110 protein-coding genes and 1 tRNA gene (2 of these 111 only partly in view) are annotated in these 111,462 nt (G+C 72.9%); 68 read left to right on the top strand and 43 right to left on the bottom strand.

Annotation, left to right across the window (positions count from 1 at the left end; genetic code table 11):
• The 5 genes from glmU to AC6EI4_RS07500 form a co-directional block, all read left to right on the top strand.
• Positions 1-1,282, top strand: partial view of a bifunctional UDP-N-acetylglucosamine diphosphorylase/glucosamine-1-phosphate N-acetyltransferase GlmU gene (gene glmU / locus AC6EI4_RS07520; RefSeq protein ID WP_498451078.1) — the 3' portion only. Its footprint begins 158 nt before the window's first position; only the last 1,282 of its 1,440 coding nucleotides appear in the window; the start codon falls outside the window, past its left edge; it ends in the stop codon at positions 1,280-1,282.
• A 104-nt stretch (positions 1,283-1,386) separates the two neighbouring features.
• Positions 1,387-2,367 carry a ribose-phosphate diphosphokinase gene (locus tag AC6EI4_RS07515; RefSeq protein ID WP_498421186.1) on the top strand — a complete coding sequence of 327 codons (981 nt, stop codon included), beginning with the start codon at positions 1,387-1,389 and terminating at the stop codon, positions 2,365-2,367.
• A 228-nt stretch (positions 2,368-2,595) separates the two neighbouring features.
• On the top strand, positions 2,596-3,249 hold the full coding sequence (locus AC6EI4_RS07510; protein WP_498421188.1) for a 50S ribosomal protein L25/general stress protein Ctc: 654 nt from the start codon (positions 2,596-2,598) through the stop codon (positions 3,247-3,249).
• 31 nt (positions 3,250-3,280) lie between these two features.
• Positions 3,281-3,880 carry an aminoacyl-tRNA hydrolase gene (gene pth / locus AC6EI4_RS07505; protein WP_498421189.1) on the top strand — a complete coding sequence of 200 codons (600 nt, stop codon included), beginning with the start codon at positions 3,281-3,283 and terminating at the stop codon, positions 3,878-3,880.
• A 103-nt stretch (positions 3,881-3,983) separates the two neighbouring features.
• A complete protein-coding gene (locus tag AC6EI4_RS07500; protein ID WP_498451077.1) occupies positions 3,984-4,640 on the top strand; it encodes a hypothetical protein in 657 nt (218 codons plus the stop codon).
• Between the two features lie 18 nt (positions 4,641-4,658).
• Here the strand turns inward: AC6EI4_RS07500 and AC6EI4_RS07495 are convergent, their stop codons facing one another.
• Positions 4,659-5,444 carry a TetR/AcrR family transcriptional regulator gene (locus AC6EI4_RS07495; protein ID WP_498421192.1) on the bottom strand — a complete coding sequence of 262 codons (786 nt, stop codon included), beginning with the start codon at positions 5,442-5,444 and terminating at the stop codon, positions 4,659-4,661.
• A 253-nt stretch (positions 5,445-5,697) separates the two neighbouring features.
• Between AC6EI4_RS07495 and AC6EI4_RS07490 the strand changes: the two genes are divergently transcribed.
• From AC6EI4_RS07490 to AC6EI4_RS07445, 10 genes are all read left to right on the top strand, one after another.
• A complete protein-coding gene (locus AC6EI4_RS07490) occupies positions 5,698-7,059 on the top strand; it encodes an exopolysaccharide biosynthesis polyprenyl glycosylphosphotransferase (protein ID WP_498451076.1) in 1,362 nt (453 codons plus the stop codon).
• Entirely contained in the window at positions 7,059-7,598 is a 540-nt protein-coding gene (locus AC6EI4_RS07485) for a UDP-N-acetylglucosamine--LPS N-acetylglucosamine transferase (RefSeq protein WP_498421196.1), read from the top strand. Before AC6EI4_RS07490 ends, AC6EI4_RS07485 begins: the two co-directional genes overlap by 1 nt.
• Positions 7,595-8,161 (top strand): glycosyltransferase, encoded by a 567-nt coding sequence (locus AC6EI4_RS07480; protein WP_498451075.1) that lies wholly within the window; start codon positions 7,595-7,597, stop codon positions 8,159-8,161. Before AC6EI4_RS07485 ends, AC6EI4_RS07480 begins: the two co-directional genes overlap by 4 nt.
• A complete protein-coding gene (locus tag AC6EI4_RS07475; RefSeq protein ID WP_498421199.1) occupies positions 8,158-8,697 on the top strand; it encodes an acyltransferase in 540 nt (179 codons plus the stop codon). The genes AC6EI4_RS07480 and AC6EI4_RS07475 overlap by 4 nt, the downstream gene beginning before the upstream one ends.
• Positions 8,694-9,998 carry an O-antigen ligase family protein gene (locus AC6EI4_RS07470; protein WP_498421201.1) on the top strand — a complete coding sequence of 435 codons (1,305 nt, stop codon included), beginning with the start codon at positions 8,694-8,696 and terminating at the stop codon, positions 9,996-9,998. Before AC6EI4_RS07475 ends, AC6EI4_RS07470 begins: the two co-directional genes overlap by 4 nt.
• Before the next feature lie 49 nt (positions 9,999-10,047).
• Positions 10,048-11,127, top strand: coding sequence for a P-loop NTPase family protein (locus tag AC6EI4_RS07465; protein ID WP_498421203.1), 1,080 nt, complete (start codon positions 10,048-10,050; stop codon positions 11,125-11,127).
• A complete protein-coding gene (locus tag AC6EI4_RS07460) occupies positions 11,124-12,059 on the top strand; it encodes a glycosyltransferase family 2 protein (RefSeq protein WP_498421205.1) in 936 nt (311 codons plus the stop codon). Before AC6EI4_RS07465 ends, AC6EI4_RS07460 begins: the two co-directional genes overlap by 4 nt.
• Entirely contained in the window at positions 12,037-13,608 is a 1,572-nt protein-coding gene (locus tag AC6EI4_RS07455; protein WP_498421207.1) for an MATE family efflux transporter, read from the top strand. The genes AC6EI4_RS07460 and AC6EI4_RS07455 overlap by 23 nt, the downstream gene beginning before the upstream one ends.
• Positions 13,605-14,522 (top strand): sulfotransferase domain-containing protein, encoded by a 918-nt coding sequence (locus tag AC6EI4_RS07450; RefSeq protein ID WP_498451074.1) that lies wholly within the window; start codon positions 13,605-13,607, stop codon positions 14,520-14,522. Before AC6EI4_RS07455 ends, AC6EI4_RS07450 begins: the two co-directional genes overlap by 4 nt.
• A 62-nt stretch (positions 14,523-14,584) precedes the next feature.
• Positions 14,585-16,204: a YncE family protein gene (locus AC6EI4_RS07445; protein ID WP_498421210.1), complete on the top strand. Its 1,620-nt coding sequence runs from the start codon at positions 14,585-14,587 to the stop codon at positions 16,202-16,204.
• A gap of 10 nt (positions 16,205-16,214) precedes the next feature.
• Here the strand turns inward: AC6EI4_RS07445 and AC6EI4_RS07440 are convergent, their stop codons facing one another.
• On the bottom strand, positions 16,215-17,381 hold the full coding sequence (locus AC6EI4_RS07440) for a hypothetical protein (protein WP_498451073.1): 1,167 nt from the start codon (positions 17,379-17,381) through the stop codon (positions 16,215-16,217).
• Positions 17,382-17,434: 53 nt separating this feature from the next.
• On the opposite strand from AC6EI4_RS07440, the gene AC6EI4_RS07435 reads away from it, so the two are divergent.
• The 3 genes from AC6EI4_RS07435 to AC6EI4_RS07425 all read left to right on the top strand — a co-directional run bounded on the left by AC6EI4_RS07435 (position 17,435) and on the right by AC6EI4_RS07425 (position 19,947).
• Positions 17,435-18,235 carry a 3'(2'),5'-bisphosphate nucleotidase CysQ gene (locus tag AC6EI4_RS07435; protein ID WP_498421212.1) on the top strand — a complete coding sequence of 267 codons (801 nt, stop codon included), beginning with the start codon at positions 17,435-17,437 and terminating at the stop codon, positions 18,233-18,235.
• A gap of 69 nt (positions 18,236-18,304) precedes the next feature.
• Entirely contained in the window at positions 18,305-18,760 is a 456-nt protein-coding gene (locus tag AC6EI4_RS07430) for a Zn-ribbon domain-containing OB-fold protein (RefSeq protein WP_498421214.1), read from the top strand.
• A complete protein-coding gene (locus AC6EI4_RS07425; protein WP_498451072.1) occupies positions 18,757-19,947 on the top strand; it encodes a lipid-transfer protein in 1,191 nt (396 codons plus the stop codon). Before AC6EI4_RS07430 ends, AC6EI4_RS07425 begins: the two co-directional genes overlap by 4 nt.
• 7 nt (positions 19,948-19,954) lie before the next feature.
• Here AC6EI4_RS07425 and AC6EI4_RS07420 read toward each other — a convergent pair whose 3' ends face one another.
• Positions 19,955-21,463 (bottom strand): SulP family inorganic anion transporter, encoded by a 1,509-nt coding sequence (locus tag AC6EI4_RS07420; protein WP_498451071.1) that lies wholly within the window; start codon positions 21,461-21,463, stop codon positions 19,955-19,957.
• Between the two features lie 211 nt (positions 21,464-21,674).
• Here AC6EI4_RS07420 and AC6EI4_RS07415 point away from each other — a divergent pair, with 211 nt between their 5' ends.
• The gene (locus AC6EI4_RS07415) at positions 21,675-22,358 is read left to right on the top strand and encodes a helix-turn-helix transcriptional regulator (protein ID WP_498451070.1); all 684 of its coding nucleotides are present in this window, start codon (positions 21,675-21,677) and stop codon (positions 22,356-22,358) included.
• Positions 22,359-22,367: 9 nt separating this feature from the next.
• Here the strand turns inward: AC6EI4_RS07415 and AC6EI4_RS07410 are convergent, their stop codons facing one another.
• Positions 22,368-23,225: an LCP family protein gene (locus AC6EI4_RS07410; protein ID WP_498451069.1), complete on the bottom strand. Its 858-nt coding sequence runs from the start codon at positions 23,223-23,225 to the stop codon at positions 22,368-22,370.
• Positions 23,226-23,516: 291 nt separating this feature from the next.
• Between AC6EI4_RS07410 and AC6EI4_RS07405 the strand changes: the two genes are divergently transcribed.
• Together AC6EI4_RS07405 and AC6EI4_RS07400 are read left to right on the top strand one after the other, a co-directional pair.
• Complete coding sequence (locus AC6EI4_RS07405) at positions 23,517-24,122, top strand: hypothetical protein (protein ID WP_498451068.1); 606 nt, start codon at positions 23,517-23,519, stop codon at positions 24,120-24,122.
• A gap of 124 nt (positions 24,123-24,246) precedes the next feature.
• Positions 24,247-27,567 (top strand): LamG-like jellyroll fold domain-containing protein, encoded by a 3,321-nt coding sequence (locus tag AC6EI4_RS07400; RefSeq protein WP_498451067.1) that lies wholly within the window; start codon positions 24,247-24,249, stop codon positions 27,565-27,567.
• A gap of 45 nt (positions 27,568-27,612) precedes the next feature.
• On the opposite strand, the gene AC6EI4_RS07395 is transcribed toward AC6EI4_RS07400, so the two are convergent.
• The 3 genes from AC6EI4_RS07395 to AC6EI4_RS07385 are packed head-to-tail and all read right to left on the bottom strand — an operon-like array spanning position 27,613 to position 32,155.
• Entirely contained in the window at positions 27,613-29,463 is a 1,851-nt protein-coding gene (locus AC6EI4_RS07395; protein WP_498451066.1) for a right-handed parallel beta-helix repeat-containing protein, read from the bottom strand.
• Complete coding sequence (locus AC6EI4_RS07390; protein ID WP_498451065.1) at positions 29,456-30,610, bottom strand: GNAT family N-acetyltransferase; 1,155 nt, start codon at positions 30,608-30,610, stop codon at positions 29,456-29,458. Before AC6EI4_RS07390 ends, AC6EI4_RS07395 begins: the two co-directional genes overlap by 8 nt.
• 21 nt (positions 30,611-30,631) lie before the next feature.
• Entirely contained in the window at positions 30,632-32,155 is a 1,524-nt protein-coding gene (locus AC6EI4_RS07385; RefSeq protein WP_498451064.1) for a glucosamine inositolphosphorylceramide transferase family protein, read from the bottom strand.
• Positions 32,156-32,340: 185 nt separating this feature from the next.
• Here AC6EI4_RS07385 and AC6EI4_RS07380 point away from each other — a divergent pair, with 185 nt between their 5' ends.
• Together AC6EI4_RS07380 and AC6EI4_RS07375 are read left to right on the top strand one after the other, a co-directional pair.
• The gene (locus tag AC6EI4_RS07380) at positions 32,341-33,840 is read left to right on the top strand and encodes a tyrosine-protein kinase domain-containing protein (RefSeq protein ID WP_498421234.1); all 1,500 of its coding nucleotides are present in this window, start codon (positions 32,341-32,343) and stop codon (positions 33,838-33,840) included.
• A 99-nt stretch (positions 33,841-33,939) separates the two neighbouring features.
• Positions 33,940-36,081 (top strand): acyltransferase family protein, encoded by a 2,142-nt coding sequence (locus AC6EI4_RS07375; RefSeq protein ID WP_498451063.1) that lies wholly within the window; start codon positions 33,940-33,942, stop codon positions 36,079-36,081.
• Between the two features lie 18 nt (positions 36,082-36,099).
• On the opposite strand, the gene AC6EI4_RS07370 is transcribed toward AC6EI4_RS07375, so the two are convergent.
• Genes AC6EI4_RS07370 through AC6EI4_RS07350 form a run of 5 tightly spaced genes read right to left on the bottom strand, consistent with a single transcriptional unit; the run spans position 36,100 to position 41,254 of the window.
• Positions 36,100-36,798: an arsenate reductase/protein-tyrosine-phosphatase family protein gene (locus AC6EI4_RS07370; RefSeq protein WP_498451062.1), complete on the bottom strand. Its 699-nt coding sequence runs from the start codon at positions 36,796-36,798 to the stop codon at positions 36,100-36,102.
• Entirely contained in the window at positions 36,795-38,039 is a 1,245-nt protein-coding gene (locus AC6EI4_RS07365; protein WP_498451061.1) for a hypothetical protein, read from the bottom strand. Before AC6EI4_RS07365 ends, AC6EI4_RS07370 begins: the two co-directional genes overlap by 4 nt.
• Positions 38,036-39,322, bottom strand: a complete 1,287-nt coding sequence (locus AC6EI4_RS07360; protein ID WP_498451060.1) for a polysaccharide biosynthesis protein — start codon at positions 39,320-39,322, stop codon at positions 38,036-38,038. Before AC6EI4_RS07360 ends, AC6EI4_RS07365 begins: the two co-directional genes overlap by 4 nt.
• On the bottom strand, positions 39,319-40,485 hold the full coding sequence (locus tag AC6EI4_RS07355) for a DUF1972 domain-containing protein (protein WP_498451059.1): 1,167 nt from the start codon (positions 40,483-40,485) through the stop codon (positions 39,319-39,321). The genes AC6EI4_RS07360 and AC6EI4_RS07355 overlap by 4 nt, the downstream gene beginning before the upstream one ends.
• Before the next feature lie 10 nt (positions 40,486-40,495).
• Complete coding sequence (locus AC6EI4_RS07350; protein ID WP_498451058.1) at positions 40,496-41,254, bottom strand: CDP-alcohol phosphatidyltransferase family protein; 759 nt, start codon at positions 41,252-41,254, stop codon at positions 40,496-40,498.
• Between the two features lie 148 nt (positions 41,255-41,402).
• Between AC6EI4_RS07350 and AC6EI4_RS07345 the strand changes: the two genes are divergently transcribed.
• Positions 41,403-42,587, top strand: a complete 1,185-nt coding sequence (locus AC6EI4_RS07345) for a glycosyltransferase family 4 protein (protein WP_498421248.1) — start codon at positions 41,403-41,405, stop codon at positions 42,585-42,587.
• 38 nt (positions 42,588-42,625) lie between these two features.
• On the opposite strand, the gene AC6EI4_RS07340 is transcribed toward AC6EI4_RS07345, so the two are convergent.
• Complete coding sequence (locus AC6EI4_RS07340; protein ID WP_498421249.1) at positions 42,626-43,075, bottom strand: FAD synthase family protein; 450 nt, start codon at positions 43,073-43,075, stop codon at positions 42,626-42,628.
• 167 nt (positions 43,076-43,242) lie between these two features.
• Between AC6EI4_RS07340 and AC6EI4_RS07335 the strand changes: the two genes are divergently transcribed.
• Positions 43,243-43,668 carry a VOC family protein gene (locus tag AC6EI4_RS07335; RefSeq protein WP_498421250.1) on the top strand — a complete coding sequence of 142 codons (426 nt, stop codon included), beginning with the start codon at positions 43,243-43,245 and terminating at the stop codon, positions 43,666-43,668.
• Positions 43,669-43,677: 9 nt separating this feature from the next.
• On the opposite strand, the gene AC6EI4_RS07330 is transcribed toward AC6EI4_RS07335, so the two are convergent.
• Complete coding sequence (locus tag AC6EI4_RS07330) at positions 43,678-44,535, bottom strand: hypothetical protein (protein ID WP_498451057.1); 858 nt, start codon at positions 44,533-44,535, stop codon at positions 43,678-43,680.
• Between the two features lie 167 nt (positions 44,536-44,702).
• Between AC6EI4_RS07330 and mfd the strand changes: the two genes are divergently transcribed.
• Genes mfd through AC6EI4_RS07310 form a run of 4 tightly spaced genes read left to right on the top strand, consistent with a single transcriptional unit; the run spans position 44,703 to position 50,056 of the window.
• Entirely contained in the window at positions 44,703-48,257 is a 3,555-nt protein-coding gene (gene mfd / locus AC6EI4_RS07325; RefSeq protein WP_498451056.1) for a transcription-repair coupling factor, read from the top strand.
• A 12-nt stretch (positions 48,258-48,269) separates the two neighbouring features.
• Entirely contained in the window at positions 48,270-48,947 is a 678-nt protein-coding gene (locus tag AC6EI4_RS07320; protein ID WP_498421254.1) for a hypothetical protein, read from the top strand.
• A gap of 5 nt (positions 48,948-48,952) precedes the next feature.
• Positions 48,953-49,573, top strand: a complete 621-nt coding sequence (locus AC6EI4_RS07315) for a nucleoside triphosphate pyrophosphohydrolase (RefSeq protein ID WP_498421256.1) — start codon at positions 48,953-48,955, stop codon at positions 49,571-49,573.
• Between the two features lie 9 nt (positions 49,574-49,582).
• Positions 49,583-50,056, top strand: a complete 474-nt coding sequence (locus AC6EI4_RS07310) for an ASCH domain-containing protein (RefSeq protein ID WP_498421257.1) — start codon at positions 49,583-49,585, stop codon at positions 50,054-50,056.
• Between the two features lie 12 nt (positions 50,057-50,068).
• Here the strand turns inward: AC6EI4_RS07310 and AC6EI4_RS07305 are convergent, their stop codons facing one another.
• From AC6EI4_RS07305 to AC6EI4_RS07295, 3 genes are read right to left on the bottom strand one after another with little or no spacing between them, the layout of a single operon-like run.
• The gene (locus tag AC6EI4_RS07305) at positions 50,069-50,728 is read right to left on the bottom strand and encodes a methionine ABC transporter permease (protein ID WP_498451055.1); all 660 of its coding nucleotides are present in this window, start codon (positions 50,726-50,728) and stop codon (positions 50,069-50,071) included.
• Positions 50,728-51,789 (bottom strand): methionine ABC transporter ATP-binding protein, encoded by a 1,062-nt coding sequence (locus tag AC6EI4_RS07300; protein WP_498451054.1) that lies wholly within the window; start codon positions 51,787-51,789, stop codon positions 50,728-50,730. Before AC6EI4_RS07300 ends, AC6EI4_RS07305 begins: the two co-directional genes overlap by 1 nt.
• A 5-nt stretch (positions 51,790-51,794) precedes the next feature.
• Positions 51,795-52,739, bottom strand: coding sequence for a MetQ/NlpA family ABC transporter substrate-binding protein (locus AC6EI4_RS07295; RefSeq protein WP_498451053.1), 945 nt, complete (start codon positions 52,737-52,739; stop codon positions 51,795-51,797).
• 275 nt (positions 52,740-53,014) lie between these two features.
• On the opposite strand from AC6EI4_RS07295, the gene eno reads away from it, so the two are divergent.
• The 13 genes from eno (at position 53,015) to AC6EI4_RS07230 (ending at position 62,199) form a co-directional block, all read left to right on the top strand.
• Positions 53,015-54,292: a phosphopyruvate hydratase gene (gene eno, locus AC6EI4_RS07290; RefSeq protein ID WP_498451052.1), complete on the top strand. Its 1,278-nt coding sequence runs from the start codon at positions 53,015-53,017 to the stop codon at positions 54,290-54,292.
• A 13-nt stretch (positions 54,293-54,305) separates the two neighbouring features.
• Entirely contained in the window at positions 54,306-54,902 is a 597-nt protein-coding gene (locus AC6EI4_RS07285) for an FtsB family cell division protein (protein WP_498421265.1), read from the top strand.
• The gene (locus tag AC6EI4_RS07280; RefSeq protein WP_498451051.1) at positions 54,899-55,462 is read left to right on the top strand and encodes a DUF501 domain-containing protein; all 564 of its coding nucleotides are present in this window, start codon (positions 54,899-54,901) and stop codon (positions 55,460-55,462) included. Before AC6EI4_RS07285 ends, AC6EI4_RS07280 begins: the two co-directional genes overlap by 4 nt.
• The gene (locus AC6EI4_RS07275) at positions 55,459-56,358 is read left to right on the top strand and encodes a Ppx/GppA phosphatase family protein (protein WP_498451050.1); all 900 of its coding nucleotides are present in this window, start codon (positions 55,459-55,461) and stop codon (positions 56,356-56,358) included. The genes AC6EI4_RS07280 and AC6EI4_RS07275 overlap by 4 nt, the downstream gene beginning before the upstream one ends.
• A 74-nt stretch (positions 56,359-56,432) precedes the next feature.
• Positions 56,433-56,828 (top strand): phage holin family protein, encoded by a 396-nt coding sequence (locus AC6EI4_RS07270; protein WP_498421269.1) that lies wholly within the window; start codon positions 56,433-56,435, stop codon positions 56,826-56,828.
• Positions 56,825-57,124, top strand: a complete 300-nt coding sequence (locus AC6EI4_RS07265) for a DUF3618 domain-containing protein (RefSeq protein WP_498421270.1) — start codon at positions 56,825-56,827, stop codon at positions 57,122-57,124. Before AC6EI4_RS07270 ends, AC6EI4_RS07265 begins: the two co-directional genes overlap by 4 nt.
• Before the next feature lie 53 nt (positions 57,125-57,177).
• Complete coding sequence (locus AC6EI4_RS07260) at positions 57,178-57,498, top strand: hypothetical protein (protein ID WP_498451049.1); 321 nt, start codon at positions 57,178-57,180, stop codon at positions 57,496-57,498.
• A 71-nt stretch (positions 57,499-57,569) separates the two neighbouring features.
• Complete coding sequence (locus AC6EI4_RS07255) at positions 57,570-58,448, top strand: uracil-DNA glycosylase (RefSeq protein ID WP_498421275.1); 879 nt, start codon at positions 57,570-57,572, stop codon at positions 58,446-58,448.
• Positions 58,445-58,963 carry a glycine cleavage system transcriptional repressor gene (locus tag AC6EI4_RS07250; protein ID WP_498451048.1) on the top strand — a complete coding sequence of 173 codons (519 nt, stop codon included), beginning with the start codon at positions 58,445-58,447 and terminating at the stop codon, positions 58,961-58,963. The genes AC6EI4_RS07255 and AC6EI4_RS07250 overlap by 4 nt, the downstream gene beginning before the upstream one ends.
• Entirely contained in the window at positions 58,960-59,514 is a 555-nt protein-coding gene (locus AC6EI4_RS07245; protein WP_498421281.1) for a peptide deformylase, read from the top strand. Before AC6EI4_RS07250 ends, AC6EI4_RS07245 begins: the two co-directional genes overlap by 4 nt.
• A gap of 32 nt (positions 59,515-59,546) precedes the next feature.
• Positions 59,547-59,619, top strand: a tRNA-Leu gene (locus AC6EI4_RS07240).
• Between the two features lie 48 nt (positions 59,620-59,667).
• A complete protein-coding gene (locus tag AC6EI4_RS07235) occupies positions 59,668-61,203 on the top strand; it encodes a hypothetical protein (RefSeq protein WP_498421284.1) in 1,536 nt (511 codons plus the stop codon).
• Positions 61,204-61,344: 141 nt separating this feature from the next.
• Positions 61,345-62,199, top strand: coding sequence for a Bax inhibitor-1/YccA family protein (locus AC6EI4_RS07230; RefSeq protein ID WP_498451047.1), 855 nt, complete (start codon positions 61,345-61,347; stop codon positions 62,197-62,199).
• A gap of 93 nt (positions 62,200-62,292) precedes the next feature.
• On the opposite strand, the gene AC6EI4_RS07225 is transcribed toward AC6EI4_RS07230, so the two are convergent.
• From AC6EI4_RS07225 to AC6EI4_RS07215, 3 genes are read right to left on the bottom strand one after another with little or no spacing between them, the layout of a single operon-like run.
• Positions 62,293-62,661 carry an HNH endonuclease gene (locus AC6EI4_RS07225; protein WP_498421288.1) on the bottom strand — a complete coding sequence of 123 codons (369 nt, stop codon included), beginning with the start codon at positions 62,659-62,661 and terminating at the stop codon, positions 62,293-62,295.
• 21 nt (positions 62,662-62,682) lie between these two features.
• Positions 62,683-64,476: a carboxyl transferase domain-containing protein gene (locus AC6EI4_RS07220; RefSeq protein ID WP_498451046.1), complete on the bottom strand. Its 1,794-nt coding sequence runs from the start codon at positions 64,474-64,476 to the stop codon at positions 62,683-62,685.
• Positions 64,477-64,533: 57 nt separating this feature from the next.
• Entirely contained in the window at positions 64,534-65,592 is a 1,059-nt protein-coding gene (locus AC6EI4_RS07215; RefSeq protein WP_498421292.1) for an SGNH/GDSL hydrolase family protein, read from the bottom strand.
• 65 nt (positions 65,593-65,657) lie between these two features.
• Here AC6EI4_RS07215 and AC6EI4_RS07210 point away from each other — a divergent pair, with 65 nt between their 5' ends.
• Complete coding sequence (locus AC6EI4_RS07210) at positions 65,658-67,073, top strand: cystathionine beta-synthase (RefSeq protein WP_498421294.1); 1,416 nt, start codon at positions 65,658-65,660, stop codon at positions 67,071-67,073.
• A gap of 19 nt (positions 67,074-67,092) precedes the next feature.
• Here AC6EI4_RS07210 and AC6EI4_RS07205 read toward each other — a convergent pair whose 3' ends face one another.
• Positions 67,093-67,938, bottom strand: coding sequence for a cobalamin-binding protein (locus tag AC6EI4_RS07205; RefSeq protein ID WP_498451045.1), 846 nt, complete (start codon positions 67,936-67,938; stop codon positions 67,093-67,095).
• Between the two features lie 71 nt (positions 67,939-68,009).
• Here AC6EI4_RS07205 and AC6EI4_RS07200 point away from each other — a divergent pair, with 71 nt between their 5' ends.
• Entirely contained in the window at positions 68,010-68,792 is a 783-nt protein-coding gene (locus AC6EI4_RS07200; RefSeq protein ID WP_498451044.1) for a sulfite exporter TauE/SafE family protein, read from the top strand.
• Positions 68,789-69,418: a YigZ family protein gene (locus AC6EI4_RS07195; protein ID WP_498451043.1), complete on the top strand. Its 630-nt coding sequence runs from the start codon at positions 68,789-68,791 to the stop codon at positions 69,416-69,418. Before AC6EI4_RS07200 ends, AC6EI4_RS07195 begins: the two co-directional genes overlap by 4 nt.
• A 9-nt stretch (positions 69,419-69,427) precedes the next feature.
• Here the strand turns inward: AC6EI4_RS07195 and AC6EI4_RS07190 are convergent, their stop codons facing one another.
• The gene (locus AC6EI4_RS07190; RefSeq protein ID WP_498421303.1) at positions 69,428-69,847 is read right to left on the bottom strand and encodes a YchJ family protein; all 420 of its coding nucleotides are present in this window, start codon (positions 69,845-69,847) and stop codon (positions 69,428-69,430) included.
• Between the two features lie 23 nt (positions 69,848-69,870).
• Between AC6EI4_RS07190 and AC6EI4_RS07185 the strand changes: the two genes are divergently transcribed.
• The 5 genes from AC6EI4_RS07185 (at position 69,871) to AC6EI4_RS07165 (ending at position 75,916) form a co-directional block, all read left to right on the top strand.
• Positions 69,871-70,200 (top strand): pyridoxamine 5'-phosphate oxidase, encoded by a 330-nt coding sequence (locus tag AC6EI4_RS07185; RefSeq protein WP_498421304.1) that lies wholly within the window; start codon positions 69,871-69,873, stop codon positions 70,198-70,200.
• 129 nt (positions 70,201-70,329) lie between these two features.
• Positions 70,330-71,850 carry an MFS transporter gene (locus AC6EI4_RS07180; protein WP_498451042.1) on the top strand — a complete coding sequence of 507 codons (1,521 nt, stop codon included), beginning with the start codon at positions 70,330-70,332 and terminating at the stop codon, positions 71,848-71,850.
• Positions 71,847-72,383, top strand: a complete 537-nt coding sequence (locus tag AC6EI4_RS07175; RefSeq protein ID WP_498421310.1) for a DinB family protein — start codon at positions 71,847-71,849, stop codon at positions 72,381-72,383. The genes AC6EI4_RS07180 and AC6EI4_RS07175 overlap by 4 nt, the downstream gene beginning before the upstream one ends.
• 63 nt (positions 72,384-72,446) lie before the next feature.
• Positions 72,447-73,853, top strand: coding sequence for a MoxR family ATPase (locus AC6EI4_RS07170; protein ID WP_498451041.1), 1,407 nt, complete (start codon positions 72,447-72,449; stop codon positions 73,851-73,853).
• Positions 73,853-75,916, top strand: a complete 2,064-nt coding sequence (locus AC6EI4_RS07165) for a vWA domain-containing protein (protein ID WP_498451040.1) — start codon at positions 73,853-73,855, stop codon at positions 75,914-75,916. The genes AC6EI4_RS07170 and AC6EI4_RS07165 overlap by 1 nt, the downstream gene beginning before the upstream one ends.
• A gap of 19 nt (positions 75,917-75,935) precedes the next feature.
• Here AC6EI4_RS07165 and AC6EI4_RS07160 read toward each other — a convergent pair whose 3' ends face one another.
• The 6 genes from AC6EI4_RS07160 to msrA all read right to left on the bottom strand — a co-directional run bounded on the left by AC6EI4_RS07160 (position 75,936) and on the right by msrA (position 81,012).
• On the bottom strand, positions 75,936-76,364 hold the full coding sequence (locus AC6EI4_RS07160) for a nuclear transport factor 2 family protein (RefSeq protein WP_498451039.1): 429 nt from the start codon (positions 76,362-76,364) through the stop codon (positions 75,936-75,938).
• Between the two features lie 17 nt (positions 76,365-76,381).
• Positions 76,382-77,314 (bottom strand): DinB family protein, encoded by a 933-nt coding sequence (locus tag AC6EI4_RS07155; protein ID WP_498451038.1) that lies wholly within the window; start codon positions 77,312-77,314, stop codon positions 76,382-76,384.
• A 36-nt stretch (positions 77,315-77,350) separates the two neighbouring features.
• Positions 77,351-77,989: a CPCC family cysteine-rich protein gene (locus AC6EI4_RS07150; RefSeq protein WP_498421317.1), complete on the bottom strand. Its 639-nt coding sequence runs from the start codon at positions 77,987-77,989 to the stop codon at positions 77,351-77,353.
• A 142-nt stretch (positions 77,990-78,131) separates the two neighbouring features.
• Positions 78,132-79,598 (bottom strand): HNH endonuclease signature motif containing protein, encoded by a 1,467-nt coding sequence (locus AC6EI4_RS07145; protein WP_498451037.1) that lies wholly within the window; start codon positions 79,596-79,598, stop codon positions 78,132-78,134.
• A gap of 150 nt (positions 79,599-79,748) precedes the next feature.
• Complete coding sequence (locus tag AC6EI4_RS07140) at positions 79,749-80,273, bottom strand: dihydrofolate reductase family protein (protein ID WP_498451036.1); 525 nt, start codon at positions 80,271-80,273, stop codon at positions 79,749-79,751.
• Positions 80,274-80,367: 94 nt separating this feature from the next.
• A complete protein-coding gene (gene msrA, locus AC6EI4_RS07135; RefSeq protein ID WP_498421323.1) occupies positions 80,368-81,012 on the bottom strand; it encodes a peptide-methionine (S)-S-oxide reductase MsrA in 645 nt (214 codons plus the stop codon).
• 130 nt (positions 81,013-81,142) lie between these two features.
• Here msrA and AC6EI4_RS07130 point away from each other — a divergent pair, with 130 nt between their 5' ends.
• Genes AC6EI4_RS07130 through ilvA form a run of 4 tightly spaced genes read left to right on the top strand, consistent with a single transcriptional unit; the run spans position 81,143 to position 86,427 of the window.
• A complete protein-coding gene (locus tag AC6EI4_RS07130) occupies positions 81,143-82,306 on the top strand; it encodes a cystathionine gamma-synthase (protein ID WP_498451035.1) in 1,164 nt (387 codons plus the stop codon).
• Positions 82,293-83,705 carry a glutamate mutase L gene (locus AC6EI4_RS07125; protein WP_498421326.1) on the top strand — a complete coding sequence of 471 codons (1,413 nt, stop codon included), beginning with the start codon at positions 82,293-82,295 and terminating at the stop codon, positions 83,703-83,705. Before AC6EI4_RS07130 ends, AC6EI4_RS07125 begins: the two co-directional genes overlap by 14 nt.
• Positions 83,706-83,714: 9 nt before the next feature.
• Positions 83,715-85,169 (top strand): AI-2E family transporter, encoded by a 1,455-nt coding sequence (locus tag AC6EI4_RS07120; protein ID WP_498421328.1) that lies wholly within the window; start codon positions 83,715-83,717, stop codon positions 85,167-85,169.
• A complete protein-coding gene (ilvA, locus tag AC6EI4_RS07115) occupies positions 85,162-86,427 on the top strand; it encodes a threonine ammonia-lyase (RefSeq protein WP_498451034.1) in 1,266 nt (421 codons plus the stop codon). The genes AC6EI4_RS07120 and ilvA overlap by 8 nt, the downstream gene beginning before the upstream one ends.
• Before the next feature lie 7 nt (positions 86,428-86,434).
• Here the strand turns inward: ilvA and greA are convergent, their stop codons facing one another.
• Entirely contained in the window at positions 86,435-86,932 is a 498-nt protein-coding gene (gene greA, locus AC6EI4_RS07110; protein ID WP_498421331.1) for a transcription elongation factor GreA, read from the bottom strand.
• Between the two features lie 262 nt (positions 86,933-87,194).
• On the bottom strand, positions 87,195-87,626 hold the full coding sequence (locus AC6EI4_RS07105) for a DUF4307 domain-containing protein (protein WP_498421333.1): 432 nt from the start codon (positions 87,624-87,626) through the stop codon (positions 87,195-87,197).
• A gap of 29 nt (positions 87,627-87,655) precedes the next feature.
• Here AC6EI4_RS07105 and mca point away from each other — a divergent pair, with 29 nt between their 5' ends.
• Both mca and AC6EI4_RS07095 read left to right on the top strand, forming a co-directional pair.
• Entirely contained in the window at positions 87,656-88,540 is an 885-nt protein-coding gene (gene mca, locus AC6EI4_RS07100; protein ID WP_498421335.1) for a mycothiol conjugate amidase Mca, read from the top strand.
• A gap of 66 nt (positions 88,541-88,606) precedes the next feature.
• Positions 88,607-88,897 carry a hypothetical protein gene (locus AC6EI4_RS07095; protein WP_498421337.1) on the top strand — a complete coding sequence of 97 codons (291 nt, stop codon included), beginning with the start codon at positions 88,607-88,609 and terminating at the stop codon, positions 88,895-88,897.
• Between the two features lie 52 nt (positions 88,898-88,949).
• Here the strand turns inward: AC6EI4_RS07095 and AC6EI4_RS07090 are convergent, their stop codons facing one another.
• The gene (locus tag AC6EI4_RS07090; RefSeq protein ID WP_498421339.1) at positions 88,950-89,351 is read right to left on the bottom strand and encodes a thioredoxin family protein; all 402 of its coding nucleotides are present in this window, start codon (positions 89,349-89,351) and stop codon (positions 88,950-88,952) included.
• Between the two features lie 124 nt (positions 89,352-89,475).
• On the opposite strand from AC6EI4_RS07090, the gene AC6EI4_RS07085 reads away from it, so the two are divergent.
• Positions 89,476-91,056, top strand: coding sequence for a sodium-dependent transporter (locus AC6EI4_RS07085; RefSeq protein WP_498451033.1), 1,581 nt, complete (start codon positions 89,476-89,478; stop codon positions 91,054-91,056).
• Positions 91,053-91,181, top strand: coding sequence for a methionine/alanine import family NSS transporter small subunit (locus tag AC6EI4_RS07080; protein ID WP_498421343.1), 129 nt, complete (start codon positions 91,053-91,055; stop codon positions 91,179-91,181). Before AC6EI4_RS07085 ends, AC6EI4_RS07080 begins: the two co-directional genes overlap by 4 nt.
• Positions 91,182-91,187: 6 nt before the next feature.
• Here AC6EI4_RS07080 and AC6EI4_RS07075 read toward each other — a convergent pair whose 3' ends face one another.
• The gene (locus tag AC6EI4_RS07075) at positions 91,188-91,772 is read right to left on the bottom strand and encodes a TIGR03086 family metal-binding protein (protein ID WP_498451032.1); all 585 of its coding nucleotides are present in this window, start codon (positions 91,770-91,772) and stop codon (positions 91,188-91,190) included.
• A 37-nt stretch (positions 91,773-91,809) separates the two neighbouring features.
• Here AC6EI4_RS07075 and AC6EI4_RS07070 point away from each other — a divergent pair, with 37 nt between their 5' ends.
• Positions 91,810-92,634, top strand: a complete 825-nt coding sequence (locus AC6EI4_RS07070) for a helix-turn-helix domain-containing protein (protein WP_498451031.1) — start codon at positions 91,810-91,812, stop codon at positions 92,632-92,634.
• Positions 92,635-92,659: 25 nt separating this feature from the next.
• Here the strand turns inward: AC6EI4_RS07070 and trhA are convergent, their stop codons facing one another.
• On the bottom strand, positions 92,660-93,379 hold the full coding sequence (gene trhA / locus AC6EI4_RS07065) for a PAQR family membrane homeostasis protein TrhA (RefSeq protein ID WP_498421346.1): 720 nt from the start codon (positions 93,377-93,379) through the stop codon (positions 92,660-92,662).
• A 135-nt stretch (positions 93,380-93,514) separates the two neighbouring features.
• Between trhA and AC6EI4_RS07060 the strand changes: the two genes are divergently transcribed.
• The 3 genes from AC6EI4_RS07060 to AC6EI4_RS07050 all read left to right on the top strand — a co-directional run bounded on the left by AC6EI4_RS07060 (position 93,515) and on the right by AC6EI4_RS07050 (position 96,807).
• Entirely contained in the window at positions 93,515-94,291 is a 777-nt protein-coding gene (locus AC6EI4_RS07060) for an isoprenyl transferase (protein WP_498421347.1), read from the top strand.
• 298 nt (positions 94,292-94,589) lie between these two features.
• Positions 94,590-95,921, top strand: coding sequence for an RNA 5'-3' helicase PhoH2 (gene phoH2 / locus AC6EI4_RS07055; RefSeq protein ID WP_498451030.1), 1,332 nt, complete (start codon positions 94,590-94,592; stop codon positions 95,919-95,921).
• Positions 95,922-96,129: 208 nt separating this feature from the next.
• Positions 96,130-96,807, top strand: coding sequence for an aggregation-promoting factor C-terminal-like domain-containing protein (locus AC6EI4_RS07050; RefSeq protein ID WP_498421349.1), 678 nt, complete (start codon positions 96,130-96,132; stop codon positions 96,805-96,807).
• A 29-nt stretch (positions 96,808-96,836) separates the two neighbouring features.
• Here the strand turns inward: AC6EI4_RS07050 and AC6EI4_RS07045 are convergent, their stop codons facing one another.
• Positions 96,837-98,291 carry a class II fumarate hydratase gene (locus AC6EI4_RS07045; protein WP_498451029.1) on the bottom strand — a complete coding sequence of 485 codons (1,455 nt, stop codon included), beginning with the start codon at positions 98,289-98,291 and terminating at the stop codon, positions 96,837-96,839.
• Positions 98,292-98,344: 53 nt separating this feature from the next.
• Positions 98,345-99,016, bottom strand: a complete 672-nt coding sequence (locus AC6EI4_RS07040) for a spermidine synthase (protein ID WP_498421351.1) — start codon at positions 99,014-99,016, stop codon at positions 98,345-98,347.
• Positions 99,017-99,129: 113 nt separating this feature from the next.
• On the opposite strand from AC6EI4_RS07040, the gene AC6EI4_RS07035 reads away from it, so the two are divergent.
• The 4 genes from AC6EI4_RS07035 (at position 99,130) to AC6EI4_RS07020 (ending at position 101,140) form a co-directional block, all read left to right on the top strand.
• A complete protein-coding gene (locus AC6EI4_RS07035; protein WP_498421352.1) occupies positions 99,130-99,342 on the top strand; it encodes a hypothetical protein in 213 nt (70 codons plus the stop codon).
• A gap of 87 nt (positions 99,343-99,429) precedes the next feature.
• Positions 99,430-100,116 (top strand): hypothetical protein, encoded by a 687-nt coding sequence (locus AC6EI4_RS07030; protein WP_498451028.1) that lies wholly within the window; start codon positions 99,430-99,432, stop codon positions 100,114-100,116.
• Positions 100,113-100,577 (top strand): phage holin family protein, encoded by a 465-nt coding sequence (locus AC6EI4_RS07025; RefSeq protein WP_498451027.1) that lies wholly within the window; start codon positions 100,113-100,115, stop codon positions 100,575-100,577. Before AC6EI4_RS07030 ends, AC6EI4_RS07025 begins: the two co-directional genes overlap by 4 nt.
• The gene (locus AC6EI4_RS07020; RefSeq protein WP_498421356.1) at positions 100,553-101,140 is read left to right on the top strand and encodes a DUF3618 domain-containing protein; all 588 of its coding nucleotides are present in this window, start codon (positions 100,553-100,555) and stop codon (positions 101,138-101,140) included. The genes AC6EI4_RS07025 and AC6EI4_RS07020 overlap by 25 nt, the downstream gene beginning before the upstream one ends.
• A 39-nt stretch (positions 101,141-101,179) precedes the next feature.
• Here the strand turns inward: AC6EI4_RS07020 and AC6EI4_RS07015 are convergent, their stop codons facing one another.
• Together AC6EI4_RS07015 and AC6EI4_RS07010 are read right to left on the bottom strand one after the other, a co-directional pair.
• The gene (locus tag AC6EI4_RS07015) at positions 101,180-101,611 is read right to left on the bottom strand and encodes a hypothetical protein (protein ID WP_498451026.1); all 432 of its coding nucleotides are present in this window, start codon (positions 101,609-101,611) and stop codon (positions 101,180-101,182) included.
• A gap of 81 nt (positions 101,612-101,692) precedes the next feature.
• The gene (locus tag AC6EI4_RS07010) at positions 101,693-103,396 is read right to left on the bottom strand and encodes a fumarate hydratase (RefSeq protein ID WP_498421358.1); all 1,704 of its coding nucleotides are present in this window, start codon (positions 103,394-103,396) and stop codon (positions 101,693-101,695) included.
• A 100-nt stretch (positions 103,397-103,496) separates the two neighbouring features.
• On the opposite strand from AC6EI4_RS07010, the gene AC6EI4_RS07005 reads away from it, so the two are divergent.
• Positions 103,497-104,177 (top strand): DUF1707 SHOCT-like domain-containing protein, encoded by a 681-nt coding sequence (locus AC6EI4_RS07005; protein WP_498421360.1) that lies wholly within the window; start codon positions 103,497-103,499, stop codon positions 104,175-104,177.
• 54 nt (positions 104,178-104,231) lie between these two features.
• On the opposite strand, the gene AC6EI4_RS07000 is transcribed toward AC6EI4_RS07005, so the two are convergent.
• From AC6EI4_RS07000 to AC6EI4_RS06980, 5 genes are all read right to left on the bottom strand, one after another.
• Complete coding sequence (locus AC6EI4_RS07000) at positions 104,232-105,503, bottom strand: ABC transporter ATP-binding protein (protein WP_498421361.1); 1,272 nt, start codon at positions 105,501-105,503, stop codon at positions 104,232-104,234.
• A 4-nt stretch (positions 105,504-105,507) separates the two neighbouring features.
• Positions 105,508-106,338 carry a carbohydrate ABC transporter permease gene (locus AC6EI4_RS06995; RefSeq protein WP_498421362.1) on the bottom strand — a complete coding sequence of 277 codons (831 nt, stop codon included), beginning with the start codon at positions 106,336-106,338 and terminating at the stop codon, positions 105,508-105,510.
• 2 nt (positions 106,339-106,340) lie between these two features.
• Positions 106,341-107,291 carry a carbohydrate ABC transporter permease gene (locus tag AC6EI4_RS06990; RefSeq protein ID WP_498451025.1) on the bottom strand — a complete coding sequence of 317 codons (951 nt, stop codon included), beginning with the start codon at positions 107,289-107,291 and terminating at the stop codon, positions 106,341-106,343.
• Positions 107,288-108,640, bottom strand: a complete 1,353-nt coding sequence (locus tag AC6EI4_RS06985; RefSeq protein WP_498451024.1) for an extracellular solute-binding protein — start codon at positions 108,638-108,640, stop codon at positions 107,288-107,290. The genes AC6EI4_RS06990 and AC6EI4_RS06985 overlap by 4 nt, the downstream gene beginning before the upstream one ends.
• Positions 108,641-108,798: 158 nt before the next feature.
• Positions 108,799-109,713, bottom strand: a complete 915-nt coding sequence (locus AC6EI4_RS06980) for an alpha/beta fold hydrolase (RefSeq protein WP_498421365.1) — start codon at positions 109,711-109,713, stop codon at positions 108,799-108,801.
• A gap of 92 nt (positions 109,714-109,805) precedes the next feature.
• Between AC6EI4_RS06980 and AC6EI4_RS06975 the strand changes: the two genes are divergently transcribed.
• Positions 109,806-110,699 carry an esterase/lipase family protein gene (locus AC6EI4_RS06975; protein ID WP_498421366.1) on the top strand — a complete coding sequence of 298 codons (894 nt, stop codon included), beginning with the start codon at positions 109,806-109,808 and terminating at the stop codon, positions 110,697-110,699.
• Here AC6EI4_RS06975 and glpX read toward each other — a convergent pair.
• Positions 110,664-111,462: the 3' portion of a class II fructose-bisphosphatase gene (gene glpX, locus AC6EI4_RS06970; RefSeq protein WP_498421368.1), read on the bottom strand. 230 nt of this gene lie beyond the right edge of the window; the window shows 799 of its 1,029 coding nt (coding positions 231-1,029); its start codon lies off the right edge, out of view; the stop codon is at positions 110,664-110,666. The genes AC6EI4_RS06975 and glpX overlap by 36 nt on opposite strands.

Raw genomic sequence — 111,462 nt, 5'->3', positions numbered from 1 at the left:
GGGCCATCAGCGCGAGCAGGTGGGCCGCCACATCCGCGAGCTCCTGCCCGAGGCGGTGCTCGCGGTCCAGGAGACCCAGGAGGGCACCGGGCACGCCGTCCGGGCGGCGATGGCCGCGCTCGAGGGCCCGGTCACCGGGACGGTCATCGTGACCGCCGGCGACACCCCGATGCTCACCGGCGAGAGCCTGCGCGCGTTCGCCGCGGACCACGAGGCGGCCCAGCGCGCGGTCAGCATCCTGTCCGGCGTGGTCCCCGACCCGTTCGGCTACGGACGGGTGGTCCGCAACGCCGAGGGCGACGTGGAGGCCATCGTCGAGGAGAAGGACGCCACCCCCGAGCAGCGCGACATCCGCGAGATCAACTCCGGCATCCTCGCCTTCGACGCGGAGTTCCTCGTCGAGGCGCTCGCCGCGATCGGCAACGACAACGTCAAGGGGGAGTACTACCTCACCGACGCGGTGCGGATCGCCCGCGACGCCGGGCTCAACGTCGGGGCCTGGCAGATCGACGACGTCCGCCAGACCGAGGGCGCCAACGACCGGGCCCAGCTGGCGGCCCTGGGACGGGAGATGAACCGTCGCATCGTCACCCGCTGGATGCTCGACGGCGTCACCGTGATGGACCCCGACACCACCTGGATCGACGCCGACGTGGTGCTCGCCGAGGACGTCACGCTCCTGCCCGGCACCCAGCTGCTCGGGGCCACCGTGGTCGGCGAGGACGCCGTCGTCGGCCCCGACACCACCCTCAAGGACTGCGAGGTGGGTGCCGGTGCCCGCGTCGTACGCACCCACGGTGAGCTGGCCGTGGTGGGCGCCGGTGCCACCGTCGGCCCCTTCTCCTACCTACGGCCCGGGACGACGCTGGGCAGCGAGGGCAAGATCGGGGCCTTCGTGGAGACCAAGAACGTCGCCATCGGCGAGGGGGCGAAGGTCCCGCACCTGTCCTACGTCGGCGACGCCGAGATCGGCGAGGGCACCAACATCGGGGCCGGCACGATCTTCGCGAACTACGACGGGGTGGCCAAGCACCGCACGGTGGTCGGACGCCACGCCAAGACCGGCTCCAACAACACGTTCGTCGCGCCGGTGCGGATCGGGGACGGCGCCGGGACCGGCGCCGGGACCGTGGTCCGCGGCGACGTCCCGGCCGGGGCGCTGGGGGTCTCGGCGGGCCCGCTGCGCGTGGTCACCGGCTGGACCCTGCGCCGTCGCCCGGGCACCGCCCAGGCCGAGGCCGCCGCCGCAGCCTCGCAGGAGAGCACACCCGACGAGATGTGACGAGCATCGTCCCAGATGGCGGCGTCACAGTTTGGGAGCCCTACCCGCTGTGAGGGAGGATGGGGGCGGGGACAAGAGCGCGATGACACAGGGAGCGGCGTGACGTGAGCGGTATGAAGCTGAGCACCGAGAAGAACTTGATGGTCTTCAGCGGCCGGGCACACCCCGCCCTCGCCGAGGAGGTGGCCGAGCTGATCGGGACCGGCCTCGTCCCGTCCTCGATGTACGGCTTCGCCAACTCCGAGCTCTACGTGCGCTACGAGGAGTCCGTGCGCGGCTCCGACGCGTTCGTGATCCAGAGCCACACCGCTCCGGTCAACGAGTGGATCATGGAGCACCTGATCATGGTGGACGCGCTCAAGCGCGCCTCCGCCAAGGAGATCACGGTCGTCCTGCCCTTCTACGGCTACGCCCGCCAGGACAAGAAGCACCGCGGCCGCGAGCCGATCTCGGCCCGCCTGATCGCGGACCTCTTCAAGACCGCCGGCGCCGACCGGCTGATCACCGTCGACCTGCACGCCGACCAGATCCAGGGCTTCTTCGACGGCCCGGTCGACCACCTGATGGCGCTGCCGATCCTGGCCGACTACGTGCGCGAGAAGTACGGGCGCGGCCAGCTCGCGGTCGTCTCGCCCGACGCCGGGCGGATCAAGGTCGCCGAGCGCTGGTCGGCTCGCCTCGGCGGTGCGCCGCTGGCCTTCATCCACAAGACCCGCCGCACCGACCGCCCCAACGAGACGGTCGCGAACCGGGTGGTGGGCGAGGTCAAGGGCCGGATGTGCGTGCTGGTCGACGACATGATCGACACCGGCGGCACGATCGTGAAGGCCGCGGACGCGCTGATGGCCGAGGGGGCGGCGGGCGTGATCATCGCCGCCACGCACGCGATCCTCTCCGACCCCGCCGTCGACCGGCTCAAGAACAGCGCGGCGGTCGAGGTGATCGTGACCAACACCCTCCCGATCGCGGAGGACCGGCACTTCGACAAGCTCACCGTCCTCTCCATCGCACCGCTGCTGGCGCGCGCGATCCGCGAGGTCTTCGAGGACGGCTCGGTCACCTCGATGTTCGACGGCCACGCCTGAGCGCGACGATTCGACCACTCGCGACGGCCGGGGCTAGACTTCTGCGGTTGCCTCGGCGAGGGAGGGCGTCCACCTGGACGCCGGCTCCGTGATCGACAGGGCTGGCAGGACCTCTCCGGTGCGCCGCGCTGACTCGATCGCGCGGCGTTTTTCGCGCTCCACCCCTCGCAGCCGACGACCGACCTGACAATCCTTCGCACCACCCCCCACGCACGAGGAGTCCTGAGCATGTCTGCCGAGAAGATCACCGCTGAAGCCCGTACCGAGTTCGGCAAGGGCGCCGCTCGACGCATCCGTCGCAGCGCCAAGGTGCCCGCGGTCATCTACGGCCACGGCAACGAGCCGGTGCACGTGATCCTGCCGGGCCACAGCACGATGCTGGCCCTGAAGAACGGTGGCGCCAACGCCCTCGTCGAGCTCGACCTCGACGGCGAGATCCACCTGGCCCTGGCCAAGGAGGTCCAGCGCGACCCGATCAAGGGCTTCCTCGAGCACGTCGACTTCGTCGCCGTGGTCCGTGGCGAGAAGGTCACCGTCGACGTCCCCGTGCACGTCGTCGGCGACGCGGCCCGCGAGACGCTGGTCGTGACCGAGAACGCGACCGTGCAGCTCGAGGCGGAGGCCACCCACCTCCCCGACTTCATCGAGGTCTCGATCGAGGGTGCCACGGCCGGCACGCAGTTCACCGCGGCCGAGCTGGTGCTGCCCAAGGGCGCGAGCCTGGTCACCGACCCCGAGACGCTGATCGTCAACGTCACCCAGGCCCAGACCACCGAGCAGGTCGAGGCCGAGCTCGAGGAGGCCGAGGCCGAGGCCGGCATCGAGAAGGACGAGAAGGACGACGCTGCCGAGGCGCCCGCCGAGGACACCGACTCCGAGTGACCCGCGGACCAGGGCCGGGAGACCTCAGCCGATGAGCGAGGCCGCCTCCGAGGTGTGGCTCGTCGTCGGCCTGGGCAATCCCGGCCCTGGCTATGCCGGCAACCGGCACAACATCGGCTACCTCGTCACCGACGAGCTCGCCTCCCGGATGCGCTCGCCGTTCCGGGCCCACAAGTCGGGCCGGGCCGACGTCGTCGAGGGACGACTCGGCGCGCCCGGCAGCCAGGGGCCGCGGGTGGTGCTCGCCCGCCCGCGCTCCTACATGAACGAGGTCGGCGGCCCGGTCTCCACGCTCGCCAAGTTCTACAAGGTGGCACCCGACCACATCGTGGCCATCCACGACGAGCTGGACATCGCCTTCGGCACCCTGCGCATCAAGCTCGGTGGCGGCGACAACGGCCACAACGGGCTGAAGTCCATGCGCGCCTCGCTGGGCACCGGCGACTTCTACCGGATCCGCGCGGGAATCGGTCGTCCCCCCGGCCGCCAGGACGTGGCCGACTTCGTGCTCTCGGACTACTCCAAGGTCGAGCGCAAGGAGCTCCCCTTCCAGATCGGGGACGCGGCGGACGCCGTGGAGTGTCTGGTCGCCGAGGGGCTGGAGCGGACCCAGCAGCGGTTCAACTCCTGATCAAGATTTAACCCGCCGCCCGGGGGTGTGCGGGCCTACACTCGACGTCCGGACGCGGGTCGAGCAGTGGCGCGCGACACTGGCAGGCAGGGGGTGTCTGCAGGTGAGCGAACAAGCGAGCCCGGAGACCGTCCTGCAGCTCTCACTGCCCAGTCCCGACGGACTCCTCGCCACGGTGCAGCTGCGCGGGTCCGGGTCGACGTTCGAGCAGGCCGTGCGGGGGATGGCGAGGTCGCTGCCCGCCGGCCCCGAGTCCGTGGCCGAGATCGCGGCCGCCTTCGTGGAGGAGGCCCTGCGCGCTCTGGACGACATGACCCAGGTGGGGGTCCGCGAGCGGCTGCGGTACGTCGCCGAGACCGCCGCGGCGAGGTTCGGGTGCACCGCCTGGTGGCTGGCCACGGTGGCGGGCGACCTGGTGCTCCCGTGCGACCACGGGGCCGGCGACCCGGCCGCCGCGCGTCGCCTGCAGGCGACGGCGCAGCGAGTACGCCCGTTGCGCACCCCGTCGGTGCTGGCCGCGCTCGAGGGAGGCTCGCTGCACGCCACCACGGACCACCCCGCGCTGGGCCGACACCTGCGCGAGGCCGGGGTCAGCGAGGTCGTCGCCGTCGGCGGCTACGACACCGACGCGGTCCAGTGGCTGGTCTGCCTGGGAGACGACCGGAGCGGCCAGGTGCTGCGCGACACCCGCTCGGCCCTGTTCGCGAGCGTGCAGGCCGCGCTCGGCTTCCCGCGCGGTCCGCGCCCGCGCTGGGGCTGAGTCGGGAGGGAGCGGGGCTCAGGAGGCGGGGGGCCGCGGGAGCCCGGCCGTCTCCAGGACGGTGTCGAGGTGCGCGTGGTAGCACTCGTCGACGTTGGTGAAGAACCAGCCGAGCTGGCCGGTGATCTCGAGGGAGACGTACCCGTGCAGGGCCGTCCAGACCATCAGCAGCAGGCTCACCGGGCCGCTGGCCAGGGGCTCGGCCGCGTCGTCGACCAGCCGCCGGCGGACCTGCTGCAGGGCGTCGCTGAGGTGCAGCTCGTGGCCGAAGCGGGCCCGCGTGGGGTCCAGCTCACCGGACCGGGTCGCGGCGACCAGTGTCTGCAGCGGGACGGCGTAGAAGTCCTGCAGCGCGGCGGCGGTGTCGACCTCGCTGCCGGAGAGCAGGAACGCGTGGTCGGTGGTGAAGATCAGGTTGAACTCGGCCCGGTTCTCCAGGGCCCACTCCCGGTAGGCGATGCCCATCGCCCGGCAGCGCTCCCAGGCGGAGTCGGACGCGACGCCGTCGCGAGCCTCGCGCAGCGCCTCGGCCGCAGAGGTGTAGGCGTCGGCCGCCACCGCGGCGACCAGCGCCTGCTGGGAGCTGAAGTAGCGGTAGATGGCGGAGGGGGCGAGGCCCACCTCGCGGGCGACCGCGCGCAGGGAGAGCTGTCCGGCGCTCTGCAGGGTCAGCTGCTCGCGAGCGGCGCCCTTGATCTCCTCGGTGGTCAGCCTGCGCACCTGCTCGCGCCGTGACACACGGGGCTCGGCTGGGTCGTCGGACGGCACCGGCGAGGTCGACGCAGTGACACTTCCGGCCGTCACGTCTCTCCTTCTCGCACCTGCTGTACCTGGGTCCGGCGCCTGCGCGCGCCGCTGCCACCCTACTGCCAGCCGCGCCGCGGCTGCCTCCTCGCCCGCTCACAGTGTGGGATCTGGATCACGTCCGGGTCCCCGTGACCTCCTGCGCGCACCGTCGTTTGACAACAGTGTTCACAGAAGTGGACAGTGTTCTCAGGTGTCGCCGCGGCCTCAGCGCCGGCCACACCGACCGGCTTGCATGGGGGAGGCAAGGCAGATGTCGCACGGCACGCTCAATCTCGTTCCGCCGCTCGAAGCGTTGCCGCCCGCCCCGGTCGCCGAGCGCTTCACCCCGGCGCGTCGCGGGGACCACGCCGCCCTCGCCGGCGAGGCCGTGGCGCTGGTCGCCGCGACCGCGGCGCTGCTCGTCGCGGGACTCTCCTCCGCAGTGGTCCTCGGCACCGCGGCGGCCTGGCTGCTGGCGCGCGCCCTGCGGGCCGGGAGGCCGGCGATCGGCGGCGCGTACGCCCCTCGTCAGCTGCTCGAGGCGGCCGTGCTGCTGGCGGCCGGCGCCGGCCTGGTCGCGGCCTGGGTGGGGCTGAGCCCCCTGGTCCTGCGTCAGGCGCTGCTCGCCGGCGCCGTGCTCGCCGGCGCGGGCGCCGCGGCGCGCTGGGCGGCCGAGCGGCGCGGCGGGCCGATCCGGGCGCTGGTCGTCGGGGACGCCGACGCCCTCGGCAGGGTGCGGGGCCGCTGGTCGCCCCAGGAGGTGTCGGTGACCGCCGTCGCCGAGGTCACGCACGCCCAGGGCGTCGTCGACCTGCTCGACGCCGCCGCCCCCACCGCGATCGACGTGGTGATGCTCGCTCCCGGCTCGGGCCTCGAGGGCTCCGAGCTGCGCCGCCTCGGGTGGGCGCTGGAGGAGCTGGGGGTCGCGCTGGTCGTCCTCGACGGCCTCGAGCCCACCGCACGCCGCCGGCTGCGGCTGGTGGAGGTCGCGGGACGGCCGCTGCTCGAGATCCGCCCGCCCCGTCCCCGGCTCGGGGCCCGGCTCGCCAAGTGCCTGCTCGATCGCGTGGGCGGGCTGGTGCTGCTGGCGCTGGTGGCCCCCCTGCTGGTCGTCCTGGCCCTCGCTGTCCGGCTCGACAGCCCCGGCCCCGCGCTGTTCCGCCAGACCCGGATCGGGCGCTACGGGCGACCCTTCACGATCTTCAAGCTGCGGACCATGCACGTCGGAGCCGAGCAGTTCCGCGACGGGCTGCTGGAGGCGAACGAGGTCGACGCGGTGCTGTTCAAGATCCGCCGCGACCCTCGGATCACCCGGATCGGGCGGCTGCTGCGGCGCTCCTCGCTCGACGAGCTGCCTCAGCTGCTCAACGTCGTGCGCGGCGAGATGTCGCTGGTGGGTCCGCGTCCGGCGCTGCCGCACGAGGTCGCCCAGTACGACGAGCTGGCCCGCCGCCGTCTGGTGGTCCGCCCCGGCATCACCGGGCTGTGGCAGATCAGCGGCCGCTCGGACCTCGACTGGGAGGAGTCCGTCGCCCTCGACGTGCACTACGCCGACAACCTGACGCTCACCGGCGACCTGGTCATCTGCCTGCGCACCGTGCGAGCGGTCCTGCTGGCGAAGGGAGCCTACTGATGACCCTCACCGAGACCCTGCTGCGTCCGGTCGCCGCGCCGGCGAGCCCGGCGCGCACCCCGGCCGCGGAGGCGACCACCCCGCTGACCGGGCCGGTGCTCCTGGTCAGCACCCAGGGCGGGCACCTGGCCCAGCTGCTGTCCCTGCGTTCCTGGTGGGCCCCGCGCGAGCGGCTGTGGGTGTGCCCCGACACCCCGGATGTGCGCGACCGACTGGCCGACGAGCGGCTCGTGGTGTCGCACTCGCCGACGACGCGGAACCTGCCCAACCTGCTGCGCAACCTCGTGCTCGCCGCGCGGGTGCTGCTGCGTGAGCGCCCCGCCATTGTGATCAGCGCCGGCGCGGGCGTCGCGGTGCCGTTCTTCGTGCTCGCCTGGCTGCTGCGGATCCCGACCGTGTTCATCGAGGTCTACGACCGGGTGGACTCCGCCACGATGACCGGCCGGCTGTGCGGGCCGTTCACGACGCGACGCATCGTGCAGTGGGACAGCCAGCTCGACCTGTACCCCGACGCCCGCCTGGTAGGACCGCTGCTGTGAGCGGACTCCTCGTGGTCCTGCTCGGCACCGACCACCATCGCTTCGACCGGCTGGTGCAGTGGGCCGACGCCGCAGCCGAACGGCTCACCCCGCACACCCACGTGGTCGTCCAGCACGGGACGAGTCACGCCCCACACGTCGCCGAGGGCCACGACTTCCTTCCCCACCACGAGCTCCAGCGCCTGCTGCTGGTCGCCCGAGCCGTCGTGTGCCACGCGGGCCCGGGCACGATCCTCGATGCCCGCGCCTACGGCCACCTGCCCCTGTGCGTCCCGCGCGACCCCGCGCTGGGCGAGCACGTGGACGCACACCAGCTCCGGTTCGCCGCCGCCGCCGCGCGCGCCGGTCAGGTCCGGGTCACCGATGACGAGGCCGGCTTCCACCGTGTCCTCGACGACCTCCTCAGCGCCGGCCCCGTCCGCGGCCGCCAGGAGGTCTCCGAGGCGTCGGACCTCGACCTCGCGCGGGCCCGGCTGGGCCGTGAGCTCGACCTGCTCGCCGGCGAGCGGCCGCTGCGGCGCTCCTCGCTGCGGCGCAGCCTGCGCTCGCGGGTGCAGCGATGAGCATCGTGCGCGCCGTCCGCCTCGACCTCGCCATCGCCTGGCGCCACCTGGTGCTCGACCTGCTGGCGGGCTCCGGGCTGGTGCCCCGGCCGCTGCGCTGGGCCCTCTACCGGGCGCTGGGCCTGGACGTGCGGACCGCCAACGTGTTCAGCGGCACCCGGATCACCGGTCGCGACCTGCACATCGGACGCGGCACCTTCGTCAACCACGACTGCTACCTCGACGTCGCCCGGGGACGCATCGAGATCGGCGAGCGCTGCCAGCTCGGGCCTCAGGTGATGGTGCTGACCGCCACGCACGAGATCGGCCCGGACGGCGCCGCCTCGGCACAGGCCGTCTACCGCACCACCGTCGTCGGCGACCGGGTGTGGCTCGGGGCCCGGGTCACCGTGCTGCCGGGAGCCAGCATCGGCGAGGGCTGCGTGGTGGCCGCCGGCGCGGTCGTCTCCGGGGACTGCCCGCCCGGCGGCGTGTACGCCGGGGTGCCCGCCCGTCGGCTGCGCGCGGTCGAGCCCACCCGCAGCGGTGCCCGATGACTGCGGTCTTCCCTCGTGTGCGAGCCATCGACCGCGCCGCGCTGCCGCTGGCCGCACTGCTGGTGGCCTACCCGCTGTGGTGGGCGCTGGGGGTGCAGCTCCCCGCCTGGCCGGTGCTGGCGGTGCCGGTGGCGGCCTGGCTGGTGGCCAACCGCCGCACGCTCGCGCTGCCGCCGGGCTACGGGGCGCTGGGCCTCTTCATGGGCTGGGTCCTGGTGTCCGCGCTGATGCTCACCACCTGGCGCTACGCCGCGGCGTACACGCTGCGCCTGCTGCTCTACGCGGCCGTCGCCGTCTTCGCCCTCTTCGTCTGGAACGCACTGCGCCGCGGCCTCGAGCCCTGGCGGGTGACCGGCTGGCTGACGGTGCTGTGGGCGAGTGCGGTGCTGCTGGCGCTGCCCGGCGTGGCCGTCGCGAACCTGGAGTTCACCAGCCCCCTGCAGGCGATCCTCGCCGCCCTCGGCAGCGACGACCCCTTCGTGGTCGCCCTGACCCACCCCGAGTTCTCCGAGTACGACCTGCTCTACGGGGTGCCTCGCCCCAGCCCGCTGTTCGCCTACACCAACGACTGGGGCGCGGCGGTCGGCATCCTGACCCCGGTCGCGGTGCACGCCTGGCTGACCGCGCCGAGCCGCTGGGCGCGGTTCGTGCTGGGATCGCTGCTGACCGTGTCGCTGGTGCCGATCCTGGTCTCGCTCAACCGCGGCTGCTGGATCAGCATCGGCGTGGCCGTCGGCTACGTGCTGCTGCGCCGGGCCGCGGTCGGGCGCATGCACGTGCTCGCCGGGGTGTCGGGCTGCGCGCTGCTGGCGAGCGCGCTGTACCTGCTGGTCCCCGAGGTCAACCGGATCGTGACGGCGCGCTTCGACTACGCCAACACGAGCACCCGCGAGACGCTGTACGAGGCGTCCTTCCGGCTGGCCGCCCGCTCGCCGCTGTTCGGCTACGGCGCGCCGCAGTCCTCCCAGGGGCTCGCCGACAGCAACGACGTCTCGATCGGGACCCACGGCCAGCTCTGGACGATCCTGGTCTCCCAGGGCTTCGTGGGGGCGGCTCTCTTCGTCTTCGCGATGGCCGCGGTGTGGTGGCACGCCCGGCCCCTGTCCGGCAGGTCGCCCGACGTCTGGCTGCACGCCACCGGGCTGGTCCTGCTGGTCCAGATCGCGTTCTACGAGGTCCTGCCGGTGCCTCTCGCGATCGCCCTCTTCGCTCTCGCCGTCACCGGCTATCACCGCACGCGCGACTCGCGCGCGGTGCACCCCACCAGGAAGGAGGACGCGTATGAGCGTCCTGCGGCTTGAACCCGGGCCTGACTGGTCCCCGCAACCCCGAGGCGAGCGGCTGGTGCCGATGACCAGCATCATGGCCTCGCTCACCTCCCGCTGGTACCTGCTGGTCGTCGGGGTCCTGTGGGGAGCCGCCGCCGGCCTCGCCCTGGGCGCCATGCTGCCCACGACGTACGACGCGTCGTCCGCGGTCAGGCTCGGCAGCGGTCTGGTGCCGGTCGGCGACATGTCGACCCCCACGACCTGGGCCGACGACCAGGTCGAGCTGGCCACCACCCGCAGCACCCTGGCCGCCATCGCCGAGGAGCTCGGCGAGGACGGCGCGGAGGTGGTCGAGGAGCGGCTGACGGTCACCGCCCGGGAGAACACCTCGTTCCTCGACTTCACCTACGTCGCGGACTCCGCCGCGCTGGCCGAGGCCGGCGCCGACACCGCCGCGACCGTGTACCTCGACGTGGCCGAGCGCGACGCGCGTCAGCGCTGGCAGGACCAGGCCGACGTGATCACGGGTCTGCTGGCCACGGCCCCCCAGCAGGAGGTCGCCGAGCTGCGCCGGCAGCGCCAGGCCCTCAACCGCACCGTGGTGGACCCCGGCGACGTCGTCGAGAGCGCCGCCGGCCTCGCCGAGCGCGGCGGCGTGCCCCGCGCCATGCTCCCGGTGGCCGGGGGAGTGGGCGGGCTGCTGCTGGCCGGAGCCCTGGCCTACCTGTTGGAGGCCCGCTCCCCGCGGGTGCGCAAGGGGACGGCGCTGCCCGACGACCTGCGCGACCTGGGCCGGCTCGACGCCCCGGGGATCGGGCTGATGGCCGCCGCCGAGCGGCTGTCGACGCTCCCGCTGCCCGACGGCCGGAGCCGCCCCCGGCTGGGTGCGGCCCTGCTGAGCGGGCACAGCGACGAGCTGCTCGAGCAGCTGCGCGGCGCCCTGGCCGGGGTCGGGGCCACCGACGTGCAGGTCGTTGCGTTCGACCCACGCGGGGGCGACGGCGTGCAGACGGCGCGCAGCTGCGACGCGGCGGTGCTGGTGGCGGCCTCGGGGCGCACCACGTTCGCCGCGCTCGACGAGGGCGCCACCCGCCTCGCGCTGCTGCGGGTGCCCTGCCTGGGCGTCGTGACCGTGCCGCGCCGAGCAGGCTCGCGCCGGTGAGCGCCCCCGCCGGCGCCCAGCCGGCGGTCTCGGTGGTCCTGGCCACTCGGGACCGGCTGCCGCTGCTGCGTCGGGCGCTGGAGGCGATCTGGACCCAGGACTACGCCGGCAGGCTGCAGGTGATCGTCGCGTTCGACGGCGCCGTCCCCGGCGACGCCGCGCTTCCCCAGCCGCGGGTCCCCGACCGGCAGACACTGGAGGTGGTGGCCAACGACCGCACTCCCGGAGTGGCCGGTGCCCGCAACAGCGCCCTCGCCGTGGCGGTGGCCGACCTGGTCGCGACCTGTGACGACGACGACGTGTGGCAGCCGGGCCGGCTGCGGGTGCAGGTCGCCGAGCTGGCCGCGCACGGTGAGGCGGTCGCCGTCGGAGGCAGCGTGCGCATCGTCCGCGGCGAGGAGCACGTGGTGCGTCGCGCCCCGCGCCGGGAGGTGCTGCTGAGCGACCTGCTCGACGACCGGGTGATGGAGCTGCACCCCTCCGCGATGCTCTACCGCCGCGAGACTCTCGACCGGGTCGGCGGGTGGGACGAGACGATCCCCGGCGGCTACGCCGAGGACTACGACCTCCTGCTGCGACTCGCGCGGCACGGCACGCTGCGTCTGGTCGAGGAGGTGGTCGCCGACATCCACTGGAACGGCGGCTCGTTCTTCTTCAGCCGCTGGGAGACGATCGCCGACGCCCTCGAGGTCGTCCTCGAGCGCTATCCCGAGTTCGCCTCGTCCCCGCGCGGACGCGCCCGCATCCACGGACAGATCGCGTTCGCCCACGCCGCCCTGGGCAGACGCCGCGAGGCGACCCGGTGGCTGCGTCGCGGCTGGGCCGACCACCGGCGCGAGCCGCGGTTGGCGCTCACCGCGCTGGTGCTGAGCGGAGCCGTCAGCGCCGGCCGGGTGCAGGAGATGCTGCATGCCCGCGGTCGTGGGATCTAGCACCCCGGGGCTCGCCGACGGGTCCCCGGCCAGCAGCTGGCAGGGCGCGCCGGGGGAGCGCCGCGAGCTGGCGCGCGGCGGCGTGGTGACGCTCGCCGGCGCGATGTACGCCGCGCTCGCGGGGTTCGCCCTGACGCTCGCCGTGGGCCGGCTCTTCGGGGCGCACCTGTCCGGGCTCTACTTCGAGGCCGTCGCGGTGTTCATGATCCTCAACGGCGCGGCCCTGGTCGGCAGCGACACCGGGATGCTGCGCAGCCTGGCGGCGCGCCGGGCGCTGCACGCGCACCGCGACGCCTGGGAGTCGGTGCGGGCGGGGCTGTGGCCGGTGCTCGCCTGGAGCCTGCTGCTCGCCGCGGCGCTGGGCCTGGTCAGCCGGGACCTGGCCCGGGCCCTGGCTCCCGACGACGTCGAGGTGGCCACCGGCTTCCTGCGGGTGCTGGCCGCCACCCTCGTGCTGTCCGCGGTCGGCCAGGCCTGCCTGAACGGGACCCGGTCCTTCGGCAGCCTGCGGCCGTTCGTGCTGCTCTACCAGGTGTGGCTGCCCACCAGCCGGCTGCTGCTGGTGATCGCCCTGTGGTGGGCCGGGGACGACGGTGCCCTGCTGCTGTGGAGCTGGGCCGCCCCGCTGCTGGTGATGGACGTCGCCGCGCTGGCCTACGTCCTGCGCGCCGCACGCCGCGACCTGCGGCTGCCGGGACCCCCGGCGCGCCCCCGGCGCGAGGTGTGGACCGAGGTGTGGCGCTTCAACCTCCCGCGTGGGCTGGCCTCGATGTTCGAGATCGGCATCGTGTGGGTCGACGTGATCATCGTCGGGCTGATGCTGGGTCCGGCCGCGGCCGGTGCCTACGCGGCCGCGAGCCGGTTCATCACCTCCGGGACGATGGCGATGGAGGCGCTGCGCGTGGGCACCGCGCCGACGCTCGCCGCGGCGTACTCGCGCGGCGAGCTGGACCGGGTGCAGGGCGTCTATGCCCTCTCCTCGGTCTGGCTGGTGCTGCTGTCGTGGCCGATGTTCCTCGCCCTGGCGGCGTTCGCGCCGCTGGCGATGGGGCTGGTCGGCGACGACTTCATGGTGGCGGCCACCCCGATGAGCGTGATGGCGCTGGCGATCCTGGGCTACCTCGCGCTCGGCAACATCAACTCGGTGCTGCTGATGGCCGGGCTGAGCCGCGTCACCGCCGGCAACACGGCCGTGTCGCTGAGCCTCAACATCGTCCTCAACCTGGTGCTGATCCCGGTGCTCGGCCTGACCGGAGCGGCCATCGCGTGGGCGAGCGCGCTGAGCGTCGACTCCGTGCTGTGCCTGCTGCGCGGACGGCGGGCGCTCGGGGTCGCGCTGCCCTGGCGCGGCGTCCTGCTCGCCGCCGCCGTCGCGCTCACCGCCTTCGGCGTCCCCGGGCTGCTGGTCCGGGTGCTGGCCGAGCCCAGCTGGGAGTGGTTCCTGGTCTACGCCGCGGTCTCGGTCACCGCCTACCTGCTGCTGCTGCGCCACTGGCGTGTGGCGCTCCAGCTCGACGACCTGCACGACCTGCTGAGGAGAAGACGATGAGCACGTCGCTGCGGGGCACCACCGACGGTCCGGCGCTCCGGATGGCCAAGTCGATCGTCCCCACCCGGGCGAAGGGCGCGGTCGAGGACGGCGTGCGCCGGTTCACCACCGCCACCGCAGGCCTGCGCGAGGGCCCCGAGCTGCTCGTGGTCGGCACCAAGCGGGGCGGCACCACCTTCGTCTGGTCGACGCTGCTGGGCCACCCCCAGGTGATGGCGATGGTGCCGGCGGCCAAGCACCTCAAGAGCAACCACTACTTCTACCGCCACCTGGACCGGGGTCCGGCGTGGTACCTCGGACACTTCCCGACCCGGGCCGCGCGGGCCCACCACGCCGCCCGTCACGGCGGCGCGCTGTGCCTGGAGGCCAGCCCCTTCTACCTCTTCGACCCGCGGGTGGCCGAGCGGGCCGCGGACCTGCTCCCGAGCGCCAAGGTCGTCGTGCTGCTGCGCGACCCCGTGGAGCGGGCGCACTCGCACTACCGCGAGCGTCGGCGCGCCGGCGTGGAGACGCTGAGCTTCCGCGAGGCGCTGCGCGCGGAGGAGGCGCGGCTGGCGGGGGAGGAGCAGCGGATGGCCGACGACCCGTACTACTACAGCCGGCCCTGGGACTGGTACTCCTACCGCACCCGCGGCGAGTACGCACCGCAGGTGCGCCGCTGGTTCGACGCCTACGGCCGCGACCGGGTACTGGTGCTGCGCAGCGAGGACCTCTACACCGACCCGTCCTCGACCCTGGACCGGATCCAGGAGTTCGCCGGGTTGGCGCCGCTGCCGCTGACCGGCCGCAAGCGCAACGCGGTCCGCTCCCACGAGCACATCGACGCCGTCAGCGCCTACGCGCTGCGTGCCCACTACGCCGCTCACAACCAGGAGCTCGCCGAGCTGCTGAACACGCCGGTGTGGTGGCCGTGACCCGCACCCGCCGCGCCCCCGCCGTCTCCCGACCGACCGACGCCCCGCAAGGAGGGATCCCCATGTCCCCGACCCCCTCGTCACCTCGACGACACCGCCTGCCCCTGGCCGCGCTCCTGGGCCTGGTCACGCTGCTGGGCGCGACCCTGCTGCCGGCCGCCCCAGCCACCGCCTACGACCCGGAGCACACCCTGATGCGGGGCAGCGCCTCCCCGATGGGCCAGACCAACGGCCCCGTCTGGGCCCTCGAGGTCGCGGGCGGGCGGATCTACGCCGGCGGCGCGTTCACCTCGACCCGTCCGGCCGGCGCCGCCGCCGGCAGCAGCGAGACCGGCCAGGCCCACCTGGCCGCCTTCGACGTCACCACCGGGGCGCCGCTCACCTCGTTCGCGCCGCGGCTCACCAACGACTACACGAACGGGCCCGCGACGGTGTTCGCGACCGCGCTCTCCCCGGACCGCCGCACCCTCTACGTGGGCGGTGACTTCAACCGCGTCGACGGGCAGAAGGCCGAGCACCTGGCGAAGTTCGACACCGCCACCGGGGCCTTCCTCGGCCAGGTCGGGTGGAACGGCGTGGACGGCACCGTGCGGGCGCTGGCGGTCTCCCCGGACGGCAACACCCTCTACGTGGGCGGCAACTTCAGCCGCGCCAACTGGACCACCCGGCGCGACGCCGCGGCCTTCGACCTGCGCGACAACAGCGTCACCGCCTGGGCGCCGGCGGTCACCGACAACGTCGTCAACGAGGCCCTGCGCGTCACCGCGCTCGCGGTCGCCGGCGGCGGCAACCGCGTCTTCCTCACCGGCACCTTCCGCAAGGTCAACGGCGTCGCCGCGCAGGGGTTCATGGCGGTCGACTCCACCACCGGTGCCAACGTCGCCGGCTGGCGCGCCGACTACCTGCTGGCCTCGACCAACTGGGGGACCTCGCTCGAGGTCGTCGGCAACACCGTCTACCTGGGCGCCCGCGACGACGTGGCCACCACCCTCGACCGCAAGGAGGGGGTGTACTCGCTGGAGACGAGCACCGGCGCGGTCAACTGGTACGCCCGGTGCTACGGCGACACCTTCGGGCTGCAGGTGATCGGCAACGACCTCTACGTCGCCTCCCACGCCCACGACTGCGCGGGCGCCGGCGGGATGCCGGAGACGGCACCGCGCACCTACCTGGCGATGCACGCCATCAACCGCACCACCGGCGTGGTCAAGCCGTACTTCGTGCAGACGGCCGGCAGCGCGAGCACCCCGGACACCCTGCTGCTCTCCCGGGCGCTGGCCAGCGACGGCACCCGCCTGGTGATGGGCGGCGGCTTCGCGCGGCTCAACGGCACCGCCCAGGCCAACCTGGCCCGCTTCGAGGCCGGCAGCGCGGCGCCTGAGCGCGCCGCGTGGCCCTCGGCGAAGAGCTGCTCGGGCTGTGCCTACGTGGACGTGTCGGTGCTCGAGGGGGCCGACCGCGACGACGTGAACCTTCGCTACGAGGTGTTCCGCGGCTGGGGCCTGAGCGCCCCGATCGCCGTGGTGAACCGCGAGTCCGCGCCGTACGCCACCCGGACGTTCACGATCCGCGACACCGGCGTGAAGGCCGGTCAGGAGGTCTTCTACCGGGTGCGGGTGAGCGACCCGGCGGGCAACCAGGTGCTCTCGGTGAGCTCGGCCTCGGTGGTGGTCGGACGCTGAGCCGGGGCCCTCATCGCGCGGCCCCGGGGGCGCCGTCCAGCAGGGCGTGGGCGTGGGCGGCGGAGGCGTCGTTGCCGGCGGCTGCCTGGCCGGCCCGGCGCACCATCATGTCCAACAGGAACAGCTCGGCCAGCAGCGAGGCGTGCGGCTCGTCGCGCGCAGCCCGGGCCGCGCCCGCGCGCAGGCGACGGGCCGCGCGTGCGGCAGGCACGCCGCGCACGCTGGTGTCGAAGGTGTAGCGCCAGTTCCACCGGTCCAGGCCGAGCGGCGCCATCCGGTGTGCGAACTCCCAGTCCCACAGCGCGAGCGACGCCGCGCCGGTCCAGGCCATGTTCCACGGCGACCAGTCGCCGTGGCGGACCCCGTGCGGCAGCTCGGTGTTGCCCCAGCGCTGCCGGGCTTCCTCGACCGCGGTGCGCACCGGCGCCCAGGCCGGGGGCAGGAGCGCGGCGTCGCCGACCAGGTCGGCCAGCCAGGGGGACTGCGCCAGCGTCAGCAGCCGTCTCGGCCGGGCGCTGACCATCGACTCCAGCCAGGGCCGGGTGCGAGCCTCGTGTCGCGGGCTCACCCGGCGTACGTCGTCGGGCAGCGGGTCGACGCCCAGCACCAGCGCCTCCCCCCACTCGGTGAGGAAGAGCGGGCGGGGCACCAGCAGCCCCGGCACCGGCCGGGTGGCGAAGTCGGCCAGGAAGTCGTGCTCGCGCAACAGCGCGGCGCGGTCGTCGCTGGCGACGACCTTGACGAAGGCGCGGGCGCGTCCGGCCCGGTCGCTGACGTTGAGGGTGACCCGCGAGCCGGGGCGGATGCCGGTGGAGAGGATCAGCGTCTCGGTGGTTCCCAGCGCGTCGGCGACGCTCTCCAGCAGCGTGCGTCCGCCCGGGGGCGGCGGCGCGTGCAGCAGGTTGCGTCCGGGGCGCTCGCGGGGAAGCCCGACCTGGACGGCGGTGGCGAGGCCGAGGCGCAGGACCCGCCGGGTGTCGGTGCGCAGGTGGTTGTAGCGGCGCAGGAGCCTGGCCCGGGCCGCGGGGGGCGCGTCCAGGGGCAGCAGGAAGCGTGGGTCGCCCAGGTGCGGCACCGCGATGTAGCGCTCGGCTCCGGCCGGGATCGCGCCGTCGCTGGGGCGCAGCCGGGTGCCCCCGGAACCGTCGGGCCAGACCAGCGCGGACAGCCGCTCCATCCGACCCCCTTGACCTCGGCGTGACTCGGCAGGGCCCAGGTTAGGGTGACCCGGTGACTTTCGCCCCCGGAACGCCTCCTGTCGAGGCCGCCACCAACGACCACGTCCTCGCCACCTGGCTCGCAACCGTCGCCGGAGAGCTGCTGCTCGAGGTGCGCGCGGAGGGCCTGGAGGGCAAGGAGCTCAAGGACGCCGGCGACCGCGCCGCCCACGAGCTGCTGATGCAGCTGCTGGCCGAGCACCGCCCCGCCGACAGCGTGCTGTCGGAGGAGGGCAAGGACGACAAGGCCCGGCTGAGCGCGCAGCGGGTCTGGATCATCGACCCGCTCGACGGGACCCGCGAGTTCTCCGAGGTCCCGCGCGAGGACTGGGCCGTCCACGTGGCGCTGTGGCAGCGCGACGAGCAGGGCTCGGACGCCGGCGAGCTGGTCGCCGGAGCCGTCGCCCAGCCGGCGCTCGGCGAGACCTTCACCACCGGCCGGCCCCCGGTCGTCCCCCCGCGTACCTCCGAGCGGCCGCGGATCGCGGTCTCGCGGACCCGCCCCCCGGCGTTCGTGCAGGCGCTGGCCCAGGAGCTGGACGCCGAGCTGGTCCCGATGGGTTCGGCCGGGGTGAAGATGATGGCCGTGGTGCGCGACCTCGCCGACGCCTACGTCCACGCCGGCGGGCAGTACGAGTGGGACTCCGCGGCGCCCGTCGCGGTGGCCCGGGCTGCGGGACTGTTCACCTCGCGCGTCGACGGCTCCCCGCTGGTCTACAACTGCGACGACGTGTCGCTGCCGGACCTGATCGTGTGCCGCCCCGAGCTGGCCGAGACCATCCTGGCCTTCGTCGCCGCGCACGGCACCGACTGAGCGGACCCGGCGTTCACCGAGCGGGATCGCGACCTGCCCGGCGGTCGCGATCGCGGCATACTCCGGGCCATGACTGCGACCCCTGCGATCGAGGGCTGGTTCACCACGGGTGACCGGCCCGCGCTGCTCGGCACCCGGTGCCGCGACTGCGGAACCGTCTACTTCCCCCGCGAGCAGGTCTTCTGCCGCAACCCCGGGTGCGCGGGGGAGGAGTTCGACGACTACGAGTTCGCGCGCACCGGCACCGTGTGGTCCTACACCGACGCGCAGTACCAGCCGCCGCCGCCCTACATCCCCGCCCACGACCCCTACGTGCCGTTCGCGATCGCCGCGGTCGAGCTCCCCGAGGGCATCGTGGTGCTGGGCCAGCTCGCCGACGGGTTCGGCGTCGACGACGTGCGGGTCGGCTCGCCGGTCGAGCTGGTCGTGGAGACCCTCTACACCGACGAGTCCGGGGAGCGCACCATCTGGCGCTGGAAGCCCGCCCCCGCAGCCGCACCGCAGACGACCGGAGGTCAGGCATGAGCAACGACGTCGCAGTGCTGGGTGTGGGCATGCACCCGTGGGGCAAGTGGGGCCGCTCCTTCGTGACCTACGGCGTGCACGCGGCGCGCGCCGCGCTCGCCGACGCCGGGGTGGACTGGCGAGACGTCGAGCTGGTCGTCGGGGGCGAGACCGTGCGCAACGGCTACGGCGGCTACGTCGCCGGCGCCACGTTCGCCCAGGCGCTGGGCTGGAACGGCGCCCGCGTCGCCACGTCGTACGCCGCGTGCGCGACGGGTGCGCAGGCGCTCGACACCGCCCGCTCGCGGATCCTGGCCGGTCAGTGCGAGGTCGCGCTGGTGGTCGGCGCCGACACCACCCCGAAGGGCTTCCTGGCCCCCAACGCCGGTGAGCGCTGGGACGACCCCGACTGGCTGCGCTTCCGGCTGGTCGGGATGACCAACCCGGCCTACTTCGCGCTCAACGCCCGCCGCCGGATGGACCTCTACGGCGCCACCCAGGCCGACTTCGCCGCGGTGAAGGTCAAGAACGCGCGGCACGGGCTGGCCAACCCCAACGCCCGCTACCGCAAGGAGGTCTCGGTCCAGGACGTGCTGGGCTCCGCCGTGGTCTCCGACCCGCTGCACCTGCTCGACATCTGCGCGACCTCCGACGGCGGCGCCGCGGTGGTGCTGACCTCGATGGACTACGCGCGCCGCCACGGGCTGGCCGACCCGGTCCGGATCCGGGCGATCTCCACGGTCACCCCGACCTTCCCGCAGACGATCATGGACATGCCGAACTTCTCCACCGACTCCGCCGCCACGGTCGCGGCGCCGGCGCGGACGTTCAAGGAGTCGATCGCCGACGCCGCCTACGAGGAGGCCGGGATCGGTCCCGAGGACGTCTCGGTGGCGGAGGTCTACGACCTGTCCACCGCGCTCGAGCTCGACTGGATCGAGGACATCGGCCTGTGCCCGCGCGGCGAGGCGGAGAAGCTGCTGCGGGCCGGCGAGACCACCATCGGCGGACGGATCCCGGTCAACCCCTCCGGCGGGCTGGCCTGCTTCGGCGAGGCGGTCCCGGCGCAGGCGCTGGCCCAGGTCTGTGAGCTCACCTGGCAGCTGCGCGGCCAGGCCGAGGGGCGTCAGGTCGAGGGCGCCCGGGTCGGCATCACCGCCAACCAGGGGCTCTTCGGGCACGGCTCCTCGGTGATCGTCTCCACCTGAGCCAGGGTCAGGGCAGTGCCCCGGTCAGCCGGCCGTGGCGCTCGGCGCTGGCCTCGTCGAGGCCGGTGATGGTGACGCGCTTGGCCTTGCGCTGGTACTTGGTGGTGATCGCGTCGAGCGCCGCCACGGTGGAGGCGTCCCAGATGTGCGCGTCGGCGAGGTCGATCACGACGCGGTCGGGGTCCTCGGCGTACCGGAACTGGGTGTAGAGGTCGTTGCTGGAGGCGAAGAACAGCTCGCCGGTGACCCGGTAGACGGCCGTGGGCAAGCCCTGCTCGTCCTCGACCAGCTCGCGCCGGGTCTCGGTGAGGTGCGCGACGCGCCGGGCGAAGAGCGTCATCGCGACCAGCACCCCGGCGATCACCCCGACCGCGAGGTTGTGGCTGAGGACGGTGACCAGCACGGTGGACACCATCACCGTGGTCTCCGACTTGGGCATCCGGCGCAGCGTCGCGGGCCGGACGGAGTGCCAGTCGAAGGTGGCGACCGAGACCATGATCATCACCGCGACCAGGGCTGCCATCGGGATCAGCGCGACCACGTCGCCCAGACCCACCACCAGGAACAGCAGGAAGACGCCGGCCAGGAACGTCGACAGCCGGGTACGCGCCCCGGAGGCCTTCACGTTGATCATCGTCTGCCCGATCATCGCGCAGCCGCCCATCCCGCCGAACAGGCCGGTGACCAGGTTGGCGGCCCCCTGCCCCCAGGCCTCACGGGTCTTGTCGGAGTGGGTGTCGGTGATGTCGTCGACGAGCTTGGCGGTGAGCAGCGACTCCAGCAGCCCGACGAGCGCCATCGCCAGCGCGTAGGGGGCGATGATCTCGAGGGTCTCCAGGGTGAGGGGGACGTCGGGCACGAAGAGCGTAGGCAGGCTGTCGGGCAGCTCGCCCTCGTCGCCCACGTCCGGCACCGAGATTCCGCCGACCAGGGTGAAGGCGGTGAGCGCCACGATGGCCACCAGCGGCGCCGGGACGACCGTGCTGACCCGCGGCAGGCCGACCAGCAGGGCGATGCCGACGCCGACCATCGGGTAGACCGGCCAGGGGACGTCGACCAGGTGGTCGATCTGGGACCCGAAGACGAGGATGGCCAGGGCGTTCACGAAGCCGACCATCACCGAGCGCGGAATGAAGCGCATCAGCCTGGCCACCCCGGCCAGCGCGAGCACGACCTGGATCACGCCGCCGAGCAGCACCGTGGCGATCAGGTAGTCGTAGCCGTGCTCGCGCATCACCGGTGCGATCACCAGGGCCACCGCGCCGGTGGCTGCCGAGATCATCGCGGGACGTCCGCCCAGGAACGAGATCGCCACGGCCATGGTGCACGACGCGAACAGGCCCACCCGCGGGTCCACCCCGGCGATGATCGAGAACGAGATCGCCTCGGGGATCAGGGCGAGCGCCACCACCAGCCCGGCGAGCACCTCGGTGCGCAGCAGCCGGGGTGAGCCCAGGGCCTGCCTGACCGTGGGCTGCTCGGGCTGGGCGCGGTGGTCGAGGGGCGCGGCGGACATGGGCAAGCGGGACTCCGATGCAGAGGTGGGCGGCGAAAATCCTACGCATGGCCGGCGAGTTCCTCAGCATGGCCGACCAGGGCCGACCATCCCCAATTCTGGGTTTTCCTCCTCCTTCGCCGTGCGGCGCCGACGGTGCGCGTCAGGCTGTCCATGGCTGGCGTCGTGCGAGGCCGCGCACATCCGGGAAGCGGGCTGACGATGGGTGAGGATGATGATCGATCCTGGCGAGGTCGGCCTGCGGGTGCTGATCGTGTCGCGTCTCTCGCTGGTCGCCGAGACCGTGGGCGCCGCCCTGGCGAGTCGCGGCGTCTCAGTGAGCCCGGTGCTGGCGGGGTTCGTCACCCCACCGGTGCTCACGCGGACCTGGCAGCGGACCCGCCCGGACGTGGTGGTGATCCTGGGTGAGCTGGACTCGGTCGAGGACGTGCAGCGGGTCTGCGCCTGGCTCGACGCGGCCCCCGGACCCAGCATCGTGCTCACCTCGACCCCTCCGGGAAGCGGTTGGGGGGCCGCGCTGCGGGCGTCCGCGCGCGAGGTGCTTCCCGAGTCGACGGGGCTGGCCGATCTCGACGCCGTCCTCGCCGAGGTGGTCGCCGGCCGCCCGGTGATGGCGGAGGCGACCCGCGAGGAGCTGACAGGGGAGTGGGAGGCGGTCCGGGACGAGCGCGGTCGGCTCCTGGCGCAGATGGCGCTGCTCACCGCCCGCGAGCGCACGGTCCTGCGCCTGCTCTACGCCGGGGACAGCGTCAGCTCGATCGCCGAGCTCTTCGGGGTCTCGCAGATGACGGTGCGCAGCCAGGTGGGCTCGATCCTCAGCAAGCTCGGGGTGCACTCGCAGCTGGGCGCGATCGCGCTGTACGCCGCGATGAAGCAGGGCCAGCAGCCGGGCTGAGCGCGGCGCTCAGCCCGGGGTGTTCGGAGCGGGGGGGCTCGGCACGGTCTCGGCTACGGCGTCGTCGTCGCGGACCGCCGCCCACAGCCGGTGGCCGGCCTCCTGGTCGAGGCGCTTGGTACCGGTGGCTCGCCCGGGCACGACGGGAGCGGTGAAGTACTCCACGTCGGCGCCGTCGAGACCCCGCATCGACATGGCCAGCTCCAGCATCTGCTTGCTCGACCAGTCCTCGTCGACGCTGAGGTGGCCGGCGATGGCCTCCAGCTGCTGGCGCAGGTCGAGCAGGTCGAGGTCGGAGGAGGAGGCCAGGACCCGGGTCACCAGCTCCTCGATCAGTGCCTGCTGGCGCGTGGGGTCACGCAGCTCCTGGGGGTCGCCGAGGTCCACGCCGACCCCGTCCACGACCCCCTCCAGCCCCGTCCAATCCAGGACCGCCAGGTGGTGCATCCGCACGTCGGTGATCGCCTCGACCGTCTCGATGGCCTCCGAGGGGGCCTCGCCGGAGACGGCGTCGTCGACCGTGGTCACGCCCTCGCCGTCGGGCGAGGGGGTCAGGGCGTCGTGCGGGATCGAGATCACCGAGACACCCGAGCGGTCCCCCTCGATGTGCAGGACCATGATGCTGTCGGCGCTCTGGCCCGGCAGCCAGGCCAGGTTCTCCTGCTCGTCGTCCGCGCCGGCGCTGCCGATCATCAGGATGTTGATCGCCTCCGCAGCAGGTCCCTCGCTCGGCTGGGTGGGGCGGTCGTCGAGGCCGTCGAAGACCCCTCCGATCCGCTCCACCCGGTTGCTCAGCTGGTGGTCGAGGTACAGCGCACCGGTGGTCGCGACGAGGGCGGCCAGCACCGCCAGGACGAACAGGGCCATGAGCGTCCTGCGTACCAGAGGGTGCTCGCCGGGCCCTGCCGACGGGGTGGACCAGTGCATGGACGTACCTCTCAACCGTTGGAAGCGCAGGCCCGTGGCGCTGCCACTCACTGACGCACTCGCCCACGATCCGCAGTACGCCGAGCGGTTCGGGCCCCCGCCGCCGGACTTCCCCAATACGGGGGACCGCCGCCGCTCCCGGACCACCCGGACCCGGCGGGTCACCAGAATGCGAACCGGTAGGGGACCGTGCACCCGCGTGCGTCTCGCCCCAGCGCCCAGGAGGCAAAGATGAGCGTCCCCGTGTCACCGCGTCGGCTGTCGTGGGTGGGCGCGATCGTCGTGGTCGCCGTGCTCGCCGTCCTGGCGGCGTTGCTCGTCACCCGCTCGTCGCCGTCCCCATCCCCGGCCGGGGCGCAGACCCCCGGCGCCGCCGGGACCTCGACGTCGCCGCAGCCCCGGCGCGCCTCGCTGAAGCCGGTGCCGGTGCGTCCGGTGCGGACCCTGGCCGCGGTCCCGATGGACGAGCCCGCGGACTTCGGGACAGGGGTGCGTCTGGTGGTGACCGGGGTCCAGGCGGTCCAGGGCCAGGCCCGCGGGCCCGGTGAGATCGCCGGCCCGGCCGTCCGCGTCGACCTCGAGCTGGTCAACGCATCGGGGGAGCCGATCAGCCTCGACCACGTCGTGGTCGCCCTGGAGCACGGACGCGACCGGGTGCCGGCCTCTCCGCTCATCGGGCCGCCCACCCGCGCGCTGCGGGGCGAGCTGGAGGCTGGAGCCACCCAGCGTGCGACGTACGTCTACGCCGTGCCCCCGGCCGGCCGCGACGACCTGCGGATCGTGGCCAGCTACACCGGCGAGGCGCCGTCGGTGGCGCTCGTCGGCGCCGTGGGCTGATTCGCGGCACCCAATATGGGCGACGTCCTCACTCCGTGGCCCCGGCAGGGCCGCCCCGCTGTCTAGGTTCCGCACCACCGGCGGCTCCCGGACGCGAGCTCGACACCGACAAGGGGTGGGGACATTGACCCAGCACAGGCACGACGAGGCGCCACGGCGCCGCACGACAGGAGTGCAGCGCTGGGCGGTGCGCTGTCTGGCCCTGCTGATCGCGCTGAGCTCCGGGTGGATCGCCGCGTCCCCCGCGCGGGCGGACACGGCACCGCAGGACCCGAGCGATCCGCTCACCCCGGCGACGGTGTCGGCCGACGCCCTGCCGACGGCACAGATCGACGGTGTGGTCTGGTCCCAGGCGATGGTCGGCAACCGCGTCTACGCCGGCGGCAGCTTCAGCACCGCCCGGCCCGCCGGCTCCTCGTCCGGGGGCGTCACCCGCAACAACATGCTCGCCTTCGACGTCACCACCGGTGCCCTGTCGACCTCGTTCGCCCCCTCCTTCAACGCGCAGGTGCGCGCCGTGGCCGTCTCCCCGGACAACACCCGCGTCTACGTCGGCGGTGACTTCACCACGGTGGACGGCGTCACCCGACGGCGCGTCGCGGCGTTCAACGCGAGCACCGGCGCCCTGATCTCGTCCTTCGCCCCGCCGGTGAACTACGACGTCAGCGCCATCGTGGCCACCAACGAGACCGTCTACGTGGGCGGCAGCTTCAGCGGTGTGGGCACCCAGAACCGCAGCAACCTGGCGGCCTTCCGGGTCTCCGACGGCGCGCTGCTGGACTGGGCGCCCACCACGACCGGAGGCTACGTGTGGGCGATGACCCTCAACCAGGCCGGCACGAAGCTGGTCGTGGGAGGCTCGTTCACGGCCCTCAACGGCTCCTCGACCCCCGGCTACGGCCTCGGCATGGTCGACGCCATCACCGGGGCGAGCCTGCCGTTCGAGACCAACGACCACGTCCGCAACGGCACCGCCGACGGCGCGATCACCACCCTCACCAGCGACGGCGACAACGTCTACGGGGGCGGCTACACCTACGGTCGCAGCGGCGGGACCTGGGAGGGCACCTTCGCCGCCTCGTGGGACGACGGCAAGGTGTCCTGGCTGGCCGACTGCCACGGCGACACCTACTCCCTGCACGCCCAGGGCGATGTCGTCTACGCGGCCAGCCACACCCACTACTGCGAGAACATCGACGCGATCCGCCAGGGCGCCGGCAACGTCGGCAGCTACCCCTACTTCCGGGGCATCGCGTTCGCGAAGCAGCCCTCCGGGCAGAAGGTCACCTGGGAGCCGGACCAGGGCCGCTACTACAGCTTCGAGGGACTGCCGGCGGCGTCGATGCTGACCTGGTACCCCGCCCTCAACACCGGCAGCTACACCGGCCAGTTCCAGGGCCCCTGGAGCGTCACCGGCAACCGCGACTACATCGTGATGGGCGGTGAGTTCACCCGGGTGAACGGCCAGGCCCAGCAGGGGCTGGTCCGCTTCGCCACCCCCGCGATCGCTCCCAACGACCGCGGCCCGAGCCTGTTCAGCACCACCTACCCGCTCAACGTCACCTCGACCGAGGCGGGCAAGGCACGCATCAACTGGACCTCCAACGAGGACATCGACAACGAGTACCTCACCTACCGGGTCTACCGCGACACCCAGAACGCGGCGGGCCTGATCCACACCCGATCGGTGCGGGCCAGGTGGTGGAACCACTTCGGGATGGGCCTGAGCGACAGCGGGCTGGCGCCGGGGTCGACGCACCAGTACCGGGTCAGCGTCACCGACCCCTTCGGCAACGTCGCCAACTCGCCGTGGACGCCGGTCACGGTCGCCGCCTCCGGGACCGACAGCGCCTACGTCAAGGCGGTCCAGGCCAGCGAGCCGACCCACTACTGGCGCTTCGGCGAGGGCAGCGGCACCACTGCCGCGGACTCGGCCGGGTTCCGGCCCCTGACCACGACCGCCGACGTCACCCGCGGGGTGCCGGGGCCCCTGGCCGGCGACACCTCCGACAGCGCCGCCCGGTTCCCCGGGACCACCGCGACCCGGGCCAACTCCTCGGTCCAGGACAGCCCGCCGGACGTGTTCACGATCGAGGGCTGGTTCCGCACGACGTCGGTGACCGGTGGGAAGATCGTCGGGCGCGGCAACCGCGTCGACCGCAACTCCAGCAAGGTGGACCGCCACCTGTACCTGACCGACTCCGGGCAGGTGGTCTTCGGCGTGAAGCCGAACGCCACGCGACAGGTGGTCAGCAGCGCTGCCGGGCTCAACGACGGGCAGTGGCATCACGCGGCCGCGACGCTCTCCCCGGCCGGGATGAGGCTCTACGTGGACGGCGCTCTCGCCGGCGAGCGGGCCGACGTCACCGTCGGGGAGCACCTGGCGCTGGGCTACTGGCGGGTCGGGGGCGACACCCTGACCAACTGGCCCTCGGCACCCACCAGCGCGTTCCTCGCCGGTGACATCGACGAGGTCGCGGTGTACAAGCGGGCGCTGCCCGCGGCCGAGATCCGAGGCCACTGGACCGCTGCGGCCGGTACGCCGAACCAGCCCCCGACCGCCTCCTTCACCTCCTCGGCGCAGGACCTGGAGCTGTCGGTGAGCTCGACCTCGAGCGACGCCGACGGGACGATCGCCGGGCACGCGTGGAGCTTCGGGGACGGGACCACGGCCAGCACGGCGAACGCGACCCATGAGTACGCCGCGGCGGGTACCTATCAGGTCTCGCTGACCGTCACCGACGACAAGGGCGCCACCGCGACCACGTCGCGGTCGGTCACGGTCACCGAAGCCCCCGCCCCGTCGGCCCTGGCCGCCGACTCCTTCGCGCGCTCGGTGAGCGGAGGTTGGGGCAGCGCCGAGATCGGCGGCGCCTGGGTCAGGTCGGGCACCGCCACCAACTTCTCGGTGAGCGAGGGGCAGGGCCGGATCCGGATGGGCACCGCCGGCAGCGGGCCGGGCATGACGCTGCCCGGGGTGTCGACCACGGCCGCGGACGTGACGGCGCGCCTGGGGGCCGACAAGGCGGCCACCGGAGGTGGCACGTACCTCACCGTGCAGCCACGCACGGTGGCCGGCGACTCCTACCACGCCATGGTGAGGCTGCTGGCGAACGGCAGCGTCTCCCTGACGCTGGGCCGCACGGTCGCCGGCACGGAGACCACCCTGCAGACGCGGGCCGTAACCGGCCTCACGACGGCGGCCGGCCAGCTGCTGCAGGTCCGGGTCCAGGCGGTGGGCACCTCGCCGACCACCCTGCGCGCGAAGGTCTGGGCGGTCGGCTCGCCCGAGCCCTCGGCGTGGACCGGCTCGGTCACCGACACCTCGGCCACCCTGCAGTCGGCGGGCGGAGTCGGCCTGCGCACCTACCTCTCCGGGTCGGCGACCAATGCTCCGGTGGTGGGCCTGTTCGATGACCTGAGGGTGGAGACCGCGACTCCCTGACCGAGGGCGTCAGCAGGGCCCGGCCGGTGCTCCGGCCGGGCCCTGTCACCTGCGCGGCGGGGGCGTGAGCCAGGCACCCAGGTGGCGTCCGCGCCGGCGGCCGAGGAGGTCGCCCACGTCCCGGGGCAGGCGCCGCGCCAGCAGCGGCATCGCGCGGACGACCCACACGCTGGCCGCCATCGTCGCGGTCACCGCGCTGCGCCCGACCAGCTCGAGGTGTCGGCGCTCGTTGCCGGTCGCGTTGCGGAAGTCGGCGATCGTGCGGAAGGCGGCGGGGTCGCCGGCGCCCTGCGACCAGACGACGGCCCAGGGCGGCCGGTTCGCGGTCGGTCGCTGGTAGACGTTGCCGTCGGCGACCACGCCCAGCTGGCCCGCGGAGAAGCGCTCGGAGTAGTCCTCCACGCACAGCAGGCACAGCGCCGAGCGCCGGGCACTCGCCAGGATGTTGTTGTGCACCGCCACCGGCCCCAGCCGCCAGGTCATCGTGGGGTCGGGGAAGGGCTGGCGCGGGTCCCGCCCGATGGACTCCGGTGAGTCCGGCTGGCGCGGGTCCTGGACCAGGTTCAGGGTCCGCCCGTTCCCGACGAGCGTGTTGTTCCACAGCGCCACGTCCTGGGTGTTGTTGACCTTGATCCCGTCGCCACCGTTGCCGATGATCAGGCTGTCCGCGACGAGAGCGCGCGCGGAGATCTCCAGCGACAGCCCGTGGCGCGCGTTGTCCCGCATCGTGGTGTCGACCACCCGGATGTCGCTGGAGGACTCGTCGAACCACAGCCCGGTGCCCGCGTTGGACACCAGCGCGCTGCCCCGCACGAGCACACGGCGGCTGCGGCCGACCTTGACGCCGCCGGCCACCGGGGAGGTGTTGAAGCCCTCGGTGTTGTTGCGTCGCGACCGGAGCCGCACCACGCGCAATCCGTCGGCGTACGTCGCGCTCATCCCGAGCATGCCGTTCCTCGCGGTGGTGACGTCGCGCACCCGCACCCCTGCGGCCATCACGTGGAGCCCCGTCGTCGCGTTCTCGCGGATCACCATGTCGCGCAGGGTCACCCTGCCGGCCTCGACGGTGACGGCGCCCATCTGTGGCACCGAGGGGGCGAAGCGGCGTACGCCGAGGCCGACGACGCGGGTGCCGGCCGCCTGGATGCTGAGGGCGCGGTTGAGGACCGAGGCGCGCACCCGGTGGCCGCGCGGTGGGCTACCCAGATGGAGCACGTCCGCGGCGTCGTCGACGAAGAAGCTCCCGGGGCGCAGCTCCTGCACCGACCCGACCTGGCGCTGGGGGACCCCGTCGATCCACACCTGGTCCGGGTGGGCCGCCATCGGCCTGGCCGGGTCGATGAACGACCAGCCCTCCTCGGTGTTGTCCGGGGCACCCTCGATGTAGGTGGGACTGGAGTCGAACTCCGGCTCCCAGCCCTCGTGCGCGAACCCGTACGGCGTGCGCTGCCAGCCGCGCACGATCCGGCTGCCGTCGAGCCAGACCCGCTCTCCAGATGCTGCCCGGATCCGCAGCGGCTTCCCCCTCGGGATGTCCACCCGCTCGGGGTAGACACCGCGGCGCACGAGAATTGCCTCGCCCGGCTGCGCCCGGTCGACGGCTGCGGCGATGGTGCGCAGCGGGTCGGCCCGGGTGCCGCGGGCGTGCACGCGGCCCTGCGGGGAGACGTGCAGGGTGCGCCCCGGGCCGCCGAGCCTGGCCGTCGTGTCGGCGGCGACGACGGGTGAGCGTGGCGTGGGTGTCCAGGCTGATTCGGGTGCGCCGGCCGGCGCCTCGGGTCCGGGAGCCGAGGACAGCAGGAGGGCGGTGAGCAGCAGCGGCGAGGCCCGGATCGCGGCGCGCGGCAGCCCGGAGCGCGGCGGCTCGACCGGTGCCGCGTCACCCGGGTCAGGCATGGCCTGCGGCGGGGATGGCCCGGCGGCGCCCCGGCAGGCGCAGGCTCGGGAGGCGCCGCGCCCGGGCGACGGCGCGCTTCGCGTGCCGCCGGGCCGTCGTGTCCAGGTCCAGGGCGGCGGCCGCGGCCAGACCCACCGGCGTGGCGGCGCGGCGCACCGCGTACATCGGCGTCGCGTGCGCACCCAGCTCGCTCTTGTAGCTCTCGTCGCCGACGGTCAGGTCGAAGGTGTGCCGCCCGGCCTCGATCGCGCGCGAGACCAGCTCCTCGACGATGATCAGGCCCAGGCAGTAGTTGCGCAGCCGGGCGAAGTCGTAGCCCACCACGAGGAAGAGGTGGCGCTGCTCGTCGACCAGGTCCAGGGAGACGGCCGCCACGCTGTCGCCGACGGTGAGTGCGCTCAGCGCGACCGGCCCGCCGTGGGTGAGGCTGTCCACGGCGACCTGACGGTAGAAGGCGAAGCCGCCCGGGTCCTGCACGAGGTCGATCCCGTGGCGCTCGGCGAAGCGGTCGCGTCGGAACCGCTGCAGGTCGGCCATCAGCTCCGGGACCCGGGCCGGGTCGCTGACCTGGGTCAGCTGCACGCCTCCCTTGGGTCGCAGCCGCTTGCGCTTGCGGTCGAGGTGGCGGACGAGCTTGGGGTCGAGTGCCTGGCTGCGCCACTGCTGGTGGGTCGCGGGCAGCGAGATGGCGTGGGAGTCGTAGCGGTGCCGGCGGGTGGTGTGCGCCGAGAGCAGGCAGGCGGCCTCGTCCGGGGAGCCGGGCAGCCGCTCCAGGAGCAGGAGGTCGAAGCGGCCCAGGCACGAGCGGATCGAGTCCCGCACCTGCGGGTCGGCCAGCAGGGCGTGACGGTGCGCGCGGTGCAGGACCGGCGTGATGTAGTCGCAGACGCCGAGGTCGGCGAACTCCACGCGCCGTACGCCGCGGCGCCGGCGCGACAGCAGGGGCAGGACGCCCACCAGGACACCCTCGCAGCGCAGGGTCACCACCAGGGGGGTGGCAGCCCGGTGTGGTGCCAGGGTCCGGTAGACGGCGCCGATCCAGGTGGGGTGCTGGAAGAGGGTGGCGCCCGACTGGTCGAACAGCTCGGCGTACTCGACGGATCCGAAGTCCAGGTCGTCCTCGCGGGCGACGACGTAGCTGGGCATTGCTGCCTCCTCCTGGGGCTGTCACCAAAGGCGTGCGGAGAGCGCCGAGCCGTCGATGCACTCCAGGCGGCCGGCGCGGTTGACGGTGTGCAGCCGGCGTCCGGGCCACGGGGGCCCGGGCTCGAACCGGGTGAGCACCCGCTGCGCGAACGTGTCCTCGTCGAGCGCGGTGATCTCGGCGATGGCGAGCGCCGCGCCGTAGCCTCGCGAGCAGTCCTGCACCGGGCGGAGCAGGCGTCCCTCGCGCTGCACCACCCGCCCCGCGGGGCGGGCCGAGGCGATGTCGAGGAGCACGGGGCTGCGCCGGTGCGGCGTCCAGGGGCCGACCAGGTGCGGGGCGTGCCACAGGTGCAGGGTGTCGGACCACGAGCCGGCGTGGCGCACGGTCGCCGCCAGCCACCACCGGCCCCCGTGCTGGAACGGCGTGGCGTCGCTGGCCTCGACGCCCTCGATCAGCACCCTCTCGCGCACCCAGCGGTCCGGGAAACCCACCGCCCGGTAGAGCTCCACGGTGCCGGCTGCGGAGGTCTCCGGGATCATCCACAGCTCACCCTGGTCGGCCAGCACGTGCGGGTAGGACAGGTGCACGTCGTGGCTCAGCACCGGACGCGGCGTCGCCGGCGTGCCGCCCTCGTCGAGCTGGGTCACCGAGATGACCCCGCGCCCGATGCGGTGGTCGTAGTCCTCCACGAAGAGGTGGGTGACGCCGTCGACCAGGATCGGGAACGGGTCGGCGTAGAAGTGGTGCCCGTCGTCGGGCAGCGTCCGCCAGCCGCCCGGGAGCGCGGGGGGGAGGTCGAGCAGGTCGGGCCCGTCCACCACCCGCCAGCCGACCCTCCAGTGCGGGGTCCGGTAGAGCGCGCGATAGGCGCTGCGGACCGCCGTGCCGCCCACCACGCGCAGCGCACGCGGGACCAGCTGCTGCGCGCGCTCGCTCGGCGGCGCCGCCACCGCGGGGTCGTCCGCCGTCGCGGATCCCTCAAGCTGTGCGCTGTCCGCCTCCACGCGCAGGCGGTTGCCCAGCACGGCCTGGGTCACCAGCGTCACCACGCCGGCGAGTACGTCGTCGAGGGCCGCGGAGACGACCCCGGGACGCTCGCTGCCGGGGCGGGCCTCGGCCACCGTGGTGCCGTCGTCGGCGCGCAGCGCCACCACGGGGAACCGCCCGGCGCCGAGCGCGGGCAGCAGCGCCGCGGTGCCCGGGACGCCGTCGACCAGCAGCCGCCAGCAGGACTGGTCCGGGCGGCGCGCGGTGCCCACCAGGTCGACCGTGAGCCGGTCCCAGGGCGAGGGGTCCTGCTCGAGCACGGCCACCGGCGCCGCCGACTCGGGCGGCAGGGAGTGGGTTGCGGTCTCGGCCCCGCGGGCCGCGGTCAGGCCGTGCAGGCGCCGCTCCAACCGCACCGTGGCCGAGGACAGCGGGGCAGCCCGCCCGCTGTCGATCCAGACCACGCGGACGGTGACGCCGCCCCTGCGGACCGAGGTGACCAGGTCGCGGTGCCAGCCGGACAGATGCGCCGGATCCAGCAACAGCTCCACATGCATCGGCGCACCCTTCTCGCGTAGAGGGCCACTGTGCGGGCCGCGCCGCCCGGCGGGGGACCGCGGCGTCGGGGACACCTCAAATTGGTGATATCGCCCCGTGGGGGCCGGGTCGGGGGCTCGGGGTGGGCGAGCCTCGTCCAGGCGGCTCTCTGCGGGCCGCCCGACACCGAACCTTGGGGGGCTCAGTGACTTTCACCGATTACGTGGTCGTGCTGCAGCGGCGCTGGCGCGTCTGGGGCACCTGCCTCGCGCTCGGCCTGCTGGTGGCCGCCGCGCTCAGCATGACCGCGCAGGTGCAGTACACCGCGCAGTCGCGCTCGTTCGTCACGGTCGCCGAGCGCAGCGGGAGCCAGGGCGAGATCTTCCAGGGGTCGCAGTTCGCCGTCCAGCGGGTGCGCTCCTACGCGCCTCTGGCGGAGAGCCCGCGGGTGCTGGAGCCCGTGCTCGAGGAGTTCGACCTGGACCTCAGCACCCGACAGCTGGCCGAGAAGGTGTCGGTCTCCAGCGAGCCCGAGACGGTGCTCATCCACGTGTCGGTGACCGACCCCGACCCGGTGGTGGCCATGGAGCTGTCGAACGCGATCTCCGTGCAGATGGGGGTCGTGATCGAGGCGCTCGAGGTCGCCCAGGCCACGAACGTCTCCAACGTCCGGGTGTCCCTGGCACAGCCGGCCGAGGTGCCCGCCCAGCCCTCCTCGCCCAAGGTGCCGCTCAACCTGCTGCTCGGCCTGGTGGGCGGGCTCTCCGTCGGGTTCGTCCTGGCGGTGATCCGTCAGCACCTCGATCGCCGGGTCAAGAGCGGCGAGGACGTGCGTGAGCTGACCGGGATGTCGGCTCTGGGCACCACCGTGCGCGAGCGCCGGGCGGCGCGTCGCCCCCTGGTCACCCTGGACTGGCGCTCGGTCAGCGCCGAGCGCTACCGGACCATCCGCACCGCCCTCAAGTTCGCGACCGTCGATCGCGAGCTGGGTCACTTCGCCATCACCTCGGCCCTCGCGGGGGAGGGCAAGACCACGGTGGCCTGCAACCTGGCGGTCAGCTGGGCGCAGGGCGGAGCCTCGGTCTGCCTGGTCGAGGCGGACATGCGCCGCCCCGGAGCCGCCGCGGTCTTCGGCATCGAGGGCGTCCTGGGGCTCTCCGACGTCCTCGTCGGCGAGACCACCCTGGACAAGGTCCTGCTCCCGTGGAACCACGGCACCCTGAGCGTGCTGCCCGCCGGGTCGCTGCCGCCCGACCCGACGGCGCTGCTGGGATCCTCGGCGATGCAGTCGCTCATCTCCCACCTGCGTCAGCGCTTCGACGTGGTGATCTACGACTGCCCGCCGGTGCTCTCGGTCACCGACGTCCTCGTGCTGGGCAGGCACACCGACGGCGCGGTCCTGGTGATCGGGGCCGGCACGACCACGGGCAACCAGGTCACCCAGGCGATGGAGGCTCTGCGCAGCGCGCGGGTCCCGGTGCTCGGCACCGTCCTCAACGCCGAGCGGCTCGGTCGCGGGACGCCCGAGCACGACTACCGGTCCCGGATCTCGCTCGACAGGGTCGAGCTCTCCCCGCTCTCGACCGCCCGGCAACCCAGCCCCGCCGTCCAGAACGAGCCCGAGGTGACCGAGCCGGTTGCGGAGGCGCCGCGAGCAGCCGAGGAGCCGACAGGCGACAAGCGGGGGCCGGAGGCGGCCGCCTAGGCGGTGCCCGCCACGGCGACAGCACCGGCCGCACCGGGCGCCGGAAGTGGGGAAGCGGGGGGAAGAGACGTGAGTGGAGTTCACAGCGGACCGGGTGCCATGCCACGCCGAGACGTCCAGGGCCTGCGCGCGGTCGCGGTGCTCGCCGTGGTGGCCAACCACCTCTGGGGCTATCCCCGGGGAGGCTTCATCGGAGTCGACGTCTTCTTCGTCCTCTCCGGCTTCCTGATCACCGGGCTCCTCCTCAAGGAGCACGAGCGCGACGGGCGGATCAGCTTCACGAACTTCTACCGGCGCCGGATCAGGCGGATCGTGCCCTCCGCGACGTTGGTGATCGCCGCCACCGTGGCGGTGACGTTCTTCGCCTACAACCAGCTGCGAGGAGCGGCGGCTGCTCGAGACGGGCTCTGGGCGCTCGTCTTCAGCGCGAACTGGCACTTCGCCGCGGTCGACACCGACTACTTCCGCGACGACGGGCTCCTGTCGCCGCTGCAGCACTACTGGTCGCTCAGCGTCGAGGAGCAGTTCTACCTGTTGTGGCCGCTCGTCATCCTGGCCACCTACGCCCTTGCCCGAGGCAGGGTGCGCAACGGCCGACTGGCGCTGGGGGGCGTCGCGGGGGCGCTCACCCTCGCCTCGTTCGCCTATTCGGTGTGGCATACCTCGACCGAGCCCGTCCAGGCGTACTTCTCGACGCTGGACCGGGGGTGGGAGCTCGGTGTCGGTGCCCTCCTCGCGGTGCTCTCTCCCTACCTGAAGGAGCTCCCTGCCCGGCTCGCCTCCGGGCTCGGGATGGCGGGTCTGCTGGGCATCGCGGCGGGTCTCTTCCTGATCGGTGAGACCTCGACCTTCCCGGCGCCGTGGGCCGCGCTGCCCGTCCTCGGCACCGCCTGCGTCCTGGTCTCGGGCATGTCGCGCGAACAGACCTACCTGCGCCCGATCGTCAACCCCGTCGCTGGATACGTGGGCGACATCTCCTACTCGCTGTACCTGTGGCACTTCCCCGTGATCATCCTCCTGCAGGCGTTCTACCCCCGGGGCGGTTTGCAGTACCAGCTGCTCGCGTGCATCGCCATCGTCATGCTGTCGGTGCTGAGCTACCACCTGGTGGAGGACCCGATCCGTCGGTCGAGTTGGTTGGAGCCGGGGATGCTGGCCCGGCGCCGGGAGCGCCACCTGCGCTCTCCGCTGTTCGAGAACCGGCTTCCCCTGCACGTGCAGAACCTCGTGCTCGGCTGCCTGGTCGTCACCTGCCTGCTGGCCGTGGGTCTGGCCCTCCAACCGACCCGTGCCCCGGAGCCGACGCGCTTCGAGCAGCTGCAGTCCGCGCCGCTCGAGGCGACCGACTCGGCCGTGTCTGCCGACTCGGAGACCGGCGCGGCACCGGTCTCGCCGGAACTTCGCGCGCAGCAGGAGGCCGTGGTGAGCGCGCTCCAGGCGACCGCCTTCCCCGACCTGGACCCGGCCGTGGAGGACCTGGGGCTGGCGAACTGGGTCGACCGGCTCACCGCGGAGGGCTGCGCGAACGTCGACGCCGGGACCCTGGCGAAGTGCCGCTTCGGTGACGAGGGCGCCACGAAGACGGTCGTCGTGCTGGGCGACTCCTACGCCATCTCCTGGATGCCCGGCATCCGGAAGGCGCTGGTGCCGCGTGGCTTCGCGGTCCAACAGCTCACGATGGGCCAGTGCCCGGTGTGGAACGCCCCGGTGGTCGCCGACGGAAAGCGGTTCGTCGAGTGCGAGCGGCACCGCGACTTCGCCGTCCAGGCGGTCCAGCGGATGACGCCCGACCTGCTGGTGCTGGCCTCGTCGCAGAACGACCTGGAGAACCTGTACTCCGAGAACACCGGGTCCGCCGCCCAGCAGGAGGTGCAGTCCGCGATGACAGACACCCTCCGCAGGCTCGAGGGGGCGGCGGGGCGGACGGTGGTCCTCGCACCGCCCCCCAACGCCGGCAACCTGGAGCTGTGCATGACCCGGGGCGCTGCCCCCGACGACTGCGTCTCCGCGATCGGCGAGGCCTGGTCGCTGATGGCGCAGGCGGAGCAGACCGCCGCCGACCTCGCGAAGGTCCAGTACATCGACACCTCGGCGTGGTTCTGCGCCGCCGGCCTGTGTCCGGCCTTCACCGGGAACCAGCCGGTCCGCGCGGACGGCTCGCACCTGACCTGGGAGTACTCCGAGCACCTGGCGCCCCTGCTGGCGCAGAGCCTGCTGGGCGGCGCCGCGCCCGCTGCCTGAGGGACGCGGCGCCGGGCGTCAGGGGCGCGGTCCGGGCTGCTGGGCGAGGGCCGTGAACGCCGCCATCGTCTCGGCGAACTGAGTGACCGGGGGCTGGGCGAGCCGGAGCACCAGACGGTGCCGGACTCGGTGATCGAGATGCGCATCGGGCACGTCATGCCCCTGGATCTCCAGGGGCCGCCACGGCGCGGAGAGCGTCAGCTGACGCTCGGTGCGGACCTGGTCGCCGAGGCCGCGCTGGGCATCGAGCTGTACGACGAACTCGCGCAGTCGGCGCTCGACGCCCTCGGGGAGGGCCTGAGACAGCGCGGTGGGCTCGCCTGAGGGGAGCCGAGGAAGCTCGCCGTGCAGCTGCGCGGCGAGCTGCCCGGCCTCACGGACCGTGAAGACGCGCGAGTGTGACTGGGGGAACATCCGGACCACCCCTGCGCGCGCGTGCCGATCGGCGGTGAGGGTGAGATCGGCACCCGCCAAGGCTGCCGGGGTGGCCAGCGTCGCGCGGTGCTCGGAGAGCCCGTGCCGGGTCTCGTGGGCCCGATCGAGCAGGCGTGCGATCTCGGCGCACGCCAGGTCCCCGGGGATCGCATCGAGGCCGCACGTCCGGATCTGGAGGTGGTGGCGCACGAGATGGCCGCGCAGAGCCCTGTCCAGCAGGACAGCGGTGAGCGGCGAACGACAGACGTTGGCCGAGCACACGATCATCACGGTGAAGGTCATCGGGGGGCTCCCTCGTCGGCGGGTACCTGCACTGCAAAGGCGAAGCACAAGAAGGTGATGAAGGCGGCGGAGGCGTCGAACAGCCCGCTCTCCAGCACGCTGACGAGCACCAGCAGCACCAGCGTCACCACGCCCAGGGACCGCCAGGGCGCCTGGGTGGTGGCGGCCTTGGCCAGGGTGATCAGCACGAGCAGCACCAGCACCGCGGTGCCCAGCCAGCCGGCCTGCACCAGGGCCGAGACCCAGGTGCTGTCGAGGATCTGCTCGTTGCGGTACATGGCCGAGACGGGGATCTTCTTCACCGACAGCCCGACGCCGAGCATCTCCTGCGCCGCGGTGTCGGGGTAGTCCAGAGCCGCGCGCCACGCGATGGTCCGCGAGTTCAGCGTCAGCATGCTGCTGGTGTCGCCACGGGTGAGGTACTGGCTGAGCACCGGCGTGTAGACGGCGATCGCCAGGCCCGTGGGGACGGCCAGCACACCGAGGGAGAAGACGTAGGCCGGGAGGCGCGCGGCCAGCAGCACGAGCAGGACGGTCGCCAGCAGGAGCGCCGCCAGCCCGGTGCGGGTCCCGGTGGCCCAGACGACCGCGAGCAGGATCGGCAGCGCAGCGACGTCGCGCGAGTTGGCCACTCCCACGATGCAACGCCAGACCAGGCACAGGAACGGGATGCTGACCAGCAGCGCGATCTCGTTGGCGTTGACCGGTGGGATCCCTCCGTAGAGGCGGCCCTCGCTGGCCAGCGAGCCGATGCCGGTGACGGAGGTGAAGCCCGCCAGCAGCAGCATGGCCGTCATCAGCGTGCTCAGCACCTGCACGCTGAGATAGCGGGAGAAGACGAGCACGAGCGTCGCGATGATCAGGAAGCTGCGCGCGATCAGGACGCCGGTGGCCAGGCCGTTGCCGTCCAGCACGGCGCCCAGGCCGGTGATCAGGAGGTAGGCGCCGAGCCAGGGCAGCGGCCCCACGGGGAACCGGTCCCAGGGCGTCCCGCGCCGGGGCGCGGTGAAGGCCAGGATGATGGCGACGACGTTCAGCGCCGCCTTCATCACCACCACGCCGTCCATGCCGCCGGAGTAGTAGGTGCCCTTGCGCCAGGCGACGGTGGAGAGCAGCAGGAGCAGGAAGATCAGCAGCAGCCGGAACGGCGACCGGCCCAGCGGGGCGAGGGACGCCGCCAGGCGCAGGTCGCGCTCGCGGCTCGCCCCGACGTCGGGCGGGGAGTCGAGGGTGGAGGTCATCGCGGCGCACCCGCCAGCCCGGAAGCGCCGGCCGTGGAGCTCGAGTCGGCCCGGGACTCCTCGACGAGCCCGGTCAGCAGGCGGCGACACCACCACCCGCCGACGAACGAGCCGACGCACAGCAACCAGGGCATCGACCAGGCGGGCGTGCCTACCGCCAACAGCAGCGCGGCGACCAGGAGCAGCGAGAGGCACGAATCGATCACCCGGACCAGCAGCACCTGCGCCTGCTGGCCTCGCACCGCGGCGAGACTGCCGTAGGGCAGGACCGCGGCACAGGACGCGGCGTACGCCGTCCAGCCCAGCACCGCAGGCACCTCGAGGGGGAACCGGCCACCGGTCAGCAGCGGGCCGAGCACGCCACTGGCGGCGACGGCCGCCAGCCCGCAGAGGGTGGCGGCGACCAGCATCACCGCGGCGGCCCGGTCGGCCCGGCCCAGCAACGCGTCGAGCGGTCGGTCCCGGTCGGCGGCGTAGGAGGAGAACAGGTAGGAGCCGATGCCCTGCACCAGCAGCAGGGCCGGCGCCACGAACACCCGGGCCGCCTCCAGCTCGCCCACCGCCGCCTGGCCGGCGGCGAGCAGCACCAGCCACCGGGCCGCGTTGAGCGCCGTCGGGCGCACGAACTGCTGGGTGGCCCGCCACACGCCGAAGCCGAGCACGGCCCGCCAGGCGGGCGGGCCGTGCCCGAGGGCGCGCTCGCGGCGGGGCAGGAGCAGGCCGGCCACCAGACAGGCGCTCAGCTGGCCCAGCATCAGTGCTGTCAGGAAGGCCGCCAGGCTCAGCGAGGCGACGTACGCGGCCCCGGCCAGCACCGCGAGGCTGACCAGCAGCCCGGTGCCGTCGACCAGGACCAGACACCCGAAGCGCAGGTCCGCCATCAGCAGCCGGCGCAGCAGGTCGGCCACCATGAAGGCCGCGGTGGCGCCCGCGAACGCGAGAGCCGCCGCGGCGGGCAACCCGGTCCCGAGCACGACGACGGTGCCGCCGGTGACGGTGGCCGCCGCGACGGTGAGGGCGGCGATCCGCACCAGGGCGGCGCGCACCGCCGGATCGTCGCGGTCCAGGACGGTCAGGCTGTCCCCGACGAGCCCGGTGGACAGCGCGGTGAACATCACGGTCGCACCGAACAGCAGGGCGTACTGGCCGAGCCCGGCGGCACCGAGCTCGCGCGCCGCGAGCAGCTGCAGGGCGAGGCTGCTGCCCGCCAGGGTCACCTGCGCGGCCAGCGCAGCGACCGGCCGGGGCAGCCGCCGCCCGAGCGCGACCGCGGAGTGGGTCACGAGGGGGCGCTCCGCCCGCTGCGGCCCCGGCCGGTACGACGCCCCGAGACACGCCGGCGACTCGAGTGTCCCCGCCGCAGCCGGACCAGGAGCCCCTCGTAGCCCTCGGCGACGCTCGACCACCGGTAGCGCTCGGCGGCGCGAGCACGCAGCCGGGCACCGCGGGCGGCCAGCTCGTCGGGCACGGTCTCGGCCTTCTCCAGCAGCTCGGCGACGTCGGCCGGCACGGCGAAGAACAACCCGTCCTCGCCGAGCACCTCCCGGTTGAAGTCCACGTCGTAGGCGACGACGGCGGCGCCGGCGCCCATCGCCCGCAGCAGCGACGGGTTGGTGCCGCCCACCGAGTGGCCGTGCAGGTAGGTGACGGCGTTGGCGTAGAGCTCGTCGAGCTCGTCCTGGTCCCAGACGGCGCCGACCAGCCGGATCCGGGGGTCGTCCCCGGCGCGCTCGCGCACGTGCGCGGTGTAGCGGTCCGCGTACGGCGCCGAGCCCACCACCACCAGGGGCAGCCGGGCCCCGGAGTCGCGGAAGCCTGCGACGATCTCGGCCACGTGGTTCTCCGGCTCGAAGCGGGCGACCACGAGGTGGTAGCCGCCCGGGGACAGCCCCAGCCGGGAGAGCCGGGTCGCGCCGGGCTCGGACTGGATGGGGGCGCCGTAGGTGAGCAGCTCGGTGCCGGCGCCGAACTCGCGGCGGTAGTAGTCCGCGATGCCCTGGGCGTCGGCGATGAGCGCGTCGCCCCAACGCACGGCGAACGCCTCCGCCAGCCGGTAGTACAGCCGCCCGGTGGGGCCCCACTTGGCGCGCTTCCACTCCAGGCCGTCGACGTGCACGGCCGTCGGCACCCGGCGCAGGCGCAGGATCGGCAGCAGCGGCGCGTTGGCCGCGTTGAACACGATCGCTGTGTCCTGGCGGGGCGAGACGAGCAGGTGCAGCAGCGAGAGCGCGGTGTGGCTCAGGGTCTCCAGGGCACGACCGCGCAGCGCGGGCAGGTGCACCAGCCGCATCCCGAGGTACTCGGGCACCGGCTCGTCGGCGCCCCGGCAGTAGACCGTGACGTCGTGGCCCTGCGCGGCCAGTCGCTGGCCGATCTCCTCGATGGCCGTCTCGAAGCCGCCGTACCTGGCCGGCACGCCCCGGGTCCCCAGCATCGCGATTCGCATGTGCGCCTCCTCAGGCGGTGAGTGCGTTCAGCTCGCGCCACCACTTGCGCAGGGCGAGAGCGAGCAGGACGGCGTTGAGGGCGAAGAGCAGGGTGTAGGCGGACAGGAACAGCGTCGGCCAGCCGAGGAGGACGAACATCCAGCAGAAGACGCCGTAGTCGCTGGGCAGGATCAGCCAGCGACGCCAGGGGCTCTCGACGCTCTCGGCGGCGTGCTTGGGGCGCTCGGCGGACACGTACCGCGCCCGCAGGAACGGGAGCATGATGATGCCGAAGAAGCAGACGATGTCGACCACCTCGAAGGCGATCGGGACGAGCAGCGCCGCGTCGTCCTCCACCGGTGGGTGGCGGTACCAGGCCACCAGCACCGCCAGGTGCAGGGCGCTGGTCTTGGCGCAGTCGACGGTGTGGTCGAGCCACTCGCCGGCGACCGAGCCCCCTCCGCGCAGCCGCGCCAGCTGTCCGTCGACGGAGTCCATCACGTAGCCCCCGGCGAGCAGCACAGCGACCGTGAAGCCCACCCACACCGAGGCCGGCCCCGCCGCGAGCAGCAGCAGGGCGCTCGCGCTCAGCACGGCGCTGAGGGCGGTGGCCTGGTTCGGCGACATGCCGATGAGGTGGGCTGACGCGGCGACGCGGCGACCGGCGGGCCGGTTCAGGTGCCGGGAGTACGCCGCGGTTCCCCGCGCGGGCTTCTGCGCCCTCTCCAGCGCGCCCAGGTGGTCGCGGTAGCCCAGCCGGACCGGCTCGGCCAGCGTCGTGTCACCCATCGATCCCCCTGCTCCAGCCAACGGCGTTGCGGTGGAACGTAGGCCGAGCCGCGAGGCCCGACGCCGGCCTCGGGGGGAAGTAGACAAATTTGGGGGTCCTCTGACCGCCGGGGCCTCGGCCGCGGCCTCCGTCCCTAGCGTCGGGAGCGTGAACGCACCGTCTCCCGGCCCCACCGTCCTGGTCGCGAACCCGACCGCGGACCTCTACGGCTCCGACCTGCAGATGCTCGAGAGCGTCGCCGGCCTCCGCGCCCACGGCTGGCGCGTGGTGGTGGCGGTGCCCGATGCCGGGCCGCTGGTGGCGAGGCTGGAGGAGCTGGGCGCCGAGGTCCGGGTGCTCGGCTTCCCGGTGCTGCGTCGCGCCGAGGCCACCCCCGCCGGCCTCGCGCAGATGGCGCGACGCGCCTGGGGGGTCGTCCGGTCGCTGCGCGAGCTGGTGCACCGCGAGAGCGCGATCCTGGTCTACGTCAACACGATCACCGTGCCCTGGTGGCTGGCAGCCGCGCGCAGCGCGGGAGTGCCTTCGCTGTGCCACCTGCACGAGGCGGAGGCGAAGGACGCCCGGGTGGTCCGCCAGCTGCTGGCGGCACCGCTGCGGATGGCGGACCTGCTGGTGGTCAACAGCGAGTCGACGCGGACCGTGCTGAGCGGGGTGGACCCGGTCCTGGGGCGGCGCGCCCGGCTCGTCTACAACGGCGTCGCGCTGCCGCGGGCGTGCCCGGGGCCCACCCAGGCCTCGCCCTCGCCGAGGCTGCTCGTGCTGGGTCGTCTGTCGCCGCGCAAGGCTCCGCACGTGGCGCTGGAGGCGGCGGGACTGCTGCGCCGGCAGGGGCGCGACGTCGAGCTCGAGCTGTGTGGGACGGCCGCGCCCGGCACGGGGGACTACGTCGCGGGTCTGCGCGCTCGCGCGGCCCAGCCGGACCTGCGCGGGTCGGTGACCTTCTCCGGCTACGTCTCGCCGGTGTGGCCGGCGCTGGAGCGTGCACACGTCGTGCTGGCGCCGTCGCTGGGGGAGTCGTTCGGCAACGCCACGGTGGAGGCCCAGGGCGCGCTGCGGCCGGTGGTGGCCACGGCCGTCCAGGGCCACCTCGAGACCATCGAGGACGGGGTCTCCGGACTGCTCGTGCCCACCCTGGACGCGCCGGCGATGGCGGCGGCGGTGACCCGGCTGCTCGACGATCCCGCGCAGGCCGTCGGCATCGCCGCGGCGGGACGGGAGCGGGCGGTCGCCCGGTTCGGGGCGGAGCGCTACCGCAGCGAGATCCACCAGGTCGTCTCCGGCCTGTCCGGCGACCGGGCCTCGACCCGGGTGACCCTGACCGACCTGCGCTAGCTCCGTGCGGCTAGCGCTGTGCGGCTAGTTCCGTGCCGCTAGTTCTGTGCGCTGGCCGGGCGCAGCTCGCCCTCGAGCAGCTCGAGGGCCCGGCGCAGCCGGGTGCTCGAGGTGTGCACGGTGTAGGGGAAGTAGACGACCTCGACGCCGACCCCGGCGAAGTCTCGCTCCAGGCGGTCACCCTTGGGGGTGCCGCGCCAGTCGTCGCCCTTGAAGATGCGGTCGAAGCGCAGCAGCCGCCAGGTCTCGACCTTGCTCGCGAGGGTCTCGGCGTGCACCTCGTCGACCACGTCGATGTGGCTGACGATCTCCAGCCGCTCCGCGAGCGAGACGACCGGGCGCACCCCCTTCACCTGCGCGCACAGCTCGTCGGAGACCACTCCGGCGATCAGGTGGTCGCACATGCTGCGCGCGTGCCGCAGCACGTTGAGGTGCCCGACATGGAAGAGGTCGTACGCCCCCGGTGCGTAGCCAACGATCTTGCTCATCCACGGTCCCCTGTACTTCTCGACGGTGCTGCTCGACGACGCGGGGGCGCACCTCCCGCGGACCAGATCGTCGAACGCCGGGGAGGGGGCGCACGGGCGGGGCGGGGCAAGTTACCCGGTAGTGGGGAGGAGTGGCGCCGGGGCCGCGGGGAGGGCACAGTGGCGCGATGACCTCCTTCGTGTCGCACACCACCTTCGACTGCGCCAACGCCTACGAGCTCTCCGAGTGGTGGAAGCCGGTGTTGGGGTACGCCGACGACGAGGGGGACCCCAATCTGCCCGGCCACGAGGAGTGCGCGATCCGCGACCCGGAGTCCGGCCACGCGCTGTGGTTCATCGAGGTGCCCGAGCCGAAGGCGGTCAAGAACCGCCTGCACCTCGACCTGCGCCCGCGGCACGGCACCCGCGACGACGAGGTGGTCCGGCTGCTCGCACTCGGTGCCGACCAGGTCGCGGACATGCGCGGCATCCACGGCCCGGGCACCGGCTGGGTGGTGCTCGCCGACCCCGAGGGCAACGAGTTCTGCATCCTGCGCTCACCCGCCGAGATCGCCGAGGGCGCCGAGATCGCCGAGGCGACCCAGGAGGCGTGAGCCCCCGGCTCAGCGCAGCCGGACCCGCAGCACCGGACTGTTCGGACCCTCGCTGCCGCGCAGCAGCGCACGGCCGTTGCGCGTGAACTCGATCGACTCGCCCTGGGGGACATGGGGGAGCGCGAAGCGCCGCGTGATCGGGCCGGCCGCGGTGCGCTTGAGGTAGGCCGTGTCGTAGTCGGTCATCACCAGGCGCCGCCCGTTCGGGCTGAACGCCGCCGCGGTGATGGACGCGGGTGCCGCGGACACCCGGCGCAGCACGTTGGGCTCCGAGCGCGACAGCCTGCGCGGTGCCCGGTAGACCGCGCCGCGCCGTTGCTGCTTGGAGACCACGAACACGCGGCCGGTGCGCGGATGGACCGCCAGCGCCTCCGCGTCGTGCGGTCCGTCGGGATAGACCAGGGGGAAGCGCGTCCAGCGCACCCTGCTCGGGCGCAGTCCGCGCGTCTCGGTGATCCGGTAGACCCAGATCCGGCGCCGATCGAAGTCGTTGTCGCCGATGTCGCCGATCCACAGCGTGTGCCCGGGCCCGGTGGAGACGTCCTCCCAGTCCACCGGACGAGCGCCCCTCAGCCGCAGCACGGCGCGGGTGGACCCGGAGCGGCCCACCGCGAAGAGCACCGGCGTCCCGTCGTTGTCGTTGTGGGTGAACAGCAGCGGGCGCGCGAAGGTGCTGCGCGCCAGCCCGCTGGACTCCATGATCCGCGGGTCCCTCAGGTGGCGATCCACCACCGCCCGGCCGGCGGCGGCTCGCGCCTCGCCGTCCGGTCGGGCCGCCGTGCCCTGCGCGAGCCCGGCCGGGACGCTCGCACCGAGCCAGGTCGCCAGGACCAGGGCCGTGATCTCGACAGCGTGCCGCGGGGACATGGCGGGAACCTAGGGCGGCGCCGGGGGCTCACCCGGGCCGTGCACGGCGGATACCCAAGTCGGGTGACGGCCTCCGGGCGGTGGCGCCGGGCCGACCTAGACTGGTTCCACACCCCCTGGCACACCTGGCCGGGGGGCGCTCGTGATGCGCACTCCTGGGAGCTCTCGTGACCCTTGCCGGTCTGGCCACCGCCGTCCTCGCCGACCCGACCCTCGCCTCGGCGCTCTCCAGCGTCCGCGAGGAGGGCGTCGCGTCGCTCGACCTGACCGGCCCGGCGTCGCTGCGCCCGTTCGTCGTCAAGGGGGTCGTCGACACCGGCCGGACGGTGCTCGCGGTCACCGCGACCACCCGGGAGGCCGAGGAGCTGGTCGAGTCGCTGGGCTGCCTGATCGACCCGCGCGAGGTCGCCTACTACCCGAGCTGGGAGACGCTGCCGCACGAGCGGCTGAGCCCGCGCAGCGACACCGTCGGGCGTCGGCTGGCGGTGCTGCGCCGGCTGGTGCACCCGGGCGAGGACCCGTCGAACGGCCCGCTCAAGGTGGTCGTCGCGCCGGTGCGCAGCGTGCTGCAGCCGCAGGTCCGGGGCCTGGGGGAGCTGGAGCCGGTCGAGCTCACCGAGGGGATGACGGCCCCGCTCGAGGACGTGGTGCGGCGGCTGGCCGACGCCGCCTACTCCCGCGTCGACCTGGTGGAGAAGCGCGGCGAGTTCGCGGTGCGCGGCGGGATCGTCGACGTCTTCCCGCCGACCGAGGAGCACCCGCTGCGCGTGGAGTTCTGGGGCGACGACGTCGAGGAGATCCGCGCCTTCTCGGTCGCCGACCAGCGCACCCTGGAGAAGGCCGAGCGGCTCTGGGCGCCGCCGTGCCGCGAGCTCCTGCTCACCGACGAGGTACGACGCCGCGCGGCCGAGCTGGGCCGCGCCCACCCGCAGCTGGTGGAGCTCACCGACAAGATCGCCGCGGGCATCGCGGTGGAGGGGATGGAGTCGCTGGCCCCGGTGCTCGTCGACGAGATGGAGCTTCTCGTGGACCTGCTGCCCCCGGACTCCCACGTGCTGGTCCTCGACCCCGAGCGTGCCCGCAGCCGGGCCCACGACCTGGTCGCGACCAGCGAGGAGTTCCTCGGCGCCAGCTGGGCCGCGGCGGCCAGCGGCGGGACCGCTCCGATCGACCTGGGCGCTGCGTCGTACCGCACGCTCTCCGACGTCCGCGAGCACACCCTGGACCGCGGGACGCCGTGGTGGACGATGAGCCCGTTCGGCCTCGACACCGACGCCGCCGACGCGGTGCCCGACGTCGACGTGATCGTGGGCGCGGTCGAGAGCCGGGCGCTGCCGGCCCGCCCCGCCGACGCCTACCGCGGGGACGTGGAGCACGTCGTCAACGACCTGCGGGAGTGGCTCAAGAAGGGCTACCGCACGGTGGTGGTGCACCCCGGCCACGGTCCCGCCGAGCGGACCGTGCAGATCCTCGGCGAGCACGACATCGCGGCGCGGCTGGTGGACAGCCTGGACGCGGTCCCCGACACCGACGTGGTGACGGTGACGTGCGCGGCGCTGGTGAGCGGGTTCGTCGACGACGTGAACCGGATCGCGGTCGTCACCGGCGAGGACATCTCCGGGCAGAAGGCCTCCACCCGCGACATGCGCAAGATGCCCGCGCGCCGCAAGAAGCAGATCGACCCGCTCGAGCTCAAGGCCGGCGACTACGTGGTGCACGAGCAGCACGGCGTGGGCCGCTTCGTGGAGATGAAGCAGCGTGAGGTGGGCGGCGCGACGCGCGAGTACCTGGTGCTGGAGTACGGCGCGGCGAAGCGCGGCGCCGCCCCCGACCGGCTCTACGTGCCCGCCGACGCGCTGGACCAGGTCACCCGCTACGTCGGCGGCGAGCAGCCCAGCCTGGACCGGCTCGGCGGCGCCGACTGGTCCAAGCGCAAGAACCGGGCCCGCAAGGCGGTGCGCGAGATCGCGGCCGAGCTGATCAAGCTCTACGCGGCGCGCCAGGCCACCCGGGGCCACGCGTTCGGCCCCGACACCCCGTGGCAGCGCGAGCTCGAGGACGCCTTCCCCTTCAACGAGACCCCCGACCAGCTGAGCACCGTCGACGAGGTCAAGGCCGACATGATGCGGCAGGTCCCGATGGACCGGCTGGTCTGCGGCGACGTCGGCTACGGCAAGACCGAGATCGCGGTGCGCGCGGCCTTCAAGGCGGTCCAGGACGGCAAGCAGGTGGTGGTGCTGGTGCCCACCACGCTGCTGGTCAACCAGCACCTGTCCACGTTCACCGAGCGGATGAGCGGCTTCCCGGTCAACATCAAGGCGCTCTCGCGCTTCCAGAGCGACAAGGAGGCGCGCGAGGTGCTGGCCGGCCTGGCCGAGGGCACCGTCGACATCGCGATCGGCACCCACCGCCTGCTCGGCGCCGACGTGCGGATCAAGGACCTCGGGCTGATCATCGTCGACGAGGAGCAGCGCTTCGGTGTCGAGCACAAGGAGCAGATGAAGCGGCTGCGCACCTCCGTCGACGTGCTCGCGATGTCCGCGACGCCGATCCCGCGCACCCTGGAGATGGCGATCACCGGCATCCGGGAGATGTCCACGATCGCGACCCCGCCCGAGGAGCGCCACCCGGTGCTCACCTACGTCGGCGCCTACGAGGACCGTCAGGTCGTCGCCGCGGTGCGCCGCGAGCTGCTGCGCGAGGGCCAGGTCTTCTACATCCACAACCGGGTCAACTCCATCGACAAGGCCGCCGCGCACATCCGCGAGCTGGTCCCCGAGGCCCGGGTGGCCACCGCGCACGGGCAGATGAGCGAGCAGCAGCTCGAGCAGGTGATGCTCGACTTCTGGGAGAAGCGCTTCGACGTGCTGGTCTGCACCACGATCGTGGAGTCCGGCATCGACGTCTCCAACGCCAACACGATGCTGATCGAGCGCGCCGACACCCTGGGCCTCTCCCAGCTGCACCAGCTGCGCGGCCGGGTCGGGCGCAGCCGCGAGCGCGCCTACGCCTACTTCCTCTACCCCAGCGAGAAGCCGCTCACCGAGACCGCCCACGAGCGGCTGGCGACGCTGGCCCAGCACTCCGACCTCGGCGGCGGTATGGCGATCGCGATGAAGGACCTCGAGATCCGCGGGGCCGGCAACCTGCTCGGCGGCGAGCAGTCGGGCCACATCGCCGACGTCGGCTTCGACCTCTACGTGCGACTGGTGGGGGAGGCGGTCAACGACTTCAAGGGCACCAAGGAGGACGAGGGGCTGGGCGAGGTCCGCATCGAGCTGCCGATCGACGCGCACCTGCCGCACGGCTACATCTCCTCGGAGCGGCTGCGCCTGGAGATGTACAAGCGCCTCGCCGAGGTCCGCAGCGACGAGGACGTCGACGTGCTGCGCGACGAGATGGTCGACCGCTACGGCGAGCCGCCGCAGGAGGTCGCCTCGCTGCTGCTCGTCGCGCGGTTCCGGGCCCGGGCCCGCCGCGCCGGCGTCGGCGAGGTCACGATCGCGGGCAAGAACGTCCGCTTCGCGCCCGTCGAGCTGCCCGACTCGCGCGTCGTACGGCTCCAGCGCCTGCACCCCAAGAGCATCGTCAAGCCCCAGCTGCAGACCATCCTGGTGCCCCGCCCGCAGACCGCGGTGGTAGGGGGGAAGCCGATCACGGGCGTGGCTTTGCTTGAATGGGCGCGGCAGGTCATCGACACGGTGATCGACCCCCAGAGCTGAGGAGCCCTCCACGTGACCATCCGCCTGCGCCCGATCGCCGGTCTCGCCGTCGCCGCCACCGTCCTGCTCTCCGGCTGCGGCACGTCGCCGGGCTCGGCGGTGCGCGTGGACGACACCACGGTCTCGATGGGGACGCTCGACGAGCGCACCTCCGAGGCGTGCGAGGCGCTGGAGACCCAGCTGCCCGAGGGCCAGGCGCTCTCGCGGGCCTCGGTGCGCGCCACCGTCGCCCAGCAGGCGCTGGTGCGCGAGGTGGTCGACCAGATCGCCGACGAGTACGGCGTGCGGCCCTCCTCGGCCTACGACGAGGCCGAGGCGCAGATCCGCCAGCAGAGCGCGGACATCCCCGAGGAGCTGATGGACACCTGGGTCGAGGTGAACGCCGGCAACGCCTACCTCCAGGACGTGCTCGGCCAGGTCGGCGCCCAGGTGCTCCAGGAGGAGGGGACCGACGCGAACCCCCAGGCGGCCGCCCAGCGCGGAGACCAGATCTTCCAGGAGTGGCTCGCCGACCACGACATCCAGGTCGACCCGCGCTTCGGCTTCGCGGTCATCGACGGCGGCCTGACCCAGACCGACTCCAGCGTGTCGGTGCCGGTGAGCGGCTCGGCGCTGGCCACGCTGGCGGACCTGAGCGGCCAGGACCAGGGCCACGCGGCGTCGCTGCCGCAGTCCCAGCGGTGCGGCTGAGCGCCATGACCCCGGGCGAGCGCAGTCCCCTCGTCGAGTTCCACGAGGTGATGCGCCGGCTGCGCAGCGAGTGCAGCTGGAAGGCCGCCCAGACCCATCGGTCGCTGGCCCGCTACCTCCTCGAGGAGACCCACGAGGTGCTCGAGGCCCTGGACACCGGTGACGACGAGCACCTGCGCGAGGAGCTCGGCGACCTGCTGCTGCAGGTCTACTTCCACGCGGTGATCGCGCAGGAGCGCGGCGCGTTCACTCTCGACGACGTGGCCCGCGACGTCATCGCCAAGATGCGCCGGCGCAACCCGCACGTGTTCGCCCCCGAGGGCGGCGAGCTGGCGCCCGGCGGCGACCCGGCGGCGGTCAACGACGTCTGGCAGGCGATCAAGGCGACCGAGAAGCCGCGCAGCTCGGTCCTGGACGGGATCCCGCCCGGCCTGCCGGCGCTGCTGCTCGCGGACAAGGTGCTCGAGCGCCTCGAGCGGGCGGGCGTGGCACCCTCCGCGGACCCCGGGCGCGCCGACGAGCTCGGGGAGCGGCTGCTCGCCCTGGTTGCCGAGGCGCGCGCCGAGGGCGTCGACCCCGAGCAGGCCCTGCGCGACGCCGTACGCCGCGCGCTCCCGCCCGGATAGGCTGGCCGGATGAACGACACCCCCACGGTCGAGGAGTTCTGGCAGGAGTGTCGCTCGGCGCTACCCGGCCTGCCCGCGCAGACGCCCGAGGCGTGGGCGTTCGGTGCGACCCCCGCCCATGCAGACGGCCTCCTCGCCCTGGTGCTGGCAGGCACGAAGACGGCGACGGCTTCCTCGCTGTGGGACTACGAGCACACCGGGGAGCCCCTCCCCGAAGTGGGCCTGCTGAACATCATCCTCGACGGTCGCGGGGTCCCTCGCGCGCTTCTGGAGACGGTCGCCGTGGACGTGATCGCCTTCGACGAGGTGCCGGCGTCACACGCCTTCGCGGAAGGCGAGGGAGACCGATCGCTCTCCTCCTGGCGCCAGGTTCACGAGCGCTTCTGGCGCGAGCACTCCGAGAGCCCGAGGGGCTTCGATCCCGGCATGCCCGTCGTGTGCGAGGAGCTCCGGCTTCTGCACGGCGACCAGCGTCCAGCCTGAACCAGGCCGCGCTCAGCGGCGCATCGCCCGGTGCGCCAGCCGGTTGCCGGCGAACTGGGCGGTCTGCACCAGCGCGACGATCACCAGCACCGCGGCCCAGGTCACCACCGGCTCGAACTGGCGGTAGCCGTAGGTCACCGCGAAGGCGCCGAGCCCGCCGCCGCCGACCACGCCGGCCACCGCCGACATGTCGACGATGGCGACCAGCGCGAAGGTGTAGCCCAGGATCAGCGGACCCAGCGCCTCCGGCAGCAGCACCGCGAACGTCGTGCGCAGCTTGCCCGCGCCCATCGCCCGCGACGCCTCGAGCACCCCGGGGTCGACCGAGACCAGGTTCTGCTCGACGATCCGGCTGATCCCGAAGGCCGCGGCCAGCGAGAGCGCGAAGATGATCGCCCGGTTCCCGATCCCGATCCCGACCACCAGCCGGGCCAGCGGCTGGGCGGCGGCGATGAAGATGACGAACGGGATCGGCCGGAAGAAGTTCACCAGCACGTTGACCGCGAGGTTCACCACCCGCTGGGGCGCGATCCCGCCGGGCCGCGTCGTGTACAGCAGCAGGCCGAGCGCCAGCCCGCCCACGCCGCCGATGACCAGCGTGATGCCGACGATGTAGAGGGTCTCGACGGTGGCGCTCCAGAAGAGCGAGTCGAGCTCGATCAGGCGGTTCATCAGCGCACCTCCTCGGTGCTCGGCAGGGTCTGGGGGCGGGTGACCTCGACCCGGGTGCCCACGTGGGCGAGCGCGTCGGCGACCGCCGCCGGGTCACCGGTGAGGGCGAAGGTGAGGTGGCCGAAGGTGCGTCCGCGGACGTCCTCGACGCCCCCGTGGATCAGCTCGAAGTCGACGCCGCGCTCGATGAACGCCGTGAACACGTCGGCGGGGGAGACGTCCTCGTCGCGGAACGAGAGCGTGACGAACTCCCCGGGGTGACGCTGGCGCAGCCGCTCCAGGGCGCGCGTGCCGGGGCCCTTCTCCACCAGCGTGCTGACGAAGCGGCGGGTGGCCGGGTGCTGCGGGTCGGAGAACACGTCGTAGGTGTCACCGGACTCCACGATGCGTCCGGCCTCCATCACCGCGACCCGGTGGGCGATCGAGCGGACCACCTCCATCTCGTGGGTGATCACCACGATCGTCACCCCGAGCTCCTCGTTGACCCGGCGCAGCAGTGCCAGCACCTCGGAGGTCGTCTGCGGGTCCAGCGCGCTGGTGGCCTCGTCGGCGAGCAGCAGCCGGGGCTGGGTGGCCAGCGCCCGGGCGATCCCGACGCGCTGCTTCTGCCCGCCGGAGAGCTGCTCGATGTGCGCGTGCGCCTTGTCCGCCAGGCCGACGAAGTGCAGCAGCTCGGAGATCCTCGCCTGGTGCTGCTCCTTCGCGACGCCGGCGACCTGCAGCGGGTAGGCGATGTTGCCCCACACCGTGCGCGAGGAGAACAGGTTGAACTGCTGGAAGATCATCCCGATCTCGCGGCGCACCTCGCGCAGGTCGCGCTCCGACATCGTGCTGACCTCGCGCCCGGCGACGCTGACGGTGCCCTCGGTGGGGCGGTCCAGGGCGTTGATCAGGCGCAGCAGCGTCGACTTGCCGGCCCCGGAGTACCCGACCACGCCGAGGATCTCGCCCTCGGCGACGTCGAGGGACACGTGGTCCAGGGCCAGCACCGGCGAGCCCTGCCTCGAGCGCGCCGGGAACGCGCGACTCACGTCGCGCAGCCGGATCAGGGGCTCGCTCACCGCGCTCAGCCCTTGTGGTCGCGGGTGTCGGCCTCGACCTTGCGCAGCGACTCGACCAGGTCGTCGACCGGCGTCTTGAGCATCACGGCGGTGTCGCCGGAGGCCTTGCGCACCGCGTCCTGCACCGGGGTCGTCTCCTGGTAGATCTCGACCAGCTTGCGGTACGTCGCGTCGTCGGCGTCGCCGGACCGCGCGGCGAAGACGTTGACGTAGGGCAGCGCGTTGGGGTCGGCGGGGTCGTCCTGGGCGATCGCGTCGGCGAAGTCCAGGCCGGCCTTCTCGACGAAGTCGTTGTTCACGATCGCGGCCGCCACGTCGTCCAGGGCGGGCGCGGTGAGGGCGGCGTCGAGGGCCTTGACCTCGATGCGCGAGCCGTCCGCGACGTCGGAGAGGTCGGAGAAGATGGTGCCGCCGGAGGTCAGCTCGATCAGCCCGGCCGACTGCAGCACCAGCAGCGCGCGCGCCTGGTTGCTCGGGTCGTCGGGCACCGCCACGGTCGCGCCGTCGGGGATCTCCTCGGCGCTGTCGTACTGCTTGGAGTACAGGCCCAGGGGGTAGATCGCGGTGGCGCCGATCGGCTCGAGGTCGTCGTCGTTGGCCACGTTGTAGTCGGCCAGGTAGACGATGTGCTGGAACTGGTTGAGGTCGACCTCGCCCTCGCTGAGCGCGGGGTTCGGCTGGGTGTACTCCGCGAAGTTCACCAGCTCGACGGCGATGCCCTCCTCCTCGGCCGCCTCGACGTAGGTGTCCCAGTACGGCTCGCTGGCGTCGACGACGCCGATGCGGATCTTCTCCTCGTCCTCGTCGCCGCCGGTGAGGGCGACCACCAGGCCGATCACGACGGTGATCGCCACCAGCGCGGCGAGCAGCAGCGGCCACCGCTTGCGCCGGGGGGCCTCGATCAGGGGCGAGGCGGGGGACTCGGAGCTGGGCGGGGGAAGCTGCGACACGGTGTTTCCTGTTCGGTTCGTGAGGGGGGCTCGTGGCCGCCCACGGGGCATCGGGGGATGCAACCGAGTGCAGCAGGGGGGATTCCCCGGGCCTCGTTCGTTTCACTATGCAAGATGACGATCTCAGCGCCGCGAGCGTGACGGGCCCGCGCCGGGTGCCGGAACTCACACCTGGGCGGGGCTCCCGGAAATGTGTGACGACGCCGATACGCTGGGTCACGACCTACCGGTCCGCACCATCCGTCCCCCCGTTCTCGAACCAGCAGGAGTGCACCGTGGCTTCCATCGCAGCAGTCGGCGCCCGAGAGATCCTCGACTCGCGCGGCAATCCCACCGTCGAGGTCGAGGTCCTCCTCGACGACGGCGTCCTCGGCCGAGCCGCGGTGCCCAGCGGCGCCTCCACCGGAGCCTTCGAGGCCGTCGAGCTGCGCGACGGCGGCGAGCGCTACCTCGGCAAGGGCGTGGAGAACGCCGTCAACGCGGTCATCGACACGATCGGCCCCGCCGTGCTGGACATGGAGGCCGACGACCAGCGCCTGCTCGACCAGCGGATGCTCGAGCTCGACGCCACCCCCAACAAGGCCAACCTGGGCGCGAACGCCATCCTCGGTGTCTCGATGGCCGTGGCCCGGGCCGCCGCCGACTCCGCCGGCCTGCCGCTCTACCGCTACATCGGCGGTCCCAACGCGCACCTGCTGCCCGTCCCGATGATGAACATCCTCAACGGCGGCTCGCACGCCGACTCCAACGTGGACATCCAGGAGTTCATGATCGCGCCGATCGGGGCGCCGACGTTCCGCGAGGCGCTGCGCCAGGGCGCGGAGGTCTACCACGCGCTGAAGTCGGTGCTGAAGAAGAAGGGGCTGGCCACCGGCCTCGGCGACGAGGGCGGCTTCGCCCCCAACCTCGAGTCCAACCGCGCCGCGCTCGACCTGATCGCCGAGGCCGTCTCGGCCGCCGGCCTCACGCTCGGCACCGACATCGCGCTGGCGATGGACGTGGCCGCCTCGGAGTTCTTCAAGGACGGCTCCTACGCCTTCGAGGGCGGCACCAAGTTGTCGGCCGAGATGAGCGCCTACTACGCCGACCTCGTCGCGGCGTACCCGATCGTCTCCATCGAGGACCCGCTCGACGAGGACGACTGGGAGGGCTGGAAGGCGCTCACCGACCAGCTCGGCGACAAGATCCAGATCGTCGGCGACGACCTCTTCGTCACCAACGTGGAGCGGCTGCAGCGCGGCATCAGCGGCGGCCAGGCGAACGCGCTGCTGGTGAAGGTCAACCAGATCGGCTCGCTCACCGAGACCCTCGACTCCGTCGACCTGGCGCACCGCAACGGCTACCGCTGCATGATGAGCCACCGCTCGGGCGAGACCGAGGACACCACGATCGCCGACCTCGCGGTGGCGACCAACTGCGGCCAGATCAAGACCGGCGCCCCGGCGCGCTCGGAGCGGGTGGCGAAGTACAACCAGCTGCTGCGCATCGAGGAGGAGCTCGGCGACGCCGCACGCTACGCCGGCGCGAGCGCCTTCCCGCGCTTCCGGGCCTGACCGGGCACCTGGCGTGAGCACTCGGGACAGCGCCCGGTCCGCGCGCGGCAACGGCCGCGGCGGACCCGGCGGCAGCCGTCGGCCGGGCGAGCGGGGAGCCCCGCGCGCCCGGTCGGCGGCGTCCCCTGCTCCCGCCCGCCCCCCGCGCCGCCGTCCCCGGCTCACCGGCCGGGCGGCGGTGCTGGTGCTGGTGGTGGCCGTGCTCGCGGTCTCCTACGCCTCGTCCCTGCGGGCCTACCTCGAGCAGCGCAGCCACCTGGCCGAGCTGAAGACCCAGATCGCCGAGCGCGAGGCCGACATCGAGTCCCTCGAGCGCGAGAAGCGACGCTGGGACGACCCGGCGTACGTCGAGGCGCAGGCGCGTGAGCGGTTCGGCTACCTGATGCCGGGGGAGACCGGCTTCCAGGTGCTCGACCGCGACGGCCGGCCGCTGGGCGCCCAGGCCACGCTGCACGACCCCCAGGACGTCGTGCCCACCGAGCCGACGGCGTGGTGGACCACGGCCTGGGGCTCCATGGAGCTGGCCGGTCACCCGCCGAGCGCGGCGGACCGTCCCGCCGACGAGATCGGCGCCCCCACCCACCCGAAGACCCCGAAGGGCGACCAGTGACCGAACCGCGTGACGCGGCCCCGCTCGAAGCCGCGGACGTCGCGGCCATCACCGCCCAGCTGGGCCGTGAGCCCCGCGGCATCCAGGAGATCGGGCACCGCTGCCCGTGCGGCAACCCCGACGTGGTCACCACCAAGCCGCGCCTGCCCAACGGCACGCCGTTCCCGACCACCTTCTACCTGACCTGCCCGCGGGCGGCCTCGCGCATCGGCACCCTCGAGGGCACCGGGGTGATGAAGCGGATGCAGGAACGGCTCGGCGAGGACCCCGAGCTGGCGGCCGCCTACGCCGCCGCGCACGAGCGCTACCTCGAGGCCCGTTACGCGATCGGCGAGGTGCCCGAGATCCACGGCATCTCCGCGGGTGGGATGCCCGATCGGGTGAAGTGCCTGCACGTGCTGGCCGGGCAGTCGCTGGCCCAGGGCCGCGGGGTGAACCCGCTCGGCGACGAGGTGCTCGACCTGCTCGGCGCGTGGTGGGAGTCCGGGCCCTGCGTGAGCGTGGACGGCCCGGACGAAGGCGCCGGGCCGAGCGAGGCAACGGGGGCGGACGGCTCGTGATCGCTGCCATCGACTGCGGCACCAACACCATCAAGCTGCTGATCGGGGACCTGCCCGACGTCGCGGTCCGCGAGGCCCGGATGGTGCGGCTGGGCGAGGGCGTGGACCGCACCGGCCGGCTCAACGACGCGGCCCTGGAGCGCGCCTTCGCGGCGCTGGACGAGTACGCCGCGCTGATCGCGCAGCACCCGGTGCGGCGGATCCGGTTCTGCGCCACCTCCGCGACCCGCGACGCCAGCAACGCCGAGGTGTTCACCGCGGGCGTGCGCGAGCGGCTCGGCGTGGAGCCGGAGGTCGTCGGCGGCGCCGAGGAGGCGGCCCTCGCCTTCGACGGCGCGGTGCGCAACCTGCGGGTCCCGGCCGCCGCGCCGGTACTGGTGGTCGACATCGGTGGCGGGTCCACCGAGCTGATCCTGGGAGACGCCTCGGGTGAGGCGGCCGCCTCGGCGTACTCGATGGACATCGGGTCGGTCCGGCTGCACGAGCGCCACCTGCACGGCGACCCGCCGAGCGCCGCCGAGCTGGCCGCCTGCGTCGCCGACATCGACGCCGCGCTGGACGCCTGCCCGGTCGCCGTGTCGTCGGCCGCCAGCGTGGTGGGCGTCGCCGGGACCGTGCTCACCCTCGCCGCCGGCGTCCTGGACCTGCCGGCGTTCGACTCCGCGGTCGTGGACCAGTCCGTGCTCTCCCGCGACGCCGTGCACGCGCTGACCGAGCGGCTGCTCGCGATGAGCGTGGACGAGCGTCGGGCGCTGCCCTACATGCACCCCGGGCGCGCCGACGTGATCGGCGCCGGCGCGCTGATCCTGGACCGGATCCTGCGCCGGGCCCGGGTCGATGAGCTGATCGCCTCGGAGGCCGACATCCTGGACGGGATCGGCTGGTCGATCAGCTGACGCGTCGGTTTCCCCGGTCGACCGGGGAAACCGACGCCTGGTTTGCCCCCCGGTGCCAGGGGTACCGACGCCCCATGAGCCACCAACAGTCGGACGAACCGATCGGTGCGCTGGTCCATCGGCTCTCCGAGCAGATCCCCCAGCTCATCCGCAGCGAGCTGCGCCTGGCCCAGGCGGAGATGGCCCAGAAGGGCAAGAAGGCCGGCATCGGCATCGGCATGTTCAGCGCCGCCGGTCTCCTGGCGTTCTTCGGCCTGGCGACGCTGATCACCACCGCGATCCTCGCCCTGGACCTGGTGCTGCCCGCCTGGGCGGCCGCCCTGATCGTGGCCGGCGTCCTGCTCGTGGTGGCGGCCGTGATGGCGCTGCTGGGCAAGAAGGAGGTCGCGCAGGCGACCCCGGCCGCGCCGGAGACCGCCATCGAGAGCGTCAAGGCCGACGTCGACGCCCTGAAGGGGGGACACGCATGAGCGGCAGGCATGCAGGTGAGCACGACGAGGGCGCCGAGCCGGCCGAGCCGGGGAGCCCGGAGGCGATCGAGGCCGACATCGCCCGGCAGCGTGAGCAGCTGGCCGACACCGTGGACGCCCTCCAGCGCCAGCTGGACTTCAAGACGCGCGTCCAGACCAAGCTCGCCGAGCTGCGACGCCGTGCCACCGACGCGGACGGCAAGCCGAAGCCGGCCGTGGCCGGCGGCGTCGCGGGCGGCGTCGTACTGCTCGTGGGGCTGGTCGTGCTCAAGCGTCGCCGCGGCTCCCACGACTGAGTGACCGGCTCCCCGCCAATCCCAAGGATCACCCCCCACCGAGAGGAAGTTCCATGATCAAGAAGCTCCCCCTGCTCGCCGCCGCCGGCGTCGGCTACGTGCTTGGTGCCCGCGCGGGCCGCCAGCGCTACGAGCAGATCGCCGCCACGACCCGCAAGGTGGCGCGCAACCCCAAGGTGCAGCAGGCGGCCAAGTCGGCCCAGGACACCGTCGCTGCCCAGGCCCCGGTCGTCGCCGACGCGGTGAAGAGCAAGGTGACGACGGCCGCCTCCGCGGCCGCGGACAAGGTCCGCAAGGACGACAGCGACTCGCCCAGCAATGGCTCTGAGTCCGACGTGACGCCGGGCATCACGCCTCCGCCTGCGGTCTACTGATCCGGGCGCGGGTCGGTGCCCAACCCACCCGCCCGGCCTCGTCGTAGGAGGTCCTCGGTGAGGATGGGGGAGTGAGCGAGCTCCTGCCCCATCCCCTCACCGGGGACCTCTTCGCGTCCCCGGTCCCGCCCGGCACCGGCTGGCCCGGCGACCCCGCCCAGCCCGACACGCCGGTCGCCCGCGACGCCGACGACGTACGCCGATTGGTCACAGACGGACCTCCGGCGGCCGAAATCTCACCCGTTGGGGACCAAACGGCGCAGCTCGACGCCCGCATCTCGGTATGCCGCGCCTGCCCCCGCCTGGTCCGCTGGCGCGAGGATGTGGCGCGCGACAAGCGGGCGTCGTTCCGCGGCGAGCCCTACTGGGGCCGGCCGATCAGCGGGTGGGGGTCGGCGACGCCGCGGGTGCTGATCGTGGGGCTGGCACCGGCGGCGAACGGGGGCAACCGGACGGGGCGGATCTTCACCGGCGACCGGTCCGGGGACTGGCTGTTCGCGAGCCTGTTCCGGGTCGGCCTGGCCAACCAGCCCACCAGCGAGCACGCCGGCGACGGTCTGGAGCTGATCGACGCCCGGATGCTGGCCGCGGTGCGCTGCGCCCCGCCGGCGAACAAGCCGACCCCGACCGAGCGCGACACCTGCGCCCCCTGGCTGCACGCCGAGCTGGCCCTGGTCGCCCCGAGCGTGCGCGCCGTGGTGGCGCTGGGCGGTTTCGGTTGGGACGCGGCCCTGGCGGCGTACCGGGCCCTGGGCTACCACGTGCCACGGCCCCGGCCACGCTTCGGGCACGGTGCCGAGGTCGTGCTCAGCTCCGCGGACAGCGCGCGGCTGCCCGACGTGGTGCTCATCGGCAGCTACCACCCCAGCCAGCAGAACACGTTCACCGGGCGGCTCACCGAGACCATGCTGGACGACGTGCTCGGCCGGGCTGCCACAATACGGGCGTGACCCTCCACGCCATCACCGTCCTCGGCCACGACCGACCCGGCATCATCGCCGAGACCACCGGCGTCATCGCCGGTCTGGGCCTCAACCTCGAGGACACCACGATGACGCTGCTGCGGGGCCATTTCGCGATGATGCTGATCTGCGACGGCGACGCGAGCGACGCGGCCATCGAGGAGGCGCTGTCCCCGCTGGCCGCCGACGGCACGCTGACCGTGACCGTGCGCGAGGTGCCGCGCGAGGACCTCGCCACGGTGGGCGGTACGTCGTGGGTGCTGACCGTGCACGGCGGCGACCGGCCCGGCATCGTCTCCTCGATCATCGGCGAGGTGGCCCGGGTCGGCGGCAACATCACCGACCTCACCACCCGGCTGGCCGGTGAGCTCTACCTGCTGATCGCCGAGGTCGACCTGCCCTCGGGCGCCGACGTCGCCGCCGTGGAGGCGGCCCTGCGCGACGCCGCGGACGCCCTCGGGGTGGACGTGTCGCTGCGTGCGGTGGAGGCCGACGAGCTGTGATCGACGCACGCCTTGCTGCCTGGACCGAGGACGAGCTGGGCGTCGAGGGCAGGATCCTCGACGTCGTGCGCGCCCCGGCCAAGGTGCTCTCCACGGTCGGCGCCGAGGTCGACCCGACCGCCCCCGAGACGGTCCAGCTCGCCGCGGACCTGATCGCCACGATGCGGGTCAGCCCCGGCTGCGTGGGGCTGGCCGCCCCCCAGGTCGGCGTGTCGGCGAAGGTCTTCTGCGTCGACGTCTCCGCGCACCCCAAGACCCGCGACCACCACGCTACGTTCGTCCTGTGCAATGCGGTCGTCGTGGAGTCCTCGCGCAACGAGAAGGCACGCGAGGGCTGCATGTCCGTGCCCGACTTCACCGGCGACGTCAAGCGTGCGACGCGGCTGGTGGTGCGTGGCCAGCTGCCGGGCACCGGGGAGAGCGTGGAGTTCAGCGCCAACGCGTTCGAGGCCCGCGCCCTGCAGCACGAGATCGACCACTGCGAGGGGCTGCTCTTCCTGGACCGGGCGGCGGGCGCCCACGCGATCTACGCGCGCAAGACCTACCAGTAGCCGGACCCGACCGATGAGCCCCGCACCGATGCGCCCCCGTATCCCAATGGCAGAGGAAATCGCCTTAAAAGCGACTCAGTGTGGGTTCGAGTCCCACCGGGGGCACGTGATGCTCGAACGTGGCCCCGGGCCGGTCCCCGGGAACGGGACGCCTTGAGCGAGGCGGCCGCGGACGAGGGGCGTCCCACCCGGTGGCTGCTGCCGCTGGCGGTGGCGCTGGTCGTCCTCTCCCGCGTCCCCGGCCTGCTGTGGCCGCTGAGCTCGGACGAGGCGGGGTTCCTGCTGGTCGCTCGGGAGTGGGACCCGGCTCCCGACAGCCTCTACGGCACCTACTGGGTCGACCGGGCGCCGATCCTGATCGCCACCATCCGCTTCGCCGACCTCCTCGCCGGGGCGTACGGCGCCCGTCTGCTGGCCGCGGTCTTCGCCGGGCTGCTGGTCCTCGCCGTGCATCGCCTGGCCGCGCTCGTGGTCGGCCCGGCGGCCGGGCGCTGGGCGACGATCACGGCGGCCGGGTTGTTGGCCAACCCCTACCTCAACGCGTGGACGGGCAAGGGCGAGGTATTCGGCACCGCGCTGGTGGCGCTGGCCTGCTGGTGGGCGGTGGCGGCGCTGCGCCGGCCCGGCCGCTTCGCCCGCCTCGCCCTGATGGTCGCAGCCGGCGTCGCGGGCGCCCTGGCCTTCGGCATGAAGCAGAACCTCGTCGGCGGACTGGTCTTCGCCGGAGCCCTCTGGGTGGGCGCGATCCTGCTCGGGCGGGTCGGGCGTGGGCAGGGCGCGGCCGCGGTGGGCGCACTGCTGGTGGGCGCCGCCGTCCCGGTCGCCGCCACCGTGCTCTGGGCGGTGAGCAACGGGGTCGAGCTCGACACGCTGAGCTACCAGGTCATCGGCTTCCGTGCCGACGCGGGCGCGGTGATCGCCGAGGGCAGCGCCCGCCGGGTGGTCATCCGCGGCGCGCTGCTGCTGGTGCTGTTCGTCGGCGCCGGGATGGCTCCGGCGCTGGTGCTGCTGGCCGGCGCGCTGCCACGGCTGCTTCCGCGCCTCGGTCCCGAGCTGATCGCGCTGGGCGCGATGCTCACCGTCGACGCGGTGGGCGTCGCCCTCGGCGGCAGCTACTGGCGCTCGTACCTGATCCCGCTCGTCCCGGGAGTCGCCCTGGCGGTGGCGTTCGTGGCGCTGGTGCCGGGCTGGCGGCAGCGGGCGACCCGGATGCTCACGGCCTGGGTCTGTGCGGTCTCGGTGGTGCTGCTGATCCAGTGGACCATCGCGCGCAGCACCGGCGAGCTCGGGCCTCATTCGCACCACATCGGCAGCGCCGTCGCGGAGGTGGCCGAGCCCGGCGACAGCGTCGTCACGCTCTACGGGATGAGCTCGCTGGTGGTGGCCTCCGGCCTGGAGTCGCCCTACGAGCACCTGTGGAGTCTGCCGATGCGCACCCTCGACCCCGATCTCGCCGAGCTGCGTGCGCTGCTCGCGGGTCCCGACGCTCCGACCTGGGTCGCCGAGCTGGTGCCGGCGAACTCCTGGGGGATCGACGACTCCGGGGCCCTGCGCAGCCTGCTCGCCGAGCGCTACGTCGTGGCGGGGGAGCCCTGCGGGAGCACCGTCTACCGCCGCGCCGACGCGCCCCGCGCCGCTCTGCCCCCCGTCGACTGCGACGCCGCGTGGACCGTCTGGTCCGACTCCTGAGCCCGCGGGGGCCGTGCCTGAGATGTTGCTGAGATTGGGAACACCGCGGTGTCGTCCCACGTTGTCCCTGACAGAGCCGCCCTTACACTGAGCGGCACGCTTGACCGTCGACACGACGGCACCCGGCCTCAAGGAGTGACCATGCAGAGCAACAACCCGGTGTTCAGGCGCTCGGCCGAGTTCAACGGGTCGAGCACCAACAGCTACGCCCACCAGACCTACCCCGGCGGCCAGCAGGGGTACGCGGAGCCCGGCTACACAGACCCGTCGACCTGGGACATGACCCGTCAGGCTCCGCCGGCCCGCCAGGGCCGGATGACGATCGACTCGGTCGTCCAGGCCACCGGCGCGTCGCTGGCCGTGGTCATGGTGAGCGCGTTCGCGACCTGGTTGCTGACCCCCGAGATCACCGCGGACGCGGGCGTCTCCGGCTCGCTGATGATGGCCTTCATCGTCGGCTCGCTCGGCGCCTTCGCGCTGTCGCTGGTGAACTCGTTCAAGCGGGTGATCAGCCCGGCGCTGGTCCTCGCCTTCGCCGTCCTCGAGGGCATGGCCCTGGGCGGGCTGAGCAAGATCTTCGATGCACAGTTCGGTGACGGCGTGGTCACCAACGCCGTGCTGGGCACCTTCGCGGCGTTCATCGGCACGCTCGCGGCCTACAAGTTCCTCAACATCCAGGTCAGCGACAGGTTCCGCAAGATCGTGGTCGCCGCCATGTTCGGCATGGTCGCCCTCGGCCTGCTCGAGGTGGTGCTCTCGCTGTTCGGCGCCTCGTTCGGTCTCTTCGAGACCGGTGCGCTCGGCCTGCTGTTCGCCGTCGCGGGTCTCGCCCTCGGTGTGTTCATGCTGATCCTCGACTTCGACTTCGTGGAGAAGGGCATCGCCGCCGGCCTCGAGCAGCGCGAGTCGTGGCGCGCCGCGTTCGGGCTGACCGTCAGCCTGGTCTGGATCTACACCAACCTGCTGCGCCTGATGGCGATCTTCAGCTCGGACTGAGCGCCGAGCAGCACCGCACGACGTACGACGAGAGCCCCGGGCCGAGCGCCCGGGGCTCTCGTGCGTCCGGGCCCCGGTGAGGGCGGGCGGGGCTCAGCCGGCGTCGGGGGCCGGCGCGAAGCGCAGCGCCAGCTCCGCGGAGATCGCGACGTGGCGCTCCAGGAAGGCGCGCTCGTCGAGCCGCTTGCGCCGCAGCCAGCCGGTGACCTCGTCGTTGCACTTGCTCGCGTTGCACGAGCCGCAGGCCGGCGCGATGTTGTCGAGGGTGTAGCGCCCGCCGCGCGAGATCGGCAGCACGCAGTCGCGCTGCAGGGCCCGGTCGGTGGCCCCGCAGTAGGCGCAGCCGCCCCAGGCGGCCTGCAGCGCCTCCCACTGGGCGGGGCTGAGGTCGTGCTCGACGCGCCCCATCCGCACCTTGCGCCGCCGCGCGTAGCGCGCCTTGCGACTTCCACTGACCGCCACGGGCGCCAGTCTAGGAGCCGCTCAGCCCAGCAGCCGGGTGATCCAGCGGCGTGTGTGCGCCGGGTCGATCACGTCGTCGAGCTCGCACACGCTGGCCGCGTTGAGCGCCTTGCCCTGCTCGTAGGCCAGCTCCACCATCTCGGCGAGGAAGCGCTCGCGCTCGCCCGCGTCCTCGATCGCCTCCAGCTCGCGGCGGAAGCCGAGCTTGACCGCGCCCTCGAGCCCCATCGCGCCCACCTCGCCGGTCGGCCAGGCCAGCGTCGCGAGCGGCACCTTGAACCCGCCGCCGGCCATCGCCATCGCGCCCAGCCCGTAGGCCTTGCGCAGCACGACGGTGACCAGCGGCACCGTCAGCCGGGCCCCGGTGGTGAACAGCGCCCCGAACCGGCGCACCGACCCGCTGCGCTCGGCCTCGGGCCCCACCATGAAGCCGGGGGTGTCGCACAGCGAGATCACCGGCAGGCCGTGGCTCTGGCACAGCTCCAGGAACGCGGCGGCCTTGTCGGCGCCCTCGCTGTCGATGGCGCCGCCGAGGTGCTCGCTGCTGTTGGCCAGCAGCCCGTATGGGCGCCCCTCGACGCGGACCAGCGCGGTGAGGATCCCGCGGCCGAAGTCGCGGCGCAGCTCGAGCACCGAGTCGGTGTCGGCGAGCAGCTCGACCACGCGCCGTACGTCGTAGGCGCGCACCCGGTCGAGCGGGACCACCTCGCGCAGCAGCTCCTGCTCGGCGCAGGCCCACTCCGGGCGCGGCCCGGCCAGGTAGGACAGGTAGCGCTTCGCCACCGCGACCGCCTCGGCCTCGTCGTCCACCAGCACGTCGATCACCCCGTTGGCGCTCTGCACGTCGCTGGGGCCGATCTCCTCGGGGCGGTGCACGCCCAGCCCGCCGCCCTCGATCATCGCCGGACCGCCCATCGCGATGTGGGAGTCGCGGGTGGCGATGACGACGTCGCAGCAGCCGAGCAGGGCGGCGTTGCCGGCGAAGCAGCGCCCCGCGGCGATGCCGACCAGCGGCACCTGCCCGCGCAGCCGCGCGAAGCGGTGGAACGTGGATAGGTCCAGCATCGCCACCACCGGCACGTCGGTGTCGCCGGGGCGCCCGCCGCCGCCCTCGGCGAAGAGCACGACCGGGGTGCGCAGCTGCTCGGCCAGGTCCACCAGCCGATCGGTCTTCTGGTGGTTGCGCAGGCCCTGGGTGCCGGCCAGCACGGTCGCGTCGTAGGCCAGCACCGCGCAACGGCGGCCCTCGACCTCCGCGATCGCGGTGATCAGCCCGTCCGCCGGGGTGTTCGCGACCAGGTCGTCGAGGGTGCGCCGGCCGCGCTGGGCGGCGAGCGCCAGTGGCCCGTACTCCACGACGGTGCCGTCGTCGCACAGGTCGGCGACGTTCTCGCGCGCGGTGCGCTGTCCGCGGGCGCGGCGCCGGGCGACGGCGGCGGGCCGGTTCTCGTCCAGGCCGTGGGCGTGCGCCGCGCGCACCTCGGCGAGGTCGCGGCGTACGGCGGCGGGGTCGCCGTCGCCGGTGGCGGACTCCGCCTCGCCGTCCTCCTCGGGCGCCGGTCCGGTCGCCGCGCGGAGCACGACCAGCGGCTGGTCGCGCCGTACCCCCTCGCGCAGCGCGACGCCGACCGTGGCCACCTCGAACCAGCCGGGGCCCTCCGGGGCGGTGACCGGGTGCTCCATCTTCATCGACTCCAGCACCAGCAGCGTGGCGCCGCCGGCCACGAGGTCCCCGGGGCTCGCCACGATCCGCACCACCGTGCCGATCATCGGCGCGCGCACCTGCTGCTCGTCGAGTGCCGCTCCACCGCTCATCTGGTCCCGTCCTCTCCGAACAGTCTGCCGGTCGCAGTCAGCGACGTACCCCGCGCGCTACAGCCGGCTGTGCGGTCCGGGAGCGGTGGCGTCGTCGTCGTCGGGCGCTTCGCCGGGCTCGTCGTCGGGGGCCTCGGGCTCGGCCTGCGGGTGGCGCCGGCGGTGCCGCAGCTCCGCCCACCGTCCGCGTACGCCGCGGCGCGCGCCGGCGACCTCGGTGCCGTCGACCTCGGTGCCCGGGGTGCGGGCGGCCTGCACCGCGGCCGTGGCGATCGGCAGCACGCCCTCGCCGCGGAACGGCTCGGGCGCGGCCTCGTCCTCGGGGATCAGGCCGAGCGCGGCCAGGGTCGAGGGCAGCAGCACCGCCGCCAGCGAGCGGTAGCCGTCGGCGGAGGGGTGGAACTGGTCGGGGCCGAAGAGCAGCGCCGGGGCGGCCTCGAACTCCGCGCCGAGCACCGAGCTGAGCGAGACGGTCCGCCCGCCCTCCTCGACGACCGCGATGGTCTGGGCGGCCGCCAGCCGGCGCGACCACGCCCGCGCGACCTGCTTGAGCGGCGGCGGGATCGGCTTGATCGTGCCGAGGTCGGGGCAGGTGCCGACGACCACCTGCACGCCGGCGTCGAGCAGGCGGCGTACCCCCTCGGCGAGGTACTGCACCGACTGAGACGGCAGCACCGTGTGAGTGACGTCGTTGGCGCCGATCAGGATCAGCGCGACGTCCGGCTCGATCGGCAGGGTGCGGTCGATCTGCGCGGCGAGGTCGGAGGACTGGGCGCCGACGACCGCGAACTCGCGCAGGTAGACCCGGCGATCGGCGCGGGCGGCCAGGCCCGAGGCCAGCCGCGCGCCCGGGGTCTCCTCGACCCGCTCGACGCCGTAGCCGGCCGCGCTGGAGTCGCCGAGCAGAGCCACCTTGATCGCCGGTCCCGGCCGGCCGCGCCCGTACCATCCGGTGGCGTCCGGGGGAGGCTCCTCCGAGACGTCTCCGATCGCCTTGCGCGCGAGCTTGGCCTCGGCGGTCAGCACGCCGTACAGGCCCGCACCGAGGACGGACAGCCCCCCGCCGCCGAACGCGGCAGCCGAGGCGAGTCTCCTGGCGGCAGCAGCTTTCCCCACGGCCCCACTGTACGAGGCGGGTGCGCGGGTTTGCCGCCGGACCGGCGCGGTGGGACATTTAGGCGGTGCAGTACGTGGACTCCCTCCTTGACCTGATCGGCAACACCCCGCTCCTGCGGCTGTCCCGATCCCTCGACGAACCCGACACCGCGCCCGAGGGGCGCCTGGCCGGCACGACGACCGGGCCGATGGTGCTGGCCAAGGTCGAGTACCTCAACCCGGGTGGCTCCATCAAGGACCGCATCGCGGTCCGGATGGTCGACGCCGCGGAGCGCTCCGGCGCCCTGCAGCCCGGCGGCACGATCGTCGAGCCCACCTCGGGCAACACCGGCGTCGGGCTGGCGATGGTCGCCCAGGCGCGCGGCTACACGTGCATCTTCGTGTGCCCCGACAAGGTCAGCGAGGACAAGCGCAACGTGCTCAAGGCCTACGGCGCGCAGGTCGTGGTCTGCCCGACCGCGGTGGCGCCGGAGCACCCGGACTCCTACTACAACGTCTCCGACCGGCTGGCCTCCCAGCCCGGCGCCTGGAAGCCGGACCAGTACTCCAACCAGGAGAACCCGCGCTCGCACTACGAGAGCACGGGCCCCGAGATCTGGGCGCAGACCGAGGGCCGGATCACCCACCTGGTCACCGGCGTCGGCACCGGCGGCACGATCAGCGGGATCGGGCGCTTCCTCAAGGAGCAGAACCCCGCCATCCAGGTGATCGGTGCGGACCCGGCCGGCTCGGTGTACTCCGGCGGCACCGGGCGTCCCTACCTGGTCGAGGGGGTCGGCGAGGACTTCTGGCCGACCACCTACGACAAGTCCGTGGCGGACCGGATCATCGAGGTCTCCGACGCGGACTCCTTCTCGATGACCCGCCGTCTGGCGCGCGAGGAGTCGCTGCTGGTCGGCGGCTCGTCGGGGATGGCCGCCTGGGCGGCACGTGAGCTGGCCCGCGAGCTGGCCGGCACCCCCGAGGGCGAGAACGCGGTGATCGTGGTCGTGCTGCCCGACTCCGGGCGCGGCTACCTCACCAAGGTCTTCAACGACGACTGGCTCAGCCAGTACGGCTTCCTGGCCGCCTCCTCCGAGCAGACCGTCGGCCAGGTGCTGCGCGGCAAGTCCGGCGTGCTGCCGGACCTGGTGCACACCCACCCCGGCGAGACGATCGCCGAGGCGGTGCACATCCTGCAGGAGTACGGCGTCTCGCAGATGCCCGTGGTCCGCGCGGAGCCGCCGATCGTGGCGGCCGAGGTCGCCGGGGCGGTCTCGGAGCGCACCCTGCTCGACGCCCTCTACGCCGGCAAGGCCAAGCTCACCGACCCGGTCGAGGACCACATGTCGGTGCCGATGCCGACCGTGGGTGCCACCGCCGCCGCGTCGAGCGCCGTCGAGCTGCTGGAGACCGCGGACGCCGTGCTCGTCCAGGAGGACGGCAAGCCCGTCGGCGTGCTCACCCGCCAGGACCTGCTCGCCCACCTCACCCGCTCCTAGGCAGACGCGGCTGCACCCCTCAGGGGTGCAGCAGCGCGGCCAGCTCCTCGACCCCGTCGACCAGGCGGGTGCCGGGGCGCGCCCAGGAGGCGTTGGCGTCGACGGCGTGGACGGGGATCCCGGGTGGCAGCGCGCCGGAGGCGACCAGGTCGTCGGCGAGGCGCTGGGAGGCCTCCCGGTCGAAGCCGCAGGGGGCGCAGATGACCACGTCGGGAGCGGCTGCGTGCACGTCGTCCCAGGTGACCCGGCGCGACCTCTCACCGGCCGTGCCGAGCAGCGCCTCGCCCCCGGCGAGCGTGATCATCTCCGGGATCCAGTGGCCGGGGGCGAACGGCGGGTCGGTCCACTCCAGGAACATCACCCGGGGCTTGGACGTGGGTGCGACGCGCTGCGCGACCGCCGCCAGCCGCTCCCGCTGATCGCGCACGAGCGCCTCGGCCTCGGCCAGCCGACCGGTCGCCCGGCCCAGCGCCAGGATCGAGTCCAGCACCTCCTCGAGCGTGTGCGGGTCGATGGTGAGCACCTCGGCCCGGCACCCGAGGTGGGCCAGCGCGTCGTCGACCACCGACACGTCGACCGCGCACACCGCGCAGAGGTCCTGGGTGACCACCAGGTCGGCGTCGAGGCCGGCGAGCGCGCCCTCGTCGAGGTGGTAGAGGTCCACCCCGCGCCGCATCGCGTCCGCCACCCACGCGTCGATCCGGGCCGGGGGGAGACCCTCGGGCATCGCGGAGGTGGACACGATCGTGCGCTCGCGGGCCTCGGCGGGGAAGTCGCACTCGAACGTCACCCCCACCACGTCCTCCCCGGCGCCGAGGGCGAAGAGGATCTCGGTGGTCGACGGCAGCAGGGACACGATGCGCATGTCGCGATCCTGGCAGGTGTCCGGGCGGGCGGCGACCGGGGAGACCACCCCCGTGCATAGGGTGATCGACCATGGACGACCCGACCACCACCGTGCTCGTCCTGCTCGGGCTCGCGGCCCTGGCTGCGGGGTTCGTCGACGCGGTGGTCGGCGGGGGAGGGCTGATCCAGCTGCCGGCGCTGGTGATCGGGCTGCCGGGCGCCTCGCCGGTGAGCCTGCTGGCGACCAACAAGCTGGCCAGCATCTGCGGTACGACGGTCAGCTCGCTCACGTACTTCCGCCGGATCCGGCCCGATCCGCGCACGTTCGGGCCGCTGATGGCCTTCGCCTTCGCGGGGTCGCTGGGCGGCGCCCTGGTGGCGGGCCTGATCCCGCGCTCGGCGTTCGACCCGCTGGTCCTGGTGGTGCTGGTGCTGGTCGGCGCCTACGTCCTGCTCAAGCCCGATGCCGGGGAGCTGACGAAGCTGCGCTTCGAGGGGCGCCGGCACCTGTGGGCGACGGCGCTGACCGGGGCGATCATCGGCTTCTACGACGGGGCGCTCGGTCCCGGCACCGGCTCGTTCTTCGTGTTCGCGCTGGTCGGCCTGCTCGGCTACGGGTTCCTCGAGGCGTCGGCCAAGGCCCGGATGGCGAACTGGGCCACCAACCTGGCCGCGCTCGTGGTCTTCGTGCCCCAGGGCGCCGTGCTGTGGGAGGTCGGGCTGCTGATGGGCGTGGGCAACCTGGTCGGCGGCTACCTCGGTGCCCGGCTCGCGGTGGCCAAGGGCGCCGGCCTGGTCCGGGTCTTCTTCATCACCGTGGTCTCGGCGTTCATCGTCCGCATCGGCGGCGACGTGCTGGGGTTCTGGGGATGAGCGCCACGTCCTACCTCGTCCCGGCCCGCGACGGCGAGGCCGCGATCGAGGTCAAGCGCTCCCGCTTCCTGGCCACCGTCGCCCGGGTCGAGGACGAGGGCGCGGCCCGGGCGGTCGTGGAGCGGCTGCGCAGGCAGCACTGGGACGCCCGCCACCACTGCTCGGCGTTCGTGCTCGGCCCGGACGCCGCGATCCAGCGCTCCAGCGACGACGGCGAGCCGGCCGGTACGGCGGGCGCCCCGATGCTCGAGGTCCTGCGTGGGCGCGAGGTCTGCGACGTCGTCGTGGTGGTCACCCGCTGGTTCGGCGGCATCCTGCTCGGCGCCGGCGGCCTGGTCCGCGCGTACGGCGACGCGGTGCGCGCCGGCCTCGACGAGGTGGGCACCCGGCGCCGGCAGCTGGTCGGCGAGTTCGCCGTCGTCGTCGACCACGCCGGCGCCGGCCGCCTGGAGAGCGACCTGCGCGCCCGCGGGGTGGCGATCCTCGGCACCGACTACGCCGCCCGGGCCACGCTGCGCGTAGGCGTCGGTGCCGAGGAGGCCGACGCGCTGCCCGGGCTGCTAGCCGAGCTCACCTCCGGCGCGGCGAGCGCCGAGCCGCTGGGCCAGCGCTGGGTGGACGCCTGAGCCGGCTGGTCAGCTCAGGTCGCCGTCGAGGTAGACCCAGCGCCCGCCGCGGCGCACGAACCGGCTGCGCTCCACCAGCTCGCCCTCGCCCCCGGCGGTGCGGTATCGGGCCCGGAAGGCGACCACCCCCTCGGCGTCGTCGACGCCGCCGTCGAGGACCTCGAGGATCTCGAGCCCCAGCCAGGTCAGCCCCTCCTCGGCGCTCAGGTCGTCGGGCCGGGTGCGCGGGTGCCAGGTCCGGAAGACATGGTCGAGCTCGCCCACCGCGTACGCCGCGTAGCGCGAGCGCATCAGCTCCTGCGCGGTCGCCGCCTGGCGCTGCTGGCGGTGCAGCGGCCCGCAGCACGCGTCGTACGCCGCTCCCGAGCCGCACGCGCACGCGGTCGAGCCGGAGCGGGTGCCGGAGCCGAAGACACCTGAGTCAGCCACGTGCGGCAGCGTAGCCTCGTGCCATGAGCATCCCCGTGGCCGTCTCCGAGCTGCCCGCCACGCTGACCGGGTTCGGCACCGGCTACCTGCTGAGCGTCGGTGACCCGGGCGCGCGGCCCGGGGTCAAGGCCGTCTCGGTGGCGCCCGAGCTGTCCGACGGCGTGCTCGTGGTCCGCGGCCCGGGACGCGGCACGCTGGCCAACGCCGCGCGCGAGGCGGCGGTGACCCTGCTGTACCCGCCACGCGAGGAGAGCGGCTACACGCTGCTCGTCGACGGTCTGGCCGAGGTGGTGGGCGACGACCTGCGGATCGCGGCCACCTCCGCGGTCCTGCACCGCCCCGTCGACGCGTGAGCGCCTCGTCCTGCCTCACCGACCGGGATCCGTGGACCGGTCTGCCGCCCCGATCCGGCTAGGGTGCGCTGGTTGCATTGCGCAACCAGAACTTGAGCCACCGGACGACTTCGGGCGGGGAGGAATCACGTGAGCGGCACCTCGGGCGTGCGCCGGCACCACCACTGGGTGACCTTCGCCGTGCTCGCGGTCGCGGTCTCGGCGTTCACGCTGCTGCAGTCGCTGATCGTGCCGGTGCTCCCCGAGGTGCAGCGCGAGCTCGACACCGATCAGGCGACCGTCACCTGGGTGCTCACCGGCTACCTGCTCTCGGCCTCGATCTGCACCCCGCTGCTGGGCCGCATCGGCGACGTCGTCGGCAAGAAGCGGATGCTCGTGCTCGTGCTCGGCGCGTTGACCGTCGGCTCGGCGATGGCGGCGCTGTCCACCACCGTGGAGTGGCTGATCATCGCCCGCGTCGTCCAGGGCTTCGGGGGAGGCGTGCTGCCGCTGTCCTTCGGGATCATCCGCGACGAGTTCCCGCAGGCCCGGGTCAACTACGCCATCAGCGTCATCGCGTCGCTGTCCGCGGTCGGGTTCGGCATCGGCATCGTGGTCGCCGGCCCGATCGTCGACGGCCTGGGCTTCGCCTGGCTGTTCTGGCTGCCGATGATCGCGACCGCGGTCGCCGGCGCGACGGCGCTGGTGCTGGTGCCGGAGTCCCCGGTGCGCGCACGCACCCGGCTGCCGGTGCTGCCCGCGCTGCTGCTGTCGACCTGGCTGGTCGCGCTGCTGCTCGCGATCAGCCACGGCAACGACTGGGGCTGGGGGTCGGTGCGCGTGGTCGGTCTGCTCGTCCTCGCCGCCGTCGTGCTCCTCGGCTGGGTCGTCCTGGAGACCCGCATCGAGGTGCCGCTGATCGACATGGCGATGATGCGTCGTCGCGGGGTGTGGACGACGAACGTCGTGGCCGCCTGCGTGGGGTTCGCGATGTTCGCCTCGTTCGGGTTCCTGCCCCAGTTCCTGCAGACCCCGCCCTCGGCCGGCTACGGTCTCGGCGCCACGATCAGCGAGTCCGGGCGGCTGATGCTGCCCTCGGCGCTCGGCAGCTTCGCGATCGGCTTCGCGACGGCTCCGCTGGTGCGGCTGCTGGGGGCGCGGCGGGTGGTGATGACCGGCACGCTGACCAGCGCCTGCGCGTTCGGGCTGCTGGCGCTCTTCCACGACGAGGCGTGGCAGGTGGTGACGGCGAGCTCGATCCAGGGCTTCGGCTCCGGGTTGGTCTTCTCCAGCCTGGCCGGCGTCGTGGTGTCCTCCGTGCCGGCCTCCCAGACCGGCGTCGCCAGCGGCATGAACGCCAACATCCGCACCATCGGCGGCGCGATCGGCTCGGCGGTGATGGCGGGCATCGTGACCTCGCACGTCGGCGCCGGCGGACTGCCCGCCGAGCGCGGCTACACGATCGGGTTCTCGGTGATGGCCGGCCTGATGCTGGTGGCGGCCGTGGCCGCGCTGGCGTTGCCCGACAGCCACGACCAGCCGACCCACTCCGGGCTCGAGGACGCCGACAACGCCGGGCTGGGCCTGGTCGCGATGGGCGCACGGCCGGCCGGTGACGGGCCCAGCCGGCGCCGCCGTACACCGACGGCGGCGGACGGGGACGTCCGGTGAGCGCCGAGGCCGCCGGGCGCGTCGACCCGCCGCTGACCGGTGCGGAGACCGAGATGCTGCGCGGGTGGCTCGACTTCCACCGCGCCACGCTGCGCCGCAAGACCGACGGGCTGGACGCGGCGCAGCTCGACACGGCTCCCCTCCCCAGCTCGCTGACCCTCGGCGGTCTGCTCGCGCACCTCGCCTTCGTCGAGGACTACTGGCTGCCGCACGTGATGGCGGGGCGCGAGCCGGCCGAGCCCTGGGCGGGCACCGACTGGCGCGCCGACCGGGACGCGGACTTCCACCACGCCGCCGCTCTGGAGCCCGGCGCGTTGCGAGGGCTGCTCGACGACGCCGTCGCCGCCTCCGACCGCGTCCTCGATGAGCTGCTGGCCGACCCGAGCGGGCTGGGCCGGCTCTCGGCGCGTGAGCGTCACGGCGAGCACGTCAGCCTGCGCTGGGTCCTGGTCCACCTCATCGAGGAGTACGCCCGCCACAACGGGCACGCCGACCTGATCCGCGAGGCGATCGACGGGAGCACCGGCGAGTGAGCTGACCGTGGACCTCGGTCGCGGCCTTGACCGCGCCCTTGAGTGCCGGACTAGCGTGGGCGAGTGACTCACGCCACCCTCTCCGCCGCCCCCTCCGTCTCGACGCTGGGCGAGCTGCGCGCCTCGGGCCACGAGCTGCGCAGCCTGCGCGCCGAGATCCGGGAGAACCTGCTCGCCGCGCTCGCGGAGGGCCGCGACCCCTGGCCGGGCCTGCACGGGTTCGAGTCCACGGTGATCCCGCAGCTCGAGCGAGCGCTGATCGCCGGGCACGACGTCGTCCTGCTCGGTGAGCGGGGGCAGGGCAAGACCCGCCTGCTGCGCACCTTGGCGACGCTGCTCGACGAGTGGACGCCGGTGATCGCCGGCTCCGAGCTCGGCGAGCACCCCTACGACCCGGTCACCCCCGCCTCGGCACGTCGCGTGGCAGAGCTCGGCGACGCCCTGCCGGTCGCCTGGCGCCATCGCAGCGAGCGCTACGCCGAGAAGCTGGCGACGCCGGACACCTCGGTGGCCGACCTGATCGGCGACGTGGACCCGATGAAGGTCGCCGAGGGGCGCTCGCTGGGCGACCCGGAGACCATCCACTTCGGGCTGATCCCGCGCAGCCACCGCGGCATCGTGGCCATCAACGAGCTCCCGGACCTCGCCGAGCGGATCCAGGTCGCGATGCTCAACGTGATGGAGGAGCGCGACATCCAGATCCGCGGCTACGTGCTGCGCCTGAACCTCGACGTGCTCGTCGTGGCCAGCGCGAACCCCGAGGACTACACCAACCGCGGCCGGATCATCACCCCGCTCAAGGACCGCTTCGGCGCCGAGATCCGCACGCACTACCCCAGCCAGCTCGCCGACGAGGTCGCGGTGATCCGCCAGGAGTCGCGGATGGTCGGCCACGTCCCCGACCATCTGGTGGAGATCCTGGCCCGGTTCACCCGCTCGCTGCGCGAGTCCTCCGCCGTCGACCAGCGCTCGGGGGTCTCCGCGCGCTTCGCGATCGCCGGCGCCGAGACCGTCGCCGCCTCCGCGCTGCACCGCGCGACCGTGCAGGGCGAGCCGAGCGCCGTCGCCCGGGTCGTCGACCTCGAGGCCGCGGTCGACGTGCTGGGCGGCAAGGTGGAGTTCGAGACCGGTGAGGAGGGCCGCGAGCAGCAGGTCCTCGAGCATCTGCTGCGCCTGGCCACCGCGGAGACGGTGCGCCACCACCTGCGCGGCATCGACTTCGCCCTGCTGGTGGACGCCCTCGAGGCGGGCGCCTCGGTCACCACCGGGGAGCAGGTCAGCGCCCGCGACTTCCTCACCGGCCTGCCGGCGCTGGGGGAGTCCGACCTGTACGACCAGGTCACCGAGCGGCTCGGCGCCCGCGACGACGGCGAGTGCGCCAGCGCCATCGAGCTGGCCCTGGAGGGGCTCTTCCTGGCCCGCAAGGTCGGCAAGGAGTCCACCGAGACCGGCGAGACGACGTACGGCTGATGACCGGCGAGGGCAGGTCTGGCAGGCGCGGAGCCGAGCGGCATCGCGCCCGCTACGGCAGGTACGGCGGCGGGCCGGACCCGCTGGCGCCGCCGGTGGACCTCGCCGACGCTCTCGACGCGATCGGCGAGGACGTGATGGCCGGGTACTCGCCCGAGCGCGCGATGCGGGAGTACCTGCGCCGCGGCAGCGAGAGCCAGCGGGGCCTGGACGACCTGGCGGCCCGGGTCGCGCAGAAGCGCCGTGAGCTGCTCGCCCGCAACAACCTCGACGGCACCCTGCAGGAGGTGCGCGAGCTGCTGGACCGCGCGGTGCTCGAGGAGCGCAAGCAGCTGGCCCGCGACCTCGACGACGACGCCCGCTTCGCGGAGATGCGGATCGCCAACCTGCCGCCCTCGACGGCCGCGGCGGTCAACGAGCTCGGCGACTATCAGTGGCGCAGCCCTGCGGCGCGCGCCGACTTCGAGCAGATCAAGGACCTGCTCGGCCGCGAGCTGCTCGACCAGCGCTTCGCCGGCATGAAGCAGGCGCTGGAGAGCGCCACCGACGAGGACCGCGCCGCGATCAACGAGATGCTCGCCGACCTCAACGACCTGCTCGCCGCACACGCGCGCGGCGAGGACACCGGCGAGCAGTTCGAGGAGTTCATGGACCGGCACGGGGACTTCTTCCCCGAGCAGCCGCGCGACATCGACGAGCTCCTCGACGCGCTCGCCGCCCGGGCCGCGGCCGCGGCCCGGATGCGCAACTCGATGACTCCCGAGCAGCGCGCCGAGCTCGACGCGCTCGCCACCCAGGCGTTCGGATCGCCGGAGCTGATGGAGCAGCTCTCCGCGCTGGACGCCAGCCTGCAGGCGCTGCGCCCCGGTGAGGACTGGTCGGGCTCGGAGCAGTTCGAGGGCGAGCAGGGGCTTGGGCTCGGCGACGGCACCGGTGCGCTGCAGGACCTGGCCGACCTCGACGACCTCGCCGAGCAGCTCGCCCAGTCCTACTCCGGGGCGCGGATGGACGACGTCGACCTCGACAAGCTCGCCCGCCAGCTGGGTGACGACGCGGCCGTCGACGCCCGGACCCTGGCCGAGCTGGAGAGGGCGCTGCGCGACTCCGGCTACCTCAAGCGCGGCACCGACGGCCAGCTGCGGCTCTCGCCCAAGGCGATGCGCCAGCTCGGCAAGGCGCTGCTGCGCGACGTGGCGCAGCGGATGTCGGGGCGCCAGGGCAACCGCGACCTGCGCCGGGCCGGCGCGGCGGGGGAGCGCAGCGGCGCGACCCGGGAGTGGGAGTTCGGCGACACCGAGCCCTGGGACGTGACCCGCTCGGTGCTCAACGCGGTGGCGCGGGCGGCGGGGGAGGGCCGGCCGACCGCGCCGGTGCGCCTGGAGATCGGTGACGTCGAGGTGATGGAGACCGAGGCACGCACCCAGGCCGCGGTCGCGCTGCTGGTCGACACGTCGTTCTCGATGGCGATGGACGGGCGGTGGGTGCCGATGAAGCGCACGGCGCTGGCACTGCACACGCTGATCCGCAGCCGCTTCCGCGGCGACCACCTCCAGCTGATCGGCTTCGGCCGGCACGCCGAGGTGATGGACATCGAGGAGCTCACCGCGCTCGACGCGATGTGGGACAAGGGCACGAACCTGCACCACGCCCTGCTGCTCGCCAACCGGCACTTCCGCAAGCACCCGAACGCCCAGCCGGTGCTGCTGGTGGTCACCGACGGCGAGCCGACCGCCCACCTGGAGGCCGACGGGGAGGTGTGGTTCTCCTACCCGCCGCACCCGCTCACCGTCGCCCACAGCGTGCGCGAGCTCGACGCCGCCGGGAGGCTGGGGGCGCAGACGACGTTCTTCCGGCTCGGCACCGACCCGGGGCTGGCCCGCTTCGTGGAGCAGATGGCGCGCCGCGTCGACGGCCGGGTGGTCGCTCCCGAGCTCGACGACCTGGGCGCCGCCGTGGTGGGCAGCTACCTCGGCTCGCGCCGGGGAACCGGGTCGGGCTTCGGGGCGGGTGGCGGGTTCCCGGACATGTTCGGCGGGAGGGGCTTCTGGGTGGACGACGCCTGAGAGCCGGCTCAGGTCGGGCTCAAGCCAGGCGCTGGAGCTCCTCGCCCATCTTGGCGACGACGGCGTGCAGCGCCTTGAGGGGCCGGATCATCACCGTGAACTCCTGGATCCGCCCGTCGGCGTCCCAGGTGATCCGGTCGATGCCGTGCACCTCGAGGCCGTCGACGGTGGCGGAGAACTCCAGGATGGCGTCGCTCTCGCGCACCCACTGGTCGTCGTAGCCGAAGCCCTCGCCGAGCACGGTCATCGCCGCCGCGAGGTACGCCGCGACGAGCGCGCGGCCCTCCTGGGGGCGGTGCACCGCCGGGGAGCGGAAGACGGCGTCCTCGGCGATCATCGCCGGGAGCAGCGAGGCGTCGTGCGAGGAGATGGCCTCGTGCCAGCGCCGGAGCCCGAGGGCGGCGGCGGTGTCGGGGGCGGTCTCGCGGGCGGGGGCGGTCTCAGACATGGGACGACGGTAGCGGGCTACTCGCCGACCCGGCCGTCGATCCGCTCGCGCAGCAGGTCGGCGTGGCCGTTGTGGCGGGCGTACTCCTCGATCATGTGGACCAGCACCTCGCGTACCGAGATCGGCCCGTCCTCGGTGCTGCCGGTGCTGGAGAGGTCGGCGGTGTCGTGGACGTACTGGTCGGTGAACGCGCACTCGGAGCGCCACGCGGCCCAGGCCTCCTCGACCGCGGCGGGGTCGGCCACCGCGCCGTCGAAGGCGGGAGCATGGCTGTCGGGGGTGCGGAAGTGGAAGTCGACCTCCTGGCCCGCCAGCCGGCGGCGGAACCAGGAGAGCTCGACGTCGGCGAGGTGACGGACCAGCCCCAGCAGCGACAGCGAGGACGGCTCGACCGCGCGGCGGGCCAGCTGCGCGGCGTTCAGGCCGGCGCACTTCATCTCCAGGGTGAGGCGCTGGGAGCGCAGGTACGACGTCAGCGTGGTGCGCTCGTCGCCCAGCGACGGCCCGCCCTCGCGTGGGTCGTCCTGGGGGTCCACCCACATCTCGGGGCGCAGCCGCGGGGTCTCGGGGATGCGGGAGACGAGCTCGACGAGGTTGCCGTCGGGGTCGCGGACCAGCGCGGTGCGGTTGTCGTTGCCGGTGGGGGCAGGCTCCCGGACCACCGCGACACCGGCCGCCGCGAGGGTCGCGACCGTGGCGTCCACGTCCCGGGTCCACAGCACGACGGCCATCGCGGGCGCGCCGGGCTGGCTCTCCACCCCGTGCACCCGACGGGCGGCCTCCACGGTGCCGAGCCCGAGGGTGAACCCGCCGGCAGCCAGCTCGACGTGCTCGGGGGTGTCGGTGGCGGGCGTGCGGAACGTCTCGGGCAGGCCGAGCAGGTCGCGGTAGAAGGCGAGCGCGGCGTCGATGTCGCGGGTGTAGAGGTTGACCAGGCCGGAGGTGATCATGGCCGGAACCCTAGCCGCCGGGTCCGACGCTGGGCCCTACCCGACGACGCGGAAGGTGCCCGACCGCACCTCGTGCCAGCTGCGTCGCCACGTGCCGCCGCGGGCGTGACGCAGCAGCCAGCGGGCGGTGCGCAGAGGGTGGTGGCGGTAGTAGGAGGGGTTCTTCAGCATCCGGGCCGTCAGCTCCAGGTAGGCCTCGGGCAGGAGGACGTCGTGCTCGTGGCCCAGGTCGAGCATCCTGGCCCTGATCTCGTCGTAGGACAGAGCGGGCGCCTCCTCGCGCAGGGACTGCATCGCCGCGTTGTAGCCCTGGAACGGTCCCTCGGGATCCGCGGCGATCTGCTGGGCCGCCAACTCGCGTTCCCGCTCCCAGATGCGCTGCTCCTCCTGCGTGTGGCGCTCGATGCGCTCGAGCAGCTCGGCGGTCACCTCGATCGGTCGCCAGTCGGACTGGCGCGCCTCGCTGGGCCTGGGCCGGCGTACCTTGCCCGGGCGGAGCCGGTAGGGCCGCCGCTCGGCCAGGTACTCCTGCTGCGCCTCGACCAGCGTCTGTGCGTTCGGGCCGCTGATCTCCCACGGCTGCGCGCCGTCGTCCTCCCACCAGCACACCGGACACAGCTCGTAGTCGTGACGCGACGGGAGCGTCCGGTAGCCGCAGCAGGGGCAGGGGTGCATCCGGGGAGTCTCTGGCAGGGCGGGCTCACCGGCAAGCGAGAAGCGGTGTGGCGTGCTCCACCGCGCGGTAGGACGCCGGTGTGGCGCGGACGTGCCACTGGCCCCGCCGGGTGGTGCCTGGGCAGGGTGCGGGGCGGGGCAGCTACTGGTCGGGTGGGGGCAGGTCCGACTCGACCGGAGTGGCGTGCGGATTCGCACGTCGTCGATCCCGGGAGACGTCGAGGGTGCCGGTGTGATCGCGCAGGTACTGGTAGCCCTGGGGACTGGTCCACAGGTAGCTGCCCTTGTCGAGGGCGGTGTAGCTCCAGGGGCTGTGGGTCTTGTGGCGATGGTGTCGTCGGCAGAGCGGGGCGAGGTTGCATGAGCACGTGGTGCCGCCGGTGGCGTGCTCGCGGATGTGGTCGCAGTCGGCGCGATGGCCGTCGGGGGTGAGTCGTCTGGCGGGGCGGGTGCACCAGGGGAAGACGCAGGTGTGCTCGATGAGTGCGAGGCGTTCGACGAGCCGGTCGGGGGTCTCGTAGGCGTTGACGTGGACGTGGTCCTCGAGGTCGATGACCGGCTTCACGATCACCTGGGCATCGGGGGTGGCGCACCAGTCGCGGACCTGGTCAACCGAGACGAAGGAGGCGGTGTTCTCCACGCGAGCCAGGTGAACGCCGGTGTCGTCGAGGCCTCGGGCGCGTAGCGCGTCGTGGGAGAGGTGGACGTAGAGCACGACCTGACGCGGTCGTCGGGCCTTGCCGGTGTCGCCGTGTGCGGCAGTGTGCGGTTGATCGGAAGCACCTGGTGCGTCGGATCCACCGCACTGATCGGTGTCCGCGCCGTCGGTGGCCTCAGTCGATGTCGCGACGCCCAGGTCGAGGGCAAGCTGGCGTCGCGCGAGCTCCCCGGCGGCCTTCGCCCGCCGCACGCTGAGCGGGTCGACCGAGCCCAGCGCCTGCTGCTGCGCCGCACCCTCGGCGACGGCGGCGTCAAGGTCGAGCGCGTCGGCGAGGTCGAGCTCCCCGCGCACGGTCATGGTGCCGTCGTAGGAGACCTGATCGGTGTCGATGTCGAAGCACCGCCCATCCGCAGCCGCGCGGCGCCGCTGCTCGGCCTCCTCGGGCTGGAACCGCACCCGCGCCTCCTCGACCAACCGGTCCAGGGCGGCGAGGCCGATCTTGTGCGCCACCGCGGCGACGTGGGTGTCCACGAACCCCGCCCCGGCCGGGACCAGGCTCATCGTCGCGTCCGCGATGCGTCGGGCCTTCCACGCCACAAGATCCCCAGCCAGCACCCGCTTCCAGACCTTCGGGAGCCGGTGGCGCAGCTCCAGGGCCTGCCCCACATACCGGCGCCCGGCGTCGGTGGACATGCCGATCGCGAGGGCGAACTCGGTGACCGCGAACTCCGCGACCAGTGGTGCTCCTTGTCCGGCGACGGGGATGCCGTGGTCGCCGTACGGGCCGTGGATGACCGCGGCCGCCTCCAGAGAATCCACCGGGTGCATCGCCGCCCAGTCCACCGCCAGCTGCAGCTGACGTGCCTCGGCCGCATCCGCCGTACCCCGCGAGACCCGCGCGGCAGCCAGCACCGCACGAGCGGTGTCGGGTGCCGCGGTCCGGGTCATGGATCCACTCAAGCAGGGAGCACCGACAGTCCTGCCCCCAGAAACCGCCCCGACACGCGCACTGTGGAGAACTCATCCGATCTGTTCCGAGAGGGTCGCCAGCGCTCGCTCACTCCACCACCGGCAGCGAGAGGCCGGGAGACCGCGCGGTCAGCCGCGGCGGCCGTAGCTCAGGAAGAGGCACCCGGTCTCCGAGCGGTCGACGCCGGCGAGCTCGAGACGGCGCACCTCGGTGGCGTCGGTGAGCAGGCGTCGTCCGGTGCCGGCGAGAGTGGGGATCACGACCAGCTCCAGGCGGTCGACGAGGTCAGCTGCGAGCAGGGCGCGCCCGAGCTCGATGCTGCCGTGGACGCCGATGTCAGCCCCCGGCCCCTGGGCGAGCCTCCGGAGATAGGGGACCGGGCCCTTGTCGGCCACGAGCGCTCCTGCCCACGGTGTGGTGAGCGGCGTCGAGGTGAACACGTGCTTGGGCCGGCCGTTGATGAAGTCGGCGAAGGGCTGGACGTCGGACCCGGGCCAGTACCCGGCCCAGTAGTCGTACGTCCCCCGTCCGAGGACGACGTCGCTCTGAGTCTCGATCACCCGGGCGAGGTTGCCGAAGACGCCGTCGTCCGCCTCGAACATCCAGTTCCCGGGCTCTTCCGCGACCCCGTCCAAGGACAGCAGGGAGTACACGACGACATCTCGCACAGCGGCTCTCCGATCCTGGTGGATCAGTTCTGACTGCGCTCGACTCGCCATCTCATCGCCACGACCGCGCGCGAAGCACTCACCCCTTCGGGAACGGCACACCCGTCGCGGAGTGGCAGCGGTAGCCGTTCGGCACCTTGAACAGGTACTGCTGGTGCGCGTCCTCGGCGTAGTAGTACGTCGGGGCGGGGGCGACCTCGGTGGTGATCTCGCCGTAGCCGCGGTCGGTCAGGGCGGGCTGGTAGGCCTTGATCATCTCCTCGGCGACCCGGCGCTGCTCGTCGGTGGTGTAGTAGATCGCCGAGCGGTACTGGGTGCCCAGGTCGTTGCCCTGCCGCATCCCCTGGGTCGGGTCGTGGACCTCGAAGAACGCGCGCACCAGCGCGGCGTACGAGACCTTCGCCGGGTCGTAGACGACGCGGACGGCCTCGGTGTGGCCGGTACGGCCCGAGCAGACCTCCTCGTACGACGGGTTCGGCGTGATGCCGCCCGCGTAGCCGGCGGAGGTGGACCACACGCCCGGCATCTGCCAGAAGATCTCCTCGGCGCCCCAGAAGCAGCCGAGACCGAAGATCGCCACCTCGAGGCCCTCGGGCACCTCGTCGGTGACCAGGGGAGCGTCGAGCACCAGGTGCCGCTCGGCCAGCGGGAACCAGCGCTCGGGGCGACCGGGCAGGGCCTCGTCGGCACTCGGCAGCGTGGACTTGTTGCGGTTCAGGAACACGTGTACTCCCATGGGCTCTGGCCGCCCGCAGGCGGGCCGGCTTCGGCGGCGGTCTCCGGGTGCAACAGCGGGGAGCCCGCAAACGTTCCCCGGATCGTCGGTGTCCGCGCCCCCCACTACAGTCGGCCAGATGAGCGAGCAGGAGCACCAGTCCAAGTCCGGCTTCGAGACGCGTGCGATCCACGCCGGCTACGAGCCCGACCCGATGACCGGGGCGGTCATCCCGCCCATCTACGCCACCAGCACCTACAAGCAGGACGGCGTCGGCGGGATGCGCGGCGGCTACGAGTACAGCCGCTCGGCCAACCCCACCCGCACCGCCCTCGAGGGCAACATCGCGGCCCTGGAGGAAGGGGAGCGCGGCTTCGCGTTCGCCTCCGGCCTGGCCGCCGAGGACACCCTCATCCGGGCGCTGTGCCGCCCCGGTGACCACGTGGTCATCCCCGACGACGCCTACGGCGGCACGTTCCGGCTCTTCGACAAGGTCGAGCAGGTCTGGGGGCTCGGCTACGACGCCGCGCCGGTCTCCGACGTCGACGCCGTGCGCGCCGCGATCCGCCCGGGCCAGACCAAGCTGGTCTGGGTGGAGACGCCCACCAACCCGCTGCTCAACATCGGCGACATCGAGGCGCTCGCCGCGGTCGCCCACGACGCCGGCGCGCTGCTGGTGGTGGACAACACCTTCGCCTCGCCGTACCTGCAGCAGCCGCTGACGCTGGGCGCCGACGTGGTCGTGCACTCCACCACCAAGTACTGCGGCGGCCACTCCGACGTCGTCGGCGGCGCGCTGGTGGTGCGCGCCCTCGAGGTGGCCGAGAAGGTCGCCTTCCACCAGAACTCGATGGGCGCCGTGGCGGGCCCGTTCGACTCCTGGCTGGTGCTGCGCGGGCTCAAGACGCTGGCCGTGCGGATGGACCGGCACTGCGACAACGCCGAGCGCATCGTGGAGTTCCTCACCGCGCACCCCAAGGTCGCCCAGGTGATCTACCCCGGCCTCGAGGAGCACCCCGGGCACGCCGTCGCGGCCAAGCAGATGAAGCGCTTCGGCGGCATGGTGTCGTTCCGGGTGACCGGCGGCGAGCAGCACGCCCTGGACGTGTGCGAGCGCGCCGAGGTGTTCACGCTCGGGGAGTCGCTGGGCGGGGTGGAGTCGCTGATCGAGCACCCGGGCCGGATGACCCACGCCAGCGTCGCCGGCACCGACCTCGAGGTGCCCGCCGACCTGGTCCGGATCAGCGTCGGGATCGAGACCGTCGAGGACCTCCTGGGCGACCTCGACCGTGCCCTCGGCTGAGCCCGGCGCCGGGCAGGTCGTCGTCTGCGTCGACTTCGGCTCCACCTTCACCAAGGCCGTCCTGGTCGACCTGACCCAGGCCCGCGTCGTGGCCGCTGCCACGCACCCGACCACGCTGAGCACCGACGTCCTGGACGGGTACGACGCGTGCCTGGCCGCGCTGGCCGAGCAGGACCCGCGCGCCGCCGCGGCCGAGGCGCTCGCCTGCTCCTCGGCCGGCGGCGGCCTGCGGATCGCCGTGGTCGGCAACGAGGAGCTGGTCACCGCCGAGGCCGGCCGCCGGGTGGCGCTGTCCAGCGGCGGCGTGGTGGTGGCGGTGCTGGCCGCCGGGCGCGGCGACGACCTCTCGGGCGGCGTCGCCGAGAGTCGCCCCGACGTGGTGCTGCTCACCGGCGGCACCGACGGCGGCAACGCCGAGCCGTTGCTGGCCAGCGCGCGCCGGCTCGTCGACGGCGGCTGGCGCGGCCCGGTGGTCGTCGCCGGCAACGTCGCGGCCCGGGCCGAGGTGGCCGCGATCCTGGGCGCGGCGGGCACGCCGTACGTGCTGGCCGACAACGTGGTCCCGCGCATCGGCGTGCTGGCGCCGGACTCCGCGCGGTCCGCGGTGCGCGAGGTGTTCCTGGCCCACGTGATCGGCGGCAAGCACCTCAGCGCCCGCGCCGACTTCGTGGCGATGGTGCGCGGGGCCACCCCCGACGTGGTGCTGAGCGGTGTCGAGCTGCTCGCCCGCGGGATCGGCGACGTCGTGGTGGTCGACGTCGGCGGCGCCACCACCGACGTCCACTCCGTGGTCGAGGTCGACCCCGACACCGGACTCGTCGAGGCGGGCACCGCCGGGGTGGGCCTGGCCCGCGAGGTGGTCGCCAGCACCCCGCTCACCCGCAGCGTCGAGGGCGACCTCGGGATGCGCTGGTCGGCGGTCTCCACGGTCGCGGCGGCCCTCGCCGAGGGGCTGATGGCGCCCGGCGAGCTGGAGGCGGCCGCGGCGGCGCGGCGCGCCGATCCGGCGATGGTGCCCGCCGACCCGGCGAGCGCCGACGAGGACGAGGCGATCGCGCGCGCCGCCGTCCAGCTGGCGATGCGCCGCCACGCCGGCCGCTCGCGGGTGGTGCTCGGCGACGACGGGCGGGTGGTGGAGCGCACCGGCAGGGACCTGCGCGACGTCGCACTGCTGATCGGGTCCGGCGGCGTGCTGCGCCACGGGCGCCCCGGGGTCGCGGAACGCGTGCTCGCCGCGAGCACCGGAGCCGACGTCCCCGGCGGGTGGCAGCTGCCCCGGGCACCAAGGGTGCTCCTCGACTCCACCAGCGTGCTGGCCGCGGCGGGGCTGCTGGCGCACCGCTGGCCCGAGGTGGCCTACCGGCTCGCCCGCCGCCTGGCGCACGGAGACGATGGGTAGCCTGACCCGGTGAGTGACGAGGTGGGAGGCAGGACCTCCGGCGACCCGGGTGTGCCAGCAGTCGACGGGGGACACGAGGGCGGTGGCTCCGGCGACGGCCGGCGTGCCCTGCTGCCCCTGATCAAGACCCGCGGACGTGGTCGCTTCGGCGAGGCTCCACGCGACGACGAGGAGAGCCTGGCCGAGCGGCTGACCCAGCAGCTCTCCCAGCAGTGGGCGCAGCTGCGGGCCGAGCGCCGCTCCGAGCCGGTCGTGGTCACCACCGGCCGGTCGAACTTCACCCGCGCCCAGGTGCCGTGGGGCCTCGACCTGGCCGCGGCCTGGGCCTGGCGCTTCCTGGTGATCGCCGCGGCCGGCTACCTGATCCTGTGGCTGGCGGCCAAGTTCGCCCTGGTGACGGTCCCGGTCGCCATCGCCCTGCTGCTCGCGGCACTGGCGAGCCCGGCGGTCCGGACGATGCACCGGGTGGGCCTTCCTCGGGGCCTCGCCGCGGGACTGGTCATCGTGCTGGGCCTCGGCGCGGTCACCGCGCTGCTCACGTTCGTCGGCCAGCAGGTCGCCGACGGCTCCTCCCAGCTGGCCGACCAGGTCGTCCAAGGCCTGGGCAAGATCCGCGCCTGGCTCAAGGACGGGCCGCTGCAGGCGAGCGACTCCCAGATCAACAGCTACATCGAGCAGGCCCAGCGCGGCATCGCCAACTGGAGCAAGGACGGCAACGCGGTCAGCCAGGTGACCGAGGTCGGCACCGCCCTGACCAACGTCTTCGCGGCGTTCTTCATCGTGCTCTTCTCGACCTTCTTCTTCCTCGCCGACGGGGGCCGGATCTGGGCCTGGCTGGTCCGGCTGGCGCCGGGCGCCGCCCGTGAGCGCCTGGACAGCTCCGGGCGGGTCGCCTGGGTCTCGCTGACCCAGTTCGTCCGGGCCACCGTGATCGTCGCGCTCGTCGACGCGATCGGGGTGATGGTCGTGGCTGCCATCCTCGGCGTCCCGTTCCTGCTGGCGATCGCGGTGCTGGTCTTCATCGGCGCGTTCGTGCCGATGGTCGGCGCGACCGTCGCCGGCGCGGTCGCGGTGCTGGTGGCACTCGTCGACCAGGGGCCGGTGACCGCCCTGCTGATGCTCGGCGGCGTGATCCTGGTGCAGCAGATCGAGGGCCACATCCTGCAGCCCTTCCTGATGGGCCGCTTCGTGTCCGTGCACCCGCTCGGGGTGATCCTGGCCATCACCGCCGGCATCCTGGTCGCCGGCATCGCCGGCGCGCTGATCGCGGTGCCGCTGGTCGCCGCGGTCAACGCCGTGGTGCTGCACCTCTCCGATGAGGGCAGACCCGGCGACGACCCGGTCGAGGAGCTGCGCGAGGACCTGCCCCCGGACGGGGTCGAGCGCTTCGACGACGCCGGTGCCCCGCTGGCCGACAAGGTCGGCGACCACAGCCCCGCGACCGTGCAGGAGCACCGTGACTGAGCACGCCCCGCCCACCGAGCCGCCGCCCGGACCCGGAGGCCTGCCGGTCGCCCTCGCCGACATCGAGGCGGCCCGGGAGCTGCTGCGCGGGGTGGCTGTCGAGACGCCGTTGGAGGAGTCGCGCTGGCTCTCCGCGCGGGTCGGCGGTCCGGTCGGCCTCAAGTGCGAGAACCTCCAGCGGGCCGGGTCATTCAAGATCCGCGGCGCCTACACGCGCATCGCGGGACTCAGCGAGGCCGAGCGCGCCCGAGGCGTCGTCGCGGCCAGCGCCGGCAACCACGCCCAGGGGGTGGCCCTGGCCGCGTCGCTGCTCGGCATCCACGCCACCGTGTTCATGCCCGAGGGGGCGCCGATCCCCAAGGAGAACGCCACCCGCGGCTACGGCGCGGAGGTCGTCTTCCACGGGCGCTACGTCGACGAGGCGCTGGTCGCCGCCAAGGAGTACGCCGAGGCGACCGGGGCGGTCCTGATCCACCCCTTCGACCACGTGGACATCGTGGCCGGCCAGGGGACCTGCGGCCTGGAGATCCTCGAGCAGGCTCCCGACGTGCGCACCGTCCTGGTGCCCACCGGGGGAGGAGGCCTCGCGGCCGGCGTGGCGACCGCGATCAAGGAGAGCTGCGCGCGCGCCGGGGGACCCGACGTACGCATCGTGGCGGTGCAGGCCGAGGGCGCCGCGGCGTTCCCCGGCTCGCTGGTCGCCGGCCGTCCGGTGCCGATGGGCGACATGCTGACGATGGCCGACGGGATCGCGGTCGGCTGTCCCGGCGAGGTCCCCTTCGAGGCCGTACGACGCTACGTCGACGACGTCGTCACGGTCTCCGAGGAGTCGCTCTCCCGGGCCCTGCTGGCGCTGCTGGAGCGCGCCAAGCTGGTCGTCGAGCCGGCCGGCGCGGCGGCCGTGGCGGCGCTGCTGGACGACCCGTCGGCCTACCGGACACCGGCGGTGGCGATCCTCTCGGGCGGCAACATCGACCCGCTGCTGCTGGGCAAGGTGATCCGGCACGGGCTGGCCGCCGCGGGCCGCTTCCTGACCCTAGGCGTCCAGATCCGCGACCACCCCGGCGGTCTGGCCGGACTGCTCATCGACCTCGCCGACGCGGGCGCCAACGTGCTCGAGGTCGTGCACGGGCGGGTCTCCCCGCAGCTGCACCTCGACGAGGTCGAGGTGCGCATCGAGCTGGAGACCCGCGGGCAGGCGCACGCCGAGCAGGTGCTCGCCCGGCTGCGCGCCAGCGGCTACCGCGTCGTCGAGTAGCCCCCGCTCAGCCCGTGTAGGGGACCGCGTCGATGATCTCGACCTGTAGCTGCTTGCCGTTGGGCGCGGTGTAGGCGACCTTGTCGCCCTTCGACGCGCCGTTGATGGCGGTGCCCATCGGGGACTGGGGGGAGTAGACGACCAGGTCGCCCTCCTCGATCTCGCGTGCGCCGAGCAGGAACTCCTCGGTCTCGTCGTCGCCCTCGAAGCGGATCGTGACGAGCATCCCGGGCTCGACGACGCCGTCGTCGGGGGGCGTCTCGCCGACCTCGGCACGGCGGAGCATGTCCTCGAGCTGCAGGATCCGACCCTCGAGCTTGCCCTGCTCCTCGCGCGCTGCGTGGTAGCCGCCGTTCTCCTTCAGGTCGCCCTCGTCGCGGGCGGCCGCGATCCTGGCGACGACCTCCTGGCGGACCGGCCCCTTGAGGTTCTCCAGCTCGACCCGGAGCTTGTCGTGCGCCTCCTGGGTCAGCCAGACGGTCGTGTGTTCGGTGGACTGCGTCATCGGTACTCCTGCCGTGATTCACAGGTGCGAGGTCGTCGCGCCTGGTTGTCTCGTCTGGTTGCTCGTGCCGGGCGTGGGGATACCTGCGGGTGCGGCAACGGCGGCGGGCACATCGTGCGAGCTCCGTCGGCTGCACGAGCCAGTCTCCTGGGCGGCCCTGCGGGACATTGAGGGAAAGAGCCAGACTAGCAAGGAACCGGGCATTCGGGCGGTCCACGACGCGCCCGCCCGGTTTTCGAACCCCTCGAGCGCTCGCCGGGGCTCAGCGCGCGCGGTTCTGGTCCGCGGTGGTGCAGCCCAGGTGCTCGACCGACGTGGCGCGCCGCTCGGTGCGGATCACCACGTCGTTGCGGCCCCGGACCGGGGTGAAGGCGAGGTCGCCGACCGACGTCTTGTCCGCGGCGATCGCGCGCACCCGGCACTGCGCCTCGACGTCGTCGTCCATCTCCACCTGCACCGTGGTGCGCGCGGTGTGCTCGTCGACGACCTCGAAGGTCAGCTGGTTGGACTTCACCTCCGGGCTCGCGGAGTCGTAGCCGGCCCAGGCCGCCATGAAGGCGATCACGGCGATGATCGGCACCGTCACGGCGAGCAGCACGACGGTGCGGCGCGAGAACGCGCGCCGGCCGTACCGCTCGGCGAGGACGGGGTCCTGCGCCAGGGTGTCTCGGCGCTGGTCACGCTGCTGGTTCACCCTTGCATGATCCCACCTAGAATCGCCGCATGCCGAACCACCCCCGCGCTGGCCTGCGCCTGATGCACGTGCACGCCCACCCCGACGACGAGTCCAGCAAGGGGGCGGCCTCGACGGCGAAGTACGTCGCGGAGGGTGTCGACGTGCACGTCGTCACCTGCACCGGCGGGGAGCGCGGCTCGATCCTGAACCCCAAGATGGACCGGCCCGAGATCCTCGCCGACATCACCGAGGTGCGCCGCCAGGAGATGGACGCGGCGCGCGAGATCCTCGGGGTCCGCCAGGACTGGCTGGGCTTCGTCGACTCGGGCTGGCCGGAGGGCGACCCGCCGCCGCCGCTGCCCGAGGGCTGCTTCGCGCTGGTGCCCGTGGAGGAGGCCGCCGAGCGGCTGGTCCGGCTGATCCGCGAGTTCCGCCCGCACGTGCTCACCACCTACGACGAGCGCGGCGGCTACCCCCACCCCGACCACGTGATGTGCCACAAGGTCTCGGTGGCGGCGTTCGAGGCGGCCGGCGACCCCGAGCGGTACCCGGACGCCGGCGAGCCCTGGCAGCCGCTGAAGCTCTACTACCACCACACGTTCAACCGGCCCCGGACCCAGGCGCTGCACGACGAGATGGTGCGGCGCGGGCTGACCTCGCCGTACACCAAGCGGCTGGAGACCTGGGAGCCCGAGCCGGAGTGGGACGCCCGGATCACCACCCGGGTGCCGTGCGCGGAGTACTTCGCGGTGCGCGACCAGGCGCTGCTGGCCCACGCCACGCAGATCGACCCTGACGGACCCTGGTTCGCCTGCCCGCTGGAGGTGCACCAGGCGGCGTGGCCGACCGAGGACTACGAGCTGGTCGCGAGCCACGTGATCGCGCCGACCCCCGAGGACGACCTCTTCGCCGGGATCACCCCCGAGGGCTGAGAGCCCGGTCACCGGGTCCGGCTCCTGCCGGTACGGCGTGTGGAGCCGCCTGCGACACTGGACGACATGGACGTCCTGATCGTGCACAGCCTGACCCTGCTCTCGATCCTCGCCGAGGAGGGTCCCGAGCCCGAGGACGTGAAGGCGGGCTGGACGGCGTTCGCGATCTGGATCGGCCTGGGCCTCGCGGTGGTGGTCCTGGCGTTCTCGCTGGTCAAGCAGATGCGCAAGGTCCAGGGAGCCTGGGAGGCCGGGCGCTACGACGACGCGCCGCCCCCCGCCGAGACCGACGAGCCGGCCTCCGAGGAGCAGGCGACGGGCGTGGACGGCACGACGGGCCGCGACCCCCGCGCCTGAGCCCGGCTCCGCGTCGTACGACGCGCACCAGGCAGCCGTACGCCGCGCAGACTCAGGCGCGCCGGCGGTCCTCGGCGTCGTCGGCGGACTCCGCCGCGCTCTGGGCGGCGACCTCGCGACGGATCTCGTCCATGTCGAGGCCGCGGACCCCCTCGATCAGCTGGTCGAGGGCCTCCGGCGGGAGCGCCCCGGGCTGGGAGAAGACCAGGATCCCCTCCCGGAACGCCATCAGCGTCGGGATCGAGGAGATCCGTGCCGCGCCGGCGAGCTCCTGCTGCTCCTCGGTGTTCACCGACCCGAACCTGATGTCCGGGTTCGCCTCGGACGCCGCCTCGTAGGTGGGGGCGAACTGCCGGCATGGGGCGCACCAGGAGGCCCAGAAGTCGACGAACACGATGTCGTTGCTCTGGACGGTGGTCTCGAAGTTGTCGACGGTCAGCTCGAAGGTGGCCATGGCGTCCACCGTAACGCGGCACCCGAGAGCACTCGATGACCCCTCGTAACGACGGGGGGCTGGTGGCGCGCGGGCGCGAGGGTGCAGCATGCTCTGGGGATCACACCCGATCTCAGGAGGAGTCGTGACCGACCGACCGGCAACCGCCGAGGCGCACGAGCAGCGCCGCGGCGCGTTCAGCTCGCGCCGCGTGTTCATCCTGGCCGCGATCGGCTCCGCCGTCGGGCTGGGCAACATCTGGCGCTTCCCCTACGTCGCCTACGAGAACGGCGGCGGCGCGTTCGTGCTGCCCTACCTGATCGCGCTGCTGAGCGCGGGCATCCCGTTCCTGCTGCTGGACTACGCCATCGGCCACCGCTACCGCGGCTCCGCGCCGCTGTCCTTCCGGCGGGCCGGGGGGCGGGCCGAGGCCATCGGCTGGTGGCAGGCGGGCATCTGCACGGTGATCGCCCTCTACTACGCGGTGATCATCGCGTGGGCGGTGCGCTACATGCTCTTCTCGGTCGACGAGGCCTGGGGCGAGGACCCGGGGACCTTCTTCGAGACGGAGTTCCTCGAGGTCGGCGCCTTCGAGGTGAGCACGGACTTCGTGGCCGGCGTCCTGGTGCCGCTGCTGCTGGTCTGGGTGGCGACGCTGGTGGTGATGGCCCTCGGCGTCCAGCGCGGGCTCGGCTCGATGGCGGTGGTGTTCATCCCCGTCCTCGTGCTCGCGTTCGGCGCCCTCGTCGTCCGGGCCCTGTTCCTGCCCGGGGCGGCCGAGGGCCTCGACGCGCTGTTCTCGCCCGACTGGTCCGCGCTGGGCCACGCCTCGGTGTGGACGGCCGCCTACGGGCAGATCTTCTTCTCGCTCTCGATCGGCTTCGGCATCATGATCACCTACGCCTCCTACGTCGGGCGGCGCACCGACATGAGCGGCTCGGGCCTGGTCGTGGGCTTCGCCAACTCCGGCTTCGAGCTGCTCGCCGGCATCGGCGTGTTCGCGGCGCTGGGCTTCATCGCCCAGGCCCAGGGGGTCGGCGTGGAGGACGTCGCCGCCAACGGGATCGGGCTCGCCTTCGTCGCGTTCCCGACGATCATCTCCGAGGCGCCGGCGGGCGCACTGATCGGCGTGCTCTTCTTCGCCTCCCTGGTGCTGGCCGGATTCACCTCGCTGGTCAGCGTCCTGGAGGTCGTGGTGGCCGCGGTGCGCGACAAGTTCGAGCTGCGCCGGATCACCGCGGTGCTGCTGGTCGGCCTGCCGGCGGCCGTGGTGAGCGTGTTCCTGTTCAGCACCACCAGCGGCCTGCACGCGCTCGACATCGTGGACAACTTCATCAACAAGTTCGGCATCCTGCTGGTGGCCATCGTCAGCATCGCGGTGGTGGCCTGGGTGCTGCGGCTGCTGCCCTCGCTCGAGGCGCACCTCAACCGCACCGGATCGGTCCGCCTGGGCGGCTGGTGGTGGGCACTGGTCGCGGTCGTGGTGCCGGTGGTGCTGGCGCTGATCCTCGGCCAGGAGCTCTACGACGAGGTGCGGGACTCCTACGGGGAGTACCCGACCTGGATGATCCTGTTGTTCGGCTGGGGGGCGGTGGTGGGCGTGATCGTGGTCGCCGGCGTGCTCACCGCGCTGCCCTGGAAGAAGGACACCCCGCTGGGTGCCCCGCCGGACGACCTGGACGCTCCCGGCCACACCGACGGACTCACGAAGGAGGCGCGAGGATGAGCGCGGACGCGATCGCGATGATGGTGCTGGCGATGGTGGTCCTGTGGGGCGGACTGATCGCGGCGGTGGTCAACCTGACCCGCAGCAAGGAGCCACTGGCCGACGAGCCGCTGCGCGACCTGTAGCCGCCCTCAGGCGCGGCGCCCCAGCAGCGCGAGCAGCCGCGCCTGGCGATCGGCGTCGTCGGCGGCCTCCACGTCGGCTCGGCAGACCCCCTCGGAGTGCAGGGCGTCGCCGTAGCCGGCCGCGCAAGCCTCGACGAAGTCCAGCTCATCCTCGGAGAGGCGCTCGTCCAGCCCGGCCGAGCGGGCCAGGTCCCAGCGGTGCACCACGAGGTCGAAGCCGTAGAAGCGCAGCAGGGAGTCGCCCACCGTGGTCCGGCCGAAGTGGCCGTCGTACTCGCGGTTGCCCAGGGCCGGGTCGGCGAGCGCCTCGGTGAGCGCCGTGGCGTGGTCGCGCCAGGCCGCGACCGGGTCGGCGTCGCGCAAGGGGTCGGGCAGGTCCACGCCGTGCGGGGCGAGGAAGTCGCGCTCGGTGCCCATCACGTGGCGCAGCACGTCGTGCGCGGTCCAGCCGTCGCACGGGGAGGGCTGGGCCCAGGCGCCGGCCGGCAGCTGCTCGCAGACCGCGCCGAAGGGGCCGGTGAGCCGCAGGAAGCTCTGCGTCGAGGCCGGGGGGTCGGTGGGGGAGAGGGGCGAGGTGGTGGAGGTGTCCATATGGCGAGGGTAGGTGACATACGTCACTCTGGGATTGATGAAATCCGACAATCGCCTCGACCCGGTAGAGCGGGCCCACCTCGTGGACCCGGCCGACCGCTCCTGGCGCATCGACCGCTACCCGGCTCCGGACGGGCTGGACGACCTGGTGCAGCGCTTCTGGGTCCCGGTCTGGTCGGTGCCCGCCGGGGCGGAGTCCACGCAGCAGGTGCTGCAGTACCCGGTCTGCCTGATCGTCGTCACGCCCGCCTACGCGCGCCTCTACGGGGTGGTCTCGGGTCTGTCCTCGACCACGCTGACCGGCACCGGCTGGGCGCTCGGGATGATGCTGCAGCCCGCGACCGGGGCGTTGCTGGTCGGCGGCTCGGTGCAGCGCTGGACCGACCGGTACGACGAGCTCGCGGTGGCGCTGGGTGAGCCCGGGGCGCGGCTCGCGGCCCGGGTGCGGGCGGCGATGGCGGCGGACCCCGAGCTGCCCGGCCCGCGGGTGGAGGCGATGGCGGCGTGCGCGGACCTGCTGCGCGCCCATCTCCCGCTCGACGACGAGGGGCTGCTGGTCAACGAGATCGTGGCCCACGTCGAGCAGGACCCCCGGTTGCGGCGGGTGGACCAGCTCTGCGAGCGGTTCGGGCTCAGCGAGCGCGGGCTCCAGCGGCTGCTGCGGCGCCGTACCGGCCTGAGCCCGAAGTGGCTGATCCAGCGCCGTCGGCTGCAGGAGGCCGCCGAGCGGCTGCGCGTCGGGGACGAGACGCTGGCCGAGCTCGCCGCCCAGCTGGGCTACGCCGACCAGGCGCACTTCACCCGCGACTTCCGCCGGGTCACCGCCATGACGCCCGGACGCTTCGCGGCCCGCTTCCGGTGAGGGCCCGCGCCGGGGTCGGTCGCGACTACCGCAGGGCGTAGGTGGCCAGGGAGACGCCCACGTAGTGGGCGGCGAAGGCCAGGATGGTCAGGGTGTGGAAGATCTCGTGGAACCCGAACCACTGCGGCCACGGGTCGGGCCGCTTCAGGCCGTAGACCACGCCCCCGAACGTGTAGAGCAGTCCGCCCACGATCACCAGGACGAGCGCGGCGACCCCACCGGTGCCCAGCGCCCGCGCGCCGTCGGCCATCGCCGGGATGAAGAACACCGCGGCCCAGCCCAGGGCGATGTAGATGGGTGTGTAGAGCCATCGCGGGGCGTTGGTCCAGAAGACCCGGAACAGGACGCCCAGGATGGCGCCGCTCCAGACCACGACCAGCAGCGTGGTGCGTTGGGTGCCCTCGAGCAGCAGCAGGCTGAACGGCGTGTACGAGCCGGCGATCAGGATGAAGATGTTGGAGTGGTCGAAGCGGCGCAGGAAGGCCCACGTCCGCGGGGACCAGGTCCCGCGGTGGTAGATGGCGGAGACCGTGAACAGGATCATCGCCGAGCCGATGAAGACCGCCGAGCCGATCTTGGTGGCGGCGGTGGGCGAGAGGGCGATCAGCACGATCCCGGCCGCAAGCGTCGCGGGAACGGTGACCAGGTGCAGCCAACCGCGCAGCTTGGGCTTGATCTCGGCGATCGCCTCGCGCAGGTGGTCCCCGGCGTCATGACGGATCTCGGAGAGGCGGGGGTGTTCCATGGGTCCTAACCTACCCAACCGTAGGTTCGGCAAAACGCCGATGGGGCGCCCTCGGGTGCGAGCCTGGTCACGCCTCGATTCCGGGTCCCGCGGTTCGCGTGATGGGCGTCGCGTCACGCCGGTAACATCGGTCGGGTGGCGGACTGGAAGAGCGGGCTTCGACGGGTGCTCTACCCGGCCTATGAGGCACGGATGGTCCGCCGGCTCCCGCACGACAAGCTGCCCAAGCACGTGGGCGTGATGCTCGACGGCAACCGGCGCTGGGCCAAGGCGGTCGGGGCGGACACCGCCCACGGCCACCGGGCCGGAGCGGCCAACATCGAGCCGCTGCTGGGCTGGTGCGAGGAGGTCGGCATCGAGGTCGTCACCTTGTGGCTGCTCTCCACCGACAACCTCAACCGCGCCCCCTCCGAGCTCGAGCCGCTGCTCGCGATCATCGAGGAGGCGGTCGCCTCACTGGCCGACGAGCGGCGCTGGCGACTGAACCCGGTCGGGGCCCAGGACCTGCTCCCCGCCGCGACCGCGACCCGGTTGAAGAAGGCGGCCGAGGACACCCGCGACGTGGACGGCATGTTGGTCAACATCGCGGTCGGCTACGGCGGTCGGCGCGAGATCGCCGATGCGGTCCGCTCGCTGCTCCTCGAGCACGCCGACCGGGGCACCCCGATCGAGGAGATCGCACACACCCTGGACGTCGACGACATCTCCGCACACCTCTACACCCGCGGTCAGCCCGACCCGGACCTGGTGATCCGCACCTCCGGCGAGCAGCGGCTCGGCGGCTTCCTGCTCTGGCAGAGCGCGAAGTCGGAGTTCTACTTCTGCGAGGCGTTCTGGCCCGACTTCCGCCGCGTCGACTTCCTGCGCGCCCTGCGTGCCTACGCCGAGCGGGAGCGCCGCTTCGGCGCGTGACGACCCGCCTCGGCCTACACTGAGAGCGAGATCACGCCGTAACGCAACATTCACCCCGCGTGCGGGCGTGTCGCGCTTGCGCGGTGCGGTCGCGGCGTACCGTCGAAGGACCGGCGAGTGGGGAAGCTCGCCGCCACCGGAAGGCCCGAACGTGTCCGAGCACGACTCTTGCGCACCTCAGCCTGGCTGGTGTGCGCGGAGGGGCCGGCACTCCGGCCCGTCGGCGTCCTCCCGGTCCGTCTGCATGAGCTAGGGCCGGGGCGAGGAGTGCACGTGCCGGTCCGTGAGGGGTAAGACCATGGCGACGACGCGCAGTGCCAGCGACACCTCAGAGCCGATCCGCACCTACGTGCTCGACACCAGCGTCCTGCTGGCCGACCCGGGCGCGCTGCGCCGCTTCGAGGAGCACGAGGTCGTGCTGCCGGTGGTGGTCATCACCGAGCTCGAGGGCAAGCGCCACCACCCGGAGCTGGGCTTCTTCGCCCGCGCGGCGCTGCGCGCCCTCGACGAGCTGCGCGTCCAGCACGGCCGCCTGGACCAGCCGGTCCCGATCGGCGACGCCGGTGGCACCCTGCGCGTGGAGCTCAACCACACCGACGCCGACGCCCTGCCCTCGGGCTTCCGGCTGGGGGACAACGACACCCGGATCCTCGCCGTCGCCCGCAACCTCGCCGACGAGGGGGACGCGGTGACCCTGGTCTCCAAGGACCTGCCGCTGCGGATCAAGGCCTCCGCGGTGGGGCTGGACGCCGAGGAGTACCGCGCCGAGGCGATCAACGAGTCCGACACCGGCTACTCCGGGATGGCCGAGATCGACCTGGGCGCCGCCGAGCTCGACGAGCTGTACGAGGACGGGGCGCTGGCCCTGGAGGCCGCCCGGGACCTGCCCTGCCACACCGGGCTGGTGCTGCTCTCCGAGCGCGGTACCGCGCTGGGCCGGGTCGGCCCGGACAAGCAGGTGCACCTGGTCCGCGGCGACCGGGAGGCGTTCGGCGTGCACGGCCGCTCGGCCGAGCAGCGGATCGCGCTGGAGATGCTCCTCGACCCCGAGGTCGGCATCGTCTCGCTGGGCGGGCGGGCGGGCACCGGCAAGTCCGCGATGGCGCTCTGTGCCGGGCTGGAGGCGGTGCTCGAGCGCGGGCAGCACAAGAAGGTCGTGGTGTTCCGTCCGCTCTTCGCGGTCGGGGGACAGGAGCTGGGGTACCTGCCCGGCTCGGAGTCGGAGAAGATGTCGCCGTGGGGTCAGGCGGTCTTCGACACCCTGGGCGCGATCACCTCGCGCGAGGTGATCGACGAGGTGCTCGCCCAGGGCATGCTGGAGGTGCTCCCGCTGACCCACATCCGGGGGCGCTCGCTGCACGACGCGTTCGTGATCGTCGACGAGGCCCAGTCGCTGGAGCGCAACGTGCTGCTCACGGTGCTCTCGCGCATCGGCGCCGGGTCCAAGGTCGTGCTCACCCACGACGTCGCGCAGCGCGACAACCTGCGGGTGGGGCGCCACGACGGCATCGTCGCGGTGGTCGAGAAGCTCAAGGGGCATCCGCTCTTCGCGCACGTCACGCTGACCCGCTCCGAGCGGTCCCCGGTCGCCGCCCTGGTCACCGAGATGTTGGAGAACGTCACGCTCTGAGGGCGCCGCCGGCCCCGGCCCCGCCGGGGCCGGTGTGGCTCTCGAGCACTCGTGGGACAGATGTGGCCAGCGGGGCGCAGCGTGGCGGATTTCACCCGTCCGCAGAGCGCGGTTCGGTTTGCGGTCACTGCTTGGAGGATGCAAGGTGGCTGGTGGCCGGGGGTCAGCTCCCGGTCGTCCCCCTGTAGCCGACCCGTGAGCACCCACCTTGACCAAGCCCGAGAAGCACGTCCCCAAGCACCGTCGGGCCCCCGCCCGACCCCCGCTGGGACAGACTCCCAAGCTCGTCCTGCGCAACTCACTGCTCTTCTCCTCCGTCGCGGTCGCGGCGACCGGGGCGTCGGTCGCCGGGGGAGTGCTCACCGCCGGCTCCGAGTCCGAGCGCATCACCACGGTGGCCGCCCAGACCCCTCCCGAGGACACCGAGAACCCGGAGGACGGCGCCTTCACCGACGCCGAGCTCGCCGAGCGCAACACGGAGGTCGCGACTCGCTCGGACCGCCGTGAGGGCGCCGACCCGGTCAAGGAGGCGGCCCTCACCCCCGCGAACGGCCGCGCGGTCACCGGCGCGGAGACCCTCGCCGACGACGACCCGCGCGACATCGCCCGGGCCCTGCTCGGGGAGTTCGGCTTCTCCGCCGGGCAGTTCCAGTGCCTCGACTCGCTCTACGTCAGCGAGAGCAACTGGCGCGTGGACGCCGACAACCCCACCAGCTCGGCGTACGGGATCCCGCAGGCGCTGCCCGGCGAGAAGATGGCCTCAGCCGGCGCGGACTGGGCGACCAACCCGGTCACCCAGATCCGCTGGGGCCTGGGCTACATCGCGGACCGCTACGGCACCCCGTGCAGCGCCTGGTCGTTCAAGCAGGCGAACAACTGGTACTGACCCACTAGTTCCGGGCGGCCGCCGCCGGGTCAGGGGTGGGTCATCGACTCCACGTCGAGCCCGGCGTCGAGCTGCTCCTCGGTGAGCTCGCCGCGCTCGAGGAAGCCCATCGCGACCACCGTCTCGCGGATGGTGGCGCCGTCGGCCAGCGCCTTCTTGGCCACCTTCGCGGCGTTCTCGTAGCCGATGTACTTGTTCAGCGGCGTGACCACCGAGGGCGACGACTCGGCGTAGCGGCGCATCCGCTCGGCATCGGCGGTGATGCCGTCCACGCACCGGTGCGCCAGCAGCACCGTCGAGGTGGACAGCAGCCGGATCGACTCCAGCAGGTTGCTGGCCATCACCGGCATCATCACGTTCAGCTCGAAGCTGCCGCTGGCGCCGGCGTGCGCGATCGTGGCGTCGTTGCCGATCACCTGCGCGCAGACCATCAGCGTGGCCTCCGGCAGCACCGGGTTGACCTTGCCCGGCATGATGCTCGAGCCCGGCTGCAGGTCGGGCAGGTGGATCTCGGCCAGACCCGTGGTGGGGCCGCTGGACATCCAGCGCAGGTCGTTGCAGATCTTGGTCAGCCCGACCGCGATCGTGCGCAGCACGCCGCTGAGCTCGACCAGGGAGTCACGCGCGCCCTGAGCCTCGAAGTGGTCGCGGGCCTCGGTGAACTCCTGGCCGGACTCCTCGGAGACGATCTCGATCACCCGGGCGGCGAAGCCCGGCGGGGTGTTGATCCCGGTGCCCACGGCGGTGCCGCCCAGCGGCAGCTCGCGCACCCGGGGCAGCACGGAGTCGAGCCGCTCGAGCGCGTAGCGCATCGTCGCGGCGTAGCCCCCGAACTCCTGGCCGAGCATCACCGGGGTGGCGTCCATCAGGTGGGTGCGCCCGGACTTCACCAGGCCGGCGAACTCCTCGGCCTTCGCCTCCAGGCTGGCGGCGAGCACCCCCAGCGCGGGCTGGAGGTCCTCGGCCACGCCCAGCGCGGCCGCCACGTGGATCGAGGTGGGGAAGGTGTCGTTGGAGGACTGGCTGGCGTTGACGTGGTCGTTGGGATGGACCTCGACCCCGGCCCGGGCCGCCAGCGAGGCCAGCACCTCGTTCATGTTCATGTTCGAGCTGGTCCCGGACCCGGTCTGGAAGACGTCGAGCGGGAACTGGTCGTCGTGGCGACCCGCGATCACCTCCGCGGCCGCTGCCCGGATCGCCGCGGCCTGCTCGCCGGAGATCACCCCGAGCTCGGCGTTGACGGCGGCCGCCGCGGCCTTGACCCGGGCGATCGCCTGCAGGTGACGAGGCTCCAGGGTGGCGCCGCTGATCGGGAAGTTCTCGATCGCGCGCTGGGTCTGGGCGCGCCACAGGGCGTCCTTGGGGACGCGGACCTCGCCCATGGAGTCGTGCTCGATGCGGTAGTCACTGTGCTCGATGCGGTTGTCACTGTGCTCGATGCGGTTGTCACTGTGCTCGATGCGGTTGTCACTGTGCTCGCTCATGTCCGGACAGTACCCACGACCGGGCTCCCCAAGGCCGCGGCTGCGCGCAGAGGTCAGGCCCGTGCGAGGTAGAGCCAGTACTGCTCGTCGCGGCCCTGCAGCCGGACGTCGTACCCGTGCGCCTCGACGTTGCCGAAGACCTTGGCCAGCACCGCCTCCAGCTCGCTGGACGGCGAGGCCGACCAGATCACCAGCGTCCCCCCGGGGCGGATCGCGCGCCGGGCCGCGGTGAGCAGCGGAGGCTGGTAGATCACGGCGTTGGTGGCGTGCACCAGGTAGCCGGGGCCGTTGTCGACGTCGAGCAGCACCAGGTCGTACGACGCGTCCCCGGCCTCCACCAGGGCGGCGGCGACGTCGCTGACCACCAGCCGGATCCGCTGGTCGGCGAGCAGGCCGGGCCCGTGCGGGATGGTGCCGTCGCGCATCCAGTCGACGAGCATCGGCTCGATCTCGACGACCGTGCACCGCTCCACCCGGCTGTCGGCGAGCACCTCGTGCATGGTGAAACCGAGCCCCAGGCCGCCGACGAGCACGTGCTCGACCCGCCCGGCCAGGCGCAGCGCGGCGTGGGCCAGAGCCCGCTCGCTGCTGGTCTCCAGGGTGTCCATCACGAAGATCCCGTTGGCGCGCAGCTCGAGCACCGCCGGGGCTCCGGCGACGCGCCTCTCGCGCAGCACCAGCTCGCCGCGCTCGGACTCGGCTCGGGCGATCTCGACGTGTTCCACGGTCCCATCTTGGCCCATCTTCGACCCAGGTGGGACGAGTGGCGTGGAGCCGACCGCATGGGCGGCAATGCGTTCGGGTACCTCCCGCCCACGCCACCGACGAGGAGGAAGCAATGAGCGCGCACGACAAGTCCGACAAGCAGGTCTCCGAGGTGTCGGGACTGGGACCGGCAAGTGAGGCCAACGACCCCATCTCGCCGGAGGACGCCACCGCCGGCTATCCCACCGACCTCGACTCGCAGCGCCCCCAGGAGGGGACTGCGGGCCCGGACGCTCCGCCCAAGCACGGCCGGCCGCGCGAGGGCGACCAGGCCTCGGAGGACTGAGGGCCCACGCGAACCCGGGGCGTGCGTGGGCCGGCCCTCCCAGCGAGGAGAGGCGAGCAGCGCCCCCATCTGTGAATTGGAGAAACGATGACCAGCACCCCGAGCACCAAGGAAAGAGCACAGGACGCCGCCTCCACGGCCGCCGACGAGGGCAAGCACGTCGCGGGCGTCGCCAAGGACGAGGCCCAGAACGTCGCCTCGGAGGCGATCAGCCAGGCGCGCGGTCTGGTCGACCAGGCGCTCGCGCAGGTCGACGAGCAGTCGCGCTCCCAGCGCGATCGGCTGGTCAGCACGCTGCGCAGCCTGGGCGACGACCTCGACCAGATGGCCGAGCAGAGCGAGGGCGGCGGACTGGCCACCGACCTCGCCCGCGAGTTCGCGCAGCGAGCCCGGGCGATCAGCTCGCGCCTCGACGGCCGCGAGCCCAACGAGATCCTCGACGACCTGCGTGGCTTCGCGCGGCGCCGCCCCGGCACCTTCCTGCTGGGCGCGCTCGCGGCCGGCGTGGTGGCGGGACGGGTGGCCCGCGGGGCGAAGGCGGCCCAGACCTCCGGACCCTCCGCCCTCCCCGGTTCGGGCGGCGGCTTCGAGCCGGTCGTGCCCACGCCGGGCGCGCCGCTGGCTGCCCCGGTCACGCACGGTCAGCAGACGATGGACCCGGCGAGCGACCCCGTCATCGGGGCGCCGGAGAGCGGGACCGGGCTCTACGGGGGGCCGACCTCGCCCGGCGCCGCGCCCGGCGAGGAGGGTCTGAGCGGAGGTACCCGCTCGTGAGCAGCCCGATCAACCCCCCAGGGGGCCACGTCGAGGTCACGAACCCGTCGTACACCGGTGAGCCGGAGCCTCGCGGCGCCGGCGACGAGCGCAGCATCGGCGAGATCGTCAGCGACGTCACCAGCAGCCTGACCACGCTCATCCGCCAGGAGATGGAGCTGGCGAAGACGGAGATGAAGGAGGAGTTCGCCAAGGCGGGCAAGGGCGCCGGCCTGCTCGGCGGCGCCGGCGTGGCCGGCCTCCTCCTGCTGATCTTCGTCTCACTGACCCTGATGTTCCTGCTCGACAACTGGATGCCCATCGAGCTGGCGGCCCTGATCGTCACGGTCGTCTGGGGCATCGTCGCCGCCGTCCTGGCCCTCACCGGCCGGAAGGCACTCCAGGAGAGCAACCCGCAGCTGCCCGAAACGCAGCAGAGCCTGAAGGAGGACGCGCAATGGGCGCGAGCACAGAAGAGCTGAACCAGGACATCGCCGGCACCAGGGACTCGCTGGCCGCCGACCTCGACGCGCTGCAGGACCGGGTCAGCCCGTCCGCCATCGTCGAACGGCGCAAGGCAGCCGCCCGTGGCCGCGTGCAGTCGATGAAGAGTCGGTTGATGGGCACCGCGGAGAGCGCCCGCAGCAGCGCCGGCGGCTCCGCCTCGGGGGCGGCCGGCAGCGTCCGGGGCACCGCCGACAGCGTCAAGGGCACCGCCCAGGACGCGATGAGCAGCGCCGAGGAGAGGTTCGAGGGCAGCCCGCTGGCCGCCGGCCTGGTCGCCTTCGGCGCCGGGATGCTCCTCTCCGCGCTGCTGCCCGCCAGCGACACCGAGACTCAGGCCGCTCAGCGCCTGGTCGAGCAGGCGCAGCCGCTCGTGGAGGGCGCCAAGTCGATGGGCCAGGAGGTGGGCGAGCAGCTGAAGGACTCGGCCGCCGAGGCGGCGCAGGAGGTCAAGGGCGCCGCCCAGGACTCCGCCCAGCGTGTGCAGGAGGAGGGCACGTCGTCGGCCCAGAGCGTGAAGTCGGACGTCCAGGGCTCCTGACGCCGGACCGGTTCCCCGCCGACAGTGACCCGGCGGGGACTACCGGTGCGTGCGGCCGGCGAGAACGAGAGCCCCCGCCACTAGAACGAGTGCGCTTCCACAGACGGGCACGAGGAGGGTCCTGAGCTCGGCGCCGCCTCCTGCCACGTACAGGAGCAGCAGGAGCAGCATCGCGCCGGCCAGGACGACGCTCGCAGAGCCGACCCCCGCCAAGGGCCGACCGCGCCGCCTGGCCCGGGCGAGCCAGAGCGCCAGGATCCCGTGCGGGAGCGACCACAGCAGCCCGCCGACCATCATGATTGCGCCCAGGAACAGGCCCAGGCCATCCCACTCCTCGCCCTGCGCCGAGGCGTCGTCTCCGATGGCCCAGAGGCCGAGCGTGGCGACGAGCATGCCGATACCGACACAGGCCCAGAGCGAGAAGCTCAGCAGGCGGTAGGGAGCGAGGCGGACGCGGGCGGCGTGAGTCATGAGCCCAGGATGATGCTCCTGCGGGTCCCGGGCATGAGCACGGATACTCGTCCGTCGCCTCCGGCCTGCGATCGCGGGGGGTCAGAGCTGCGCGGAGCGCACCCGCAGTCCGGTGACCGGGACGGTGACGGCGCCGGAGGGGTCGGTGAAGAAGTCGTTGCCCTTGTCGTCGACGACGATGAACGCGGGGAAGTCCTCGACCTCGATCTTCCAGACCGCCTCCATCCCGAGCTCGGGGTACTCCAGGACCTCCTGGCTGCGGATGCAGTCCTGGGCCAGCCGAGCCGCCGGGCCGCCGATCGAGCCGAGGTAGAAGCCGCCGTGGGCGTGGCAGGCCTCGGTGACCACCTTGGAGCGGTTGCCCTTGGCGAGCATCACCATCGAGCCGCCGGCCGCCTGGAACTGCTCCACGTAGGAGTCCATCCGCCCGGCCGTGGTCGGGCCGAACGAGCCCGAGGCCATCCCCTGCGGCGTCTTGGCCGGTCCGGCGTAGTAGACCGGGTGGTCCTTGAGGTAGGCCGGCATCTCCTCACCGGCGTCGAGGCGCTCCTTGATCTTGGCGTGCGCGATGTCGCGGGCCACCACCAGCGGACCGCTCAGCGAGAGCCGCGTCTTGACCGGGTGCTTGCGCAGCTCGGCGAGGATCTCGCTCATCGGCTGGTTCAGGTCGATGGCGACGACCGCGCCGCCGGAGATGTCCTCGGCGACACCGGCGTCGGGCATGTACTGCGCCGGGTCGGTCTCCAGCTGCTCGAGGAACACGCCCTCGGGGGTGATCTTGCCCAGCGCCTGACGATCCGCCGAGCAGGACACCGCGATCGCGACCGGGCAGGACGCGCCGTGGCGGGGCAGACGGACCACGCGCACGTCGTGGCAGAAGTACTTGCCGCCGAACTGGGCGCCGATCCCGAAGGACTGGGTCAGCTTGAAGACCTGCTCCTCCAGCTCGAGGTCGCGGAAGCCGTGGGCGTCCATCGAGCCCTCGGTGGGCAGGTTGTCGAGGTAGTGCGCGGAGGCGTACTTCGCGGTCTTCAGGGCGAACTCGGCCGAGGTGCCGCCGATCACCACCGCCAGGTGGTACGGCGGGCAGGCGGCGGTGCCCAGCGAGCGGATCTTCTCGTCGAGAAAGCTCAGCATCCGCTCGGGGTTCAGGATCGCCTTGGTCTCCTGGAACAGGAACGACTTGTTCGCCGAGCCGCCGCCCTTGGCCATGAAGAGGAACTTGTACTCCGGCTTCCCGCTCGTCTGCGGGGTGGAGTAGATCTCGATCTGCGCCGGCAGGTTGGTGCCGGTGTTCTTCTCCTCGTAGGTGGTGAGCGGGGCGAGCTGGGAGTAGCGCAGGTTCAGCTCGGTGTAGGCGTCGTAGACGCCCCGGCTGATCGCCTCGCCGTCGTCGGCGTGGGTGAGCACGCCCTCGGACTTCTTGCCCATCACGATCGCGGTGCCGGTGTCCTGGCACATCGGCAGCACGCCGCCGGCGGAGATGTTGACGTTCTTGAGCAGGTCGAGCGCCACGAAGCGGTCGTTGCCAGAGGACTCGGGGTCGTCGATGATCCGGCGCAGCTGCGCCAGGTGCGCGGGGCGCAGGTAGTGCGCGATGTCGTGCATCGCCTCGGCGGTGAGCCGCTGGATCGCCTCCGGTTCGACCTGGAGGAAGGTCCGCCCGCCCACCTCGAAGGTGGAGACGCCGTCGGTGGTGACCAGCCGGTACGGCGTGGGGTCCTCGCCGAGGGGGAGGAGATCGGAGTAGCGGAACTCGGGCCCGGGGCCGGCAGCAGTGCTCACGGCTCGTGAGATTAGCCCAGAGCGCGCGCCGTCGCCGCGCAGGGGCCGGACAGTGGTGTGAACGGTGCCACAGTGATCGCCGGTCGTTAGGGTGGGGCCCATGGAGGGACCAGGGCCGTGGGTGAACGACCCGGCACAGCTGCGGATCTCGGACGCCGATCGTCATCAGGTGGCCGAGTTCCTTCGTGAGGCCGCCGGCGAGGGGCGCCTCGAGCTCGACGAGCTCGACGAGCGTCTCGAGGCGACGTACGGCGCGAAGGTCTACGCCGACCTCGTCCCGATCGTCGCGGACCTGCCCGGCCAGGCCCCGGCCGCCGCCCAGCGCGGCGGCGCGCCCGCCGTGCCGCCACCACCGCCCGGCCCGGCCGTCCCGCTGCCGCCCGGCGGCTACCTCCCGCGTCACGACGCCAGCCTGGCGGTGCTGAGCGGGCAGGACCGCAAGGGGCCCTGGGAGGTCGGCCCGACCCACACCGCGTTCACGCTGATGGGCGGCATCACCCTGGACCTGCGTCAGGCCCGGTTCGCCAGCATGGAGGTGGTGATCAACGCCAACGCGGTGATGGGCGGCATCGACATCGTGGTCAACCAGTGGACCCAGGTCTCCGTCGAGGGCCACGGCGTGATGGGCGGCTTCGACCTGGTGCGCTCCAAGGTCGAGCCCGAGATCGGCCCCGGGTCCCCGCTGGTGCGGGTGCGCGGCATCGCGCTGATGGGCGGGGTGACGGTGAGCCGCAAGCGGATGCCCGGCGAGCCGCGCCCCAAGCGCCTGCGCAAGGCCTGAGTCGAGCAGACAGCCCCGCCACCGCCGACGGGCGGTGGCGGGGCTGATCGTCGCTCAGGCGGGGGTGTCCTCCGGAGCCGTCTGCTGCTCGGTGATGGCGTGCTCGCGCTCACGCTGCTGCGCGGGGTCGGCCTCGGTCATCAGCGCCGGGATGTGGCCCGCGTGCTCGACGTCGAGGGTGAGGTTCTCGCCGGTCTCGGGGTCGAAGAGGTGCATCTTGGAGGAGTCGACCCAGATCTCGGCGTCGTCGCCCTCGGCGATGGTGCTGGCCCCGTCCAGCGAGACCACCATCTGGGTGCGCAGCGACTCCCCGTCCAGGTCGCGCTCGAGCTGATCGAGCTGGGCCTGCACCTCCGGGGGCGCCTCGAACGGGACGTAGGCGTAGGCCTGGTTGCCCAGCCACTCCACCACGTCGACCTGGGCCCGGAACGTCGAGCCGCGCTGCTTGGCGGGGTCGACGACCGAGGCGTCGTTGAAGTGCTCGGGGCGGATGCCGGCGATCAGCAGTCCCCGGCCCTCGGCCCGCTTCGCCTTGTCCGCGGGGATCTCCACCTGGCCGAACGGCAGCTCGACGGTGGTGCCGCGGACCGTGGCCGGCAGGAAGTTCATCGGCGGGGAGCCGATGAAGCCGGCCACGAACAGGTTGCCCGGGTTGGTGTAGAGCTCGCGCGGGGTGGCCAGCTGCTGGAGCAGACCCCGCTTGAGCACCGCGACCCGGTCGCCCAGCGTCATCGCCTCGGTCTGGTCGTGGGTGACGTAGACCGTGGTGATGCCGAGCTTCTTCTGCAGCCGGGAGATCTCGGTGCGCATCTGCCCGCGCAGCTTCGCGTCGAGGTTGGACAGCGGCTCGTCGAAGAGGAACGCGTCCGCGTCGCGCACGATCGCGCGGCCCATCGCCACCCGCTGACGCTGACCACCCGAGAGGTTGCCGGGCTTGCGGTCCAGGTGCTCGTCGAGCTCCAGGGTCTTGGAGGCCTCGCGGACCTTCGCGTCGACGGTCTTGTCGTCCATCTTGGCCAGGCGCAGCGGGAAGGCGATGTTCTCGTAGACGCTCAGGTGCGGGTAGAGCGCGTAGTTCTGGAAGACCATCGCCAGGTTCCGCTCCCGCGGGGCGAGGTCGTTGACCCGGCGGTCGCCGATGATCATGTCGCCGGAGGTGATGTCCTCCAGGCCGACGATCATCCGCAGCAGCGTGGACTTGCCGCATCCCGAGGGCCCGACCAGGATCACGAACTCCCCGTCGGCGATGTCGATGGAGACGTCGTTGACCGCGGGGAAGCCGTCGCCGTACTTCTTCACGATGTTCTTGAGCTGGATGGCAGCCACGGAGTCACCCCTTCACCGCGCCGGACGTCAGCCCGGCCACGATCTTGCGCTGGAAAATCAGGACGATGAGCACGATCGGGATCGTCGCGATGACGGCTCCCGCGGCCAGCAGCGAGGCCGGCCGGTTGAACGGGTCGTTGCCGACGAAGAAGGACAGTGCGGCCGGGATCGGCCGGGCGGCCTCGGTCGAGGTCAGCGAGATCCCGAAGACGAAGTCGTTCCACGCGAAGAAGAACGTCAGGATGGCCGCGGTGAAGACGCCCGGCGCCGCGAGCGGCACGATCACCTTGCGGAAGGCCTGCCACGACGTGGCGCCGTCGACCTGGGCCGCCTGCTCCATCTCCCACGGGATCTCGCGGAAGAAGGCGGACAGGGTCCAGATCGCCAGCGGCAGCGTGAAGGACATGTAGGGGATGATCAGGCCCGGCCAGGTGTCGTAGAGGCCGAAGGCGCGCCACATGTCGAACAGCGGGCCGACCAGCGAGACGACCGGGAACATCGCGATCGCCAGCGCCATCGTCAGCACGAACTTCTTGCCCTTGAACTCCAGGCGGGCGATCGCGTACGCCGCCAGGGTGGCGACGATGACCGAGAGCAGTGTCGCGATCAACGAGATCCCGATGGAGTTGAAGATGGCCCGGCGGAACTGCTCGTTGTCCCAGACGTCGATGTAGTTCTGCCACCCGGCGCTGGTCCCCTCGGCGGGGAAGAAGCCCGGGTTGCCGTTGGTGATCGACTCCTGGGACTTGAAGGACAGCGAGATGATCCAGGCCACCGGCAGCAGGCACCAGGCCAGGATCAGCAGGCAGCCGAGGGCGATTCCGACTTTTCTCATTGTCACGACTCCTGCCTGGCCTGGGCCAGATCGACCTTGAACAGCTTGACGATCAAGAACGCGATGAGCAGCACCGAGAGGAACAGCAGCACCGAGAGCGCCGAGCCGATGCCGAGCTGGAACTGCTCGATGGTCTGGCGGTAGGTCAGGAAGCTGATCGACTCGGTGCGCTGGGCTCCGGCGGTCATCACGAAGATGTTGTCGAAGATGCGGTAGGCGTCCAGGGCCCGGAACAGCACCGCCACCATGATCGCGGCGCGCATGTTGGGCAGGACCACCTTCCACATCCGCTGCCACCAGGTGGCACCGTCGACCTTGGCCGCCTCGACCATGTCCTCGGAGACCTGGGCGAGTCCGGCCAGCAGCAGCAGCGACATGAACGGCGTGGTCTTCCAGATCTCCGAGACCATGATCGCGATCATCGCGGGCGCGGTCTCGCCGAACCAGTTGAACGAGTCGCTGATGAACGGCAGCCACTCGTTGACGAAGCCGTTGGTGCTGCTGAACGCGAACTGCCAGGCGAAGCCCGAGACGACGGTGATGATGCCGTAGGGGATCAGGATCGAGGTCCGGATCACGCCCCGGGCGAAGATCACCCGGTGCATGACCAGCGCGAACGCGAACCCGATCACGAGCTCGACGGCCACGGTCACGACCATGTAGAGCACGGTGACCGCGGTGGTCTGCCAGAACAGCGGGTCGGTCAGCGCGGTGAGGTAGTTGGACAGCCCGATGAACTCGCGGTCCTCGGGCGCGGTCAGGGAGTAGTCGAACAGCGACAGGTACAGGGCCCGCAGCATCGGGAAGGCGGTGACCAGGAGCATCACCAGGATCGCGGGAAGGACGAGCCGCTGGCCGAGCCGGTTCTCCGCGCGGGAGCGGTCACTGACCTCGGGGCGGCCCTTGGGGGCCTTCGGGGTTGCCGCCGGGTTGGCGATCGTCGTCTGGGTCACAGGAGCGCCTTTCCTTGCAGGACGTCCTTCAGGAACTGCGCCGACTTCTCCGGCGTCGACTCGGGGTCGACGTTGTCCGGCGCGTGCCATCTGCTCTGGATGGCGCTGGAGATCATCGAGTAGAAGGCGCTCTGGGGGCGGGGGCCGCCGGTCTCGATGCTCTGCTGGAACAGCTCCAGCAGGCTGGCCGGATAGGCCTCCTTGAGCTCCGGGGCGTCGTAGGCCGAGGCGCGGGCCGGCATCAGGCCGCTGGTCACGGCCAGCTGGACCTGGGCGTCGGGACTGGTCACGCAGACCGCCGCGTCGCGGGCGAAATCGGGGTGCTTGGTGAACGCGCCCACGCCGATGTTGATGCCACCGATCGGGGGCCGCGACTCCATCCCCTTCACGGTCTCGGGGTAGCGGGCCCAACCGAGGTCCTCGAACTGCTTCTCGGTGATGCCGTTGGTCTCGTTCGGCTCGAAGTTCTTGTAGACGAACGTCCAGTTGACCATGAACTCGCCGGCACCCTCGGGCGGGTACATCCCGGCCAAGGCGGTGCCCTCGTTGGAGACGCTCAGGTCGGGCTGGGCGGCCTTGGAGTCGGCGAGCTTGCGGATGATCGCGGCGGCCTTCTGCCCGGCCTCGGAGTCGATCTCGATCGTGGCGTCCTTGCCCGCCTCGGTGTCGGTGATGATGTCGCCGCCGGCCCCCTCGATCATCGCGTTGATCCACACCACCAGGCCCTCGTACTTGTTGCCCTGGACGCCGACGGTGCCGTCGTGCTTGGCGGCGGCGTCGATGATCTGGTCCCAGGTGACCGGCTGGCTCATGTCGAGACCGGCGGCCTCGGCGAGCGACTTGCGGTACCAGAGCACCTGGGTGTTGGCCCACTGCGGCGCCGCGTAGATCTTGTCCTCCCACTCCACGGTCTCCGCGGATCCGGCGAGGACATCGTCGTCGACGACCTTGCCGGCCAGGTCGCCCTCGAACTCCAGCAGCCAGCCGGCGTTGGCGAACTCGGGCAGGAAGACCGGGTCGAGGCTCATCAGGTCGGTGGCGTCGTCGTCGGCAGCCAGGCGCCGGGCCAGCTGGGTGCGCTGGTCGGTCGCGCTCGAGGGCAGCAGCTGCACCTCGATGTCGTACTCCTCGGTGCTGCACTCCTCGGCCAGCTTGGTCAGCGTTTCCACCCCGTCGGGGTTCACGTACCAATTCAGCGTGGGCTTGCCCTCGTCGCCCGAGGCGATGCCGCAGGCGGTGAGCAGGCTGCTGGTCAGCACCACCACGCCGGCGAGCGCGAGCCCGGAGCGGCTGCGATGGTTCTTCCTCCGGCGGCGCTCCGGCCGCCCGGAGGGCTGGGGCTTCAACATGGAGCTCCTTCCCTTCCCGTCGCGGGCGCGGGTGGCCCACATCACACGTCTAGTCCGCTCTGGGCAGTATGTCCACCCTGGCAAGGGCTAATCCCAGAAAGGGGTGGGACCTGTGGGACGGGCGGGATCGGCCCGCCCGGGGTGTCGGGGGGAGGTGCTCAGGCGCGGTCGGCGGTGCGCCGGATGACGTCGACGAAGGTGTCGAAGAGCCCGTCGGGGATGTCGTGGCCCATGCCCTCGATGATGACGAGCTCCGCGCCGGGGATGGCGGACGCCGTCGCCCGGCCGCCGGAGACGTGGACCATCTTGTCGGCGAGCCCGTGGATGACGGCGGTGGGGATCCGCAGGCTGCGCAGCGGCCGCGACCGGCTGGGCTGCAGCAGGATCGCGAGCATCTGGCGCAGCACGCCGGCCTGGGTGATGCCGCGGTCGTAGGTCTCCGCGCCGCGCCGGAGCAGCTCCTCCTCGGTCTGCGGGTAGCCGGGGGAGCCGATCAGCCGCGACATCGCCACCGTGCCCTCGACGTAGGCGGCGCGGCCGGGCTTGCGCGGCGCGATCATGATCGTCAGCAGCCGGGGGTGCTGCCAGCCGACGGTGCGCTTGCCGGTCGTGGACATGATCGAGACCATCGAGCGCACCCGGCCGGGGTGCTCGATCGCCATGGTCTGCACGATCATCCCACCCATCGAGACCCCGGCGACGTGGGCTGAGGCGATGCCGAGGTGGTCCAGCAGCCCGATGCCGTCGCGCGCCAGGTCGCTGAGCGTGTACGGCGCACGCACGTGCCGGCCCAGGAAGGCCTGCACGATCTGCGCCCGGGTGACCCGCTGGCGCATCCTCGTGGAGCGCCCGGCGTCGCGGTTGTCGTAGCGGATCACGAAGAACCCGGCCTCGGCGAGGCGCCGGCAGAGCTCCGCGGGCCACCAGGTCATCGGCCCGCCCAGCCCCATCACCAGCAGCAGCGGCTCGTCCGTGGGATCGCCGAAGGTCTGGTAGCACAGCTCGACGTCCGGGCTGACCGGGGCGAAGAGCTCTTCGGAGACCGAGGGGGAGGGGGTCGCGGCGGCGCTCATTCCTGTAGTCAACATCCAAATGGGGGATGTGGAACACCCCAGGTCCGCAAAATGCAGACACGGGGCCCTCCGCGGGCCTACCGTCGAGCGCTATGGGCTCACCCTTGGCGGCGTTCCTCACCCCACACGGCTTCGCGCCGCCTCCCGCGGCGGCCGTGCTGCGCGAGGCGAGCCTGCTGCCGGAGTCGGCCCGCTACCTGGCGCGGCACCTGGGCGAGCGGCACGCGCGCCGCGCCACGCCGTACGTGGACCGGGTCCCGCTGCGCGGGGGCGATCCGGTGGTGCTGGTGCCGGGGTTCCTGGCCGGGGACGCCTCGCTGGCGATGATGTCGCGGGCCCTGCGGCACCTGGGCTACCGCACCTACCGCTCGCAGATCCGCGCCAACATCGGCTGCACCCTCGACGCCGCCGCCCAGCTCGAGCGGCGCCTGGACCAGGTCGCCCAGCGCCGCGAGAGCAAGGTCCAGATCGTCGGGCACAGCCTGGGCGGGATGCTCGCCCGCGGGCTCGCCGCGCGGCGTCCCGATCTCGTCTCCGGGATCGTCACGATGGGCAGCCCGTCGCTGGCCCCCGGCGCCCACCACATCAGCCTCAGCGCCAGCGTCGACGTGCTGGTGCGGCTCAGCCGCGCCGGCGTGCGCGGGGTGATGGCCGCCGAGTGCGTGGCCGGAGCGTGCGCGCGGCAGAGCTTCGAGGACGGCCGGCTGGCGCTGGCCCCGCACATCGGCTTCACCTCGATCTACTCCAGGCGCGACGGCATCGTCGACTGGCGCGCCTGCGTGGACCCGCTGGCGCACCCGGTCGAGGTCACCGCCTCCCACATCGGGATGGCGGTGGACCCGCGGGTGCGCGACGCCGTCGTCCAGGCGCTGGGCCGGCACGCGGCGCACGCGGCCCGGCTGGGGCACAGCCCCCTGGGCTCAGGGGGCGAAGGCTCAGTGGTCGAAGGCTCAGTGGTCGAAGTCGATGGCCGAGTAGGCGCGTAGCTTCTCCAGGCGGTGCTCGGAGGTGATCCGGCGGATCGTGCCGCTGCGCGAGCGCATCACCAGCGAGTCCGTGGTGGCTGCCCCGGCGCGGTAGCGCACGCCCTGCATCAGCTCGCCGTCGGTGATGCCGGTGGCCACGAAGAAGCAGTCGTCGCCGGTCACCAGGTCGTCGGTGGAGAGCACGAAGTCGGGGTCGAGGTTGTGCCCGGCGTCGAGGGCGCGCTGGCGCTCGTCGTCGTCCTGGGGCCACAGCCGGGCCTGGATGACGCCGCCGGTGCACTTCATCGCGCAGGCCGCGATGATGCCCTCGGGGGTGCCGCCGACGCCCAGCAGCAGGTCGATGCCGGTGTTGGGGCGCGCGGCCATGATCGCGCCGGCGACGTCGCCGTCGGAGATGAACTTGATCCGGGCTCCCGCCTCGCGGATCTCCTGGGCCAGCTTCTCGTGGCGGGGGCGGTCGAGGAGCACCACCGTGACGTCCTCGGGGGTGGAGCCCTTGGCCTTGGCGACCCGGTGGATGTTCTCCGCGACCGGGAGCCGGATGTCGACGACGTCGGCGGCCTCGGGCCCGGCGACCAGCTTCTCCATGTAGAAGACCGCGGACGGGTCGTACATCGTGCCGCGCGGCGCGACCGCCAGCACCGCGACCGCGTTGTTCATGCCCTTGGCGGTCAGCGTCGTGCCGTCGATCGGGTCGACGGCCACGTCGCACTCGGGGCCGGTGCCGTCGCCGACCTCCTCGCCGTTGTAGAGCATGGGCGCG

The sequence above is a fragment of the Nocardioides sp. Z43_10 genome, assembly GCF_059766615.1.
Note: the sequence above shows the minus strand (reverse complement) of the source record. Positions and strands in the feature narration are given on the sequence as shown.

Coding starts and splice junctions, on each gene's coding strand:
- AC6EI4_RS07510 (WP_498421188.1), top strand. CDS start 2,596: ATGTCTGCCGAGAAGATCACCGCTGAAGCCCGTACCGAGTTCGGCAAG.
- pth (WP_498421189.1), top strand. CDS start 3,281: ATGAGCGAGGCCGCCTCCGAGGTGTGGCTCGTCGTCGGCCTGGGCAAT.
- AC6EI4_RS07490 (WP_498451076.1), top strand. CDS start 5,698: ATGTCGCACGGCACGCTCAATCTCGTTCCGCCGCTCGAAGCGTTGCCG.
- AC6EI4_RS07485 (WP_498421196.1), top strand. CDS start 7,059: ATGACCCTCACCGAGACCCTGCTGCGTCCGGTCGCCGCGCCGGCGAGC.
- AC6EI4_RS07475 (WP_498421199.1), top strand. CDS start 8,158: ATGAGCATCGTGCGCGCCGTCCGCCTCGACCTCGCCATCGCCTGGCGC.
- AC6EI4_RS07470 (WP_498421201.1), top strand. CDS start 8,694: ATGACTGCGGTCTTCCCTCGTGTGCGAGCCATCGACCGCGCCGCGCTG.
- AC6EI4_RS07465 (WP_498421203.1), top strand. CDS start 10,048: ATGACCAGCATCATGGCCTCGCTCACCTCCCGCTGGTACCTGCTGGTC.
- AC6EI4_RS07455 (WP_498421207.1), top strand. CDS start 12,037: ATGCCCGCGGTCGTGGGATCTAGCACCCCGGGGCTCGCCGACGGGTCC.
- AC6EI4_RS07450 (WP_498451074.1), top strand. CDS start 13,605: ATGAGCACGTCGCTGCGGGGCACCACCGACGGTCCGGCGCTCCGGATG.
- AC6EI4_RS07445 (WP_498421210.1), top strand. CDS start 14,585: ATGTCCCCGACCCCCTCGTCACCTCGACGACACCGCCTGCCCCTGGCC.
- AC6EI4_RS07440 (WP_498451073.1), bottom strand. CDS start 17,381: ATGGAGCGGCTGTCCGCGCTGGTCTGGCCCGACGGTTCCGGGGGCACC.
- AC6EI4_RS07430 (WP_498421214.1), top strand. CDS start 18,305: ATGACTGCGACCCCTGCGATCGAGGGCTGGTTCACCACGGGTGACCGG.
- AC6EI4_RS07425 (WP_498451072.1), top strand. CDS start 18,757: ATGAGCAACGACGTCGCAGTGCTGGGTGTGGGCATGCACCCGTGGGGC.
- AC6EI4_RS07420 (WP_498451071.1), bottom strand. CDS start 21,463: ATGTCCGCCGCGCCCCTCGACCACCGCGCCCAGCCCGAGCAGCCCACG.
- AC6EI4_RS07415 (WP_498451070.1), top strand. CDS start 21,675: ATGATGATCGATCCTGGCGAGGTCGGCCTGCGGGTGCTGATCGTGTCG.
- AC6EI4_RS07410 (WP_498451069.1), bottom strand. CDS start 23,225: ATGGCCCTGTTCGTCCTGGCGGTGCTGGCCGCCCTCGTCGCGACCACC.
- AC6EI4_RS07405 (WP_498451068.1), top strand. CDS start 23,517: ATGAGCGTCCCCGTGTCACCGCGTCGGCTGTCGTGGGTGGGCGCGATC.
- AC6EI4_RS07395 (WP_498451066.1), bottom strand. CDS start 29,463: ATGCCTGACCCGGGTGACGCGGCACCGGTCGAGCCGCCGCGCTCCGGG.
- AC6EI4_RS07390 (WP_498451065.1), bottom strand. CDS start 30,610: ATGCCCAGCTACGTCGTCGCCCGCGAGGACGACCTGGACTTCGGATCC.
- AC6EI4_RS07385 (WP_498451064.1), bottom strand. CDS start 32,155: ATGCATGTGGAGCTGTTGCTGGATCCGGCGCATCTGTCCGGCTGGCAC.
- AC6EI4_RS07375 (WP_498451063.1), top strand. CDS start 33,940: ATGCCACGCCGAGACGTCCAGGGCCTGCGCGCGGTCGCGGTGCTCGCC.
- AC6EI4_RS07370 (WP_498451062.1), bottom strand. CDS start 36,798: ATGACCTTCACCGTGATGATCGTGTGCTCGGCCAACGTCTGTCGTTCG.
- AC6EI4_RS07365 (WP_498451061.1), bottom strand. CDS start 38,039: ATGACCTCCACCCTCGACTCCCCGCCCGACGTCGGGGCGAGCCGCGAG.
- AC6EI4_RS07355 (WP_498451059.1), bottom strand. CDS start 40,485: ATGCGAATCGCGATGCTGGGGACCCGGGGCGTGCCGGCCAGGTACGGC.
- AC6EI4_RS07350 (WP_498451058.1), bottom strand. CDS start 41,254: ATGGGTGACACGACGCTGGCCGAGCCGGTCCGGCTGGGCTACCGCGAC.
- AC6EI4_RS07340 (WP_498421249.1), bottom strand. CDS start 43,075: ATGAGCAAGATCGTTGGCTACGCACCGGGGGCGTACGACCTCTTCCAT.
- AC6EI4_RS07335 (WP_498421250.1), top strand. CDS start 43,243: ATGACCTCCTTCGTGTCGCACACCACCTTCGACTGCGCCAACGCCTAC.
- AC6EI4_RS07330 (WP_498451057.1), bottom strand. CDS start 44,535: ATGTCCCCGCGGCACGCTGTCGAGATCACGGCCCTGGTCCTGGCGACC.
- AC6EI4_RS07315 (WP_498421256.1), top strand. CDS start 48,953: ATGACCCCGGGCGAGCGCAGTCCCCTCGTCGAGTTCCACGAGGTGATG.
- AC6EI4_RS07310 (WP_498421257.1), top strand. CDS start 49,583: ATGAACGACACCCCCACGGTCGAGGAGTTCTGGCAGGAGTGTCGCTCG.
- AC6EI4_RS07305 (WP_498451055.1), bottom strand. CDS start 50,728: ATGAACCGCCTGATCGAGCTCGACTCGCTCTTCTGGAGCGCCACCGTC.
- AC6EI4_RS07270 (WP_498421269.1), top strand. CDS start 56,433: ATGAGCCACCAACAGTCGGACGAACCGATCGGTGCGCTGGTCCATCGG.
- AC6EI4_RS07265 (WP_498421270.1), top strand. CDS start 56,825: ATGAGCGGCAGGCATGCAGGTGAGCACGACGAGGGCGCCGAGCCGGCC.
- AC6EI4_RS07260 (WP_498451049.1), top strand. CDS start 57,178: ATGATCAAGAAGCTCCCCCTGCTCGCCGCCGCCGGCGTCGGCTACGTG.
- AC6EI4_RS07230 (WP_498451047.1), top strand. CDS start 61,345: ATGCAGAGCAACAACCCGGTGTTCAGGCGCTCGGCCGAGTTCAACGGG.
- AC6EI4_RS07220 (WP_498451046.1), bottom strand. CDS start 64,476: ATGAGCGGTGGAGCGGCACTCGACGAGCAGCAGGTGCGCGCGCCGATG.
- AC6EI4_RS07205 (WP_498451045.1), bottom strand. CDS start 67,938: ATGCGCATCGTGTCCCTGCTGCCGTCGACCACCGAGATCCTCTTCGCC.
- AC6EI4_RS07200 (WP_498451044.1), top strand. CDS start 68,010: ATGGACGACCCGACCACCACCGTGCTCGTCCTGCTCGGGCTCGCGGCC.
- AC6EI4_RS07195 (WP_498451043.1), top strand. CDS start 68,789: ATGAGCGCCACGTCCTACCTCGTCCCGGCCCGCGACGGCGAGGCCGCG.
- AC6EI4_RS07185 (WP_498421304.1), top strand. CDS start 69,871: ATGAGCATCCCCGTGGCCGTCTCCGAGCTGCCCGCCACGCTGACCGGG.
- AC6EI4_RS07165 (WP_498451040.1), top strand. CDS start 73,853: ATGACCGGCGAGGGCAGGTCTGGCAGGCGCGGAGCCGAGCGGCATCGC.
- AC6EI4_RS07160 (WP_498451039.1), bottom strand. CDS start 76,364: ATGTCTGAGACCGCCCCCGCCCGCGAGACCGCCCCCGACACCGCCGCC.
- AC6EI4_RS07155 (WP_498451038.1), bottom strand. CDS start 77,314: ATGATCACCTCCGGCCTGGTCAACCTCTACACCCGCGACATCGACGCC.
- AC6EI4_RS07150 (WP_498421317.1), bottom strand. CDS start 77,989: ATGCACCCCTGCCCCTGCTGCGGCTACCGGACGCTCCCGTCGCGTCAC.
- AC6EI4_RS07145 (WP_498451037.1), bottom strand. CDS start 79,598: ATGACCCGGACCGCGGCACCCGACACCGCTCGTGCGGTGCTGGCTGCC.
- AC6EI4_RS07130 (WP_498451035.1), top strand. CDS start 81,143: ATGAGCGAGCAGGAGCACCAGTCCAAGTCCGGCTTCGAGACGCGTGCG.
- greA (WP_498421331.1), bottom strand. CDS start 86,932: ATGACGCAGTCCACCGAACACACGACCGTCTGGCTGACCCAGGAGGCG.
- mca (WP_498421335.1), top strand. CDS start 87,656: ATGCCGAACCACCCCCGCGCTGGCCTGCGCCTGATGCACGTGCACGCC.
- AC6EI4_RS07095 (WP_498421337.1), top strand. CDS start 88,607: ATGGACGTCCTGATCGTGCACAGCCTGACCCTGCTCTCGATCCTCGCC.
- AC6EI4_RS07090 (WP_498421339.1), bottom strand. CDS start 89,351: ATGGCCACCTTCGAGCTGACCGTCGACAACTTCGAGACCACCGTCCAG.
- AC6EI4_RS07080 (WP_498421343.1), top strand. CDS start 91,053: ATGAGCGCGGACGCGATCGCGATGATGGTGCTGGCGATGGTGGTCCTG.
- AC6EI4_RS07075 (WP_498451032.1), bottom strand. CDS start 91,772: ATGGACACCTCCACCACCTCGCCCCTCTCCCCCACCGACCCCCCGGCC.
- AC6EI4_RS07070 (WP_498451031.1), top strand. CDS start 91,810: ATGAAATCCGACAATCGCCTCGACCCGGTAGAGCGGGCCCACCTCGTG.
- trhA (WP_498421346.1), bottom strand. CDS start 93,379: ATGGAACACCCCCGCCTCTCCGAGATCCGTCATGACGCCGGGGACCAC.
- phoH2 (WP_498451030.1), top strand. CDS start 94,590: ATGGCGACGACGCGCAGTGCCAGCGACACCTCAGAGCCGATCCGCACC.
- AC6EI4_RS07045 (WP_498451029.1), bottom strand. CDS start 98,291: ATGAGCGAGCACAGTGACAACCGCATCGAGCACAGTGACAACCGCATC.
- AC6EI4_RS07035 (WP_498421352.1), top strand. CDS start 99,130: ATGAGCGCGCACGACAAGTCCGACAAGCAGGTCTCCGAGGTGTCGGGA.
- AC6EI4_RS07030 (WP_498451028.1), top strand. CDS start 99,430: ATGACCAGCACCCCGAGCACCAAGGAAAGAGCACAGGACGCCGCCTCC.
- AC6EI4_RS07020 (WP_498421356.1), top strand. CDS start 100,553: ATGGGCGCGAGCACAGAAGAGCTGAACCAGGACATCGCCGGCACCAGG.
- AC6EI4_RS07015 (WP_498451026.1), bottom strand. CDS start 101,611: ATGACTCACGCCGCCCGCGTCCGCCTCGCTCCCTACCGCCTGCTGAGC.
- AC6EI4_RS07005 (WP_498421360.1), top strand. CDS start 103,497: ATGGAGGGACCAGGGCCGTGGGTGAACGACCCGGCACAGCTGCGGATC.
- AC6EI4_RS06995 (WP_498421362.1), bottom strand. CDS start 106,338: ATGAGAAAAGTCGGAATCGCCCTCGGCTGCCTGCTGATCCTGGCCTGG.
- AC6EI4_RS06985 (WP_498451024.1), bottom strand. CDS start 108,640: ATGTTGAAGCCCCAGCCCTCCGGGCGGCCGGAGCGCCGCCGGAGGAAG.
- AC6EI4_RS06980 (WP_498421365.1), bottom strand. CDS start 109,713: ATGAGCGCCGCCGCGACCCCCTCCCCCTCGGTCTCCGAAGAGCTCTTC.
- AC6EI4_RS06975 (WP_498421366.1), top strand. CDS start 109,806: ATGGGCTCACCCTTGGCGGCGTTCCTCACCCCACACGGCTTCGCGCCG.